The sequence below is a fragment of the Tepidibacillus infernus genome (genome assembly GCF_048898065.1).
Taxonomy (GTDB): domain Bacteria; phylum Bacillota; class Bacilli; order Tepidibacillales; family Tepidibacillaceae; genus Tepidibacillus_B; species Tepidibacillus_B infernus.
Genome location: NZ_JBLWFI010000001.1, coordinates 339,939 through 443,089 on the forward strand (window position 1 = coordinate 339,939; position 103,151 = coordinate 443,089).

Annotated in this window: 104 protein-coding genes, 1 other RNA gene, 2 CRISPR repeat arrays, 1 riboswitch and 1 other annotated feature (1 of these 109 only partly in view); of the genes, 87 read left to right on the plus strand and 18 right to left on the minus strand. The window is 36.5% G+C overall.

From position 1 onward, the window contains the following. The 20 genes from TEPIDINF_RS01685 to TEPIDINF_RS01780 all read left to right on the plus strand — a co-directional run. Window positions 1-1,453, plus strand: partial view of an Rne/Rng family ribonuclease gene (locus TEPIDINF_RS01685; protein WP_068723109.1) — the 3' portion only. The gene continues 11 nt to the left of window position 1, outside the view; only the last 1,453 of its 1,464 coding nucleotides appear in the window; its start codon lies beyond the left edge, outside the window; it ends in the stop codon at window positions 1,451-1,453. A gap of 162 nt (window positions 1,454-1,615) precedes the next feature. Further along, window positions 1,616-1,927 carry a 50S ribosomal protein L21 gene (rplU, locus tag TEPIDINF_RS01690; RefSeq protein ID WP_068723117.1) on the plus strand — a complete coding sequence of 104 codons (312 nt, stop codon included), beginning with the start codon at window positions 1,616-1,618 and terminating at the stop codon, window positions 1,925-1,927. 8 nt (window positions 1,928-1,935) lie between these two features. Then, window positions 1,936-2,280 carry a ribosomal-processing cysteine protease Prp gene (locus TEPIDINF_RS01695; protein WP_068723120.1) on the plus strand — a complete coding sequence of 115 codons (345 nt, stop codon included), beginning with the start codon at window positions 1,936-1,938 and terminating at the stop codon, window positions 2,278-2,280. A gap of 15 nt (window positions 2,281-2,295) precedes the next feature. Next, window positions 2,296-2,586: a 50S ribosomal protein L27 gene (gene rpmA, locus TEPIDINF_RS01700; protein ID WP_068723122.1), complete on the plus strand. Its 291-nt coding sequence runs from the start codon at window positions 2,296-2,298 to the stop codon at window positions 2,584-2,586. A gap of 126 nt (window positions 2,587-2,712) precedes the next feature. Further along, window positions 2,713-3,339: a Spo0B domain-containing protein gene (locus tag TEPIDINF_RS01705; protein WP_068723124.1), complete on the plus strand. Its 627-nt coding sequence runs from the start codon at window positions 2,713-2,715 to the stop codon at window positions 3,337-3,339. Next, window positions 3,326-4,609, plus strand: a complete 1,284-nt coding sequence (gene obgE, locus TEPIDINF_RS01710; protein ID WP_068723126.1) for a GTPase ObgE — start codon at window positions 3,326-3,328, stop codon at window positions 4,607-4,609. Before TEPIDINF_RS01705 ends, obgE begins: the two co-directional genes overlap by 14 nt. A gap of 149 nt (window positions 4,610-4,758) precedes the next feature. Continuing rightward, window positions 4,759-5,211: an ACT domain-containing protein gene (locus TEPIDINF_RS01715; protein ID WP_068723128.1), complete on the plus strand. Its 453-nt coding sequence runs from the start codon at window positions 4,759-4,761 to the stop codon at window positions 5,209-5,211. Between the two features lie 12 nt (window positions 5,212-5,223). Beyond that, the gene (locus TEPIDINF_RS01720) at window positions 5,224-6,531 is read left to right on the plus strand and encodes a homoserine dehydrogenase (protein ID WP_068723130.1); all 1,308 of its coding nucleotides are present in this window, start codon (window positions 5,224-5,226) and stop codon (window positions 6,529-6,531) included. Then, window positions 6,528-7,595: a threonine synthase gene (thrC, locus tag TEPIDINF_RS01725; RefSeq protein ID WP_068723132.1), complete on the plus strand. Its 1,068-nt coding sequence runs from the start codon at window positions 6,528-6,530 to the stop codon at window positions 7,593-7,595. Before TEPIDINF_RS01720 ends, thrC begins: the two co-directional genes overlap by 4 nt. A 5-nt stretch (window positions 7,596-7,600) precedes the next feature. Then, window positions 7,601-8,533 (plus strand): homoserine kinase, encoded by a 933-nt coding sequence (gene thrB / locus TEPIDINF_RS01730; RefSeq protein ID WP_068723134.1) that lies wholly within the window; start codon window positions 7,601-7,603, stop codon window positions 8,531-8,533. A gap of 93 nt (window positions 8,534-8,626) precedes the next feature. Further along, entirely contained in the window at window positions 8,627-9,544 is a 918-nt protein-coding gene (ilvE, locus tag TEPIDINF_RS01735; RefSeq protein ID WP_068723136.1) for a branched-chain-amino-acid transaminase, read from the plus strand. 138 nt (window positions 9,545-9,682) lie between these two features. After that, a complete protein-coding gene (locus TEPIDINF_RS01740; RefSeq protein WP_421691242.1) occupies window positions 9,683-10,417 on the plus strand; it encodes a LysM peptidoglycan-binding domain-containing protein in 735 nt (244 codons plus the stop codon). 91 nt (window positions 10,418-10,508) lie between these two features. Further along, window positions 10,509-11,489 carry a phosphotransferase gene (locus tag TEPIDINF_RS01745; RefSeq protein ID WP_068723141.1) on the plus strand — a complete coding sequence of 327 codons (981 nt, stop codon included), beginning with the start codon at window positions 10,509-10,511 and terminating at the stop codon, window positions 11,487-11,489. A 96-nt stretch (window positions 11,490-11,585) separates the two neighbouring features. Then, a complete protein-coding gene (gene nadE, locus TEPIDINF_RS01750; RefSeq protein WP_068723143.1) occupies window positions 11,586-12,338 on the plus strand; it encodes an NAD(+) synthase in 753 nt (250 codons plus the stop codon). Window positions 12,339-12,428: 90 nt separating this feature from the next. Then, window positions 12,429-13,007 (plus strand): BofC C-terminal domain-containing protein, encoded by a 579-nt coding sequence (locus TEPIDINF_RS01755; protein WP_068723145.1) that lies wholly within the window; start codon window positions 12,429-12,431, stop codon window positions 13,005-13,007. 53 nt (window positions 13,008-13,060) lie between these two features. Beyond that, entirely contained in the window at window positions 13,061-13,594 is a 534-nt protein-coding gene (gene ruvC, locus TEPIDINF_RS01760; protein WP_399167561.1) for a crossover junction endodeoxyribonuclease RuvC, read from the plus strand. Then, entirely contained in the window at window positions 13,591-14,211 is a 621-nt protein-coding gene (ruvA, locus tag TEPIDINF_RS01765) for a Holliday junction branch migration protein RuvA (RefSeq protein WP_068723149.1), read from the plus strand. Before ruvC ends, ruvA begins: the two co-directional genes overlap by 4 nt. A 12-nt stretch (window positions 14,212-14,223) precedes the next feature. Continuing rightward, on the plus strand, window positions 14,224-15,234 hold the full coding sequence (gene ruvB / locus TEPIDINF_RS01770; RefSeq protein WP_068723151.1) for a Holliday junction branch migration DNA helicase RuvB: 1,011 nt from the start codon (window positions 14,224-14,226) through the stop codon (window positions 15,232-15,234). Beyond that, on the plus strand, window positions 15,218-15,436 hold the full coding sequence (locus TEPIDINF_RS01775) for a DUF2905 domain-containing protein (RefSeq protein ID WP_068723153.1): 219 nt from the start codon (window positions 15,218-15,220) through the stop codon (window positions 15,434-15,436). Before ruvB ends, TEPIDINF_RS01775 begins: the two co-directional genes overlap by 17 nt. 290 nt (window positions 15,437-15,726) lie before the next feature. Beyond that, window positions 15,727-16,296 (plus strand): DedA family protein, encoded by a 570-nt coding sequence (locus TEPIDINF_RS01780; protein WP_068723155.1) that lies wholly within the window; start codon window positions 15,727-15,729, stop codon window positions 16,294-16,296. Between the two features lie 4 nt (window positions 16,297-16,300). Here TEPIDINF_RS01780 and TEPIDINF_RS01785 read toward each other — a convergent pair whose 3' ends face one another. Next, window positions 16,301-16,756: a YaiI/YqxD family protein gene (locus tag TEPIDINF_RS01785; RefSeq protein ID WP_201024128.1), complete on the minus strand. Its 456-nt coding sequence runs from the start codon at window positions 16,754-16,756 to the stop codon at window positions 16,301-16,303. Window positions 16,757-16,876: 120 nt separating this feature from the next. On the opposite strand from TEPIDINF_RS01785, the gene TEPIDINF_RS01790 reads away from it, so the two are divergent. Next, on the plus strand, window positions 16,877-17,401 hold the full coding sequence (locus TEPIDINF_RS01790; protein WP_068723157.1) for a DUF3794 domain-containing protein: 525 nt from the start codon (window positions 16,877-16,879) through the stop codon (window positions 17,399-17,401). On the opposite strand, the gene TEPIDINF_RS01795 is transcribed toward TEPIDINF_RS01790, so the two are convergent. From TEPIDINF_RS01795 to TEPIDINF_RS01815, 5 genes are all read right to left on the minus strand, one after another. Next, entirely contained in the window at window positions 17,402-17,890 is a 489-nt protein-coding gene (locus TEPIDINF_RS01795; RefSeq protein ID WP_068723159.1) for a DUF3794 domain-containing protein, read from the minus strand. A gap of 134 nt (window positions 17,891-18,024) precedes the next feature. After that, window positions 18,025-18,798 carry a patatin-like phospholipase family protein gene (locus TEPIDINF_RS01800; RefSeq protein WP_068723161.1) on the minus strand — a complete coding sequence of 258 codons (774 nt, stop codon included), beginning with the start codon at window positions 18,796-18,798 and terminating at the stop codon, window positions 18,025-18,027. A gap of 59 nt (window positions 18,799-18,857) precedes the next feature. Continuing rightward, entirely contained in the window at window positions 18,858-20,372 is a 1,515-nt protein-coding gene (locus tag TEPIDINF_RS01805; RefSeq protein WP_421691243.1) for a hypothetical protein, read from the minus strand. Between the two features lie 58 nt (window positions 20,373-20,430). Continuing rightward, complete coding sequence (locus TEPIDINF_RS01810; protein WP_201024129.1) at window positions 20,431-22,545, minus strand: efflux RND transporter permease subunit; 2,115 nt, start codon at window positions 22,543-22,545, stop codon at window positions 20,431-20,433. A gap of 150 nt (window positions 22,546-22,695) precedes the next feature. Beyond that, entirely contained in the window at window positions 22,696-23,373 is a 678-nt protein-coding gene (locus tag TEPIDINF_RS01815) for an Lrp/AsnC family transcriptional regulator (RefSeq protein ID WP_421691244.1), read from the minus strand. A 392-nt stretch (window positions 23,374-23,765) separates the two neighbouring features. Between TEPIDINF_RS01815 and cas6 the strand changes: the two genes are divergently transcribed. From cas6 to cas5b, 4 genes are read left to right on the plus strand one after another with little or no spacing between them, the layout of a single operon-like run. Next, window positions 23,766-24,512 carry a CRISPR-associated endoribonuclease Cas6 gene (cas6, locus tag TEPIDINF_RS01820; protein WP_421691245.1) on the plus strand — a complete coding sequence of 249 codons (747 nt, stop codon included), beginning with the start codon at window positions 23,766-23,768 and terminating at the stop codon, window positions 24,510-24,512. 22 nt (window positions 24,513-24,534) lie between these two features. Next, window positions 24,535-26,607 (plus strand): TM1802 family CRISPR-associated protein, encoded by a 2,073-nt coding sequence (locus TEPIDINF_RS01825; protein ID WP_421691246.1) that lies wholly within the window; start codon window positions 24,535-24,537, stop codon window positions 26,605-26,607. 34 nt (window positions 26,608-26,641) lie between these two features. Then, window positions 26,642-27,697, plus strand: coding sequence for a CRISPR-associated protein (locus TEPIDINF_RS01830; RefSeq protein ID WP_421691247.1), 1,056 nt, complete (start codon window positions 26,642-26,644; stop codon window positions 27,695-27,697). Window positions 27,698-27,711: 14 nt separating this feature from the next. Further along, window positions 27,712-28,473 carry a type I-B CRISPR-associated protein Cas5b gene (gene cas5b, locus TEPIDINF_RS01835; protein ID WP_421691248.1) on the plus strand — a complete coding sequence of 254 codons (762 nt, stop codon included), beginning with the start codon at window positions 27,712-27,714 and terminating at the stop codon, window positions 28,471-28,473. Window positions 28,474-28,700: 227 nt separating this feature from the next. On the opposite strand, the gene TEPIDINF_RS01840 is transcribed toward cas5b, so the two are convergent. Then, on the minus strand, window positions 28,701-29,936 hold the full coding sequence (locus TEPIDINF_RS01840) for an IS110 family RNA-guided transposase (RefSeq protein ID WP_068727898.1): 1,236 nt from the start codon (window positions 29,934-29,936) through the stop codon (window positions 28,701-28,703). Window positions 29,937-30,551: 615 nt separating this feature from the next. Between TEPIDINF_RS01840 and cas3 the strand changes: the two genes are divergently transcribed. The 7 genes from cas3 to TEPIDINF_RS01875 all read left to right on the plus strand — a co-directional run bounded on the left by cas3 (window position 30,552) and on the right by TEPIDINF_RS01875 (window position 42,318). Beyond that, on the plus strand, window positions 30,552-33,038 hold the full coding sequence (gene cas3, locus TEPIDINF_RS01845) for a CRISPR-associated helicase Cas3' (RefSeq protein WP_421691249.1): 2,487 nt from the start codon (window positions 30,552-30,554) through the stop codon (window positions 33,036-33,038). After that, on the plus strand, window positions 33,032-33,541 hold the full coding sequence (gene cas4 / locus TEPIDINF_RS01850; protein WP_421691250.1) for a CRISPR-associated protein Cas4: 510 nt from the start codon (window positions 33,032-33,034) through the stop codon (window positions 33,539-33,541). Before cas3 ends, cas4 begins: the two co-directional genes overlap by 7 nt. A gap of 22 nt (window positions 33,542-33,563) precedes the next feature. Continuing rightward, the gene (gene cas1b, locus TEPIDINF_RS01855) at window positions 33,564-34,556 is read left to right on the plus strand and encodes a type I-B CRISPR-associated endonuclease Cas1b (RefSeq protein WP_421691251.1); all 993 of its coding nucleotides are present in this window, start codon (window positions 33,564-33,566) and stop codon (window positions 34,554-34,556) included. Window positions 34,557-34,595: 39 nt separating this feature from the next. Continuing rightward, window positions 34,596-34,859, plus strand: coding sequence for a CRISPR-associated endonuclease Cas2 (gene cas2, locus TEPIDINF_RS01860; protein WP_421691252.1), 264 nt, complete (start codon window positions 34,596-34,598; stop codon window positions 34,857-34,859). Window positions 34,860-35,035: 176 nt separating this feature from the next. Next, window positions 35,036-38,135: direct repeats of the CRISPR family, unit length 30 nt; unit sequence GTTATTAGACTACCTATAAGGAATTGAAAC. Window positions 38,136-38,275: 140 nt separating this feature from the next. Continuing rightward, window positions 38,276-38,569, plus strand: a complete 294-nt coding sequence (locus TEPIDINF_RS01865) for a transposase (RefSeq protein WP_421691253.1) — start codon at window positions 38,276-38,278, stop codon at window positions 38,567-38,569. Then, on the plus strand, window positions 38,506-39,441 hold the full coding sequence (locus TEPIDINF_RS01870; protein WP_421692127.1) for an IS3 family transposase: 936 nt from the start codon (window positions 38,506-38,508) through the stop codon (window positions 39,439-39,441). Before TEPIDINF_RS01865 ends, TEPIDINF_RS01870 begins: the two co-directional genes overlap by 64 nt. 115 nt (window positions 39,442-39,556) lie before the next feature. After that, window positions 39,557-40,446: a CRISPR direct-repeat array (repeat unit 30 nt; unit sequence GTTATTAGACTACCTATAAGGAATTGAAAC). Window positions 40,447-40,848: 402 nt separating this feature from the next. Continuing rightward, on the plus strand, window positions 40,849-42,318 hold the full coding sequence (locus TEPIDINF_RS01875; RefSeq protein ID WP_421691254.1) for a SpoIID/LytB domain-containing protein: 1,470 nt from the start codon (window positions 40,849-40,851) through the stop codon (window positions 42,316-42,318). A gap of 84 nt (window positions 42,319-42,402) precedes the next feature. On the opposite strand, the gene TEPIDINF_RS01880 is transcribed toward TEPIDINF_RS01875, so the two are convergent. Genes TEPIDINF_RS01880 through TEPIDINF_RS01895 form a run of 4 tightly spaced genes read right to left on the minus strand, consistent with a single transcriptional unit; the run spans window position 42,403 to window position 46,038 of the window. After that, window positions 42,403-42,858 carry a PTS sugar transporter subunit IIA gene (locus tag TEPIDINF_RS01880; RefSeq protein ID WP_421691255.1) on the minus strand — a complete coding sequence of 152 codons (456 nt, stop codon included), beginning with the start codon at window positions 42,856-42,858 and terminating at the stop codon, window positions 42,403-42,405. A 46-nt stretch (window positions 42,859-42,904) separates the two neighbouring features. Next, entirely contained in the window at window positions 42,905-44,290 is a 1,386-nt protein-coding gene (locus TEPIDINF_RS01885) for a PTS fructose transporter subunit IIC (protein WP_068723179.1), read from the minus strand. Between the two features lie 13 nt (window positions 44,291-44,303). Continuing rightward, on the minus strand, window positions 44,304-45,260 hold the full coding sequence (gene pfkB / locus TEPIDINF_RS01890) for a 1-phosphofructokinase (RefSeq protein ID WP_068723180.1): 957 nt from the start codon (window positions 45,258-45,260) through the stop codon (window positions 44,304-44,306). Window positions 45,261-45,270: 10 nt separating this feature from the next. Then, a complete protein-coding gene (locus TEPIDINF_RS01895; protein WP_068723181.1) occupies window positions 45,271-46,038 on the minus strand; it encodes a DeoR/GlpR family DNA-binding transcription regulator in 768 nt (255 codons plus the stop codon). A gap of 286 nt (window positions 46,039-46,324) precedes the next feature. On the opposite strand from TEPIDINF_RS01895, the gene queA reads away from it, so the two are divergent. From queA to yajC, 3 genes are read left to right on the plus strand one after another with little or no spacing between them, the layout of a single operon-like run. Further along, on the plus strand, window positions 46,325-47,353 hold the full coding sequence (gene queA, locus TEPIDINF_RS01900; RefSeq protein WP_068723183.1) for a tRNA preQ1(34) S-adenosylmethionine ribosyltransferase-isomerase QueA: 1,029 nt from the start codon (window positions 46,325-46,327) through the stop codon (window positions 47,351-47,353). 17 nt (window positions 47,354-47,370) lie between these two features. Further along, complete coding sequence (tgt, locus tag TEPIDINF_RS01905; protein WP_421691256.1) at window positions 47,371-48,504, plus strand: tRNA guanosine(34) transglycosylase Tgt; 1,134 nt, start codon at window positions 47,371-47,373, stop codon at window positions 48,502-48,504. A 42-nt stretch (window positions 48,505-48,546) separates the two neighbouring features. Continuing rightward, complete coding sequence (yajC, locus tag TEPIDINF_RS01910; protein WP_068723185.1) at window positions 48,547-48,858, plus strand: preprotein translocase subunit YajC; 312 nt, start codon at window positions 48,547-48,549, stop codon at window positions 48,856-48,858. An 89-nt stretch (window positions 48,859-48,947) separates the two neighbouring features. Here yajC and TEPIDINF_RS01915 read toward each other — a convergent pair whose 3' ends face one another. Together TEPIDINF_RS01915 and TEPIDINF_RS01920 are read right to left on the minus strand one after the other, a co-directional pair. Further along, window positions 48,948-49,763: a phosphatase PAP2 family protein gene (locus TEPIDINF_RS01915; protein ID WP_068723188.1), complete on the minus strand. Its 816-nt coding sequence runs from the start codon at window positions 49,761-49,763 to the stop codon at window positions 48,948-48,950. 139 nt (window positions 49,764-49,902) lie between these two features. Next, complete coding sequence (locus tag TEPIDINF_RS01920) at window positions 49,903-50,295, minus strand: TIGR04086 family membrane protein (RefSeq protein ID WP_235589055.1); 393 nt, start codon at window positions 50,293-50,295, stop codon at window positions 49,903-49,905. 108 nt (window positions 50,296-50,403) lie between these two features. Here TEPIDINF_RS01920 and corA point away from each other — a divergent pair, with 108 nt between their 5' ends. Together corA and TEPIDINF_RS01930 are read left to right on the plus strand one after the other, a co-directional pair. After that, window positions 50,404-51,375, plus strand: a complete 972-nt coding sequence (corA, locus tag TEPIDINF_RS01925) for a magnesium/cobalt transporter CorA (RefSeq protein WP_069800358.1) — start codon at window positions 50,404-50,406, stop codon at window positions 51,373-51,375. Window positions 51,376-51,443: 68 nt separating this feature from the next. After that, window positions 51,444-52,133: a DUF421 domain-containing protein gene (locus tag TEPIDINF_RS01930; protein WP_068723190.1), complete on the plus strand. Its 690-nt coding sequence runs from the start codon at window positions 51,444-51,446 to the stop codon at window positions 52,131-52,133. On the opposite strand, the gene spoVB is transcribed toward TEPIDINF_RS01930, so the two are convergent. Next, window positions 52,130-53,704: a stage V sporulation protein B gene (spoVB, locus tag TEPIDINF_RS01935; RefSeq protein ID WP_068723192.1), complete on the minus strand. Its 1,575-nt coding sequence runs from the start codon at window positions 53,702-53,704 to the stop codon at window positions 52,130-52,132. The two genes, TEPIDINF_RS01930 and spoVB, sit on opposite strands and share 4 nt — an antisense overlap. 90 nt (window positions 53,705-53,794) lie before the next feature. On the opposite strand from spoVB, the gene TEPIDINF_RS01940 reads away from it, so the two are divergent. From TEPIDINF_RS01940 to TEPIDINF_RS02005, 14 genes are all read left to right on the plus strand, one after another. Continuing rightward, complete coding sequence (locus TEPIDINF_RS01940; RefSeq protein WP_161937272.1) at window positions 53,795-54,241, plus strand: COG2426 family protein; 447 nt, start codon at window positions 53,795-53,797, stop codon at window positions 54,239-54,241. Between the two features lie 81 nt (window positions 54,242-54,322). Beyond that, entirely contained in the window at window positions 54,323-54,556 is a 234-nt protein-coding gene (locus TEPIDINF_RS01945) for a post-transcriptional regulator (RefSeq protein ID WP_069800446.1), read from the plus strand. Between the two features lie 131 nt (window positions 54,557-54,687). Then, on the plus strand, window positions 54,688-55,920 hold the full coding sequence (gene secD / locus TEPIDINF_RS01950; protein WP_082732341.1) for a protein translocase subunit SecD: 1,233 nt from the start codon (window positions 54,688-54,690) through the stop codon (window positions 55,918-55,920). Then, window positions 55,910-56,854, plus strand: a complete 945-nt coding sequence (gene secF, locus TEPIDINF_RS01955) for a protein translocase subunit SecF (protein ID WP_421691257.1) — start codon at window positions 55,910-55,912, stop codon at window positions 56,852-56,854. The genes secD and secF overlap by 11 nt, the downstream gene beginning before the upstream one ends. Window positions 56,855-57,162: 308 nt before the next feature. Then, entirely contained in the window at window positions 57,163-59,487 is a 2,325-nt protein-coding gene (recJ, locus tag TEPIDINF_RS01960) for a single-stranded-DNA-specific exonuclease RecJ (RefSeq protein WP_068723194.1), read from the plus strand. Between the two features lie 22 nt (window positions 59,488-59,509). Continuing rightward, complete coding sequence (locus tag TEPIDINF_RS01965; protein ID WP_068723199.1) at window positions 59,510-60,022, plus strand: adenine phosphoribosyltransferase; 513 nt, start codon at window positions 59,510-59,512, stop codon at window positions 60,020-60,022. Between the two features lie 141 nt (window positions 60,023-60,163). Next, a complete protein-coding gene (locus TEPIDINF_RS01970) occupies window positions 60,164-62,284 on the plus strand; it encodes a RelA/SpoT family protein (RefSeq protein WP_421692128.1) in 2,121 nt (706 codons plus the stop codon). A gap of 27 nt (window positions 62,285-62,311) precedes the next feature. Beyond that, the gene (dtd, locus tag TEPIDINF_RS01975; RefSeq protein ID WP_068723203.1) at window positions 62,312-62,749 is read left to right on the plus strand and encodes a D-aminoacyl-tRNA deacylase; all 438 of its coding nucleotides are present in this window, start codon (window positions 62,312-62,314) and stop codon (window positions 62,747-62,749) included. Between the two features lie 102 nt (window positions 62,750-62,851). After that, on the plus strand, window positions 62,852-63,007 hold the full coding sequence (locus tag TEPIDINF_RS01980) for a hypothetical protein (RefSeq protein WP_181482147.1): 156 nt from the start codon (window positions 62,852-62,854) through the stop codon (window positions 63,005-63,007). A gap of 25 nt (window positions 63,008-63,032) precedes the next feature. Further along, the gene (locus TEPIDINF_RS01985; protein WP_421691258.1) at window positions 63,033-64,532 is read left to right on the plus strand and encodes a coproporphyrinogen III oxidase; all 1,500 of its coding nucleotides are present in this window, start codon (window positions 63,033-63,035) and stop codon (window positions 64,530-64,532) included. Between the two features lie 78 nt (window positions 64,533-64,610). Next, window positions 64,611-64,837 (plus strand) — a binding site (T-box leader). Between the two features lie 92 nt (window positions 64,838-64,929). Further along, complete coding sequence (hisS, locus tag TEPIDINF_RS01990; protein WP_069800346.1) at window positions 64,930-66,198, plus strand: histidine--tRNA ligase; 1,269 nt, start codon at window positions 64,930-64,932, stop codon at window positions 66,196-66,198. 12 nt (window positions 66,199-66,210) lie between these two features. After that, entirely contained in the window at window positions 66,211-67,986 is a 1,776-nt protein-coding gene (gene aspS / locus TEPIDINF_RS01995) for an aspartate--tRNA ligase (RefSeq protein WP_421691259.1), read from the plus strand. Between the two features lie 88 nt (window positions 67,987-68,074). Continuing rightward, window positions 68,075-68,254, plus strand: a non-coding RNA gene (gene ssrS, locus TEPIDINF_RS02000) — 6S RNA. Window positions 68,255-68,396: 142 nt separating this feature from the next. Beyond that, entirely contained in the window at window positions 68,397-69,134 is a 738-nt protein-coding gene (locus TEPIDINF_RS02005; RefSeq protein ID WP_421691260.1) for a tRNA threonylcarbamoyladenosine dehydratase, read from the plus strand. Between the two features lie 53 nt (window positions 69,135-69,187). On the opposite strand, the gene TEPIDINF_RS02010 is transcribed toward TEPIDINF_RS02005, so the two are convergent. Continuing rightward, window positions 69,188-69,850, minus strand: coding sequence for an SdpI family protein (locus TEPIDINF_RS02010; protein ID WP_421691261.1), 663 nt, complete (start codon window positions 69,848-69,850; stop codon window positions 69,188-69,190). A 5-nt stretch (window positions 69,851-69,855) separates the two neighbouring features. Continuing rightward, window positions 69,856-70,134 carry an autorepressor SdpR family transcription factor gene (locus tag TEPIDINF_RS02015; protein WP_069800324.1) on the minus strand — a complete coding sequence of 93 codons (279 nt, stop codon included), beginning with the start codon at window positions 70,132-70,134 and terminating at the stop codon, window positions 69,856-69,858. 213 nt (window positions 70,135-70,347) lie between these two features. Between TEPIDINF_RS02015 and TEPIDINF_RS02020 the strand changes: the two genes are divergently transcribed. The 21 genes from TEPIDINF_RS02020 to TEPIDINF_RS02120 all read left to right on the plus strand — a co-directional run bounded on the left by TEPIDINF_RS02020 (window position 70,348) and on the right by TEPIDINF_RS02120 (window position 89,283). After that, window positions 70,348-70,920 (plus strand): 5' nucleotidase, NT5C type, encoded by a 573-nt coding sequence (locus tag TEPIDINF_RS02020; protein WP_421691262.1) that lies wholly within the window; start codon window positions 70,348-70,350, stop codon window positions 70,918-70,920. A 62-nt stretch (window positions 70,921-70,982) separates the two neighbouring features. Then, entirely contained in the window at window positions 70,983-72,029 is a 1,047-nt protein-coding gene (gene ltaE / locus TEPIDINF_RS02025; protein ID WP_068723226.1) for a low-specificity L-threonine aldolase, read from the plus strand. A 9-nt stretch (window positions 72,030-72,038) separates the two neighbouring features. Continuing rightward, window positions 72,039-73,334, plus strand: coding sequence for a replication-associated recombination protein A (locus tag TEPIDINF_RS02030; RefSeq protein ID WP_069800320.1), 1,296 nt, complete (start codon window positions 72,039-72,041; stop codon window positions 73,332-73,334). A gap of 65 nt (window positions 73,335-73,399) precedes the next feature. Then, window positions 73,400-74,017, plus strand: a complete 618-nt coding sequence (locus TEPIDINF_RS02035; RefSeq protein WP_421691263.1) for a YczE/YyaS/YitT family protein — start codon at window positions 73,400-73,402, stop codon at window positions 74,015-74,017. Continuing rightward, on the plus strand, window positions 74,014-75,153 hold the full coding sequence (locus TEPIDINF_RS02040) for a cysteine desulfurase family protein (RefSeq protein WP_421691264.1): 1,140 nt from the start codon (window positions 74,014-74,016) through the stop codon (window positions 75,151-75,153). The genes TEPIDINF_RS02035 and TEPIDINF_RS02040 overlap by 4 nt, the downstream gene beginning before the upstream one ends. A 44-nt stretch (window positions 75,154-75,197) precedes the next feature. Next, window positions 75,198-75,710 (plus strand): PRC-barrel domain-containing protein, encoded by a 513-nt coding sequence (locus tag TEPIDINF_RS02045; protein ID WP_068723232.1) that lies wholly within the window; start codon window positions 75,198-75,200, stop codon window positions 75,708-75,710. A gap of 14 nt (window positions 75,711-75,724) precedes the next feature. After that, window positions 75,725-75,922, plus strand: coding sequence for a hypothetical protein (locus TEPIDINF_RS02050; protein WP_068723234.1), 198 nt, complete (start codon window positions 75,725-75,727; stop codon window positions 75,920-75,922). A 14-nt stretch (window positions 75,923-75,936) separates the two neighbouring features. Next, window positions 75,937-76,131 carry a hypothetical protein gene (locus TEPIDINF_RS02055; protein ID WP_068723236.1) on the plus strand — a complete coding sequence of 65 codons (195 nt, stop codon included), beginning with the start codon at window positions 75,937-75,939 and terminating at the stop codon, window positions 76,129-76,131. Between the two features lie 259 nt (window positions 76,132-76,390). Then, window positions 76,391-77,473: an AI-2E family transporter gene (locus TEPIDINF_RS02060; RefSeq protein WP_235589056.1), complete on the plus strand. Its 1,083-nt coding sequence runs from the start codon at window positions 76,391-76,393 to the stop codon at window positions 77,471-77,473. A 327-nt stretch (window positions 77,474-77,800) separates the two neighbouring features. Next, window positions 77,801-78,646: a YitT family protein gene (locus TEPIDINF_RS02065; protein ID WP_068723238.1), complete on the plus strand. Its 846-nt coding sequence runs from the start codon at window positions 77,801-77,803 to the stop codon at window positions 78,644-78,646. A gap of 39 nt (window positions 78,647-78,685) precedes the next feature. After that, a complete protein-coding gene (gene alaS / locus TEPIDINF_RS02070) occupies window positions 78,686-81,334 on the plus strand; it encodes an alanine--tRNA ligase (RefSeq protein WP_421691265.1) in 2,649 nt (882 codons plus the stop codon). Between the two features lie 44 nt (window positions 81,335-81,378). After that, complete coding sequence (locus TEPIDINF_RS02075; RefSeq protein WP_069800306.1) at window positions 81,379-81,642, plus strand: IreB family regulatory phosphoprotein; 264 nt, start codon at window positions 81,379-81,381, stop codon at window positions 81,640-81,642. Between the two features lie 60 nt (window positions 81,643-81,702). Next, window positions 81,703-82,113, plus strand: a complete 411-nt coding sequence (ruvX, locus tag TEPIDINF_RS02080; RefSeq protein WP_421691266.1) for a Holliday junction resolvase RuvX — start codon at window positions 81,703-81,705, stop codon at window positions 82,111-82,113. Between the two features lie 2 nt (window positions 82,114-82,115). Continuing rightward, window positions 82,116-82,397, plus strand: a complete 282-nt coding sequence (locus tag TEPIDINF_RS02085) for a DUF1292 domain-containing protein (RefSeq protein ID WP_421691267.1) — start codon at window positions 82,116-82,118, stop codon at window positions 82,395-82,397. Window positions 82,398-82,411: 14 nt separating this feature from the next. Beyond that, entirely contained in the window at window positions 82,412-82,705 is a 294-nt protein-coding gene (locus tag TEPIDINF_RS02090) for a DUF1292 domain-containing protein (RefSeq protein ID WP_068723245.1), read from the plus strand. Window positions 82,706-82,817: 112 nt separating this feature from the next. Then, window positions 82,818-83,846, plus strand: coding sequence for an endolytic transglycosylase MltG (mltG, locus tag TEPIDINF_RS02095; protein ID WP_235589057.1), 1,029 nt, complete (start codon window positions 82,818-82,820; stop codon window positions 83,844-83,846). An 83-nt stretch (window positions 83,847-83,929) separates the two neighbouring features. Beyond that, window positions 83,930-84,565, plus strand: coding sequence for an O-methyltransferase (locus tag TEPIDINF_RS02100; protein WP_068723247.1), 636 nt, complete (start codon window positions 83,930-83,932; stop codon window positions 84,563-84,565). 14 nt (window positions 84,566-84,579) lie between these two features. Then, window positions 84,580-85,494 carry a peptidase U32 family protein gene (locus TEPIDINF_RS02105; protein WP_421692129.1) on the plus strand — a complete coding sequence of 305 codons (915 nt, stop codon included), beginning with the start codon at window positions 84,580-84,582 and terminating at the stop codon, window positions 85,492-85,494. Window positions 85,495-85,522: 28 nt separating this feature from the next. Next, complete coding sequence (locus TEPIDINF_RS02110; RefSeq protein WP_421691268.1) at window positions 85,523-86,788, plus strand: peptidase U32 family protein; 1,266 nt, start codon at window positions 85,523-85,525, stop codon at window positions 86,786-86,788. 3 nt (window positions 86,789-86,791) lie between these two features. Continuing rightward, window positions 86,792-87,430, plus strand: coding sequence for a uridine kinase (gene udk / locus TEPIDINF_RS02115; RefSeq protein ID WP_068723250.1), 639 nt, complete (start codon window positions 86,792-86,794; stop codon window positions 87,428-87,430). A gap of 77 nt (window positions 87,431-87,507) precedes the next feature. Then, the gene (locus tag TEPIDINF_RS02120) at window positions 87,508-89,283 is read left to right on the plus strand and encodes a peptidoglycan D,D-transpeptidase FtsI family protein (RefSeq protein WP_421691269.1); all 1,776 of its coding nucleotides are present in this window, start codon (window positions 87,508-87,510) and stop codon (window positions 89,281-89,283) included. Between the two features lie 118 nt (window positions 89,284-89,401). Here TEPIDINF_RS02120 and TEPIDINF_RS02125 read toward each other — a convergent pair whose 3' ends face one another. Continuing rightward, window positions 89,402-91,159 carry an SLC13 family permease gene (locus tag TEPIDINF_RS02125; protein WP_421691270.1) on the minus strand — a complete coding sequence of 586 codons (1,758 nt, stop codon included), beginning with the start codon at window positions 91,157-91,159 and terminating at the stop codon, window positions 89,402-89,404. Window positions 91,160-91,350: 191 nt separating this feature from the next. On the opposite strand from TEPIDINF_RS02125, the gene sigK reads away from it, so the two are divergent. The 15 genes from sigK (at window position 91,351) to TEPIDINF_RS02200 (ending at window position 102,255) form a co-directional block, all read left to right on the plus strand. Continuing rightward, window positions 91,351-92,058: an RNA polymerase sporulation sigma factor SigK gene (gene sigK, locus TEPIDINF_RS02130; protein ID WP_069800300.1), complete on the plus strand. Its 708-nt coding sequence runs from the start codon at window positions 91,351-91,353 to the stop codon at window positions 92,056-92,058. A gap of 230 nt (window positions 92,059-92,288) precedes the next feature. Further along, window positions 92,289-93,191: a DMT family transporter gene (locus tag TEPIDINF_RS02135; RefSeq protein ID WP_069800298.1), complete on the plus strand. Its 903-nt coding sequence runs from the start codon at window positions 92,289-92,291 to the stop codon at window positions 93,189-93,191. A 68-nt stretch (window positions 93,192-93,259) separates the two neighbouring features. Beyond that, window positions 93,260-93,449: riboswitch (cobalamin riboswitch) on the plus strand. Window positions 93,450-93,620: 171 nt separating this feature from the next. Next, window positions 93,621-93,881 (plus strand): hypothetical protein, encoded by a 261-nt coding sequence (locus TEPIDINF_RS02140; RefSeq protein WP_421691271.1) that lies wholly within the window; start codon window positions 93,621-93,623, stop codon window positions 93,879-93,881. Window positions 93,882-93,883: 2 nt separating this feature from the next. Next, window positions 93,884-94,912 carry a FecCD family ABC transporter permease gene (locus tag TEPIDINF_RS02145; RefSeq protein ID WP_421692130.1) on the plus strand — a complete coding sequence of 343 codons (1,029 nt, stop codon included), beginning with the start codon at window positions 93,884-93,886 and terminating at the stop codon, window positions 94,910-94,912. Next, window positions 94,912-95,688 (plus strand): ABC transporter ATP-binding protein, encoded by a 777-nt coding sequence (locus tag TEPIDINF_RS02150; RefSeq protein WP_421691272.1) that lies wholly within the window; start codon window positions 94,912-94,914, stop codon window positions 95,686-95,688. Before TEPIDINF_RS02145 ends, TEPIDINF_RS02150 begins: the two co-directional genes overlap by 1 nt. A 73-nt stretch (window positions 95,689-95,761) precedes the next feature. Beyond that, a complete protein-coding gene (locus TEPIDINF_RS02155; protein ID WP_069800292.1) occupies window positions 95,762-96,064 on the plus strand; it encodes an MTH1187 family thiamine-binding protein in 303 nt (100 codons plus the stop codon). Between the two features lie 179 nt (window positions 96,065-96,243). Continuing rightward, window positions 96,244-96,762 carry a YqeG family HAD IIIA-type phosphatase gene (locus TEPIDINF_RS02160; protein WP_069800290.1) on the plus strand — a complete coding sequence of 173 codons (519 nt, stop codon included), beginning with the start codon at window positions 96,244-96,246 and terminating at the stop codon, window positions 96,760-96,762. Window positions 96,763-96,768: 6 nt separating this feature from the next. Then, complete coding sequence (gene yqeH, locus TEPIDINF_RS02165; RefSeq protein WP_421691273.1) at window positions 96,769-97,878, plus strand: ribosome biogenesis GTPase YqeH; 1,110 nt, start codon at window positions 96,769-96,771, stop codon at window positions 97,876-97,878. 59 nt (window positions 97,879-97,937) lie between these two features. Continuing rightward, window positions 97,938-98,780 carry a shikimate dehydrogenase gene (locus TEPIDINF_RS02170; protein ID WP_069800286.1) on the plus strand — a complete coding sequence of 281 codons (843 nt, stop codon included), beginning with the start codon at window positions 97,938-97,940 and terminating at the stop codon, window positions 98,778-98,780. Window positions 98,781-98,795: 15 nt separating this feature from the next. After that, the gene (gene yhbY, locus TEPIDINF_RS02175) at window positions 98,796-99,092 is read left to right on the plus strand and encodes a ribosome assembly RNA-binding protein YhbY (RefSeq protein ID WP_421691274.1); all 297 of its coding nucleotides are present in this window, start codon (window positions 98,796-98,798) and stop codon (window positions 99,090-99,092) included. A 2-nt stretch (window positions 99,093-99,094) separates the two neighbouring features. Then, window positions 99,095-99,688, plus strand: coding sequence for a nicotinate-nucleotide adenylyltransferase (locus tag TEPIDINF_RS02180; RefSeq protein WP_069800284.1), 594 nt, complete (start codon window positions 99,095-99,097; stop codon window positions 99,686-99,688). Then, complete coding sequence (yqeK, locus tag TEPIDINF_RS02185) at window positions 99,678-100,289, plus strand: bis(5'-nucleosyl)-tetraphosphatase (symmetrical) YqeK (protein ID WP_069800282.1); 612 nt, start codon at window positions 99,678-99,680, stop codon at window positions 100,287-100,289. The genes TEPIDINF_RS02180 and yqeK overlap by 11 nt, the downstream gene beginning before the upstream one ends. Further along, complete coding sequence (rsfS, locus tag TEPIDINF_RS02190; RefSeq protein WP_421691275.1) at window positions 100,273-100,632, plus strand: ribosome silencing factor; 360 nt, start codon at window positions 100,273-100,275, stop codon at window positions 100,630-100,632. The genes yqeK and rsfS overlap by 17 nt, the downstream gene beginning before the upstream one ends. Continuing rightward, entirely contained in the window at window positions 100,629-101,519 is an 891-nt protein-coding gene (locus tag TEPIDINF_RS02195) for a CvfB family protein (RefSeq protein ID WP_069800279.1), read from the plus strand. The genes rsfS and TEPIDINF_RS02195 overlap by 4 nt, the downstream gene beginning before the upstream one ends. Beyond that, window positions 101,509-102,255, plus strand: a complete 747-nt coding sequence (locus TEPIDINF_RS02200; RefSeq protein WP_421691276.1) for a class I SAM-dependent DNA methyltransferase — start codon at window positions 101,509-101,511, stop codon at window positions 102,253-102,255. The genes TEPIDINF_RS02195 and TEPIDINF_RS02200 overlap by 11 nt, the downstream gene beginning before the upstream one ends. 305 nt (window positions 102,256-102,560) lie before the next feature. Here the strand turns inward: TEPIDINF_RS02200 and TEPIDINF_RS02205 are convergent. Further along, on the minus strand, window positions 102,561-103,151 hold a 591-nt coding region (locus TEPIDINF_RS02205), incomplete at its 5' end, for a transposase family protein (protein WP_476471650.1).

The window sequence follows — 103,151 nt, forward strand, 5'->3', positions numbered from 1 at the left end:
CATTGTCCATGTGACACAGCATGATTCAAGAGCAGCCATACTAGAAGATGAACGACTTGTGGAATTTTATGTTCAAAAACTTGATGATGAACAACTAGCTGGAAATATCTACCTAGGAAAGGTAGTTAACGTGTTGCCAGGAATGCAGGCTGCTTTTGTCGATATTGGCCTTGACCGAAATGCTTTTTTGTATGTGGATGATGCTGTCCCTTCCAAAAAGCAAGAAGAGCGAGGAAAGAAAGTGCTACCAACAATAAAAGAAGTTTTGCAAGTAGGGCAGGAAGTGCTCGTACAGGTCAAAAAAGAATCCTTTGGCAATAAAGGGCCAAGGGTGACAAGTCATATTTCTATCCCTGGAAGATATCTTGTTTACATTCCAGACGGGGATTATATTGGCGTATCAAGAAAAATAGAGAGTGAAGAAGAACGAAATCGATTAAAAACGATTGGAGAATCTTTGAAGCAAGCTAATGATGGAATGATTATTCGTACAGTAGCTGAAGGGGCTAGCGAAGAACAGCTAAAAAGAGATTTTCAATTTTTACGAATGATTTGGACAAAAGTATTAGAACAAAGTTGGAAGAGCCATTCACCAATGTTATTATATAAAGATTTGGATTTAGTCCCCCGTTTAGTTAGAGATTTATTATCTGAGGATGTCGTTCAATTCATGATCGACGATGGCTTCCAATATCGTAAAATACGTGAGATGATTCAATATTCCGCACCCGAATTAACAGAACGTCTTTATTTATATACAGAAAAAGAATCGGTATTCGATGCTTTTCATATCACAGCTGAGATCGAAAAAGCGATGAAAAGAAAAGTATGGTTAAAAAGTGGAGGATATTTGATCATTGACAGGACAGAGGCACTCACTTCAATCGATGTGAATACTGGTAAATATATCGGCCACACTAATTTGGAAGAAACCGTCCTTAAAACAAATATGGAAGCAGCGGTAGAAATTGCTCGTCAGTTAAGATTAAGGGACATTGGCGGGATTATTATTATTGATTTTATTGATATGGTACAGGAAGAACATAGAGAAAAAACGCTTCATATCTTACAAGAAGAAATGAAGAAGGATCGAACTAAATCCAATATCTTAGGTTATACTCAGCTAGGTCTAGTTGAAATGACGAGGAAAAAAGTACGCCAAAATTTGGAGAGTACTTTATTAAGGACTTGCCCCATGTGTGATGGAATAGGTAAAGTGATTTCAGAAGAGGAAATGAGTCGGAAGATCGAGAAGGAGCTTGTAACCTACCAAGATTACACGACTATTCAAAGTCTGCTAGTTGAGGCTCATCCCTATGTCACATCTTATTTAATTGGGATAAATGGAGAGAACCTACATCGTTTAGAAAAACAACTAGGAATGAAGGTTCAAGTGAAAGGAAATCCAGCTTTTCATCTTCACCAATTCGAGATCCATCACAAGGTGGATTAGTTCCATATTAAGAGATTTTGATTGGATTTGTTGACACTTCCCTTCAATTATGTTACTATTCTTAAAGTATGTGTTAAATACACGAGTACCGCACAAAATGGGTTAAAGCATCTTGTTGCACCTAATTTTGGCGAGTCCCTAAAAAGAGGAGGTTCAGCATTCATGTATGCAATTATTAAAACAGGTGGTAAACAGTACAAGGTTCAAGAAGGCGATGTCATTTACATTGAGAAATTGTCAGCAAATGAAGGGGAAACTGTTGAATTTGATCAAGTTTTAGTTGTTTCCAAAGACAATGGTATAGTCGTAGGTAACCCAACAGTTGCAGGTGCAAAAGTAACAGGTAAAGTAGAAAAACACGGTAGAGGTAAAAAAATTATCGTCTTTAAGTACAAGGCGAAGAAGAACTACCATAAAAAACAAGGACATCGTCAACCATTTACTAAAGTAGTTATTGAAAAAATCAATGCTTAATTAAAACGATGATTCAAGTTAAAGTAATAAAATCGAGCGATGAACAACGGATTTTACAAGTTACTATTCACGGGCACGCTAATTTTGGCAAGCTTGGTCAAGATATCGTCTGTTCAGCGGTTTCAGCTTTGGCTTTAGGAGCAGTCAATTCTGTAGAAATTTTACTAGGAATAGACTTAAAGCCAGAGGAAAATCCTAAACAGGGTGGTTATTTATTTTGGAACGTCCCGCAAATGGATGACCCTATAACAGATGATCGATTACAGTTGCTGATGAAAGCACTTGTTGAATCGTTGTTAATGATTGAAAAAGAATATGGTCGCTATATACGAGTCAATATACAAACATCCTAACAGGAGGTGGACATTATGTTAAAAATGAACTTACAACTCTTTGCTTCTAAAAAGGGAGTAGGTAGTACTAAAAACGGTCGTGATAGTATTGCAAAACGTCTTGGTGTAAAACGTGCTGACGGACAACACGTTTCTGCTGGTAGCATTTTAGTTCGCCAACGTGGTACTAAAATTTATCCAGGTGTAAATGTGGGTATCGGTGGCGATGACACTTTGTTTGCTAAAGTAGAAGGCGTTGTGAAATTTGAACGTCTTGGACGTGACCGTAAAAAAGTAAGTGTTTATCCTGTAGCTGCTGAAGCTTAAGAGTTTGATTTAAATCTGATTAGATTAAAGCGATTCCCAGTCAATAGGCTGGGAATTTTTTTTGCCAAAACCATAACCTTTGATATACTATATGGATGATAGGAATTAGAAAGTGGAGTTGAGTACATGATAGATAAGAATCTGATTCAACAAACGAATGAAGAAGGAAGCGATGATTATCATATAAAAATAATAGATCTGATGAAATTTTATCGTCATGATTGGTTAAACCATTTTCAAGTGATCTTAGGGTATGTTTCATTAAAAAAATATGAGCAAATTCCTCACTACATACAAAAGGTCATTGAAGATGCAAAAAAGCGAAGCATCATTTCAAATTTTGAACCAAGTGAATTAGCCGTTTTTTTGTATATGATGATGATCGAATACCCAAAACTAAATATAGAATTAGAACTAGATGAAGGGTTAGAAATCAAAGAAGAAGATGTGGATGGAAAGTGGATTTTACACCATTTAAAAGGATTTCTTGATCTTTTTGATCAAAGGGCAAAGATGGATGAAGAATACCATTCCTTATTTCTTTCACTAAACAACTTAGACAAAAAAATGATTATCATCTTTGAATATGAGGGAAATATTAGCCCCGTGATGGAGAAAATAAAAGCCATGGGCAAACAAATTGACTCTGAAGGTGGAAAATTTGAAATCGATTTATACAATGAAGATGAATGTATCATGGAACTTCACTTTCCGTTTAAAGGAATTAGAGGTGTAAATCATGTTTGTAGATAAAGTAAAAATTTATGTAAAAGCTGGTGATGGCGGCAATGGCCAAAAAGCCTTCCGCCGAGAAAAATATGTTCCTATGGGCGGTCCCGCTGGTGGTGATGGTGGAAAAGGTGGGGATATTGTTTTTCAAGTTGATGAGGGATTAAGAACCTTATTAGATTTTCGCTATCAAAAGCATTTCAAAGCGGAAAGAGGGGAACATGGCCGTAGCAAAGCACAGCACGGGGCTAATGCAGAAGACATGGTGATCAAAGTTCCACCTGGGACAGTGATTATTGATGATGATACCCAAGCAGTGATTGCAGATTTAACCCGTCATGATCAAAGGGTTGTCGTAGCAAGGGGTGGCCGTGGTGGCCGTGGGAATATGAGATTTGCAACACCTGCCAACCCTGCTCCAGATATCGCTGAAAAGGGTGAGCCTGGTGAAGAACGTTATTTGGTTTTAGAATTAAAAGTGATGGCTGATGTTGGGCTAGCTGGATTCCCGAGTGTAGGGAAATCTACTTTACTTTCTTCTGTCTCCAAAGCAAAGCCCAAAATTGCAGCATACCATTTTACAACCCTTTCTCCTAATTTAGGTGTTGTGGATGTAGGAGATGGGCGGAGCTTTGTAATGGCTGATTTACCAGGATTGATTGAAGGAGCCCATATAGGTGCAGGATTAGGCCATCAATTTTTAAGGCATATTGAACGAACCAGAGTTATTGTCCATGTTGTTGATATGGCAGGCACAGAAGGAAGGAACCCTTACCAGGATTGGGTCAAAATCAATCAGGAATTGGAGCAATATAATTTAAGACTGATGGAGCGCCCACAAATTATTGCCGCGAACAAAATGGATGTACCAGGAGCAGAAGAGAACTTAGCCCATTTTCGCGAAAATGTAGGGGAGCAGTATCCCATTTATCCAATCTCAGCTGCAACAAAACAAGGAGTTCAAGAATTATTATATGGAATTGCTGATCTGCTTGATCAAATACCAGCAACACCGCTTGTTGAAGAGATTGAACAAGAGGAAAGAAAAGTCTATAAGGATGAACCTGTGGAAGAAGATACTTTTACTGTAAGAAAAGAAAATGAAATTTATGTAGTTGAAGGAGCAAAAATAGAAAAACTATTTAAAATGACGGATTTCAATCACTATGATTCAGTTCAGCGCTTTGCTCGAATCTTAAGGAAGATGGGTGTAGATGATGAATTGCGTAGATTAGGTGCCGAAAATGGAGATAGTGTTCGAATTGCTGATTATGAATTTGAATTTGTAGAATAACTTAAAGGAATAGAATCATTTAGTGAAGACCAGCTTAGGGGAAACCCTAAGTTTTTTTTATTCCCTTAAAAATTTTACTTGTTTAAAGTGAAAAGAAGGATTACAATGTCTATTATAAACAAACAAATGTTTATTTCAGGGGGACAATAATGAGTAAACGAAAAAGTGAAGAAATCTATTATTTAGTGCGGTCAGACATTTTACCTGAAGCGATTTTAAAAACGATTGAAGCAAAAAAGTTACTGGATAGTCATGAAGTAGAAACCGTGTATGAAGCGGTAGAAAAAGTTGGCTTAAGTCGAAGTGCCTATTATAAATACAAAGATGGGGTCTTTCCCTTTAATGCAATGATGAAAGAAAAGATCGTGACCATTTCGATGGATCTTGAACATAAATCAGGAATTTTGTCCAAGGTTTTAACCTATATTGCTCAGATTGGTGGGAATATTTTAACGATCAACCAAACCATCCCTTTGCAAGAGACGGCGAATGTAATTCTATCAATCGATACCGTCTATATGGAATTAAGTGTTACCGATTTACTAGATACTTTAAAAAAAATGCCGGGAGTACGCAAAACACAAATATTAGGAAGAGGATAGGAGAGAGAAAAGATGAGTGGGGAAAAAGAGATTAAAGTCGGATTGCTTGGATTAGGTACGGTGGGCACTGGTGTGGCAAAACTGATTGAAGGCCATCAAGAGGATTTAATCAAGCAAACTGGAAATCGTATTACGATTCAAAAGATTTTAGTGCAAGATAAGGATAAAAAAAGGGAGATCTCTATCGATAAACAATTAGTGACAGATGATCCATGGGAAGTATTAAAAGACTCAGAAATTGATGTAATTATTGAAGTGATGGGGAATATCCATCCTACCTATGAATATCTGATGTTTGCTTTAGAGAAAGGGAAGCATGTGGTTACAGCAAATAAAGACCTAATGGCTCTTCATGGAGCAGAACTCTTGGCGATGGCAAGTGAGCACCATTGCGACCTATATTACGAAGCAAGTGTTGCAGGGGGAATCCCAATTATTCGTGCATTGGTTGAAGGCTTTGCCTCCGATCGTATTACTAAGGTGGTTGGAATCGTTAATGGAACGACCAACTATATTTTATCGAAGATGAGTGAAGAAGGACTACCATTTGATGAAGTTTTGGTAAAGGCTCAAGAATTGGGTTATGCCGAAGCAGATCCTACCTCTGATGTAGAAGGTTATGATGCTGCAAGAAAAATGGCGATTTTAAGCAATCTTGCCTTTCACATGGATGTGAATGTTCATGATGTAGAAGTCAAAGGGATCACTAAAGTGACCGAAGAGGATATTCGATTTGGTAAACAACTTGGTTACGAAATTAAACTCCTAGGTATTGCCAAACAAAATGATAATCTTCTTGAAGTAAGCATCCAACCTACCATGGTTAACAAACACCATCCTTTAGCAAAAGTAAGTGGGGTATACAATGCGATCTATGTATATGGGGAAGCGGTAGGGGAAACGATGTTTTATGGTCCAGGAGCAGGTCAACTTCCCACCGCTACAGCCGTTGTCTCTGACCTTGTCACTGTGATAAAGCAAATGAATTTGGGGGTTAATGGTAGAGGGGTCGTTGCTCCGTACCGGCCAAAACAATTAAAATCCGACGATTTAATTACCTCTCGTTACTTTATCCGTCTGAGGGTTCTTGATCAAATTGGAGTTCTTGCAAAGATTACCCAACATATGGCTGAACACATGATTAGCTTGCAAGAGATTCTCCAGTTACCTGATACAGAAGAACAAAAAGCTCAATTAATCTTAATCACCCATGAAACATCAAAAGCACAGTTAAATAAATTTTTAGCATTGATGGAAAAATTAGAAATTATTGATCAAATCAGTAGTGTTTATCCAGTTGAGGAGGGGGAAATCGCATGAGTTGGCAGCCATTATTAAGAAAATATCAAGAATTTTTACCAATCAATGAACAGACACCTATATTATCTCTTCATGAAGGAAATACTCCTTTAATTGAAGCAAAACAGCTTTCTAAAGAGTTAGGGATTCGCTTATTTTTAAAATTTGAAGGGATGAATCCAACTGGATCATTTAAAGACAGGGGCATGGTTTTAGCTGTAACTAAAGCCCTTGAGGAAGGAAACAAAACAGTCATCTGTGCTTCTACTGGAAATACATCTGCAGCAGCAAGCGCCTATGCAGCAAGTGCCGGAATGGACAGTATTGTTGTCATTCCAGACGCTAATATTGCTCTAGGAAAATTAGCGCAAGCCCTCACATATGGTGCAAAGGTCATCTCTATTAAAGGGAATTTTGACGATGCCTTAGATATTGTTCGGGAGATTTCCAAACAAGAAGCCTATACTCTAGTTAACTCTGTGAACCCCTATCGGATTGAAGGACAAAAAACGGCAGCTTTTGAAATTGTGGATGAACTTGGGTTTGCACCAGATTATTTGGCCATTCCTGTAGGAAATGCAGGCAATATAACAGCTTATTGGAAAGGATTTAAAGAATACAAAGAGGCAGGAAAAATGTCTTCTTTACCAAAAATGTTAGGCTTTGAAGCAGAAGGAGCAGCTGCTCTTGTCAAGGGGGAACCGATTTTACATCCTGAGACGATTGCAACAGCCATTCGAATTGGCCGTCCAGCAAGCTGGAATGGGGCTATGAACGCCGTTCAAGAATCTCAAGGGGTTATCGATTCTGTAACAGATGATGAAATTTTAGAAGCGTATCAATTGGTTGCTAGAAAAGAAGGTGTTTTTGTCGAGCCAGGTTCAGCAGCTTCTTTAGCAGGTATCTTTAAAAAGTGGAGGGAAGGATATTTGCCTAAAGGATCTACTGTCGTAAGCGTCTTAACAGGCCATGGACTAAAGGATCCGAACATTGCAGTACAGACGGTAAATACCAAGCCAACGATCGTTGAGAATAACTATGATGCCGTCCTACAAGCGATTCAATCTTTAACAGAGAGAGGTTAAGCAATATGAATGCACAGATGTTTGAAGTGAAGGTTCCTGGAAGTACAGCTAATCTAGGACCAGGGTTTGACTCCTTGGGGCTTGCTTTGCCACTGTATTTAATCATTCGTCTTAAACCAGCAGCAAAGACCTCGATCAAGATTATTGGAGATCATTTATCCTCATTACCAAGGGATCGAAGCAATTTGATTTATCAGGTTATGGAGCATTTATTTCACTTAGAAGAACAAAAATTGCCTCCAATTTCCCTTGAAGTTGAAAGTGAAATTCCATTATCACGAGGATTAGGTAGCAGTGGTTCAGCCATCGTTGGAGGATTATTAGCGGCAAATGAACTATTAGAAAGGAAAAAGTCGAAAGAAGAGCTTTTTCAAATTGCTTCCCAACTAGAGGGTCATTCAGATAATGTTGGTGCTTCATTGTTTGGTGGATTTGTTGCCACATCCTTTGATGGAAAAAGAGCAATGATCACACATTTTCCATTTGCTGAAAACCTTCGCTTAATGTTAGCTATCCCCACTTATACATTATCGACTGAATCGGCGAGAAAAGAAATTCCAAACCATATTCCAGTTAAAGATGCTGCTTACAATATAGGTCAAACGGCTTTACTCATCTCTTTTTTAATGACTGGGCAAATCGAAAAGCTTGCTACTGCAATGAACGATCGAATTCATCAGCCATATAGGCAAAACGTGGTAAAAGGGTTAAAGCGAATTTTGGATGATATGGAACAGATGGGCATTTACGGTGCTGCTTTAAGTGGGGCTGGGCCAACTATTCTACTTTTTGTCAATGAACAACAAATTTCTACGATGGAAAATTACTTGAAAAATGTAGCTATGGACGAGCAAATAGACTTTCAAATTAAAACATTATCCATTGAAAAAGAAGGGGCAATAGTATACCACTCTACGGCTAATCGACAGATTATTTAAAATTTTATATTGACTTCATTTCTTTAACTCTTTATAATGATGGTTAATTACAGTCATGTATTTTCAAAAAAATGGAAAGGGGATCTGGGGAGAATGGGAGAGAACTCAGAGGAAAAACGATATATTTACATGAATGGGGAGTATGTAACGGAAGAAGAGGCAAAAGTATCTGTTTTTGATCATGGTTTTTTGTATGGTGATGGTATCTTTGAAGGAATCCGTGTCTATTCGGGGAACGTTTTCCGATTAAAGGAACATATAGACCGACTATATGATTCTGCAAAATCGATCCTACTAGATATTCCAATGTCAAAGGAAGAAATGATCGAAAGCGTTGTAAATACAGTAAGGAAGAATAACCTTAAGGATGCCTATATTCGTTTAGTGATTTCAAGAGGAAAAGGTAATTTAAGTTTAGATCCATTTACATGCCATCATCCTCAAGTGATTATTATTGTTGATAAAATTAAATTATTTAATGAGGAAATGCATGAAAAGGGTCTAAAAATTATTACCGTACCGACAAGAAGAAATACTCCAGATGCTCTGAATCCCAAGATTAAATCTCTTAACTATTTAAATAATATATTGGTAAAAATAGAAGCTCATTTAGCTGGGGTAAGTGAGGCTTTAATGTTAAATGGTGAAGGTTATGTGGCCGAAGGATCAGGGGATAATATTTTCATTATAAAGAATGGAAAGCTTTATACCCCACCAAGCTATTTAGGTGCCTTAGAGGGAATTACCCGTCAAGCCATTATGGATATTGCTAGACGTTTGGGATTTGAAGTATTGGAACAGCCTTTCACTCGTCACGATGTTTTTGTAGCGGATGAGGTCTTTTTAACGGGAACAGCAGCAGAAGTGATTGCTGTTTCTGAAGTAGATGGGCGTATGATTGGAAATGGTTCACGTGGTCCAATTACCAAAGCCTTACTCAATGAGTTCCAAAAGTTAGTGAAAGAGGATGGCATTCAAGTTTATCCAGAAGTTCATCAAACAGCAATCTAAACGATAAGAAAACCTAAAAAAGGAATAAACGATGAAACTCGCTTCTTTAATAAGAAGGCGAGTTTTTTTGTGCCCAAATCATTAGCAAAATACTCATAGGCGCATATGATGTAGTGTATTTAGCAAGGAGGGTAGACAATGAAGATTTATATTGTCAAAAAAGGAGATACTCTTTGGAAAATTGCGCAAAGACATAATGTGGATTTGCAAACCTTAATCGATGCGAATCCTCAAATTACAAATCCTGATGTCATTGATGTTGGGATGAAAATTATGATACCAACAGGAGGAATGCCAATGGAACCGAAGCGTCCAACACCAAAGATGCCTGTTCCACAACCACCGGTCATACCAGAGCCGGAGACCCCAGCTCCACCAGCACCACAATTACTACCACAAATGCCTATGATGCCCATGCCAATGATGCCACCTCATCATAAGCATAAAAAACACAAACATCATCATCACCACCATTATATGCCGATGATGCCAGAAATGCCGATGCCGATGCTACCGACGATGCCAATGCAACCACAAATGCCGATGTCACCCTATGTATCACCATGGCAAATGGGTCCAAGGCCTAGAATTCCAAGAAGAATGCCGATGAGACCACAAATGCCATATGGACAAATTCCGTATATGATGGATCCATGTCTACAAATGCCAATGGGAATGTATCCAGCCTATGAATGGGATGGAAGCTCAAGCTATGGCTCTAGCAGTTCTATGGAAAGCAGTTCAAGTATGGGTTCTAGCTCGGATGGGAGCAGTTCAAGCTCATCAAGCCCAAGCTCCAGCAGTTCGATGGGGAGTAGCTCTCATGGTAGCCATCGGGCTCCTTTTCCTCAGAGACCTCGTCCATTCTTCTAAACAGGATGACTAATTACAAATGCATACCTGCTATCCCTTAATTTTTAGGGGATAGCATTTTATTTCACTTGAATATTAGGAGGTTTTTACAATGGAAGAATGGCTAAGTCAAGAGCTTATTAATAACTATGGGATAGAACCTACCCAGATCAAATCATTATATCATTTGTGGCAAGTCGAATCGAACCAAGGAACATGGATTATAAAGGCGTATCCTAAACAGGCTATTCTGATTCATTGGTTATATGATATGACTCAAGCACTAAAAAGAAAAGGGTTTGCTCATTTTTCGCAAATTGTAGCAAATCGTTATCAAATTCCCTGGTTTGGCACATTCGAGCATCCTTTTATGGTGATGGAATATGTTGAAGGTCGACATGCAGATTATCATTGTTTAGAAGACCTATCTCTAGTATTAAATGTTCTTGCAGAATTTCATCATCATGGATCATGGATTCAGACGAAAGCCCAGCCTAAAAAACGCTCTACAATCCAAGAAAAATGGATGGATCGCCTGAATGAATTTAAACAACTGTATCAGAATCTTCTTTTTAAAACAAATCTAGATCCTTTTGAGCAACAAATTATAACCTTAGGGCCTGATATGATTCATTTTGCAGAAAGAGCACTAGAAACGTTAGATGGCCAATGGATGAATCGCTTGCAGCAAGAAGCAATAGACAATCGAATGTTAGCCCACAGGGATGTAGCTAGTCACAACTTTTTAATTGGAGAAAAAACATCGATGATTGATTTTGATTTAGCTGGTTATGAAGTACAGATATTAGATGTTTGGCAGTTATTCAATCGAGCGATGGTTGAGTGGGAATGGGATTTGAATATATTTCAACAGATGGAAGAACAATACCAACAGAATCATAAACTAAGGGATCAGGAGAAAAAATTGATTCATCAATTATCTTTATATCCTAATGAATTTTTTCGTGAAAGTCTTGGTGTATATAAAAGACCAGAAAAATATAGAAGAAAGAATGTTAGCAAAATGATGAACCATTATATGGAGGAATGGGATCGTTTTACACAATATCAAAAAGAAATTGTAAGGATTTGATTAGCAATAAAAGAATTTGATTTGAAACAAGCTACAAACTTGTGTATGATTTTGGTAATGAATAAAAGACAAGCCTAAACAAAAGGAGGAAGTTCCATGGATATTTTTCAACAAAAACTAGAAGCCTACCTAGAAAATATCGAAGAAGATGTAAAAAAAAGAACAGATTTTATCCGTGAGTATATCGAAAGTGCTCATGCAAAAGGAGCAGTTGTCGGGATTTCCGGTGGGATCGATAGTGCGGTGTCTGCAGCATTATGTATAAAAGCCTTAGGAAAAGAGAATGTGCTTGGAATCTGGATGCCTGCCTATTCTAGTCCTGTACATGAAAAGGATGCAAAGGCACTAGTAGAAGCGATCAATTTAAAGTTGGTTACGGTGGATGTAGGCCCTGCCTTCGATGCCATTACAAAGGAAATGGAAAAGATAGAAAAACTAAATGATTTGGCAAAGGGGAATACAAAAGCTAGACTCCGAATGACCACTCTTTATGGAATCGCAGGACAATTAGGATACCTTGTTTCTGATACCTGTAACTATTCAGAGATCTATGTGGGCTATATGACAAAGGGTGGCGATGGATTAGCAGATTTTAACCCAGTTTCTAGTTTGACCAAACATCAAATTCGAATTTTAGCAGAATATATAGGTATTCCTAAGCAAATTATCACCAAGGCCCCTTCAGCAGATTTATGGGCAGGTCAAACCGATGAACAAGAGATGGGCTTTACATATGAAGACTTAGATCGATATTTGTTAACTGGGAAAGGAAAACCAGAAGTGATTGAGGAAATCGAACGACTCCATCGTAATAGTGAGCATAAACGGTTACTGATGCCTGGCATTTAACTAATTTTCTAATTACATTCACATTGTAGGTATAAACTCCTTATTTTTTGGTTATGAATAAAAAAAAGACCAAAAAAGGAGTTTTTTTCTATGTTTTTCGGGAATCATAAAACAAAATATTCATATTTGATTACATTACTTCTTATTGCATTGGCCATTGGCTTTTATCCTCTTTTAACTGAAAAGGGTGAAGAACCAAACAGTGATGCAACTGAACCACTGGCTCAAGAGGTAACCTCACCGATTAACACAAAACTAGTGATGGTCACTCACTATGTTGTAGGTGAAGATTTGGTAGAAACGAAAAATGAAAGTTATACTTCACTCACAGAATTAGAACAAAAATATGCTGGTTGGAAAATCATTGCAAAAACAGATCAGGAAATCAAGATGGAGAGGTACCTTGAAGATTTATCGCCAAAGATTAAGAATGGTGCTTATTTTGGTCTAAGCCCAGATGGTTATTTTACCTTATATCAAGGTACTCCAAATGAGAATGAAGTGATCGAAACTTTTTTCCGAATTGATATTGATAGTTTGGAAAGTGCGCTTCCTTCTGAACCGATCGAACAATTACATCAAGGAATTCCAATTCGAGATTTAGCAGAATATAATAGTATTTTATCGACCTACAGTGAATTTTCAATGGATGATAACGAAAGCCGCTAATAAGTGGCTTTTTTTGTTTGCTTTTTTCTGATATAATCAGCATATGAAAATATATGTTCGTATACATTTATGGGGGAAATAGTGTGATTATATTAGGTTTTGACCCAGGAATTGCGATCGTCGGCTTTGGTGTGATCAAAAAAGAGGGAAATCAGATTCGTCCTCTTCAATATGGTAGTATCCAAACCAAAGCAGGTTTAGATACAGGAATTCGTTTAAAACAGGTTTATGATGCAGCAAAAGAAATTATTCAGAACTATCAACCAGAGGCTGTTTCGATTGAAAAACTATATTTTAATAAAAACGTAACGACAGCTTTTACAGTTGGCCAAGCTAGAGGTGTTCTTATGCTTGCTGCCGTGGAAGCAAATCTTCCAATTTTTGAGTATACACCATTACAAATAAAACAAGCGATTGTTGGATATGGGAGAGCAGAAAAGAAACAGATACAAGAAATGGTTAGGATGTATCTTAGTCTAAAGGAAGTACCTAAGCCAGATGATGTAGCCGATGCTTTGGCTATTGCCATCTGCCATGTTCATTCTGCAAAAATGACAGCAATCATCAATAAGGGGAATAGCAAATGATCGATTTTATTCAAGGAATTTTGGTTGGAATTGAAGAGGATTACATTGTAATCAATGTGAATGGGATTGGCTATCAAATCTTTGTCCCTCGCCCTGAAAGCTATCAAGCTTTGTTAAACCAAGATTGCTTCGTACATACTCATCATTATTTTCGTGAAGATTGGATGGGATTATTTGGTTTTCAAGAAAAAGAAGAACGTTATTTATTTCGCCTATTGTTAAGTGTTTCTGGGATTGGCCCTAAAGGCGCACTAGCGATGATAGGTCAAGGCAATCCAAATCAGGTGATTCAGGCTATTGCTACAGAAGATGAGAAAACCTTAACCAAAATGCCTGGAGTAGGAAAGAAAACCGCCCAAAGAATCATTCTAGATTTAAAGGATAAAGTCAAGGGATTAACCTTTAAAGGAATGCCATCTGCTAAAATAGAAGAAGAAAATCTAAAGGTGGTTAGCGAATTACAGGCAGGATCTGAATTGATAGAAGCCTTGAAATCGCTTGGCTATCATGATCAAGAGATTCAAAAAGCAGTAAAAGCTTTGCAAGATTCGATTGAAAGTGGCCAATCTCTTGACCGCCTGATTAAGCAAGCATTGATCATATTGATGAGGGAATAGGAGGAAAGGGCAATGGAGGATCGCGTTATTTCATCACAAATGTTGTCAGAAGATCAAACCGTAGAATTTAGCCTACGTCCTCGTTTTTTATCTGAATATATTGGGCAAACTAGAGCAAAGGAAAACTTAAAGATCTTTATTGAGGCTGCCAAATTGCGCAATGAACCCCTTGACCATGTACTATTGTATGGACCGCCTGGACTTGGAAAAACAACGTTATCTAATATTATTGCTAATGAAATGGGAGTAGGTATTCGCACTACTTCGGGTCCTGCCATTGAACGCCCAGGGGATCTAGCAGCGATTTTAACCAATCTCCAAGAAGGAGACGTTCTATTTATCGATGAAATTCATCGTCTAAACCGTAGTGTAGAAGAGGTTTTATACCCGGCGATGGAGGATTTTGCGCTAGATATTATTATCGGTAAAGGACCCAGTGCAAGATCTGTGCGATTAGATCTACCTAAGTTTACTTTAGTAGGTGCAACCACCAGAGCAGGTCTATTGTCTTCTCCACTTCGTGATCGTTTTGGGGTAGTAAGTCGTTTAGAATATTATACGGTAGAGGAATTAAGCTATATCGTCACGAGGGCTGCTGATTTACTAGATGTGCAAATAGTAGGAGATGCAGCCAAAGAGATTGCTTTGCGTTCAAGAGGAACACCAAGGGTAGCCAATCGCTTATTAAAACGAGTTCGAGACTTTGCACAAGTAGTGGCTGATGGGATGATTACAGAAGAAGTAGCCAAATCATCCTTAGAACAAATTCAAGTAGACCGTTTGGGTTTAGACCATATCGACCATAAACTACTCACCACCATCATTGATAATTTCAAAGGTGGTCCTGTTGGCTTAGATACATTAGCCGCATCGATTGGTGAAGAGTCAAATACGATTGAAGATGTGTATGAACCTTATTTGATGCAGATTGGTTTTCTGCAACGAACACCTAGAGGGAGAATGGTAACCAACGCAGCGTATCATCATTTAGGAAGGAGTATTCCTGATGAATCCAATGTCTAAATTGTTCATTAGTCTTGGAATTCTATTGATTGTAATCGGAGTGATCTGGCAATTTGGTGGTCGATTCTTGTCATTGGGCAGGTTGCCAGGAGATATTGTGATTAAAAAAGAAAACTTCAGCTTTTATTTTCCGGTAATGACTAGTATTGTGTTGAGTCTAGTGTTGTCAGGAATTATGTGGTTGTTAAGGTGGTTTAAGTAGGAAAACAAGGGAATCTTATCATCCTTCCTGCTAAAAATTCATATGATGCGATTCGCCGTCAAGTGCCCGTATCCAATTCTATTAGAAATGGAAGAGTGATCGCGCAAACACAGCCTAGTGAAACTCATCTCTTTTTAAATAATCAGAAGGAACATTCAGAAATAAAATCCCTGTTCAAATATTATTACATTACATTTAATAGGTAAAAATTGGCCAAAATAATTGAGATAAATAAGTAAGAATATAATGAAATCAAATATGATGTTAGAATCATCGATTGGGGAATAAACATGCTACAAACTATCATGAATTATCTCAATGACATTGGAATGATTGGCCTATTTATAGCCATGTTTATTAAAGGTTCAACTCTTCCATTACCATCTCTCATTTTCATTGTTAGCTATGGATACCTTTTAAACCCAACCAAACAAGAGATGATTTGGCTGGCTATAGGGATGAGTTTAACCTTTACCGTTGCTAGTTATATACCCTATATGATCGGTTTTAAATTAGAACAAAAAATTCAAAAGAAATTTAGTAAACAGCTGGCGAAAGCAAAGTTTTGGTTTAAGCGCTATGGGGAATGGAGTATTTGTCTTACACGTCCATTTACGATAGGAATGTATATTTCTTATGTTGCAGGGATTGGGAAAGTTCCCTATTGGCGCTATACCATACTCACATTTACAGGGATTATTCCATGGAGTTTTTTTATTCTCTTTTTGAGCAAAGTATTTAGAGGAAATTTGTCAATGATTGTGATGACGTTGCGTAACTATTCATTGCCAATAGGTTTTATAATTCTGGTTCTTCTGGTGATCTATTTTTTTCTTAGCAAACACAGAACGAAGGGATGATGTTTCACTTTATCATAAAATAAACTCGTTGAACTAGTTTGCGAAATTCAAATTCAAATAGATGATTTGCACCTTTGGAACGTTTTTTTGGTCCAGAGGTTTTTATTCCCGCTCTTCGTGATTTTTGTGAGAGATAGCGTTCAAATAGGAGTTGATCTAAGTTATCAGCTTGAAATAAGAACCCATTAGGATGCATGGCAAAAGCCTGCTTCGCTAATACCATGGTAGCAACGCCATAATCTTGCGTGATCACAATATCATTTGCTTTGACATATTGGACGAGCTTCATATCAACTGAATCTCTTCCTTTATCAACGGTGATGACTTTGGAATAACCATCATCAATCAAATGACTCGTATCGGCAAACATTATAACCGGTAAATGAAATTCTTTTGCTACATTTACAATTTCTTTTTTTACAGGCATTGCATCAGCATCTACTAAAATTTTTATCGTCATGAATTTGTTTCCTCTCAACCTTTCCCTAGCTAAACCAAATTAAAAATAGACTGTTTCATTATATCTTCTTTCTTTCAAAAACATAAAATAAATTACATGCGATAGAGGGAGGTGTTAAAATTGGCACAGAGAGATTTTGTTCAAATTATTGGAATTACGGATCCTAGTGAATTTCCAGTTATCGGCCCATTAAACCCCAATAATGAAATAGCAATTCAAGAGAGATTAACCATTCCTGAAGCTAAACCTAATGTAGAACAAATCATTTCTGTTTTAGTCGAGGCAATAGTAACGGATAACCGAACAATACTAACCCCTACTGGAGTTAAAGTCATCGTAGAAGGTATATTGAGACAAAAAGTTGTCTACACAGCGGGTGTGCCTGAACAATCTGTTCATTCATCCCATTATGAACATCCGTTCTGTACATTCATTAATATACCACTAGTGATTCCTGCAGGATCTACCGTTGAGCAATTACTAACTTCATTAGGACTTTCACTCAAAGATATACTAGCAGGACCAGTAAATGTAATTATTGAAAACGTTGAAGTGAATCTTCTTGATCCACGCACTATTAATAAATGTGTAACATTGTTTGTTTGGACTACGCTAAATACACTTTTACAAACGGTACTAAAATAATTATTCTTCCTCTTCATCGTAATGAGGAGGAGGAAGATAATGATCAAATTCTATGATTGCACATAAAACTTTGCTTACTTGAATATTTCTTAAATCGTGGTGGAAAACATGAATATCTTCCACCACAATTTTTATTTTTAATTGTTTTAAATCCTCATTCACTTCGTTATCAATTATGATCATTTCACAAAAATGAATCTCATTATTAAAGGAATGCACGGATTGTTCAGGTGTTGCAGCAGTATACACAAATATTTGTTTCACTACACCATCAATTATAATTTTTTTATTATACGGTGTTTTTATTAATCTTTTATTAATGATTTTAACAATAGACATAACTTTGAGAATTTGTTCAATATCAGGTTTTTGCTCTGGTACATTTATTTTTTCATTAAGTGTAAACTGCTTAAAACAAATTGGTGTTTCAGGATAATCCTCGGAATTAGCAATCCCAACATAATTGATCATATCGCGAAAGATATTCATGTTAAACAGTTCACCTCCAATATAGGCTACAATAATATATGCAAGTCAACACTAGATTATGAATATTTTTTTATGTTGAATATCTTCTTTCGATACTAAGAAAATTTTTCATCATCATAACCTCCATTTAAGACTTATTTTAACAATGAGATCACTTCATGAATTTTATTATGAGCTTCTCGTTCTCCTGCTTCTATACATTCACGAATTTTCCCAATGTCAAACGCAAAAATATGTCCAACTTCTGGTCGAATCACTACATCCGCATATTTAAGATTCGCTCGTCGTTGTTCTGTTGTCATGATCGTATATGCCCGATAAATGACTTCCAAAAGATTACTAGGTTCTTGTTCTTCATGTTCTTTTTCAACATCAACGGCAACAACAACGTCTACACCAGCTGCACGCAATAAATCTGCTGGGAGGTTATTCAAAACTCCCCCGTCCACCAACACCATATCTTTATAATGAACAGGGGAAAAAACGCCTGGCACTGATGTAGTCGCCCGTATCGCCAAAACCAGACTATCTTTGTCAAAAACAAAAATATTTCCTTTAATTAAATCTACAGATACAGCCCGAAAGGGAATCTTCAGGTCTTCAATTTTCAAATCTCCAAGTCCTTTTTGTTCCAATAATTGAATAAGTATTGAGTAAATTTTGTTTCCGGCAAAAATTCCACGTTTTAAAATTCCAATATCGATTAACCGATAGGATGGAGTTGAAAGTACAAATTCCTCAATTTCTTCAATATCTATTCCCGCAGCAACCAATCCACCAATGGCACCACCCATACTGGTACCTATAATAAAATCAAGCGGAATTTGATGCTGTTTAAAAACTTTTAACACTCCTATATGAGATAAGCCGCGTATCGCTCCACCCCCTAATGAGATTCCCACTTTCATGCTGATTCTTTCCTTTCGTTACTAAAAATTTGTTGATCTTTTATTATTATGCAAAATGCTTAAAATAAATTTGTAAAAAATTTGATGATTTTATCAAAGAATGAGGTACTTTCCACTTTCTTATTCTCCGTTGTTCCAATTGTTTTTTGCTCTGGTGATCCTTTTGTTTGTCCTTTCTTTATCGCATCTGTTTTTAAGATAAACCGTACTTCACCATTTGCTCCCTCTGGTTTACCAAGAAATGTATTATATTGTTCAGCAGCTGCTATGGATTGATCCAAAATTGCTTCTCCTTCATACAGTTTATCCAATCCAGTGATCAATCCATTCTTCATTTCAGCGACTCCACCCGACAATTTCGTGATTCCAGTTCCAAAATTAAGAATCCCTTTCTCCAATTGATCTGCACCAGTCGCTAACTGATCAGCCCCAGCTCTTGATTGATTTAATCCTTCATTCATCGTATTTAAACCAGGAAATGGTTGTCCTTGCAACATTCCTCCATTAGCTAGTACCGTTAACATTTGTTGCTCTCCTTGAACCGCTTGAAGAAGCATCTGTAAACTTTGATCTTCTGGTTTTTGTGCAGCTAATTGTTGTGCTATAGCAAGAATTTGCTGATTCGTATCGAGCGACTGCTTCAAAAGGGCAGTTTGCGCCTGATTTACTTGAATCAGTTGATCAATCCCTTGTGATAGTCCATTTAAACCATTCTTTAACTGACGATGACCATTTGCTAATTGAGTCGCCCCATTGCCAAATTGCTCTAACGCGGTAGAAATTTGTTGAACACCACTAGTTAATTGTTCCAATTGTCCTTTTACTGGCACTTCTGGTACTGAAGGGAGTTTTGGAATGAGAGTAATCGTTATAGGTTCAAATTCAATATCTGTCCCCTTCATTTCAAGTGTTATCGTTTCTTCAGGATTAGGTACAACCATCCAAGTCGCATTCAGCTGTTTTCCTGTCATCACAGTGATGGCATCCCCAAGTTTCATATCTGTAAAATGATCACTTGGAATATTAATAGATACAAGGGACAACATTGGTGTCACCAAATCTGTCTTTACGCTTTGCTTTGCTCCATTGTATCCTTGATAGGTTATCGTTTTATTTTGTTTAAGAAGATTTTTTAACTTTACTTCAATTTTAACCGTACCGTTTTTCCCCGCGATGGAGGCAGCATCCATTTTTTGCCCATCTAGATAATAGCTAATGGATACATCAACCGGGAGTTGTTGGTTGGTTTCACCAGAATAATAAATAGACTTTTCGCCATTAACTTGAGTATTCCAGATAATTTGTCCATCCTGTATCGAAGGTTTCTCTGTACCACTTACATTTTTAAGATTTTTTAACTGTCCTATATCCTTCACGGTTACATTTCCATTTCCCTTTAATTGCAACCAATCGACAACAATCGATTTCTTCACTGTACCATCAGGATTAAGCAAACTATAAACTGTTTCTCGATCGGTCACATCTGTTGGAGATGCAGCAAAAGTTCCAGTTACGGGCGTTAAGAAAATGATAGAAGCCGTTAATACAGGGATTGCTTTTTTTATCACTTTCATTTTCATTTCTCCTCTCCATATATGTTGATTTCACAAAAACCGTTGCCGATTCAAATCATTATTTTGCTAAATCAATAGATTCTACTGTTCTCTTTTGTTGCTTTTCCATTTTTATTTTTGGCCAGCCAAGCGTTAGTTTTGATGTAAATGTTTCTAATGTAAGCAATACGGCTGGTAACAAGATAAGAATGACAGCTAAAGAAATAATCGCACCACGAGCAATCATAAATGTTAAGTCCCTCAGTAAACTAATGTCAGAGAATATATAAATTCCAATCACTGCAGCAAATAAAGCAAGAGCGCTACTTAAGATTGCTTTTCCACTCGCTTTTAAAGCCCGATACATCGCTTCTACCTTTGATAAATTTTCTAATTCCTCTTTATAACGGGTCACTAGCAAAATGGCATAGTTGATCGTACTTCCAAGTTGAATCGCACCGATGGCGAATGAACCGATAAACGGCATCGAGCGTCCAAGGTAAAAATCAAGTCCTTGGTTAAAATAGATGGCTAACTCAATTCCACCCACCAATATCACCGGCAATGCAATCGAGCGAAGGGCTAAAGCAATGATTAATAATACGGCCACTATAGAAATCAAATCTACTTTTTTAATGTCATCTTGTACAGTTTTTGTTAGATCGTTTTGTAACACCGATTGACCTGTGAGATAGATATGACCTTCATAGGGTTTAATCATGTTATTGATCTGTTGAATCGCCTGAGTGGTTCGTTCGTCATACGATCCATACTCCATTTGTACCAACATATAAATGTAATTGTCCCTCATAAACATCGTTTTTAAATTTTCAGGAATAAATTCTGAAGGAATCGTTGGATCTGCAAACGTATCATAGCTAATTACCTTCTTGATCCCATCCATATTCTCAACTTGTTTTTTTATAGTGATCCGATCTTGATCAGAAAGAGTCTGATCCATAACCAAGAAAGCCGAATCAGTAGATGGGAAATCTTTTTTAATAACATCCAGATTCTTAATTGAATCTAAACTCTTTGGCATAAGTTGATCGATATCATAAATAACATTGACGTTTTTCAACCCAATGACTGCTGGAATAAACAATAGCAAAAAGACGACAAATATCACTTTATATTTACGAGTCACCACTTGGGCCAATCGTTGAAAACTAGGGATAAACACAGGATGTTGCACTTTTTGAATCCACTTATCAAATACTAAGATTAATGACGGCAATAATGTCAAAATCAATAAAACGCTAAATATTACACCTCTTGCCATTGTAATCCCTAAATCTTGACCAATCCCTAATGCCATTGGAACCATGGCAAGGAAACCAGCTACTGCTGTTGCCGAACTCGTCAAAATAGCCAATGCTGTACGTTTAATCGCAACGATCATCGCTTCATTCTTTTCTTTATTCTTACGTTCTTCTTCATATCGATGAACGAGAAAAATGGAAAAATCCATTGTCACCCCTAGTTGCAAGGCTCCAGCAATCGCCGCAGTGATATATGACATTGAACTACCAACATAATATGGGAAGCCTAAGTTGTAGATGATAGAAACCCCAATTGAGAAAAGAATAAGAATAGGGATGATAAACGACGGCAATGTCAATCCCAAAAGCACCAAAATAAATCCAATTCCTGATGCCGAATAAACAAACATTTCACTTTCAAGCAGTTGACGTAGTTCGGTTAGCATAGGTGGAGTACCCGCAAAGTATACATTTGGCCCTAGAATTTTTTTAATTTCTTGTACAGAATGATAGGTTTTTTCCGACGCAGCTTCTTGTTGAAATTGAATCTGCATCATTGTGCTATCATTAGCGTAAAATTGATTAACCAAATCTTCTGGTAAAAATTCACGAGGTAAAGTAAGATCAGCCAAATCGGTAATCCAGTTGACCGTTTCCACGCCATCTACTTTTTCTATTTTTTCTTTTAAATTTTCCACTTCTACATCTGTTTTATTTTTCACCATCAATATACCTGTACCGCCATATCCAAACGTTTTATTCATAATGTTTTGGCCTTGTACAGAAGGAAGGTTTTCTGGAAGATAAGCAAAAATATCATAATTGATTGGTGTTCTCATCATTCCAATCAAGGCAGGAAATACAAGGATGATAGAAAAGAGAATAATAAATAGTTTACTTTTCACTACGAATTTCCCAAAAGCTTCAAGCATAGAAATCACCTACCCTAAGAAATAAAATTTTTAGCTTTTTCAAACACTACCGTATACCACCTCCTCTGATTGATCTTTCAATAAAAACAAAAATAACACAAAAGACCAAAAAAATAATCTAGTAAATGGTCAAGTAATATACCTTGACCATTAAGCAAGAGCTTCATTTAGAAAATGAGAGAGCATTCTCTTCTCATCCTCAGAAAGGTCATTGATCGTTTTTAGAAACTTTACGACCAAATCAGTAGTTTCAATGCCTATTTCATGATTCATTGTTTGGATGATTGTACCAACCACCGTTCCGACAAACATAGTGACTCCCATTTCATTTGTTGGAGCATTTTGAACCATACTTTTGATTAATGACTCGATTTCTCCCCCTATATTTTTAAGATAAACAAGAAAAAGTCCAATAATATATGCACAAAATGATATTTGAACCTGAACTTTTGAAATTTCTTCTAACATCTTTTCAATCGTAGTACGAAAACTATAATGGTGCTTATTATTCAAAAATTCATAGATGCTCTTTTTAATTTTATTCCATTCCTCTTGAGATATGTTATCAGAATGTTTAAAATCAAATAGATTTGTAGCCTTTGCTGATGGTTGAAAGACAACTTGGGATCGCCCTTTTTCACCAGGATTCACTGAATAACCACGGATGAGATAGCCATTTTTTTCGAGTTCCATCATCATATCGTATGCCGTCCTTTTATTGACACCTATCACTTTAGCTAATGTCTCATAATGAACAGGGACATTTGTTTTTTTGTAAAGATCGATTATTTTTTGCAGAAATTGCTTTCGGCGTCCAGACAAAATCATTTCATCTCACCCCAAAAAACCAAAATATACTTCATTGAAATTTTAATTGAATCCAAACTGATTGTCAATTTTATGATAGGAATCTTATCTAAAAGAAGGATATTTTCATTGAAATATAGAAAATTATAGAAAAGAATAATGAATAGCATTACACGTTACTGTTTTTATCTTACTTAAGTAGAATTGAAATGCGTACCAATAACCGTATATGTATCAGAGCTATATGTTTGCTACTGGTTTTGTTGGTTATAGCTTCATATAGTGATATGTAGTTAAAGGTATTACTCGATAAAATTAAAAGAACTAAAATTTTTTAGAATTCTTAAATAAATAGAAGGGTAAAGATAATAAGATGGAGAATATTTTCTTAGGAGTTGAGAAGGAGGGGAATAATGCGTTTTACAATTACACTATCGGGAAGTAATTCGCACATTATTTTACCAGTACATCATAACGCTCTCATTCAATCTGCGATTTATCATAATCTTAGCCCACAATTATCAAATTTTCTACACAATAGTGGATTCATCATTGATAATCGTCAATTCAAATTGTTTGCTTTTTCTCGTATTTTGGGAAAATACAAAATATTACGACATGAGCAAAAGATTCAATTTGAAAACGCTATTAGATTAATCATTACTTCTCCAGTACACGAATTTGTTCATGACATAACACAAATTTTATTAAAGGATGGATTTCGTATAGGGAATCAATTATTGAAAGTAGAATCACTTGATATTGATATCCCTATGGTTGATCAAGATGAACTTCTCATTCAAACGCTTTCACCTGTCGTAGCTTATTCCACAATGAATCGACCAGATGGACGAAGATATACTGCATATTTTGAACCGCGAGAAGAAGATTTTAAAACAATTGTTATTCAAAACCTATTACGGAAAGGGAAAATACTTTATGGAGAAGACTACCCATTTACAGAAACAACCTTTAAGCCAATCGGTCAACATAAACAAAATGTAATAAAATACATAAAAAAATGTCATGAAACCATTATTAAAGGATATTCGGGTCGCTTTATTTTAAAAGGGGATCGGAAAATATTACAGACGGCTATTGATGTGGGTCTAGGATCAAAGAATTCGATGGGATGCGGATTAGTGGAGATAATAAAGTAGTTTAATAAAGTGGGGTGAGAAGATGAATTTACCACAAATAACAGCCTATATCGGTGCAAAACAAAGGCGTAATCAACAGCCACTAGATTCAAGAATTAAGACACCTAAGCTGAATTTAAAGGAAAATGAACAGGCCTATATTCTTTTTATGACCTTCGATTTGGATCGCAATCAGATTTTTTTTGATGATCCATTGCCCTATAATGAGCAGCAGCCTAAGGCATTTAACTATTTTGGCAATAATCCTGGTGCCTCGTCTCAAAGTTATGTAGTGCGTGAAGTAGGCTCTCTTTATTATCTATTAACTACTGTATGGAATGATTTGTTTATCTCGCTTAAACAACAGAGTATGGAGGAGTGTGAGCTAGCACAACTGATTCTAGAGTTGCAGGAGAACTCTCTTGTTACTTTAGGAGATAAGTTAGGAGAGGGTAATGTTCAATTAGAACGAATCTATTTTCCGCCTAGTAAAGAGACAAGTATTGAAATAAACAAAGAGAAGAAAGCTATCATTCTAAATGGAAAAGAGTACAAGGGCGATGCATTCATTCAGTATCTTCGTGAGGATGATCATAAACGAAATAAATATCTCTTAATTATTCCAAGAGTTCATAAAAATGGTGAGAAAACGATCATCTCTCAGCATCCAGATTATATTCAATTTGTAATGAGAAAAAATAAAATTGGAGTGTCAGTTACAAAAGTTAATAAAGTTACCCATGAACAAGAAGAGCGAGTTTGCTATCTTTGCCATGCGAAAAAGGCAGATGTCTCCATTAAGAACTCAACTAAGTTTAGTCTATCTGGCATTAATAAATTTTTCACAACAACTACAATCAATTCATCTCGTTATCATAAAAGTGGAACAAACTATGATGATGTTTACTCATTTTGTGGAGAATGTTATCAAGATCTGTTAGCTGGGGAAAATGCGATAGAGCAGCGCCTGGTGGGAAGGATTGCTCGTGAACGTGTTTTTATTCTACCAGAAGGTCTGTTAGATTCCTTTGACTATGATTACATAACCAAAATTAAAGATCATATAGACTTTGCTTTTAAAAGTAAAGATGCGGAAGAATGGCTGAAGAATGTTGAGGCAGAAAGCAAAGAGATGGAACAGAGCCAATATATTGTTCATTTTATCGTCTATCGAACGGATGGCAAATCAGTGACTCTATTGGATTCGTTTGAAGATGTTCCTGTGTCTCGTTTTCTATTGTTGAATCGTATGTTTAGTAGTTTTGCTCATCAAATCAAACCTCACATCAAAGGATTCTCATTGGGCAGTATTTATCACATCATCCCAGTTCGAGAATCAGATAAAGGTCAAGTAGATGTTGGACGAGTACTCTCAATGTATAAAGCGATCTTATCAGGCTATTTGGTTGAGCGTGAAACGATCTATGCTTATGCATCTGAGGCGCTCGATAAGGGAATGCGACAGCTTTCCAAGAATAGAATAGATAACTATAAAAATCTTAAATTCGATTTTTATCATAAAAATGAACTGGAAAATTTTTTTATTAAGAGAATTGTGATGAGCTATCTCGTATTTATGCAGACTTTACAAGCATTAAACATTTTAAATAAACCATTCTTTCAAAAGAGCGATAAGGAGGGTGAGAAGATGAATGAAGCAAACAACAATTCAAAATATTTAAGTAGTATCAATGAAATGGAGAACTTTATTGCTCAGCAAGGGTTTACAAGTGAAGCAAAAGCTCTCTTTTTCCTTGGTACATTGCTGCATCGTGTTGCTGTAGCTCAGTATCAAAAGGAACACAAAACTAAGCCAATCTTAAAGAAGATCCAATTCCAAGGGATGGATCAACACGAAATTCTAAGACTATATAAAGAAATTATTGAGAAATTACGGCAGTATAACAAAATGACGCTTTTCTCTGAACATCTAATGAATCGCTATCATCATTATCATGGAGTATTACGTAAAGACTGGCCCTTAAGTGATCATGCCAATGTATTTTATATTATGGCTGGCTATGCTTATATGGTAGGAAATATGGCACCAGACCTATCCAAAGCCGAAATTGCATCAATTGAAGCTGAATCAGATATTGAGTCTATTGAAGAATAAAACGCATTATGCGATATAAGGAGGAATAATTAAGATGGTTGTTAAACAAAATAGCGATTTTATTTTTGCATTTGAAGCTGTGATGACCAATCCCAATGGCGACCCGGATCAGGAGAACAAGCCGCGTATGGATTATGAGACGTCAACTGTATTAGTTAGTGATGCTCGACGTAAACGCGACATCCGTGACTTTCTGAAAGAAAAGGGTTTTCCAATTTTTGTTGATACGTTGGCAGATAAGAAGGTGCCAATGGATAAGATGTTTGAAGAAGTTTATAACCAATGGCTAGGTGATCAGACACAATTAGATGAATTGCTAGATGGGGATGATCAACTAGCTCAACTGTGGAAGGAATTGGAGTTAGATGGTATAAAAACTTATGCAGAATTAAGTGAGAAAATTAAAAAGGATAAAAAGAAAAAGGAGTTAATCTCTGATGTTAACAATCTCTTTTTAACCCAGATAATTAAAAAATCTCTAATCGACATCCGTCTTTTTGGTAGTGCAATGGCGGTGGGTGATGTTACACGAACATATACAGGATCTGTTCAGATCACATGGGGGTATTCCCTGCATCCAGCCGAACTGGTCAAATCAAATACAATCACCTCGATCATGAATGATGATTCTTCTACATTTGGTAAGAAGCATAAACTTTACTATGCTTTAGTTGCTCATTATGGAACGGTTAATAAATTTAGTGCACGTAATACTGGAATGACGGAAGAAGACCGTGATTTATTCCGCAAATCGCTTGTTCAAGGAATGATGGCGAATCAGACCGATAGCAAACAGGGACAGGCTCCTCTCTTCTACCTAGAAGTGATCTATAATCCTAACTTTGACGGCTACTTAGGAGATCTTCGCCGTTTTCTAAAAGTGTCAGAGCAGTATGAACAAAAAGCCATTCGCAGCCTTCAAGACCTGTATGTCGATTTTCACGAATTAACAAAGGTGATTGACGAGATGAAGGTTCGGGGCTATATTGATCAAGTCATCGGCTGGTTCCATCCCTATGCCAATAAGGAGCATTTGCTCAATATTCCAGAGTATGAAGTGGTTGATCTTTGGGCTCCAGTCACTAACTAAGATGGAGGGTTACAATGAAACTCCTAACATTTCGTTTACAAGGTAAAATGGCACACTTTCGTCGTTATTACTCCAATTCTTCTGCACTTACCTATTCCATTCCGCCTAGGACAACGATAACTGGAATAATAGCTGGCTTACTAGGTTATGAGCGAGATACCTATTATGATCTTTTCTCTCTCGATAAATGTAAGATTGCAGTTGCCAATCGAGCACCAATCAAGAAACAGGTTCAAAAGATGAACTTACTTATGGTTAAGAGTCTAAATGACTTTAACGGATCAAAGGAGCATCATAGCCAGACGCCGACGGAGTATATTTTACCTCAGAATATTCGCTCTGGAATTATCGACTATCAAGTCTGGATGTATCATCAAGATAAGGAAGTAATGGAGAAATTGAGTCAACTTTTTCAAAGCACTCGGTATGGTTATTCCAGTTATGGTATTTCTCTGGCACTTGGATCAGCCTCACATCTTGGCTGGTTGCAGTTTGAAGGCGAGTTAGAAGGGGAAGAAGAGTCTGCTTCAAGGAGTATTGAGCTTTCTTCTGTAGTTCCTGCCAAAAATATAACAAGATTGGAGATGACATATACAGCTGACTCTAGTTATCGCCTGATAAAAGAAGACATACCGCTCGAGTTTGATCAGAATCGTAGACTAACAGAGATGGGTAAGGGCGATATGGTTATCAATCTATTATCAAATCCAATTAAGGCGGAAGTAGCAAAGCATGTGAAGTTAAGCAATGGGAATCATATTACATGGATGGAATAAATCGAATTGGCATCGGTTTTGGAATGCTTCCGATGCCTTTGTCGTATAAAGCCCAGCGGTAATATGTCAAGCACAAAAAAATAAAGAATTGGAAATTATTTTGGGATAGAAGTAAAAATCCCTTAAAAAAGGGTATACCAAATAGCCCTCACCTAATTACCAATTTTTGTTATTGAAATTTTGCTTGTGAGGCTCTGCTCGAAGGATGTGAAATAATCGAAAGTTGATTAATTTCTCCTTTCTGGTGGTGTGTACAATTGATTGGTGCTTAGTAGCGAATACACCAATCGTACCAATTTTCTAGCAGTAAGGACGAGTGCTCTTTTGTGTTGATGTTTAGGGACTTCGTTATATTTCTTTTGGTAAAACGCTCTGTATTCGGAATCATGTTGACGAACTTTATCAGCTGCCTGTATCAAATAGTATCGTAGATACTTGTTTCCAGAATTTAATCGATTCGTATCATCCGATTCGAATTCACCAGATTGATACTGACTCCATCTAAGGCCAGCGTAACTAGCTAAAGCATGATGATTTTTAAATCGTTTGATGTCGCCAATCTCAGCAATAAGACCAGCTGCATAAACATCCCCAACCCCTTTTATTGAGGTTAACGTCTGTGGGATGCCTTTCATGAGTTTGGCAATTTCACGATCAAGCCGTTTCACTTCGGATTCCATATGTCTAATTACACTTAAAGAAACGGAAAGTGAAATGTTGACTGGATCGGCCATTGCTTTATTTAGACGATATGATGAGCGAGCAAGTTTTTGAAGATACTTTGCAATTTCTTCCGGATTTTCGAAGCGATTTTTTCCCTTCTCTTGAAGAAATTGAATGAGTTCTTCCATGGACATTTGGGTAATTTGTTCAGGCTCTAGTTCTTCAATAACCGCTAAACTTGTGGATCCAAACATATTAGAAAAGGGATTATCCTGACGAAGTCCACTAAATTTTAAGAAGACTTGGTTAAGGAAGTAAATTTTATCCCTTGTAATATTTTGCATCAAATGAAATCGGGTTCTTGTCAAACGCTGCAAGGCTTCATACTGAATCGTATCTTTCATTTCCATAGGCAGTCGTCCGAAACGCAGGTGGTCTGCGATAACCCAGGCATCAATGCGGTCGTTCTTAACTAGAGTGTCATACCCTTTTTTAAAACGAGCCACTTTACGCGCATTTAAGACGTATACATGTGATTGAAAGGAAGGTTCGTATCCCTTTAGTTGTTCTCGTAGATAGTGAGCAAGATGCCAACCAAGGTTTGAGGTGGCCTCCATTCCAATCTGGAACAAGTTTAGCTTCTTTTTTTTCGCTGTTTCTAATATTCTTTGGATCAGGGTGTCTGCCCCATTTTGATCATTAGGAACAGAAAAAGAAGCTAATGAATCTCCGTCTCCGTCCATGAATTGAACATGGTGAGATTTTAAGCTTACGTCTATACCAACTAGCATTTTCGACATAGAATCACCTCCTGATAGTAGTTAATCAAGCAAATCTTAGACCTGGGTGCCCATGGGAATCATCTAGAACAACCTCGTCATCAGCACTCATTTCCATATAGAAGTCAATCAGGGTGCTACTCCCCCTTCTAAGTGGAAGGCGCAACCAGCGGTTAGAAAATTCAATGATGAGTCATGGGTAGCAGGCTTAAAAAGCAGTACACAAAAGTTGCCCGCAAGGAGTGAAAGAAACTTCCTAAGAAAAGCTTGTCGACACCATTGTCCCATGAGCAGGCCAAAGATTCTATAAAAAATGACGGAGTAAAGTGCTGGAGCCTCCTCCATTCTTCGTCATTCTCGATATTCAGTTTTAAAGGTACAACAAATAAACGTAAGAGGGCTGTCCCCCTACAGATTAGAACAACATATTATTCAATTTACTTAATTTAATTACTCGCCTCTGGCTTCCCCACCAGTTGGGGTAAGACAAGGGGGTAAAACAATTTTATTTTTGATGAGGAAGCCGAAAGGCTTATCATAAACCCTATAGGAATCTAGAGTGATTTCAGAGGATCCGGATCGACTGGAAATTCTTCTAGAAGGAGCTCTTACTACTAATATACGAGGAGTGATAAAATGAGTTATTACGCCCATTATTATCCAGATAAAGGGATCAAACAAGCTCTAAATCAGCATTTACTTTCGGTAGTAGATATGACTGCGAAAAGTACCTCCTCTTCTGTCCGTTTCTGTGATCTAAGCGATATGGAGTTAAACGAAGTGATTCGCTTAGAAAGCTTGTTACATGATTTCGGGAAGTATACGATGTATTTTCAACAATATCTTCTCGATGGGATCAGTTCAGATTTAAAGAGTCATGCGCATATATCGGCTTGCTTCCTTCATCCATGGATGCTTGATTCCCTCCCAAAGGGATTGGAGAGAAAGAATCGGTATTCTTGGGCATTCTTAACCTATCTATCTGTCCGCATGCATCATGGCAATCTTACACTAAAGGGTTTATTTGATAGCGATGATATGTGGGAGAGATTAGAGGAGCAGTCTCAGAACTTAATAGCACAGGGTAAAGAGATTTACCAGGACCTCGGATTGGAGAAAATGATTAGCTACGAGCAATTCTTAAATTATTTACAGATCGAGAATTTGCGCAATGAAGAAAGGAACTTCTTATCCGTACCTATATATCTTCAAAATGGACGATTTTCAGACGTACAGTGGTATTTTGTTCTGATCTATCTTTTTTCTACACTAATTGATGCAGATAAACTAGATTCTGTGGGATTAGAGAGAACATTTGTCAAAACAGTATCACCGCAACGTGTTATTACATTTCTACAGAGTAAGCATAAAGATGGAGGCAAAACTGACCTTAACGATCAACGGAACAAGGCGCGAGAGAGTATACAATCTGTAATCAAGAATCTAACGAAAGATGAGGTAAAGTCCCAACGCTTCTTTACTTTAACTGCCCCCACTGGAATTGGAAAGACACTTTCTGCACTTCAATGTGCTCTTGATTTACAAGAGCGTATTCAGCTTGAAGAGGGATATATACCGCGTATAATCACTGCTATTCCTTTTATTAATATTATTGAGCAAACGGAAGTAGATTATAGAGGCGTTTTTGGTCACGAAGTAAAACTGATCACACACCATCGCTTTACTGATTTTTCATCTGCGAATGTGGAAAGCAATGAGGAGAGGTCACTTGATCAAAGTCTATTGGAAGTAGAATCTTGGGAAGCAGATGTGGTTTTAACTACCTTTGTGCAACTCTTTCAATCGTTATTAACGGGTGAGAATCGATTGCTTAAGAAGATAAATAAGCTTGCGGGAAGTATTGTGATCCTAGATGAAATCCAGGCGATTCCAGAGGAATATATGCCATTAATCGGGGCATTGCTACGCAAGATATCTCAATTCTATGGAACTCGTTTTATCTTAATGACTGCAACACAGCCGAAACTATTAGAATTGGGAGACCTTCTATTAGAGACGAGTGAGCCACGTCCAGTTGAATTACTCACAGATCATGAAGAATATTTTAAAGGCTTGAAACGGACTAAATTTGTTCCATTGATAAACGAAACGCATAGCAGTGAATCGTTTGTTTCCTTGATTTTAGAGGTCTGGAAACAAAGTGAATCTGCATTGATTGTTGTGAATACGATAAAGCGAAGTATCGACATCTTTAACAAACTAAAAGAGAAAAAAGTATCGGGAGAGATAGCAACTAATGTTGAGATCTATTATCTATCGACCAATATCATTCCCAAACAGAGAAAAACTGTTATCGATTTAGTAAAAAAGAGATTAAAAGAAAAAATTCCGGTAGTTTTGGTCTCAACACAAACAATCGAGGCAGGGGTTGATCTCGATTTTGATCTTGGCTTTCGTGATCTGGCACCGATAGAATCGATCATTCAAACAGCAGGACGAATCAATCGAGAAGGAAAGAAAGGAGATTTTAAACCGCTTTATATTTTGAAAATTGAAAAAGATCATGAATACGTCTACATGTCCCATCACTTAGATCGAACGGAAAAAATATTAGGCGATCAAGAACAGATACCTGAAATTGAATATCGTAGCTTAGTCAAATCATATTATAAAGAGTTGATGTTAGGCGGGGTATCGGATAAGTCAAGAACTCTTTGGCAGGAAGGAGTGGTTCTACTTGATTTTGATAAGCTAAAAGAGTTCCAACTTATTAAAGATATTGGTCAAGTAGTGGATCTATATGTTGAATTACCTGACGATCATGAATCTACATTACTGGCTGACTCATATAAAGAAATTATGAAAAACGAATGGGCACCTAATGCGATCTTTAAAGTAATTGACGAATCAATTATCAAGAGCATGGGGAATCCGCCAACATTTTTTGAACGGAAAGCGCTATTGCGCATCCTGTTAACAAAGATGGGTAAATATATGATCCAAGTAAGAGTACAGCGTGCTAAAGAGAATAGACCCATAGAATTTATAACCCGTAATGGAGTGGAAGCCTCATTTTACTGGATTCCTCCAGATCAATTATCCCAATACTATGATATGGAGACAGGGTTTAAAGAGGGAGAGCGGGGTGGTTACTTTTGTTAGAATTCTTATCTATAAAAGTTACCGGAACTCACATTAATAGCTATTATATATGTCCGCGTCAAACATGGCTTGTCGCCCATCATTTAATTGGTAATCAAGAGGATGAGAACCTCGATTATGGTCGTTTTTTACAAGATAATGTTTATGAGCGAGAGAAAAAGGAGATTACCATAGGACATTTGAAAATCGATGTAATGAAATCAAAGGATGGGGAGTTGGTAATTGGTGAAGTAAAGAAAAGCTCAGCCTCGTTAGAAACGGCACGCATCCAACTTCTATTCTATCTGTATGAACTAAGAAAGATTGGAATTGAAGCGGCAGGTGAACTTCTTTTTCCAGAGGAACGCCGAAAGGAAAGAGTAGTTTTGGATGATCTGTTCATAAGAAAGATTGAGCAGTTAAAAACGGAGATTGCAGAACTGATTCAACAAGAATTACCGCCACCACCCAAGAAAGTTAAATGGTGTAGAAATTGTTCTTATCGCGAAATGTGCTGGGCGTAATTTAAAGTAAGAGGGTGATATAGTGAAAAAGAGCCAATATATATTTAGCACAGGAACCATATTTCGTAAAGATAATACACTCTGCTTTGAGTCGGAGAAAGGGAAGAGATATTTTCCAGTTGAAGATATCAAAGAGATTTTTCTATTTGGAGAGGTAGATTTTAATAAGCGGTTTTTAGAGTTTATTTCGCAGAAAGAGATATTACTTCATATTTTTAATCATTATGGATACTATATGGGGACTTTTTATCCGCGTGAACATTTGAATTCTGGCTATATGATCTTACAACAAACGCAAGCTTATCTGGATGAAAAGAGGCGTAAGGAGATTGCGTTCAAATTTGTCCAAGGATCAATGGATAATATGCATCAAGTGTTACGTTACTATAATAATCGAGGTACTGAGCTTGAAGATATTCTTGATCAGTTAAATACTTTTCAAGATAGGCTTCTGACCTGTGAAACGATTGAACAGATGATGGCAATTGAAGGCAATTATCGTGAACAATATTATCTAGCCTTTGATCGGATAATCGATCAAGATCATTTCGTATTTGAAGGACGTTCGCGTCAACCTCCTCTTAATCGACTTAATGCTCTTATTAGCTTTGGCAATTCAATGGTATATTCGATCGTCTTAAGTGAAATATACAAAACGCATCTCGATCCCCGCATTGGCTATCTACATACCACCAACTTCAGGGGATTTACTCTTCATTTAGATATTGCTGAGATTTTCAAACCAATACTTGTTGATCGCGTTATTTTTACTTTGCTAGGCAAAAAGATGATCACTGCAAAAGATTTTGAGAAAAAGTTAGAAGGAATAATACTTAATGAGAAAGGAAGAAGGACTTTTTTGGAAGAGCTAGAAAAGAGGTTGGCGACAACAATCAAACATCGAGAATTAGGACGTGAAGTTTCTTATCGTAGGCTAATCCGCATGGAAGCTTACAAGTTACAAAAACATATCATGGGTGAGAAAGAGTATATTCCATATGTGTCTCGATGGTAGTTATTAATACGTGATCGATTCTTGGATGGTGATATTTAGGTGTTTGTGATTTTAGTATATGATATAGGTGTGAAGCGTGTTGCTAGAGTTCTAAAAACTTCTCGTAAATACTTAACCTGGGTGCAAAACTCCGTTTTAGAGGGGGATATTAGCGAGGTGAACTTTAAGAAGCTAAAAACAGAGTTACTTGCTGTGGTCGATAAAGATGAGGACTCCATCATCTTTTACACATTTCGTACGAAAAATTACTCAAAGCGAGAGGAATATGGGATAAAAAAGGGTGGAGAGGAGATGTTCTTATAATCAGTGAGCGTACAGTTCAATAATTTGCTCATGTCGTCGAACGGGAGTAGTGCAAAAAAGCCCGTAGATCGACTAAAGCACATTTCTAGGTATATTAAGGGTATTGTTAAAGTAAAATGATGTTTAGTATAATGTGCATATGATATGAAAAACTTTATTTTTTGCGGATAAAATGGGTTATTAGACTACCTATAAGGAATTGAAACTACATATATGTTATTTTATATTCCAATCCTTCAAATTGTTATTAGACTACCTATAAGGAATTGAAACCAGATTCAATCACTCTTGCTTTTGCCACCGTTTTCTCGTTATTAGACTACCTATAAGGAATTGAAACCCACCTTCCATTTATCCCCTTTTGAAACAAAAAGGGGTTATTAGACTACCTATAAGGAATTGAAACTTAAAATCCAAACGTCTAAAATGAAAATCTAGTACAAGTTATTAGACTACCTATAAGGAATTGAAACCGGCAATACTCGGCACGGTCTGGAACCAGCTCAATCAGTTATTAGACTACCTATAAGGAATTGAAACATGCAACCTAAATATATAGCTTTTCCGTTCCAAACTTGTTATTAGACTACCTATAAGGAATTGAAACAGGTCCCAATCTGTCGCACTAGATGTTTCCGCACTAGTTATTAGACTACCTATAAGGAATTGAAACCGATAAGTGATAATGATATATGGTTGTGTTTGGATTGTTATTAGACTACCTATAAGGAATTGAAACACTGCTCTATTACGTATTTCTGCTATTTTTTGTTTTGGTTATTAGACTACCTATAAGGAATTGAAACTCCTATATTGCTTTGCATATTTATTGTTACCATGTGTGTTATTAGACTACCTATAAGGAATTGAAACTGCCATCTGGTCATAATAATGATGACAATTGCACCAGTTATTAGACTACCTATAAGGAATTGAAACACCTCATTCAAGTTTCTTCTTCCTTTTTGAGCGAAAGTTATTAGACTACCTATAAGGAATTGAAACAAATCATCAATATAGAAGTACTCATCTCCTTCGTAGAGTTATTAGACTACCTATAAGGAATTGAAACGCGAGCTTTATGCACATTTGGCCGAAACTGTGATAACGTTATTAGACTACCTATAAGGAATTGAAACCTCATTTGAGTGACTTTTTATTATAGCGAAAGTAGGTGTTATTAGACTACCTATAAGGAATTGAAACTCGATAAAGACAACTGAGAAATACCTCCACGTTACCAGTTATTAGACTACCTATAAGGAATTGAAACAAATATCCCTTTTTATACCAGGATGGGTAATCTTCGGTTATTAGACTACCTATAAGGAATTGAAACTAGTCCACTCGACTGCTATCTAGCCGGTAAGGTGTCAGTTATTAGACTACCTATAAGGAATTGAAACTCGTTCCAAGCCCTGATGTCGTCGTTTCCGTCTTTGGTTATTAGACTACCTATAAGGAATTGAAACTCACCATCGCGCAAAGGCGTTTTGAGATTGGCCGGGAGTTATTAGACTACCTATAAGGAATTGAAACTTTTAAAGTATTTCAAACTAAAATGGGCAAAATATGGGTTATTAGACTACCTATAAGGAATTGAAACATCGTTACGTTAGCATTACTTTTTATAGTAGGCAGCGTTATTAGACTACCTATAAGGAATTGAAACCCCGGCTTGTTCTGTAATATCGGGGGAGGTAGGTAAGCGTTATTAGACTACCTATAAGGAATTGAAACTTCCCAAGCGGCTTTGGAATGCCAAGTCTTACTGTGTTATTAGACTACCTATAAGGAATTGAAACAGGACTTGTTGAGCCCAGATAGCTGCCAAGGCAAACTCGTTATTAGACTACCTATAAGGAATTGAAACCAATATCATCCCAAATAAAATTAACTTTCCCAAAAAAGTTATTAGACTACCTATAAGGAATTGAAACCCGCTGAATTTGAGTATAGTTGTTAGTACAACAAAATCGTTATTAGACTACCTATAAGGAATTGAAACAGCAGATAGCGAAGTATATAGGGAAAAACTTTGGAGGTTATTAGACTACCTATAAGGAATTGAAACCTCTGGTGCAGCGTCAAATTGTGCTTTTATTTCTGCTGCGTTATTAGACTACCTATAAGGAATTGAAACGGATATAAAGGCGGAAAAACAAGAATGTATAAAGAATGTTATTAGACTACCTATAAGGAATTGAAACTTGGAAGGATATATGTCAATCATAACCCTTCCGACAAGTTATTAGACTACCTATAAGGAATTGAAACTCATCATGACGAGATGGCACGAGGATGACCTGGTCGGGTTATTAGACTACCTATAAGGAATTGAAACTTGGAAGGAAGATATAATTACAGATGAAACAGACGAGTTATTAGACTACCTATAAGGAATTGAAACTAAATATGGCTACAAATGAAAAAGTAAAAACTCAATTGTTATTAGACTACCTATAAGGAATTGAAACTCATAAGGGCGGTATTTTTTGCGTAGTTTTTCAAGTTCGTTATTAGACTACCTATAAGGAATTGAAACATGGATATGACAAAGCTAATTTTACGTGTTGGGAATGGTTATTAGACTACCTATAAGGAATTGAAACCTTAACAATAAATAATTAGTCTTACATTGATCCGCGTTATTAGACTACCTATAAGGAATTGAAACACGATGAAGAGTTGGAGTATTTAGCTAAGTTTTTTGAGTTATTAGACTACCTATAAGGAATTGAAACAAGTGTAAAGATTGATATACTCCCCTTCCTCTTCTAGGTTATTAGACTACCTATAAGGAATTGAAACCTGAACATCTGCATGACTAAAATCGAAAAATTTTTTTGTTATTAGACTACCTATAAGGAATTGAAACTCGTATTGTAAGATTGTAAATCAACTTTAGGAACATGTTATTAGACTACCTATAAGGAATTGAAACTGAGTATATTGGGAAGATCGCAATAGAACGCACAGGGTTATTAGACTACCTATAAGGAATTGAAACTCGTAGATGTATAAATGTAGTTGACTTAGGATACTCGTTATTAGACTACCTATAAGGAATTGAAACAAGAATGCGCACAAGTTAGTGATCGTATCATAATCTAGTTATTAGACTACCTATAAGGAATTGAAACAATATCAGGGAGCAGATGTTGAGAGAAGGCGAAAGAGTTATTAGACTACCTATAAGGAATTGAAACAACCAATGTTTTGTAAGAATATCCAGACAGGAGAAACGTTATTAGACTACCTATAAGGAATTGAAACTTGTTGATGTTTTCTGTGACAATGTGTTCATAAGCTGTTATTAGACTACTGATGCTAGAATAAAAATAGGACAACTTAAATAGAGATTTTTCCTAAGTTTAGTATAAAATAAATATAACTGAACCAGGGGGAAATGTTTAATGGGAAATCAAAAGAAACAATACAGTGCTGAATTTAAGCAGGATGCTGTAAACTATTATCATTCATCAGGCAAAAGCCTAGAACAAGTAGCAGGAGATCTAAAAGTTAGTAAATCTGCATTAAGTAAGTGGGTATTAAATGCTAATACAAACAATGGTACCGTTAATCACAGAGGATCAGGTAATTATAGCTCAGACGCTGAGAAAGAAATTGCTCGTTTAAAGAAAGAATTAAAAGATTCAAAGGATGCGTTAGACATCTTAAAAAAGGCTATAGGCATACTGAACAATTAACAGAATCTATTTATACAGAAACAAAGTTAGTATCGGAGGAGCGCAAGATTTCTGTTAACAGTGTGCTCAAACTATTGGGCGTTTCTTCATCAGGATATTACAGTTGGGTTAAAAGAATACCATCCAACCAAGAAAAAAGGAAGCAACAGGTAAAAGCGGAAATTATACAAATTTATAATGAGTCCCATCAGATATATGGAGCACCTAAAATAACGTCTATACTTCAGTCAAGAGGTCATGTAATAGCAGAAAAAACGGTTGGTAACTATATGCGTGAAGAAAATATTAAAGCTATTTGGGTTCGACCTTATATTAGAACAACTATTGATCCTGATTTTGATAATAAGTTAAAAAATATTCTTGATAGAGATTTTAAGCCAGTGGCACCTAATACCGTCTGGGTGACTGACATAACCTATATACACACCCTATCGGGTTTTGTATATCTTACGAGCGTAATGGATTTATTTTCACGAAAAATCATAGGTTGGCATGTATCTAATAGCTTATCAACAGAACATGTAATAAAAGCCATTGAGAAAGCAAAAGCAAGCCGAAAGCTAAGTCAACCAGTTATTATTCATAGTGATCGAGGAAGCCAATATGTATCTAAAAGCTATATTGAAGCTACACCAGCAGCAAAATTCATACACAGCTATTCAAATAAAGGTAACCCATGGGACAATGCATGTATTGAATCGTTTCATGCTTTAATAAAACGTGAATGGTTGAATCGTTATGTCATCAAAGATACTAGGCATGCACATGAACTAATATTTGAGTACATAGAGAGCTTTTATAATACAGTCAGAATTCATGAATATTGTGGTATGCTGTCACCTTATGATTTCGAAAATGCTTTAGTGTGTTAATTTACTAAACTGGAATTATATCTACTTTTAACTTGTCCGAAATCTTGACATAAGACCATACCTATAAGGAATTGAAACAAGGATACGTATGATAAATATGAAATATTTAATCCTAGTTATTAGACTACCTATAAGGAATTGAAACGTTTTTTGTCAGAACTGCTACGTGGGGACTGGACCGGGTTATTAGACTACCTATAAGGAATTGAAACTATGGTTGTTTAACCATCGTGTTCGACCTCGCTTTCGTTATTAGACTACCTATAAGGAATTGAAACTTTTCTCTAGCTCTTCACGAATGATGGTCCGAAGCAGTTATTAGACTACCTATAAGGAATTGAAACCGCATATGCTGTAGCGCAAGCGCAGCTTCAGCAAGGTTATTAGACTACCTATAAGGAATTGAAACTAGATTGAAACTGCTCATCTAATTTTGATTGCAAAAGTTATTAGACTACCTATAAGGAATTGAAACTGTTAACTCTGAACAGCCACTTATACAAGTAATTTTTGTTATTAGACTACCTATAAGGAATTGAAACTCTGAATAGCAGAAGGAGTTAATCTAAAGTCGTACAGTTATTAGACTACCTATAAGGAATTGAAACTTTGCTAGTTTTAGCAACGCTTCTTTGCTAGCATGTGTTATTAGACTACCTATAAGGAATTGAAACATCTCTAAAAGTTCTTCTATGTCTTGTTTGTCCATCGTTATTAGACTACCTATAAGGAATTGAAACTAAATTTGTTCTAAAGCATCAATGATTTGATCTTCGTTATTAGACTACCTATAAGGAATTGAAACTTGAAGCTTTAGAACAAGTTTTTGAAGGGTCTGTTAGTTATTAGACTACCTATAAGGAATTGAAACATAAAATACGATTATTTTCTCTATTCTTGTCTATCTTGTTATTAGACTACCTATAAGGAATTGAAACATAGACAATGTTACTCTTGTTTTAGCCATAATAAAATGTTATTAGACTACCTATAAGGAATTGAAACTAGATTTCGAATGTCTCGGAGGCATGGATATGATCATAGTTATTAGACTACCTATTTAAGGAATTGAAACGGCACTGTGTATATATCATCGTAGTGTATAGATGTGTTATTAGACTATCTAGGAGGATACAGCTAGAGAAACTATTAAGTTATCTGATGCAGTAACTAGACTCGACTAAAGATCCCAATACCTTTTCATATGATCAGCCATTCCCTCTTTCTTCATTCAGTAACTTAACTTCATAACTATCTTAAATAGAAAATATCTTTCCAATCAAATATTTAAGCAATAAAATAAGCCCCACGACCTATCAAACCTAAGCAGGATTCTAAGCCCTTATATCGAATCTATTATATTGGTAAATTGATAGATTCGATGACATCATTGCTTAGGAGGTTTATATGCAAAAGAAGCGATTCTCTTTTTTCCTTATCCTAGTTTTATTCCTTCCTATCTTATTCATGAATAGTCCTATCACTTATGCTAGTAGTGGAGAAGAGGTAGGAGAGATTCCAATTGTAAGAGTAGAAATCACCAATACCGATGCAACGAAGCAAAAGATGCCCGTAGACACGATAGGCTTTGCTCTTAGAGGAAAATACTTTGTAGAAGGAACGATCCTTGAATTAGAAGATAAAGATGATCAAGGATTGATTCATTATGATGTGGTGATGGAAAACAATAAATTATTTATTAAAAAAAGAGGGGAAACGATTAGCGACCCATTAGATACGATTCGTTTAATACCACTTCCATCAACGGATAGTAAGACTTTTCCTTTAGTCGATGTGGTTCGTTATTGGCAAGGGATCAAATACGATGTCAACCAATATCGGAACATCATGGAGTTTCGAATCGATCTTGTGAGTAACCCAACATCGCTTCCAACACCAACGATTAAAATGATCAATGAATTGAATATTGAGGATTATTTAAAAGGTGTGGTTCCGATTGAAATGAGTCCTTCATGGGAATTAGAAAGTTTAAAAGCCCAAGCAGTCGCAGCAAGAACCTTTGCCATGAAATATTCCAATCAAGTGATTGATGATACGACAAGATACCAAGCATATACTGGTGTTTACAGCCGTGGGTTTAGAGAGGGAGATCGTTCTAACCAAGCAGTAGGCGAAACAGCTGGACAAGTTCTCACATACAACAATTCACTCATTGCCGCACAATATTCTGCTTCAAATGGGGGTTATACTGAATCAGCAGAAAACGTTTGGGGTAGTTCTTATCCATATTTAGTATCAAAGGTTGACCCTTATGATAAGAAATATGCAGAGCTTTACGACTCAAGAAATGCTTATCATGATTGGCAAGTGACTTATACAAAAGAAGAGATTGAAAATCGACTTCGAAACAAAAATAAAGACATCGGCTCTTTAGAAAGTTTAGAAATCATCAATAAAGCCCCTTCTGGCAGAGTACTAGATCTGAGATTTATTGGAACAAATGGTATCTATGATACCTCGATTGATGAAAATGATAGGAATAAAGACTCAAAAGACTATTTAAGATCTCTTCTATCCTTAAAGAGCCAACTGTTCACGATCTCAAGTTCGACTGCGCCAGTCTTTGTTCAATCAGCTACACAGGTAACGTTAATGGAGCCATCCAACCTCTATGTAAAAAGTACATCAAATACACAAAAATTAGGCCGAAACGGGAAGCCAATCTCGGTTTTAGGGGCGACAAAAGCGACAAAATTAGAGCAAACGGCCTATACCTTTACTGGGGATGGTTATGGACATGGGGTAGGGATGAGCCAAATTGGTGCAAGACAAATGGCTAAAGATGGAAAAACCTATCAAGAAATTCTTCAATTTTATTATCCAGGAGCAACTCTTACAAAAAATTATAACCAGTGAGAAAGTACCAAATTAAATATAAAAAATAAAAAAGACGTGAAAACCTTATTGGTCAGCACGTCTTTTTTATGATCAACTCATTGTTTATTCAGCTGTGTTTAAAATATTTAAAATTTCTTCTGGCGTATTAGCTGTCATCAACTGATTTCTAAACTCTTCGTGAATCAGTTTACGAGAAATAGCAGCTAAGATTTGTAAATGCTCATTTCCCGCACTTTCTTCTGGGACTGCGATAAGGAATACCATCGTTACTGGATTTCCGTCAAGGGATTCCCACTCAATAGGTTGAGCTAATCTGGCAAAGCCAAGACCTGGCTTTTTAACACCATTTGATTTTCCATGAGGGATGGCCACGCCAAAACCAATTCCAGTAGAGCCTTGCTTTTCACGGTTCAGAACTGCCTCAGTATAGGTTTGAATGTCAGATAGAAAGCCTGCACTGTTCATAAGTTCCGTCATTTTCTTGATACTATCTTCTTTTGATGTAGCTTGTAGATTTAACGTAATCGTTTCTTCCTTTAATAGGGTAGATAAATTCATGTTGCTTAACCTCCAAGTCGTTTCTATGTTCTTATTTAACTTTTCCTTATTCTTTAGCTTTTTTTAGTATATTAACCACAATCGCTGTAACAACTGTACCTGCAATGATGGCAACGGTATACATCAGAAGGTTTCCAACTGCATGTGGAATAGGTAGAACGAAGATTCCTCCATGTGGTGCGCGTAATGTAGCTCCGAATAACATGGATAAAGCTCCTGTTAATGCTGAACCAGCTACAATAGATGGAATCACACGTAATGGGTCAGCGGCTGCAAATGGAATGGCACCTTCTGTGATAAAAGAGATTCCTAGTACAGCAGCAGCTTTTCCAGCTTCTCTTTCTTCAACCGTATATTTTTTTGGTGCAAGACGTGTAGCTAACCAAAGACCTAATGGTGGAGTCATTCCAGCAGCCATAACTGCGGCCATTGGTTCAAAAACATTACTTCCAAGTAATCCAACAGCAAAGGTATAAGCAGCTTTATTTAGAGGACCACCCATATCAAAGGCCATCATTGCACCTAAAATCAAACCAAGAAATATTCTATTCGTACCACTTAATCCTGTAAGCCAATTGGTCAAGCCATCCATCACAGTCTTTACTGGTGTTCCGATAACAAATACCATCAATAATCCAACAATTAAAGTAGAAAGGAAAGGAATAATTAAGATTGGGATAAGACCTGCAAAGTTTTTAGGCAACTTAATAGAGTCTTTTAACCACTTAGCCACATAACCGGCTAGAAAACCAGCAACAATACCACCTAAAAATCCAGAACCAATTTTGCTAGCTAACATACCACCAATAAGTCCAGGAGTTAAACCAGGTTTATCCGCAATGGAAAATGCAATGAATCCGGCAAGGACAGGAACCATTAGAGCAAAGGCAGAGCCTCCACCGATATCCATCAACGCTTTAGCGATTGGATTATAAGCAGGATCGTTAGGATCAAATGCTTTAATACCGAAGATAAATGAGATAGCTATCAGAAGTCCTCCGGCAACAACAAGTGGAATCATATAAGATACGCCATTCATTAGGTGTTTATATGCTCCAGTACGTTGAGAACTTCTCTCCGCTTTTATTTGTTGTACCTTCTCAGTATAACTAGTTTTGTTCGTAGGTTGTAGTGACAACGCTTTCTCAATTAGGCTGTTAGGATTTTTAATCGCTTCAGCCACACCTACTTTAATCACATTTTTTCCTTCAAATCGTGCTTCATCTACATCCGTATCGGCTGCGAGAATAACAGCATGTGCTTCAGCAATTTCTTGTTCAGTTAAACCATTTTCAACACCAACTGCGCCTCTCGTTTCTACTTTAAAATCCAGACCTTTTTCTTTTGCTGCTTTTTGCAAACTTTCAGCTGCCATATAGGTATGGGCAATACCTGTTGGACAAGCTGTTACTGCTAGAATTTTCTTAGACATATAAATCCTCCTTTTAATTTTTAATCATTTTATTTAAATTAAACGATTTACTTCGATTGATGGATTGGAGTATTTCCTCCAAAGTACAAACCTGTGTACCTTCTTTAGATGCAGTAATCGTTCCAGCAGTTGTGGCTAGTAAACCGGTTTCCTCTAAACTTTTATTTTGCAACAGTGAATATGCAAGGGTAGCAACCATTGAGTCACCGGCACCAACAGTGCTTTTCGGTGTAATTGAAAATGGGGTAATATGAAAGGCTTCTTTTGCATTTAAAATAATTGCACCCTGTTCACCCATTGAAATCATCACCAATGAAATACCTGATTCAATGATTTCCTTTCCTGCTGAAAGTATCTTTTGCTGGTGATCTAATGTCTGACCTAATAATTGTTCTAATTCATAAAGATTTGGTTTGATCGCAAACGGTTTCGCTTTGATCCCTTCTTGTAAGGCAGGTCCATCCGCATCTAAAATCGTTTTCGCTCCTTTTTTATTGGCCATATCTATAAGTTCTTGATAAATAGATGTAGGAGCATTGACTGGTAGGCTTCCGCCAAAAACAACAACAGAATGAGGGGTGATTCTTTCAGACAATTGCTGTTTAAAAAGCTCTATTTCTTGATTAGATATGCTAAATCCAGGTTCATTGATTTCTGTTGTCACATTTGCATCTTCGTCTACGATTTTTAAATTGGTTCTGGTTTCACCATTTACCTCTACAAAGTGGTTAGGGATTGCTAATTGATTTAGTTGCCCGATTAGTTGTTTTCCCGTTTGGCCAGCAATAAAACCTGTTGCTAATACATCTACATGAAAAGTTTTTAAGACCTTTGCCGCGTTAATTCCTTTCCCACCAGGATCGATACGTATTTCCTTTGTTCGATTTAAGCCTCCAATCTCAAGTTGATCGAGGGTAATCGTTTTATCTAAGGCGGGATTTAAGGTGACTGTAATAATGGTTTGATTCATGATTTCCCTCCTATGATGATACAAGATAGAGATCGACTCCCAGATCATTTAATTGCTTGACGACGCTTTCAGAAATTCCATCATCGATCACATATTTATCGATTTCCTGAAGGTCTGCAACCTTTGCAAAGGCAACCTTTCCAATTTTACTATGATCTGTAAGTAGTATCACTTGTTTTGCTGATTGAATCATCCTTCTTTTCGTAGCGGCTTCAAGTAAATTTGGAGTTGTAATTCCTTCTTTTAGATCGATTCCATTTGTTGCGATAAAGGCCTTATCCACTTTAATCATACTTAAGGATTGTTCTGCAAAAGGCCCAACTAATGCTAAAGTTTCTTTTCTTAAAGAGCCACCAATGATGATTACTTCAATTCCTTTTATATCTTGCAGTTCTTGCGCGAAAACAAGGGAATTCGTAACAACAGTCAATCTGTTAAATCTTTTTAATTCTTTAACCAAATAATAGATGGTTGTGCCTGAATCAAGTAAGATCGTATCTCCTTCTTCAATGAAATCAGTAGCCTTTTTAGCAATCATTTCTTTTTCCTTACTATAACGATCTTCTTTTTCTTGAAAGGTAGGTTCAAAATTGACCCCTTCAATTGGAATTGCACCACCATGAGTTCTTTTGATTAGCTTTTCATCCTCTAGTTCTTTAAGGTCCCTACGTACCGTCGACTCTGATACTTGAAAAAGTTCGGCTAATTCTGGAACAGAGGCTCTAGCGTATTTTTGCACATATTCTAATATCTTGGTTTTTCGTTCTTCACTAAACAAGAAAATAGCTCCCTCCTTTCAACATTAATATGACTGTTTATGAATACTTGCAAGCGTTTTACATTAAAAATATGACTGTTTGTTTTTGTTTGTGCTTATTTATGATTATATTATGTTAGTTTTATCTATGCAAGAGGGTAAGAAGAAGCAAAATGTAAGAATGGTGTTGTCAAAAACAACAAGGATTGCTATAGTAGATACCGTTGAATAGCTTGGGTATATATACCAATCCAGTTTGAAATACTAGTACATAATGTGGATCATAGATAAAGGATGAACTTGAATAATGAATATTGAATTATTTGACTTTTACTTGCCAGAAGAGCTGATTGCCCAAACCCCACTAAAGAATCGAGCAGAATCTAAGATGCTTACTTTGAATCGAAAAACAGGGGAGATTAGGCATCATCATTTCAAAGATATTGTGGACTATTTACAACCGGGGGATACATTGGTGCTTAACGATACTAAAGTACTCCCTGCTCGTTTGTTTGGCATAAAAAAGGAGACTGGGGCTAAAATCGAGGTTCTCTTATTAAAACAGCTAGAGAATGACCGTTGGGAAACCCTTGTTAAACCTGGAAAAAAGCTACGGGTTGGTCATCAGATTATCTTTGGCGATGGCTTATTAACGGGAATCGTTGAGGATATGACAGAGGTAGGGGGAAGAATCATCCGTTTTCAATATCAAGGGGTTTTTAATGAAATCCTAGACCAACTTGGCCAAATGCCGCTTCCTCCCTATATTAAAGAACAATTAGAGGATAAGGATCGCTATCAGACGGTATATGCCAAAAATTTAGGTTCTGCAGCAGCTCCAACAGCAGGCTTGCATTTTACAAAGGAATTGTTAGAACAAATCAAAGAAAAAGGGATTGAAATCCTTTATATTACTTTACATGTTGGTTTAGGAACCTTCCGTCCAGTACAAGCTCAGAATATTGAAGAACATCATATGCATTCAGAATTCTATTCTTTATCAGAAGAGGTAGCGGAAAAATTAAATCAAGCAAAGTCAGATGGACGAAGAATCATCGCTGTCGGCACAACCTCGGTACGTACACTAGAAACCGTGATAGACCAAGAATCAAGACGATTCATTGCAAAACAGGGTTGGACAGATATTTTTATTTATCCAGGTTATCAATTTAAAGCAATTGATGCGATGATTACGAATTTTCATTTGCCCAAGTCTTCGTTAATCATGTTGGTTAGTGCTTTAGCCGGAAGGGAGCAGGTGATGAAAGCCTACCGTGAGGCAATTCAACACCATTACCGCTTTTTTAGTTTCGGCGATGCCATGTTTATTTATTGAATACAAGGAGAGATATCATGTCGGCAGTTCGCTATGAATTGATCAAAAAAGATAAAAAAACAGGGGCACGTTTAGGGCGTTTACATACACCTCATGGCGTAATAGAGACACCAATCTTTATGCCTGTAGGAACACAAGCGACTGTAAAAGCGATGAGCCCGGAAGAGTTAAAAGAGATGAATGCTCAAATCATTTTGAGCAACACTTATCATTTGTTTTTGCGACCTGGACACGAGATAGTTAAAGAAGCTGGGGGTCTTCATTCTTTTATGAATTGGGATCGCCCAATTTTAACCGATAGTGGTGGATTCCAGGTCTTTAGTTTAAGTGACCTCCGTAACATTACTGAAGAAGGGGTTCATTTTCGCAATCATTTAAGTGGGGAAAAACTCTTTATCGGGCCAGAAACTTCGATTAAAATACAAAATGCGCTTGGCTCAGACATTATGATGGCCTTTGATGAGTGTCCACCATATCCAGCGGAACGGGAATATGTCAAGCAATCATTGGAAAGAACCACTCGTTGGGCAGAGCGTTCCCTAAAGGCGCATCAACGGCCAAATGATCAAGCATTATTTGGTATTGTTCAAGGTGGTATGTATAAAGATTTACGTGAACAGAGTGCCAAAGAGATTACTTCTTTAGATTTTCCCGGATATGCTGTTGGTGGGTTAAGTGTAGGGGAACCAAAGGATATGATGTATGAGGTATTGGAATATACCACTTCTTTACTACCAGAGAATAAACCTCGTTACCTGATGGGGGTTGGCGATCCTGAATCCTTATTTGAAGGGGTTATTCGAGGGATTGATATGTTTGACTGTGTCTTACCTACAAGAATTGCCAGAAATGGAACAACGATGACCAGTCAAGGAAGACTTGTTGTACGTAATGCTAAGTATGCGAGGGATTTTGGACCAATTGATCCAGTTTGTGGTTGTTATACCTGTCAAAATTATTCAAGAGCATACGTTAGACACCTTTTAAAAGCAGATGAGATTTTTGGATTAAGACTTACTTCATATCATAATTTATACTTTTTATTGGAACTAATGAAAAAAATTCGTGAGGCTATTATGGAAGATCGGCTTTTAGAGTTTAAAGAGGAATTTTTTGAACAATATGGAATAAATGAGTTACGCTCATTCTAAACTTTATGGTATGCTATACTCTAAGGAAAGGAGGGAAAATTCATGAATTTGGCTCAAGAGACAGCAGCTCAAGGTAGCTTATTAGCTACTATATTACCATTGATTCTAATGTTTGTTATTTTTTATTTCTTGTTGATTCGCCCACAACAAAAGCGAACAAAACAAAGAAATGTAATGCTTTCTAACTTAAAGAAAAACGATAAGGTGATTACCATTGGAGGTTTATATGGTACGATCATTGACTTAACTGACGATAAGGTTACCCTTCGCGTAAATGAAAGCACTAAATTAACATTTGATCGTAATGCAATCAATGGTGTAGTTGAAGATAACAAAGAAGAAAATAAGAAATAGACAAAAATACATAAAAAGAGATAGATCTGGTATCCAGAGTCTATCTCTTTTTTAGCATCACATTGGGGCACTTTTATAGATTTCTTTCTTTATCTTCGCGAAGAGCTAAGTCTTAACTGTTTGTTGGTAGAAAGGTTATCACTAAGAATATAGCCAGTTTGACTAGCGATCATTCCTAATAAAATACCAGCTGTCATATCAGATAACCAGTGAATCCCTAAATAAAAGATAGAGAAAATAATTACTCCCGCACTGAACATGGTAATCTTACCAAGCCATTTACTTTTTGAACGCAAAGCAATTAAAGCAATCGTGACAGAAATCGAAGTGTGTAAGCTTGGAAAATTGTTATCGAGACCTGAAAGAGCTCGATATTCGATCTCAAAGTTAGGATATACTTTTGGAATCAAAAACTGAACGTGTGGATCATAATACCATACTTCATAGACTGGGAAAAAGAGATAAAACGGGATAGCGATGATATAGTTTAACATCATTGCATAAATGAGTGAATAAAACGATCTGTCATCATCACGATTTGAATAAACAATAAAAGAAGTAACCATCATTGTTGGAAAGATGATGACATAGAAAAAGGTAAGTAGATAAGTTAACGAATCATTCATAAACCACTGCTGAATAAAATAAACAATATTACCTTCCCACTGATGTATCATTGGTGTAAAATCTGGCACAACTAAATCTTTCTCTATTTTTTGCTCGATTTTGTTGAAATAGAGAATAAGAAATAAGGCCAAAAAATGAAGTAGGTATTTTTTATCAGAAAAAAGTTTCACAAACATATCTTTAAGTGTTCGGTACGGATTTTTTTGTAATAGAACCGATGAAATTATGATGACTAAAATCGCAACGGTTAGAATGATGGTATTCATCGATTGAAACATAGAATCCCCCCTGAAAGAAGAACTCAACTGCCGCTTTGGCTAGTACTCAACTTTGGCAACTTTTTTAATTGTACCATAAACCCTAGTGGAGATATAGTATTCTATGTTTCATTTCAAAATTTCCCACAGTTACCCTAAACTATTTTTTACTATTTACGCCAAAAATACCACCAAGTGCTCCAAACAAGAAAGCTAAAATGATTAAAACAAGGTTTCTAAGATTGAAGCTTGCATCGAAACCTAAGAAACCAATAATGGCTAAGATCAAACCATAAATTGCTCCAGTAATCCCTCCATAATACCATCCTCTTGAACCTGCCCTTTTTCCAGAGACAAACCCGCCAAATAATAAACTGATGGCAGTAATTGTATAACTAAAAAGTGATAGATTCGTATCAGATAGAGAAGTAAAATAAAGAAGCAATGCCCAAAATAAAGAAGCGATGATCACAATAGCGTAAGTGTAAACAAGCCCGCTTAAGATTGGATTGGTAATTTTAGGTGTTATGTTTGTCATTGGATTTAATTTCATCCTGACCCCTCCCATTTTTATTAGTTTGTAAATATTATGCTGGGAATTCTAGCATTATGTTGGGTTCTTTAGTATAATATTTCAGTGGTCTTAAAGGGGGATTATCTAATGATTAAGACATATTATTATCATCGTAACGAACAAAAAATGTATCACGATATTGATTTAACTCAGTTGAATCGTTATTTACAATCTGCTGAGAATTTATTATGGATTGATTTGTATGATGTGAAAGCTGAAGAGCTTACCTATATCGGAAAACTGTTCCAATTCCACCCTTTAGCGATTGAGGATTGTTTGCAGATTAGCCCCAGGGCCAAAGTTGACCGCTATGACGATTACTTTTTTTTCGTCTTCCATGCATTAAAATATAATGAAGATAGTGATGATGAAATTTCCACCTTAGAACTGAATGTTTTTTTAGGAGATAACTATGTGGTAACCATTCATAAGAATCCATTAAATCCGATTGGTAAAGTAGCGGCTAGAAGTTTAAATCATTCAGATTATATGAGCAAAGGGCCAGATTATTTGCTATATGCCATTGTAGATGGGATTACAGATGAATATTTTCCTATCCTTGACCGAATTCGTGTTAGAATTGATGAATTAGAAGATGAAATGTATGAACATCGAATGGAAGAAATCACAGAAGAATTTATGGCGTTAAAACGGTCTATTATTTTAATCAGAAAAGTGATTATGCCACAAAAAAGAATTTTTGCTCATCTTAATGGGTTATGGACATTTGAAGTGAATGAAGAGAATATTCCGTACTTTATAGATTTAATTGACCACCTTGAACGAATCGTCGATAGCACTGAAACGTATCGAGATTTGGTGAATAGTGCATTAGATACGTATTATTCTATTGTAAGTGCCAAAACGACGGAGATCATGAGGGTGCTAACGATTATTTCTACCATTATGATGCCATTAACTTTTATTACAGGAATATTTGGAATGAATGTAAAGATTCCTTATGAAGAACATCCACTCTCGATCGTGGTTATTGTTTTAGGAATGATCTTTTTAGCTGTAACCATGTTGTATGCATTTAAAAAGAGAAAATGGTTGTGAGGGTGTAATAATTATCGGATAGTTGGTAAAGACTAAAATTTGAAACTCAGGATAAGAAGGAGTAGCAAATGACAATCTTTACTTCTCTATTTCGAACGCTCTTTATGTATTTTTTTGTATTAGTTGTTTTGAGATTGATGGGAAAAAGAGAAATAGGAAAGCTCTCAATCTTTGATGTCGTCGTTTATATTATGATGGCTGATATCGCGGTTTTGGTGATCGAAGATACAAATAGTTCTATATTAAAGGGAATATTGCCAATTCTTGCACTAATGGTAACCCAAGTTTTCCTATCTTATATTTCGTTAAAAAGTAAAAGAGTAAGAGATTTGGTTGAAGGGGAACCATCCGTTTTGATAGCGAATGGAAAAATTAGAGATAAAGAAATGGCGAAACAGCGTTATTCCATGGATGATCTCCTGATTCAACTAAGAGAGAAAAATATCAATAATGTGGCAGATGTGGAATTTGCCATTTTAGAGCCATCGGGGAAATTAACCGTTTTTCCTAAACCAAGTCAATTGCCAGTAACAAAAGAAGACCTGAATATCTCAGGTCAAGATTACTACGGACTTCCTCTAGCTATTATCGAGGATGGAAAAGCGATTAAGACCAATTTGGGAAAAATTAATAAGGATATCAATTGGTTAAAGAAAGAAATTCGTAAACATGGTATCAAAGATATTTCTCAGGTCTTTTTTGCCACCGTTGACCATACAGGTAAATTATTTATTGACTTAAAGGATCAGAAGAATTAAGGCAGGATACGAGCGATTCCAGGGCCAATCCATGGAATACGGGCGATATCCTGTTTTTTTATTACCTTGAATAACAGTAATAGATAAAGATAAGCGATCAGGCTTAAAACAAGTGATAAAATCATACGAATCCCTAAAGGAAACGGGAATTTAGCGTAGGACAGGATTAAATAAGAAATATAACCCATAGCTAAGGAGGATAGGCCAATCGTTAATATCGGCTTTAATTTAATGGTATAGCCAATCAAATGAACAATACAGCGGAAATGAAGAACTGTGACAAGCATCATCCCTAAATTGATCGCCATAGCAACCCCATCAATCCCAAAACGAGGATTTGAGGCTAACACAAAAATTGCAATCGTTTTGGCAATTGCTCCAATAATCGAGTTCTTCATCGACTCTTTTGCCTGATCTAATCCCTGTAACGTAGCTGCTAAGGGGCGTTGAATATATAAGAAGATGGCAAAAGGTGCCATTATTTTCATTAAATGGCCAACCTGTGGGGTTGCAAATAAAAGATTTGCTAACGGATCTGCCATAATAAACATCACAACAGAAGCAGGCAAACCAATCATATATGCAATATTGAGAGCTTGGTGCAACCGTTTATAAACCAAAGACATTTCTTTTCTCGCAGCTGCTTCACTAATCGCTGGAATAAGGGAAAGAGATAAAGAATAAGTGATTACGGTTGGGAAAAATAGGACAAGTAAGGCCATACCTGCTAATTGCCCATATAAAGCAGTAGCCATTGCTGTTGAGATTCCTGCAATTGCTAAACTATGTGAAACAATGCTTGGCTCAATAAAATAGGCAAGAGAACCGATTACCTGACTAGTAGTAACAGGCAGAGCAATACGATTGATTTTGTGATAAATATTTTCGTTTTGATTCAATAAGGGTCGTAATTTCTGTTTTTGAACAGGCCTATATTCGTTTTTATGAAATTGGTATTGAATGAGCAAGGTAAGAAATCCAGCCATTTCCCCAATCACCATACCAATCATTGCTCCAGCTGAAGCATACTCTACTCCTTTTTCTAATCCGATTAAAGAAAAGATCATCCCAAAAATCATTCTAAAGATCGTTTCGATAATGGTGGACATTGCAGAAGGAATCATATTTTGTTTTCCTTGAAAATAACCTCTTAATACAGATGAAACAGAGATGATTGGTATAATAGGAATTATTATAATTAAAGTATAATAAACTCTCTCATCCGTTAAAAAATATTTTGAAATTAAAGGGATTAGCAAATAAAATAAGAATGAGACAATCAAAGAAATAAGAATCACTAGAGAAAGGGCGATATGAAGAACTTTTTTTACCTTTGCTAAATCTTTTTCAGCCTCAGCTTCAGCAACTATTTTGGATACCGCAATCGGTAGACCTGCTGTGACAATCGTGATCATCATAATAAGTGTGGGAAAGGACATTTGATATAGGCCAATTGCTTCAGGGCCAATCATTCGTGATAAAAAGATTCGATAGATGGTACCAAGTGCACGGGTAATAAGTCCACCTACAACTAGGATCATCGTTCCTTTCACAAAGTTTTGTTTCTTCATCTCTTTCCCTTCTTTCTATGTCTATTTCTTGTCTATAATGATATATGTCCAAAAAGATGGACTCATGACTTCTATATGAAGGAGATGGCGATGAAAACAGAACTTTATATCCTTTTTATTAGTATGTTACCTTTTATTGAGTTACGAGGCTCGATACCAATTGGGATTAGCCTAGGATTACCCTTTTGGGAGGTATTCTTATTAAGTGTGCTTGGCAATATGATACCAATTCTTCCCCTCTTGATTTTGTTTGAGCCTATTAGTCGGATTTTTATGCGTTTTAACTGGTATCGAAGAATGTATCAATGGAGTTATCGGCGTACCCTAAGAAAAGGGAAAAATAATCTAGATCGCTATGGTGCTTTTGGCTTGTTCATTTTTACTGCCATACCACTACCAACGACTGGTGCTTGGTCTGCCGCATTACTTGCCACTTTTTTAAGAGTTAAGATTTCTTATGCTTTTCCGGCCATTGCTCTTGGTGTTGTATTTGCTGGTTTTATCATGGGAATTGCAAGCAACCTTTTATTGAGCTAGAAAGAATATAGTAGGACAATTCTCTGAACATATCGTATAATGAGAGTGAAAGAATTGGAAGTGTGGTGAAGAAAATTGGAGATGCATGAACTAAATCAGCAAATAGAACAATTGTGCAAAAGCAAAGCAGAAGAATTTGCTTTAATGGGCTATGAACATGTGACAGGTAAAGAGGTATGGGATTGTATTTCAGAGAAGTACAACGGGGAATTACCCCCTATCCATCAATTGGTAAATGATATTTTATCGTTGAAAGTGACTACTTTTATGAATTGGATGACGTTAAATGCTTATAAAGGATTAAATATAAATTAGTCTTTATATAAAGGCATCTTTGGATGCTTTTTAATTTTGTATATTTTTGTAGGTTAATTTATGTTTTCTTGCACCCTTTTCTTGAAAGAATTATAATGTTTTTATTGAGCAAAAAAGGAGGACAACTGTTCATGGTTCGTTGGAGTAAACTAGTCGGACTTATTATCATCATTGCAGCACTTTCCCTAACAATGATCTTCACTACTGGGAACGTATTAAAAAACATTACCTTAGGCTTAGACCTTCAAGGTGGATTTGAAGTATTATATCAAGCAAAGGCTTTAGATGGACAAGAAGTGACTAATAAAGCTTTAAAAGATACGGTTTCTGCCATTGAACGAAGAATCAATGTGCTTGGTGTAACTGAACCTGAGATTGATATTGAGGGTAATGATCGAATTCGTGTTAAATTAGCAGGGGTCACTGACCAAGATAAAGCCCGTAATTTATTAGGTAAACCTGCTAAATTAACCTTTAGAAATGAAAATAATGAAATATTGATGGATGGGAATGATTTAGTTCCAGGTGGTTCAAAAGTGGATGTCAACAAATATGGACAAGCCATTGTAGAATTAAAATTAAAAGATGCAGATAAGTTTGCAAAAATTACATCTGAATATATTGGCAAACCGATTGGTATTTTCCTTGATGAGGATATGATCACCAATCCGACCGTTCAATCTGTGATTTCAAATGGAATAGCAACCATTACCGGACAAAGAACAGTAGAAGAAGCACAGCAGTTGGCTGATTTATTAAATGCCGGAGCTCTTCCTTTAGAGTTGAAAGAGATTCAATCTCAAAGTGTGGGTGCAAGTTTAGGAATGAAAGCTTTACAATTAGCTGTAAAGGCCGGGATCATTGGTTCTATTCTGGTATTGCTCTTTATGATTTTCTATTACCGAATTCCTGGTATTATCGCTAGTTTTTCCTTGATTGTATACGTCTATCTGATCCTAGTATTGTTCTGGCAAATGCATGTTACGTTAACACTGCCAGGTATTGCTGCCTTGGTTCTAGGTGTCGGTATGGCGGTTGATGCCAATATCATTACATATGAACGGATCAAAGAAGAATTAAGAAGTGGAAAAAGCTTATTGTCTGCACTTCGTGCCGGTTCACATCGTTCTTTTGCTACGATTTTAGATGCGAATATCACAACAATTATTGCGGCTATTGTTTTATTTTATTTTGGAAGTGGACCAATTCAAGGTTTTGCAGTGACATTGATTGTAAGTATCCTTGTTAGTATGTTGACTGCTGTGTATGGATCAAGATTATTGCTTAATCTCTTCGTAAGATCCAACCTTGTCAATAAAACCTGGTTTTATGGTGTAAAGGAGGAAGAGATAAGTGAACTTTAATATTGATTTCGTTGGGAATAGGAAGAAGTTTTTTATTATCTCTGCATCTATATTGATCCTAGGTCTTTTATCCTTAGTTGTTTTTGGATTAAATTTAGGCATTGATTTTAAGAGTGGATCCCGTTTAGATGTGAATATTGGTAAGACTTTTGTTGAAAAAGATGTAAGAAATCTTTTTAAAGAAGCGGAATATAAAGCAAAACAACAAGGAATCAAAGACATCAATTTGACTCCTAGTGTAATCAGAACTGCAGGAGATCAAAATGAAATGGCGATAGCTCGTTTTGACCAAACAATCGATTCTAAAGCATTACCTGTGATAAAAGAGGTATTTCGTTCAAAATACGGTTCACAGGTGGATATTCAAGAAAGTACCGTAAATCCAACAGTGGGTCGTGAACTTGCGAAAAAAGCGATGTATTCTGTTCTGTTAGCTTCAATCGGAATTATTCTATATGTTTCAATTCGTTTTGAATATCGTTTTGCGATTGCTGCCATTATCGCTTTATTACATGATGCTTTCTTTACGATTTCAATGTTCTCCATTTTAAGAATTGAAGTTGATTTAACCTTTATTGCTGCGATCTTAACTATTGTAGGCTATTCGATCAACGATACCATTGTTATTTTTGACCGAATCAGAGAGAACTTGAAAAATGCTAAGATTAAGAGATTTGAGGATATCGCTGATGTTGTAAATACAGCGATCAATCAAACATTGACTCGTTCAATCAATACAGTACTTACTGTTTTCATTACAGCTTTAGCATTATATATCTTTGGTGGTACTGGCATTAAAAACTTCTCATTTGCCTTACTCATGGGCTTATTAAGTGGTACGTATTCTTCGATCTTTATTGCGTCCCAAATTTGGGTAGTGTGGAAAGCAAGAGATCTAAATAAGAAACGATTAGTTCCTCAAACTGAAGCATAAGAGTTACCGCGGTAAAAGCCGCGGTTTTTTCTTAAAAGATTAAGAAAGTATAACTTTCTTCCATTTGTCATTTAAGGGTTTGTATATTCCATAAGCTGCGACATAGCGTGACTAGCAGCTTTAGCTGTGTAGCACGACTTGTACACTTTGTGTGCCTTCAGAAGTGCCCTTCTCTCCATAATCTTTATTCATAGAAGGGCACGGATGACGGAGCGCGATGGAATATACAAACCTTTTTTACACAATATTTCATTGCCCCACCATTATTTTTCAATTATAATGAAATTCGTCTTAGAAGGGGTGGAAATATGCTTAAACCTAAAAAGCGTTGGCAAATTCAATATGCAGATACAGAAGTTGTAAAAAGCATCGCGATGACTTGTGGTATAAACGAAAAAGTCGCCCAGTTATTAGCGATTAGAGGTATCGACGAAAAACATGCCATGCAATTTCTACAGCCGGATTTAGCAGGACTGTATGATCCCTATTTACTTGATGGAATGAAAAAAGCGGTCGATCGTATTCACTCAGCCATTTTAAAGAATGAAAAAATTTTGATTTATGGTGACTATGATGCAGATGGGGTCACAAGTACAAGCTTGCTTTATAAGACCTTAAAAACCTTAAAAGCAAATTTTGCATATTATATTCCAAATCGATTTACAGAGGGCTATGGTTTAAATAAAGAGGCGTTAAGTCAAGCAGAAAAACAGGGTTTTGCGGTTGTGATTACAGTAGATACGGGAATAAGTGCGATAGAAGAAGCGGCATTTGCCAAAGAAAAAGGGATTGCTTTGATTATCACTGACCATCATGAGCCTCCACCGGTATTACCTGATGCATATGCTGTGATTAACCCTAAAAAGCCAAATGATACATACCCTTTTAAATATTTATCAGGTGTAGGAGTTGCGTTTAAATTAGCACATGCTTTGTTGGGGCGTGTTCCAACAGAATTGATTGATATCGCTGCTATTGGAACCATTGCTGATCTCGTTCCTCTTTATGATGAAAATCGAATTATAGCAAGTCTTGGTTTAAAGCAGATGCGAGAAACAATGCATTTTGGCCTTAAAGCGATGTTGGAAGAAACCGGATTAGCAGGAAAAGAAATCACTGCTGGTCATGTTGGCTTCGTCATTGCTCCAAGAATCAATGCTAGTGGACGTTTAGATACGGCAGGACATGCAGTACGGCTTTTTATTTCCGAAAAAGCGGAAGAGGCAACAGAATTGGCTCAATTATTAAATGAAATCAACCAAGAACGGCAGGGAATTGTAGAGCAAATTACGGAAGATGCCTTTCAATTGATTAAACAATCTCAATTAGATCAATATCAAGTGATCGTGGTGGCCAATGAAGGTTGGAACGTGGGCGTGATTGGGATAGTGGCTTCAAGAATTTTAGAAAAATATTACCGGCCTACGATTGTTTTAAGTATTGACCCTGAAACCAAGATGGCTAAGGGGTCAGCACGAAGTATTGAAGGTTATAATATTTACCAAGCCCTAACGACTGTGAAGGATATATTACCTCATTTTGGGGGACACCCAGCAGCGGCAGGGTTATCTATCCATGAGAAAGATATAGCACAATTAAGAACTAGATTACATCAATTAGCAAACGAATGGTTAACAGAGGAGGATTTCATCCCAATTGAAAAAGTGGATGTGATCTGTAAAATAGAGGATATTGATCTGCAATTGGTACAACAATTAGAACGATTAGCTCCATACGGAATTGGTAATCCTACTCCAAAAATCGTCATTGATCAAAGTGAAGTAACTGAGATTACAGTTGTTGGGAAAGAAAAACAACATCTAAAACTGAAGGTTAAGAGCGATGGGAAGACTATAGATGCTTTAGCATTTCACATGGGAGATTTGAAAAAAGAGATTGCCCATTTTTCAAAAATCCAGCTTCTTGGCGAATTATCGATCAACGAATGGAATCAAGAGCAAAAACCACAAATCATTGTAAGAGATGTAAATATTCCTCATTTACAAGTATTTGATTGGCGAAATTCTTCATCCCTATCCGATAGACTCTTAGAACTTTCCATCGATAACAATAAAATAATCTTACTTTATGATGAAGATTTAGGAAATGATCTTATTTCTATTAAAGATATGAACAAAATTTCATACCAAAATTGGGATCAAGTAGCTGATTCAAAGACTACTGCACTGGTGCTCGTTCACATGCCACCTTCTCTTTCTGTAATGAGAGAGATATTGAAAAAATATGCTAAGATTGAAAGAATTTATTGCATTTATGGACATAATGATAATAAATTGTTTTCTAAGGCTTTAGACCGAAATCTTTTTAAACAAATCTTTGCAACCTTAAAGCAAAATGAGTTATTAAAAAATCGATTCAAAGCCGAACATTATTTTAACAATTTAGGAATTAGTTCAGAAATATTTCAATTTGTTCTTGATGTTTTTAGCGAATTAGGTTTTATAATAGTAAAGGGTGAACAGATTCATTTCAATCCAAATCCGGAAAGAAAAGAATTAACTCAGTCTGACTTATATCGAAGTTATCTAGAGTTTGAAGAAGTAAAGCAATTATTCTTATATTCTACATCCGAACAGCTTGGAAAATGGTTTGTTAATCTAGAGGATCAATAGAAAATATTTAGGAGGAGTCATCGTGAATTTTAAAAAGTTAATTAGGGTTATTCCAGATTTTCCACAGGAAGGAATTAGCTTCAAAGATATAACAACCCTATTAAAAGATGGGGAAGCCTATCAAGCGGCCATTGATCAATTAGCTGAATTTGCAAGAAAAAGGGAAATTGATTTAATCGCGGGTCCAGAAGCAAGAGGATTTGTGGTAGGAACCCCATTAGCCTATGCTTTAGGTGTTGGTTTTGTACCTATTCGTAAATCTGGTAAATTACCTGCTGAAACCATTCAGGCTACCTATGATTTAGAATATGGGAAGGATGCACTAGCTGTTCACAAGGATGCGATTCAACCTGGACAAAAAGTATTGATTGCAGACGATTTATTAGCAACTGGAGGTACTATTGCAACTACCATTAAATTAATCGAACAATTAGGCGGAGAAGTCGTTGGAGCAGCCTTTTTTATTGAATTAAGTTATTTAAATGGAAGGGAAAAACTACCGGGTGTTGACGTTTTCTCCTTAGTCACGTATTAATAGTATAATAAGGATAGGAAAGCCCAACAAAGAATTGTTGGGTTTTTCTTGCAATCGTCATTTAGTTGACCATAGAATAGGTGAATAGATATGGAATTAGAATTGGCAATAGAACAATTGGTTAAAAAAGCAAGTAAATATATGTCTGACAAAGATATTGATCTAATTAAAGATGCCTATTTCTTTGCCAAAAAAGCACATGAAGGTCAAACAAGGCGTTCAGGAGAACCTTATATTATTCATCCAACAAAGGTAGCTGAAATCTTAGTTGATCTTCAATTAGACATGGTAACGGTTATTTCTGGACTTCTTCATGATGTCGTAGAAGATACAGAGGTAACCTTAGAACAAATAACAGAAAGATTTGGCCAAGAAGTTGCAAGATTAGTAGATGGGGTTACTAAATTAGGACGTATTAAATACAAGTCAAAAGAAGAACAACAAGCTGAAAATCATCGAAAAATGTTTGTTGCAATGGCAAAGGATATTCGTGTCATATTGATTAAGTTAGCAGACAGGCTACACAATATGCGGACACTAAAACATCTTCCTGAAGAAAAGCAACGGCGCATTGCAGATGAAACATTAGAAATATTTGCACCTTTAGCTCATCGTTTAGGAATATCTACGATCAAATGGGAACTAGAAGATACCGCATTACGTTATCTAAACCCACAGCAATATTATCGGATTGTCCACCTGATGAAGAAAAAAAGAGCAGAGCGGGAAGATTATCTTAATAAAGTCATCGAATCCATTCAAAATAAAATGGAAGATGTGGGCATTGAAGCAGAAATCTCTGGAAGACCCAAACACATCTATAGCATTTACCGCAAAATGGTAAAACAAAATAAGCAATTTAATGAGATATATGATCTGTTAGCCGTACGCGTGATTGTCGAAAGTATTAAGGATTGTTATGCTGTTTTAGGGACGATTCATACGCTATGGAAACCAATGCCTGGCAGATTTAAAGACTATATTGCTATGCCTAAGGCAAACATGTATCAATCCCTGCACACCACTGTCATTGGACCAAAAGGGGAGCCTTTAGAGGTTCAAATTCGTACCTATGAAATGCATCACACTGCTGAATTTGGTATTGCTGCCCATTGGGCTTACAAAGAGGGGAAAATACATTCTGAGCATTCTTTTGAGGACAAGCTTTCTTGGTTTAGAGAAATTCTTGAGTACCAGAATGATTACCGGGATGCAAGAGAATTCATGGAGTCCCTAAAGATGGACTTATTCTCTGATGTGGTCTTTGTTTTTACCCCTAAGGGAGATGTGATAGAATTACCTCAAGGTTCAGTACCTTTAGACTTTGCTTATCGCATCCATACTGAAGTTGGAAATCGTTGTATCGGTGCAAAGGTGAATGGAAAGATTGTACCACTTGATCATCAATTAAAAACAGGTGACATTGTAGAAATCCTCACCTCCAAACATAGCTATGGGCCAAGTCAGGATTGGCTAAAGATTGCCCAGTCTTCCCATGCAAGAAGTAAGATAAAGCAATGGTTTAAGAAAGAGAAACGGGAAGAAAATGTAATAAAAGGTCGAGAAAGTATCGAGAGGGAATTAAGAAGACAAGGTTATGACCCGACTCAATACATGACTTCTGATTTATTAAAGGAGATAGCAGCAAAATTTAACTTTAATGACGAAGAAGACATGATGTCGGCTATTGGTTATGGTGGGATTACAGCAGCCCAAATTGTAACTCGTTTAACAGACAAGGGTAAAAAATTAAGTGATGAAGATACGATTAAAAATTTTGATTTACGTCAGCCCACAAATACTGTTAAGAAAAAAATGGCTGCAGGGGTTAAAGTTAAAGGGATCGATAATCTCCTCATACGTTTTTCCCGTTGTTGTAACCCTGTACCAGGTGATGAAATTGTAGGTTTTATTACTAGAGGACGAGGGGTTTCCATCCATCGTAAAGATTGTCCAAATATCCAAATCCCTGAAGATAAAGAACGATTAATAGAGGTCGAATGGGATAATGTTCAAGAACATTCTTATAATGTAGATATTGAAGTGATTGGAATGGATCGTCGAGGCTTGCTCAATGAAGTCTTACAAGCAGTTTCTGAAACAAAAACGAATATGACAGCAGTTACTGGCAAATCAGACAAAAATAAGATGGCTTCTATTTTAATGACCATCTTAATTCATAATACAGAACATTTACATTCTGTGGTAGAGCGGATAAAAAGGGTTAAGGACGTTTATACTGTTCGTAGAATTATGCAATAGCAAACATGCTAGAAGGAGAGTCTTGCTTTGAGAATTGTGGTTCAACGGGCAAAAAAAGCCAAGGTTATCGTAAATCATCAGGTAGTAGGCGCCATTGATTATGGTTTAATGATTTTAGTAGGCGTTACTCATGATGATGGAGAAGAAGATCTTCAATTTATGGCAGATAAAATCGTGAATTTACGTATTTTTGAAGATGAAGAAGGGAAAATGAACTTATCTCTTCTTGATATCAAAGGAAGTGTTTTATCTGTTTCCCAATTTACTTTATATGGAGATGCTAGAAAGGGGCGTCGCCCCAACTTTATGAATGCAGCAAAGCCTGAAATAGCTAGAAAAGTTTACGAACGATTAAATGAACTGATTCGTGAAAAAGGCGTTCATGTTGAAACAGGTGTATTTGGTGAGATGATGGATGTAGAGTTTACGAATGATGGGCCAGTGACCATCCTCTTAGAGACCTAAAAATGATCAGGTAGGTAGTGTCCCTTAACTTTTTCTATCCTTAGGATTGAATGAAGAAAACTTTGGAGAAACTAAGGATAGAAAATGAGTGGAGGGATTTTCTTGCATCAATCAAAGAAAGAAGTATTAGCAAGACAATGGAACCAGAAGGTTTCTTTAGATTTGTGTGATCAAATTGAAATCGACGAAGCCAAGATGAATGAAATGACTAGAGATATTGAAAAGGATACATCTTCTCGTTTGCACCGTCATTCATGATTAAAAGGTGGGAGAGGCTAGATACATGAAGATCATATGGCAACAAAAAGATCATCCATTTAAAAGAGAGATTGAAATGATTTTTGATTTATTTAAAACGGAAACTGATCAACTCCTCTTTGAAGAAAAGGCTGAGGAAGAAGCTTATCTGGTCAATATAGATGAACAATATGGTAAAGATTTTGTCTTAGTAAAGGGTGAAGTGATAAAAAATAAACAATCCACATCCTATACCTATGAACGATGCGTTTCTATGAATCTAACAGAAGAAGAAAAGCGAAAGCTCGCAAAACAAGCGGTAAAGCATCTTTGGCTTAAAATCTTAGAAGATATCACAAGTGAAAAACAAGATTGGGGAATTCTTACAGGGATTAGACCAACTAAGCTTTACCATCAATTGCTGCAAGAGATGACAATGGACCAAGTGGATCAATTTCTGGAGAAGGAATATTTATTAAGGCCAAACAAAATCGCTTTGTTAAGAGAGATTGTTCAAAGACAATTGAAAGTAATCCCTGACCTATACGAGATTAATCAGGAAGTCAGCCTTTATATAGGTATCCCGTTTTGCCCAACAAAATGTGCTTACTGTACATTTCCTGCTTATTCAATTAAAGGGAGGAATGGAACCGTTGATGGTTTCCTAAAAGGCTTACATTTAGAGATTGAAAAAATAGGGAAATGGTTAAAAGAATCAAGTCGTAAGGTGACAACCATTTACTTTGGAGGAGGAACACCTACAAGTATAGAAGCCGAACAATTAGATCAAATCTTTGCGCAATTAAATCAATGGATTGATTTAGCAGATCTTCGTGAAATTACTGTTGAGGCAGGTAGACCTGATACGATTACCCTTGATAAAATCAACGTGTTAAACAAATGGAAGGTAGACCGGATCAGTATTAATCCGCAAACATTTACGCAAGAAACATTAGACCTCATTGGCCGCCATCATACAGTAGAAGAAACGATTGAAAAGTTTCACTTAGCAAGAAAAATGAAGATTGACAATATCAATATGGATTTAATTATTGGTTTACCTGGGGAAAGAACGGAACAACTTCAGTACTCACTTGATCAACTAGCAAATTTACAACCGGAATCGATTACTGTTCACACCATGGCTTTTAAAAGAGCTTCTTATTTGACAAAGAATAAAGCAGAATATGATATCATTGATAAAGATGAAATTAGAAAAATGATGGATTTAGCTAGCCGATGGGCAAGAGAACATCATTATCATCCCTATTATTTGTACCGTCAAAAAAATATGCTAGGTAATTTAGAAAACGTAGGATATGCTTTAGAAAACAGAGAAAGCATTTATAACATTCTTATTATGGAAGAAAAACAAACGATTATTGGTTTAGGGTGTGGAGCGGTAAGCAAATTGATGCCGCCAAATTCAAATATAGTCATACGGTTCCCAAATCCGAAAGAACCAAAAGTTTATATTGAAACGATTGAAACGCAAATTGACTTAAAGATAGAGAAACTAAATGAAATTTTTCAAGTGGTAGCTTGACATTCCTTATTTAGCAAAGTATGATAAAGATCGATAATAATACATGATGATTATATAACATGTGACATATGATTTAATAAGGATCCTGTGAAGGGAAGAGTAGTTAGGAAACGGATAGCCAGAGAGGGGATGAATAGGCTGAGATCATCTCTCTATTACGACCTAAGGAAAGACATCCTAGAGGACTCTTGGTGAAAATGTTTGGAAGTAACCAAGTAGCGTTTACCAACGTTAATGGGAATGAAGTGGGATTTTATCCAAAAAGGGTGGTACCACGGGTGATCTTCGTATCTCTCGTCCCTGATGAAAGAAAAACATCAGGAGAGGGATTTTTTTTATTGGTTTCAATCTTTTCATTCAGGAAAATATAAACAAGAATTTTGTAAGGAGGAGCGTTATGAAGTTTCATGTTCCAAGAGGTACAGCCGATGTTTTACCTGGAGAAACAGAATTGTGGACATATGTCGAACAAAAATCAAAAGATATTTACAAGCGCTACAATTATAAGGAGATTAAGACTCCCATTTTTGAGCATACTGAGTTATTTCAACGTGGTGTTGGGGAGACAACAGATATTGTTGAAAAAGAGATGTATACTTTTAAAGATCGAGGGGATCGAAGTTTAACCTTACGCCCAGAAGGAACAGCTTCTGTTGTTCGTTCCTTTGTGGAAAACAAACTTTTTGCAAATCCAGATCCTACTAAACTTTACTATATTGGGCCGATGTTTCGCTATGAAAGGCCTCAGTCAGGAAGAACACGCCAATTTACACAAATCGGTGTTGAGGTATTAGGAAGTAGTGATCCAAGTATTGATGCAGAAGTGATTTCGATGGCGATGCGTCAGTTTGAAGATATGGGGCTTAATGAACTTCGCTTAGAAATCAATAGTGTAGGTTGTTCAGTCTGTCGCCCAGTCTATAGAGAAAAGCTTGTGAACCATTTACATGGAGTTGAAGATCATTTATGTAAAGATTGTCAGTCGAGAATCGACCGCAACCCAATGAGGGTGTTAGATTGTAAAAATGAAACCTGTAAAGCAGTCACAGAAGATGCACCGACGATCGATCAGTATTTATGTGAAGATTGTAGAATTCATCATCATAAAGTGAAAGAATACTTAGATCAGATGGGAATCCAATATGTGGAGAATCCAAGATTAGTACGTGGTTTAGATTACTACACACAAACGGCTTTTGAAATCATGTCAGAAGGTATTGGAGCTGTAGGAACCCTGTGTGGAGGTGGCCGTTACAATAGGCTTGTAGCTGAAATTGGCGGTGATGATGTTCCTGGTATTGGTTATGCCTTTTCCATGGAGAGAATCACCCTGGCATTGAAATCAAAAGAAGTGGCATTAGATCTTGATCAAGGAATCGATGTTTATCTTGTCACTCTAGGGGAAAATGTACAAGCTGTTAGCATGAAGATTTTAGATGAATTACGTGAAAAAGGAATCTCTGCAGAAAAAGACTATCTAAGTCGAAAAATGAAAGCTCAAATGAAAGCAGCTGATCGACTACAAGCAAAATTAGTCTTGATTTTGGGGGATGATGAGTTAAATCAAAATAAAATTGTTGTCCGCAATATGAAAACAGGGGATCAAGAGGAAGTATCTTTATCAACGATTGTTGAGATAGTTAAAAGTAAACTTAAAGAGGAATAGGAGGAAAGAAAGATGTTACTACAAAGAACTCATCAGTGTGGAACACTTAATACAGAACATATAGGTGAAGAAGTTGTATTAAGTGGTTGGGTTCAAAAAAGGCGTGACCTTGGGGGACTCATTTTTATCGATTTAAGGGATCGAAGTGGAATTGTTCAATTGATCTTCAATCCAGAAGCTTCAAAAGATGCTCATGAGATTGCGGATAAAGCAAGAAACGAATATGTTATTGCTGTAAAAGGGATGGTTGTTAAAAGGGATGAAGCAACGATTAACCCAAATATAGCGACAGGAGAAATAGAAATTGATGTAAAAGAGATCCAAATCATCAATGAAGCAAAGAATCCACCCTTTTTCATTCAAGATCATATAGATATTGATGAGACTTTGCGTCTAAAATATCGTTACCTTGATTTAAGGCGAAATGAAATGCAAAAAACACTGATATTGCGCCATCAAGCTATGATCTTTATTCGTAATTTTTTGGATAAACATGGCTTTCTAGATATTGAGACACCGATGCTTACCAAGAGTACACCAGAGGGTGCAAGAGACTATCTTGTTGCCAGTCGAAAACATCCAGGTCATTTTTTTGCCTTGCCCCAATCCCCACAGTTATATAAGCAACTTTTAATGGTGTCTGGTTTTGAACGATACTATCAAATTACACGTTGCTTTAGAGATGAGGATTTGCGTGCAGACCGACAACCTGAATTTACACAAGTGGATATTGAGATGTCCTTTATGCCGTTACAAGAATTTCAAGATCTTATGGAAGAAATGATGGTTGGCTTATTCCAAGAAACCATCGGCTACAAAGTTGAGCGTCCTTTTTTACGCATGACTTACCAGGAAGCCATGGATCGATATGGTTCAGATAAGCCAGATATTCGCTTTGGTTTAGAATTAAAAGACATATCTGAGGTCTTAAAAGATAGCGAGTTTAAAGTATTCAAAAATACGATTGAAAACGGGGGGCAAATTAAAGCGATCAATGCAAAGGGTTGTGCTCATTATAGTAGAAAAGAGATTGATCAATTAACAGAATTTGTTACTCGTTATGGTGCTAAGGGTCTTGCTTGGCTTGCTTTTAAAGAGGGTGAGGTCAAAGGCTCGATTGCTAAATTTGTGACAGAAGAAGAATTAAAACAAATGAAAGCAATCCTTGAAGTAGAAAATGGCGACTTACTACTCTTTGTTGCCGATCAAAAGAAAGTGGTGGCGGATGCATTAGGAAATCTGCGTCTTAAATTAGGTAAAGATTTAAACTTAATTCCTCATGATGTTTATCAATTTTTATGGGTGACTGATTTTCCTCTACTTGCTTATGATGACGAAGAAGGAAGATACGTAGCAGAGCATCATCCATTTACCATGCCAAAAACCGAAGATATTCCATTGTTAGATTTAGACCCAGCTAAGGTAAGAGCACAAGCTTATGATATGGTGTTGAATGGGTACGAATTAGGTGGAGGAAGTATGAGGATTTATAAAAAGGAGATCCAAGAGAAGATGTTTCAGACTTTAGGATTCTCCAAAGAAGAGACTTGGGAAAAATTTGGCTTTTTATTGGAAGCTTTTGAATATGGAACTCCACCCCATGGAGGAATTGCCTTTGGGTTAGACCGAATCATTATGCTTCTAGCCAAACGAAGCAATCTGAGAGATACCATTGCCTTTCCAAAGACAGCTGGAGCCAATTGCTTATTAACAGGTGCCCCAACTCTAGTTGATAGAAAACAGCTAAATGAGCTTCATTTACAGATTGAAAAAGATGGCCAAGAATAGACAAGTTAGATTGGTAAAGATTTTGTAACAAAGCCCACTTGATTTTCGGCTTATCCATATGGTAACATAAAATTACAAGTTAACAATAAGAGCCCTAAGTTGTACGTGAAGTACCGACAGTTTTGAGCCAACACCTTTTTTACGGGAGTTCGGGTTCTTTGGTGGATAAGAAGCCATGATTTATCTTGGACCTATGAAATCAAAGACAGGACACCCACCTGCGAGAGCAGGTTCAAAACCTAGGAAACACGGCATACCCGGGGCTCTTTTTTTTGCTTTTTCTTCAAAAAAAGGCATGGATGACGGAGCTTGTTGTAATATACATTTCATCTGAATTTACATAGTATCAAATTGATAAATTAAATGAAAAAGATTAATGAATATAACGAATTTGAGAAAGGAAATCGTTCATGTTACATGCGTTTTCAAGGTTAGAATTAGCAATTGGATCAGAAAATCTTCAAATTCTGAAAAATAGTACTGTGGTCGTATTAGGAGTTGGTGGGGTAGGTTCTTATGCTGCAGAGGCATTAGCTCGCTCAGCTATTGGAAAAATTATTCTAGTTGATAAGGATGTTGTCGACATCACCAATATCAATCGACAAATCCATGCTTTAACTTCCACTGTAGGAATGTCAAAGGTAGAGCTGATGGTAACAAGAATCAAAGAGATCAACCCTGATTGTGAAGTGATTCCTTTACATATGTTTTACAATGAAGAAACTGCAGAGGAGATTTTTTCTCATCAGCCTGATTACATCGTTGATGCGATCGATACGATGACATGTAAGATCCAAGTTATTCTTGAAAGTAAAAAAAGAAATGTCCCTATTATTTCCTCCATGGGTGCTGCCAATAAAATGGATCCTACCCAGTTTGTCATTACAGATATCTCCAAAACACATACCGATCCAGTTGCTAGAGTAATTCGACAACAGCTAAAAAAACATGGAATTCACAAAGGAGTACAAGTGGTTTTTTCTCCAGAAAAACCAATCGCACTTCAAGAAGATCTTTATCAAGTGGTCGGCAAAAAAACAAGTGAAATTCGCAAAGAAAAAAGACCTCCAGCTAGCAACGCATTTGTTCCACCAGTTGCGGGTATGATTTTAGCTAGTGTGGTTGTGCGTGAACTTATTCAATCATAAAAATAAAGGAATTAAGCGATTTTTGCTTAATTCCTTTATTTTGGTTTTTTCATTTATTCCTCTTTTATTTCCTTTTGATATTGTAGGTATGAATATAAAGTGATTACCCCTACTGAGATAAGAAGGGAGCCAATTAAAAGGATAAAAGCAATCATACCTTGGAAAAGGCTACCGATGATACCCAATATCCCTGTGATCACAAATAACTTTCCTGCCAAACGATGAGTTTTGTACCAGACCTCTTTACTACTTAATGTCCAAGGTGTACGTATACCGATAAAATAATTGTCCTTAATCTTTCCGGAATAGTTGCCAATAATAATAAATAACACAGAAACAAGAAATGGAACGATAAAACCAACTTGTAGATAATTAGGGATCTGGTCTGCTCCTTTGATTGCATATAACAAGGTTAAGAGATAGATCAGAGCAAGGAACAGATGAATACTCCATCGGAAAATAATGTAAACCCCAGCAAATTTAGCATAACTCTCTTTTCTTGGATCAACTTTCGGAGTGACGAAAAAGAAGAAAAATAACAACAAATTCAAACCAGGGAAAAGCAATATCGCCTGCCATTTTTCACTATAGGAATCGACTTCTCCTTGTATATTCCAATGGGTTGGGATTTGATCTGGAAGTTGAGAAGAAAGAATAAGTCCAATGGCAAACGTAGACAAAATAATGGCTAATAAAAACCAATCTGATTTTTTCATGATTTTCACTCCTTGATTTTTTGTTCGGTTAAATCGATCATCCAGCTCATAATATCTTGAAAAACAGTTGTATTCAGCTGATAAAGAATAAATTGCCCCTGTTTTTCATCCTGGATCATATCTGCTTGTTTCAGGATATTTAAATGATGGGAGATGCTTGGCTTTGTCATTGCAAATTGATCGGCGATTTCTCCAGCCGTTAATGGCTTTTCTTTTAATAATTGAATTATCTTTCTTCTCGTCGGATCTGATAAGGCCTTAAATGTATGATTAAAGGATGACATGAATACACACCTGCCTTTCCACTAATGTTCTTGGGGCAATCAAGGTTAGTTTAATATTTAGATAAATTTCTAAATATCTAATTAAAGTATATCCTATCTTTTAAAAAATAATAAGCCCAAAAAAATGTGCAGAAAAATGTAGATTTCATTTATGAATGATTTAAAGAAGTGATATAGTAAATAAAGTAAAGAGATTATGCCGGAGGGAATTGTATGAGACTAGGTATTGATATAGACGGAACGATTAAACAAACACAAAGAACAGCGATTCAATTGTATAATGAAGTATTGAATCGCGATGTAAAAGAAGATGAAGTCACAACCTTTTATTTAGATGAACCGTATGGATTATCTGAAGAAGAAGGAAGAAGAATTTGGCGCAAACTTGAAGCCAAAATTTACACAGTTGGAATCCCACTTGAACATGCACCTGAAGCATTACAACAATTAAAGGGAGAAGGAAATCAGATTTATTTTATCACTGCAAGGCCTGATACGGATCGGATTAGAAAGATTACAATCGAGTGGCTAAAAAAACATAATTTTCCATATAATGGAAAAAATCTTTTTATGAATGCACATGATAAAGGAACCGTTGCTAATCAATTAGGAATTGATCTTTTTTTTGAGGATGACCCTGAGCATATCAATAACCTTTTAGCAAAAAAGATACACACCATCATCATGGATGCCAAGTATAATCAGGATTATCCTGCTGATATTCCAAGAATTAAAAACTGGCAGGAAGGAATTGAATATATTCACCAATTTGAAAAAGCGCTATAAACAGAAGCCACATGGTGATATGATATTTTTTAAAAGAATTAATTCTGGGAGAGTGAGATAAGATGATCGATTTACGAAGTGATACTGTAACAAAACCTACTCAAGAAATGCGTGAGGCAATGTATCATGCAGAAGTAGGTGACGATGTATATGGCGAAGACCCAACCGTTACAAAACTGGAAACTCTTGCTGCTGAAATGCTGGGGAAAGAGTCAGCCTTATTTGTAACAAGTGGTACACAAGGGAATCAAATTGCTGTCTTAACTCATGGCAAGCCAGGGGATGAAATCATTCTAGAAGCTGATTCACATATTTTTTATTATGAAGCTGGAGCAGTAGCTGCCCTTGCTGGGGTACAAACAAGAACGATTCAAGGTGAAAGAGGAAGAATGCCACTTGATAAAATTCGGGAAGCGATTCGTGAAGAAGGAGATATTCATCTTCCTCAAACGGCAATGATTGGCTTAGAAAATACACATAATCGTGCAGGAGGAGTCGTTATTCCACCTGATTATATGAAAGCAGTTTACCAGTTGGCACAAGAAAAGGGCATACCTGTTCATTTAGATGGAGCTCGTTTATTTAACGCAGCGATAGCATTAGATGTAGGTGTCAAAGAATTTACCAAATATGTAGACACTGTTCAAGTCTGCTTATCTAAAGGGTTAAGTGCACCAATGGGTTCTATTTTAGCCGGGCCAAAAGAATGGATAGAACGGGCTAGAAAATGGCGCAAACGTCTTGGTGGAGGAATGAGACAGTCTGGTTTAATGGCTGCACCTGGAATTGTTGCTTTAACCAAGATGGTTGATCGACTCGCAGAAGATCATCATCGTGCAAAAGATTTGGCAAAAGGGATTAATGAAATTGAAGGAATTCAGATTGACCTTGAACATGTTGAAACTAATATTGTTTTAATCAATATAAAACAGTTGGGCATTACAGCCGTTCAGTTTTTAAATGAATTAAAGGAATTTGGTATCCTTGGAAGTGCATTTGGAGAATATTTAATCCGTTTAACCACTCATCGCGAAATTCAAGATGAGGATATTACACAGACTGTAAATATTTTTACGAAAGTGGTACAACAATTAAGGAAACGAGGATAGTGCTGATTCATGTATGATTTATTTTCTTCAACAACGAACCAATTTTCTCCGCTTGCTGATCGTTTACGTCCTAGAAATCTAGATGAATATATTGGTCAAAAGCATATTGTTGGTAAGGGAAAACTTCTTCGTCGTGCGATTGAAGCAGATAGGATTTCATCGATCATCCTATATGGCCCTCCGGGTACAGGAAAAACTAGTCTTGCTTATGTGATTAGTCAAGTGACACAGAGTGAATTTGTTCGCCTTAATGCTGTAAGTGCAGGGGTCAAAGAGGTGAGAGAAGTAATCGAAAAAGCTTCTGAACAAGTTAGACTTTATGGAAGAAAAACGATACTTTTTTTAGATGAGATTCATCGTTTTAACAAAGCACAACAAGATGCCCTTCTTCCTTCTGTTGAAAAGGGCGATCTGATTTTAATTGGGGCAACGACTGAAAATCCCTTCTTTGAGGTAAATTCAGCCCTATTATCTAGAAGTCAATTATTTCGACTAGAACCTTTAATAGAAGATGAGATGAAAGAAGCCTTAGAAATGGCTTTAACAGATAAAGAACGCGGACTAGGTAATGAGCCAGTTGAGATGGAAGATGAAGCTTTGCAACACATCATCTATACGGCAAACGGAGATTTAAGGAAGGCTCTAAATGCTCTTGAATTAGCGGTAACCACGACCCCTCCAGATGCGGATGGAAAAATTAGAGTAACTTTGGCTATTGCTGAAGAGTCCATTCAACAACCTGCGATTCGTTATGATACAGGGGATGCACGCTATGATATGATGAGTGCCATGATTAAATCAATTCGGGGTAGTGCAACAGATGCAGCTCTATATTGGATGGCTAGAATGCTGGAAGCAGGTGAGGATCCCAAACTGATTGTCCGAAGACTCATTGTCCATGCGTCAGAAGATATCGGCATGGCAAATCCTAATGCGTTAGAACAAGCTATTGCGACCCTACATGCCCTTCAAGCTGTTGGATTGCCTGAAGCGAGAATAAACATAGCTCAATGTGTGATTTACTTATCAGAAAGTCCTAAATCAAATTCGGTGATTCAAGCTATAGATTCAGCTCTTTCCGATGTGAGAAAGGGAATGCTAGGTCAGGTTCCTTCTCATTTAAGGGATGCTCATTACAAAGGAGCAAAACAACTAGGTCATGGCATAGGATATAAATATCCTCATAATTATCCCAATCACTTTGTAGAACAACAATATTTGCCAAATGGAATGTCTGAAACACAGTATTACTTTCCAAGTGATCAAGGGATGGAAGCAAAATTGCAACAAAGGAAAAGAAAGTAACAATTATATTTAATAAGTGAATTGTAAATTGTAGAGAGAGAATGTGTTGGTTGAGGAGAGGTAAAATGAGCAAACATGAATGGTTCATACGTATGATTATATTTTTTATGGGCATCATTGTGATGAGTTTAGGCATCTCATTGATTATTGAAGCCAATTTAGGGGTTTCTGCTTGGGACGTTCTCCATATTGGATTATATAAAACACTTGGTTTAACAGTTGGTACATGGTCACAAATTGTGGGAATCGTCGTGATTGCAGTAAGTTATTTGATGGATAAAAAAATACTTGGGGTTGGTACCGTTCTTAATATGGTTTTTGTTGGCTGGTTTCTTGATCTCTTTTTGTATCTGTTACCAACCATGAAAATGATCATTCCTCAAATAATGTTTCTATTTCTTGGTATTATTTTTATGGGCATGGGATCTGGTATGTACATTACTTCAAAATTGGGGCCAGGCCCTAGAGATGGTTTGATGCTAGTTTTATCTGAACGTTTTCATTGGGGTATAGGTAAAATAAAAACGATGATGGAAATGATTGCACTCCTCATCGGTTGGGTTTTGGGTGGCCCTGTCTTTATTGGGACTGTAATTGCTTCTGTCATGATAGGACCTGCCATGCAATTTTTTATCCATTTATTTAATGTGAGGATTAATAAAGAAAGGGAGAAATTAGTATGAACGATATTTATTTGGATCATGGAGCAACCACACCTGTTCATCCACAGGTCTTTGAAAAAATGACTCCTTTTTTACAGGATCGTTTTGGCAATCCATCAAGCCTCCATTTCAAAGGTAAAATTGCAAAGATACCCATAGAAGATGCAAGAGTTTACGTAGCAAAAGCATTACATACGCATCCGACAAGAATTGTGTTTACCAGTGGGGGGACTGAAAGTGATTATACGGCTATCGTAGGAGCTGCATTAGCTCAACGCGAGAAGGGGAAACACATTATCATCTCGGAAATTGAACATTCAGCTGTCTTTGAAGCAGTCGATTTTTTAAAGCAGTTTGATTTTGAAATCACCTATTTGCCTGTCAATTCACAAGGAATAGTCGAAATAGATCAATTGAAACAAGCGATCCGAAACGACACCATTTTAATTAGTGTAATGTATGTGAATAATGAACTTGGAACGATTCAGCCAATTCAACAAATTGGAGATATTGCCCGGGAAAAGGGGATTCTTTTTCATACGGATGCGGTACAAGCCTTTCCTGTGATGGATATAGATGTTTCTACATTGCCTGTCGATTTATTAACGGTTTCCTCCCACAAAATTAATGGTCCTAAAGGAGTAGGTGCTTTATATATTCATAAAGATGTGAAAATAAGACCTTTAATTGGGGGCAATCAGGAAAGGAATAGAAGAGGTGGTACGGAGAATGTACCAGGAATTGTTGGGTTTGGAGAGGCAGCAAAAATTCTTACTGAGACAAGAGAAGAAAAATGGCAAAAAGCGCAACAATTTAAAAATCGAATGATTAAAATATGGAAGGAAAAGTTAGGGGAAGAGGAGTTTTTTATCAATGGGGACCTTCATGGTGTTCCTAGTATTCTTAATGTAAGTTTTCCATCCGTTGATACGCAAACGATGATTGTAAGTCTAGATATGAAAAAGATCGCAATATCAGGTGGATCAGCTTGTGCAGCAGGTTCCATTGATGTAACCCGTGTTATTAAGGCATTGCATCTTCCTGATCCTATCGCTAAGTCTGCCATTCGAATTAGTTTTGGTTATGGAAATACCCTTGAAGATATAGAAAGAGCTGCCAAAGAAATTGTTAACATCGTAAATCGAAAACGTAAATAAGCGTATACTAACTATATCCCTTATATAAGGGAGGGAAGGTTAATTTGCGGAAAACAGAAGATGTTATAGGTCTACCTGTTATTGATCTTAGTTCTGGTAAAAAAATTGGCGTTACAAAAGACGTGTATTTTGATGAAAATGGAGAACTTAAAGGAATTGCAGTTGAGTCCGATGGCCTATTTGGAAAAAGGCAATATTTAGCGTTTGAACATATTGGTGCCATTGGGGATGATGCAATTACGGTAGGCACAAAACGCTTTCTAACTTCCTTAGATCTGATTGAACAGTACTTCGGGATCTATTCTGGGAAAAAACGTTATAAAGGATTACCTGTTTTTACGACGAATGGTCATGAATTAGGACAAATTCAAGATGTTTATTTTATGGAAGAAATGGGGAAAATATTAGGGTATGAATTATCTGATGGATTCCTTACCGATGTAACAGAGGGTCGAAAAGTTATTCAATACCCAAAAAGAATGGTGCTTGGAGAAGATGCAATGATTGTACCCCAAGATGAAGTTCAAGACGTTATTATGGATGAGGAATCAATTTAAGGGGGAAGTTTATTTTGTTAACCTGTCCTAATTGCCATCGCCGTAATATAGGGAAGATCGCAAATAACCAGTATTATTGCTGGGATTGTTTTATTGAATTAGCTGTTGAAGGAGACCGTCTTACCACCTATCAGGTAGAAGAGGATGGCAGCCTAAGTTCTCTAGATGATTTATTCACGGAAGATGAGTTAAGAATCCAAGAATCACTCTAAAGGAGGTTGAATCTATGGGTCGCTTAGCACAAATCATGATTATAGGTGGACTCGTTGCGGCAGTAACAAGGATGATGCGGCGTTCATCTAAAACAGAGCGTATGATGAATCAAGCAATGAATATGATGATTAATATGATGGGTAGACTAGGTTTATTCCGTTTGATTGGCACATCGAGAATGTTTCGCAGAATGGTTAGAACCAGATAAAGTGGTGATATTAGAACGAAGTTTGCATAGCAAACTTCGTTCTTTTATCTAAAGAAAGTTCTACTTTCATCCGCTATTTATTGGGGTTTGTATATTCCATAAGCAGCGACCTTCAGAAGTGCCCTTCTCTCCATAATCTTTATTCATAGAAGGGCACGGATGACGGAGTGTGATGGAATATACAAACCTTTTTTTATGCGTAAAAACAGATAAAACAACATATACTTGTCTATAGGAAGGGACAGAAAGGGGGAAAAGAATGGACAAACAAATGGAAAATTGGCCTCACAAAAAATTATTCTTTTTTCTCACACTAACGATACTTTTCCTTTTAGCTATTCTTTTACTTGTAAAGCTAAGTCCTGTAATTGCTGCAATTTTCTTTTTCTTAAGTCATCTTTTATTGCCCTTTTTTATTTCAGTCATCATCTCTTATTTATTACATCCAATCGTTACCAAATTACATCAAAGAGGTGTACCAAGATCGATTGCAGTATTATTGATCTATATTGTGTTTTTTGGGTCTTTGGCCATCATTCTTTTTCATGCCTTTCCTTTGATGATTACACAAATGAAAGAACTGAGTGAGTATCTTCCTAACATGGTTAGCAAGCTGGAAGGTTGGCTTGAAAATATTAGACATAATCATGAGTATCCAATTCCCGATTCATTTCAAGATGGAATCGATTCAACACTTGAAAATCTTGAAAAGAAAATCTCGACAGGTTTTACCAATGTTACGGATTGGATAAGTAATACAATAGGCGTTCTTTTTACGATTTTTTTGGTACCGTTTGTTACTTTCTATATCTTAAAAGATTTTAAGTTGATTGAAAAAACGGTAATTACTTTTGTACCCAAAAAACGAAGAAAAGAAATGATTCGTTTAGTTAAAGATATTGATGAGGCATTAGGAAATTATATTCGAGGTCAATTATTAGTGGCTTCAATTGTAGGGATTATGGCTTATATTGGTTATATGATCATTGGCTTACCCTATTCCCTATTCCTTGCTTTTATTGTGGCGATCACCGATATTATCCCTTACCTTGGACCTTTTTTGGGTGCTGCTCCAGCGATTATAGTGGGATTAAGTATCTCTTGGAAAATGGGATTGACCGTCTTAGCAGTCAATCTGATGGTTCAGGCCCTTGAAAGTAATGTATTTGCTCCACAAATAGTTGGAAAATCTTTACATATTCATCCACTCTTTATTATTCTTTCCTTATTAGTGGGAGGAGAAATAGGAGGGATTGCAGGACTGATTTTAGCTGTTCCTATTTTTGCAATATTGAAGGTGATTTTTCAACATATTGGGCTATACTATTCTTCAAGACATTAGTTGACTTTCTTCTTAACGGTCGATATAATATTGCCAAAATGAAAAGTTTTGATATCGATGACGGATCCAGTAAATCATAGACCATCTGTAAGAGAGAAGGTTCCTTAGGCTGAAAGAACTTTTAGATGAAGTATGATTGAAAGCTAATCCTGAGATGAACTTCGGGTCATCCCGTTATTGATGGAAAGAGCGACTTATGGTTAAACGATTTTAACGTTTTGCCTAAGTAAGCAGGGTGGTACCGCGTAAGTGAAGACAACACTTTCGTCCCTGATTGGGATGAGGTGTTTTTTTTATGGAAAGAAGTGGAGGCGAACAAGAAGGACGATGCAAGAGAAGAAACATTGGTGGAAAATGATCATTGAAGTGGCTGGGGTGTTGATGGGAACAGCGATTCTGGCGTTTAGCATTAATTCATTAATCGTACCTTCCCATTTAATCTCTGGTGGTGTCACTGGGATTGCAATTTTACTTTACCATTTATTTGGGTGGTCTGTAGGCATTCAAAACGTAGTTTATAATATTCCATTACTGATATTGGGATATAAATTTTTAGGAAAAAAATTTGTTGGGTATACCGCACTTAGTGTTGCCTCTTTAGCTTTTTTCCTGCGTGTGATCCCTGTTCATTATATCTGGACTGATAATATTCTACTCTCTGCTATTTTTGGGGGAATTATTTCCGGAATTGGGATTTCGATCGTTTTAAGACTAGGTGGTTCTACAGGCGGAATCGATATTGTATCTAGGGTAGTTGCAAAATATTTTGCTTTGAATATTGGCCGGATCACATTAGTGATTAATTCACTTATTGTGCTGGCGTCTGGTTACTTTTTTGACCCCCAAATTGCAATGTATACATTGATCTCTATCTATGCAACCTCTAGGACTTATGATGTGTTATTAAACCATGTAGGAAGAATTACTGTTATGATTGTAACCAGTAAAGGGGAACAAGTAGCAGAGGCGATTACAAAGACGATGAAAAGAGGGGTTACTTTTTGGAACGCTAATGGTGCGTATACCCATTCAGATAAACAAGTTCTATTTTGTGTCATCGTTAATGTCCAATGGTCTACTTTAAAAAAGACCATTTTATCTGAAGATGAAAAAGCTTTTATCAGTGTTATTCCAACGCAAAAAATCGTAGGTAATTTTAATCAAGTCTGGTAAACATCAATTATTCACAATATAAAAATGGAGGACTGTTTTATGAAAAAAATGAGTTCACATGAAATTAGACAAAGATTCTTAGATTTTTTTATCTCTAAAGGACATAAGATTGAACCAAGTGCTTCACTTATCCCTTATGATGATCCAAGTTTATTATGGATCAATAGTGGGGTTGCAACGTTAAAACCATACTTTGATGGTCGTAAAACCCCAGAGAATCCAAGAATCACGAATTCACAGAAATCAATCCGTACCAATGATATTGAGAATGTGGGTAAAACGGCTAGACACCATACTTTTTTTGAAATGTTAGGTAATTTTTCGATTGGTGATTATTTTAAAAAGGAAGCCATTCATTGGGCATGGGAGTTTTTGACAGATGAAAAATGGATGGGATTTGACCCAAACAAACTCTCTGTAACCATTCACCCTGAAGATGATGAGGCTTACCAAATCTGGCATCATGAGATAGGTATTCCTGATGAACGTATTGTTCGTCTTGAAGATAATTTCTGGGATATTGGAGAAGGACCTAGTGGACCAAACACGGAAATTTTCTATGACCGTGGTGAGCATTACTGTGATTCATCTGATCCAGAATGCTATCCAGGAGGGGAAAATGAACGTTTTCTGGAGATTTGGAACCTAGTATTTTCTCAATTTAACCATAATCCTGATGGCAGTTATACCCCATTACCAAGAAAAAACATTGATACTGGAATGGGGTTAGAAAGAATGGCTTCTGTGGTGCAAGAGGTAGAAACAAACTTTGATACAGATCTATTTCTTCCCATTATTGAAACAGTTGCAAATCTTGCAGGGGTAACTTACCATAAAGATCGCGAAACAGATGTAGCCCTTAAAGTGATTGCTGATCATATTCGTACGATCGTTTTTGCTATCGGAGATGGTGCTTTGCCATCTAATGAAGGTAGGGGCTACATTATTCGAAGACTTCTTAGGAGAGCAGTTCGATACGGGAAAACCATTGGAATTGAAAAGCCATTCTTATATTCCATTACTTCACTTGTTGGAGAAATCATGAAACACTATTATCCTGAAGTCTTAGATAAGAAAGAATTTATTGAAAAAGTGATCCGAACCGAGGAAGAGCGTTTCCATGAAACATTGACTGAAGGACTAAGTATATTAGAACAAATGGTTAAAGAAGCCAAAGAACAAGGACGTAAGGTGATTAGTGGAGAAGAAGCATTTAAACTATATGATACTTACGGTTTTCCACTAGACTTAACAGAAGATTTTGCAGCAGAGCATCAATTAAGTGTGGATCAACAAGGCTTTGAAGTACAAATGGAGCAACAACGTGAACGGGCAAGAGCTGCTAGGCAGGACATTGATAGTATGCGTGTTCAAGGTGGGGTTTTAGCAGATATTAAGGATAAGAGTGAGTTTGTTGGTTATAATGAATGGGTAGTGAATGATACAATAATAAGTCATCTGCTTGTCCAAGATCAACTTGTGGATTTTGTAACGGAAAACCAAAAAGCACAAGTGTTACTTACAAAAACTCCTTTTTATGCAGAAAGCGGTGGTCAGATTGCTGATCAAGGTCTGATCAAAGGTAAAAATGGGGAATTGATGAAAGTACTCGATGTAATAAAAGCTCCAAATGGCCAGCACCTTCATCATGTGGAAGTTGTCAAAGGCTCATTTAAAACAGGTGATCAAGTTTTAGCAGAAATTGATCGCGAAGCTAGAAGGAGTATCGTAAAAAACCATACAGCAACTCATTTATTACACCAAGCATTGAAAGATATCCTTGGTGGACATGTGAATCAGGCTGGATCTTTGGTTGCAGCAGATCGTTTGCGTTTTGACTTTTCCCATTTTGGAGCTATTTCTGAGAAAGAATTAGCTGAAGTAGAACAAAAGGTTAATCAACAAATCTGGGCTAACCAAGGTGTAAATGTGATGATTAAACCTATCCAAGAGGCTAAAGAAATGGGGGCTATGGCATTATTTGGTGAAAAATACGGCGAAGTTGTACGTGTTGTCCAAGTAGGGGATTATAGTCTGGAATTATGTGGTGGCTGCCATGTAAACAATTCTGCAGAAATCGGCTTATTTAAAATTATTTCTGAAAGTAGTATTGGGGCAGGCATTAGACGTATTGAAGCAGTGACAGGTAAATACGCATATGAATATTTAAATGGGCAATTAGCCACTTTAAAATCATTAGCAAAAGAGTTAAAATCAACTCTATCTGATGTACCACAAAAAGTAGAAGGGTTACAGCTTACAATTAAAGAACTTCAGAAGGAAAATGAATCTTTAAAAGCAAAACTAAGTCATATTGAAGCCAAAAACCTAGCAGACCGGTTAGAAAACATCGATGGTATTCAATTATTACGGGTCAATGTATGGCCAATGGATATGAAGAGCTTGCGAAATCTCCTTGATGATTTAAGAACAAAAATAGTTTCAGGTATTTTGGTTCTTGCTTCTGTCCAAGATGATAAGGTAAACCTTGTTGGTTCTATAAGTGATGACTTGGTGAAAAAAGGCTTCCATGCAGGTCAATTGATTAAAGAACTAGCAAGTATAGTAGGTGGCGGCGGCGGTGGCCGACCTGACATGGCGCAAGCAGGTGGAAAAGATCCAGAAAAATTACAAGAAGCATTGAATTACGTGACTGAATATATAAAATCGGTTACAATAAAATTATAATAGAAACAGAGATCTATTTTGTAAAATCGAAAGAGGTGTTGTTGATGAACTCGATGGATCATACCATGAAATTTAATGTTAGATCGGATGATGTGGAGATTGAGGCTAGAGAAGTCTTATTTCTCGTTCATGAATCATTGAAAGAAAAAGGGTACAATCCAATTAATCAAATCGTTGGGTACCTATTATCTGGTGACCCTGCCTACATTCCTAGACATAATAATGCAAGGAATCTCATCAGAAAAGTGGAACGGGATGAACTCATCGAGGAATTAGTAAAATCGTACCTAAAGCAACACCATGAATAAGCATATGGGGGATCATGTCCCCCTTTTAAATTTGATCATTTCTAACATTAGAGGTAAAATATGAGAATCATGGGTTTAGATGTTGGGGAAAAAACGATAGGTATTGCTATGAGCGATGAATTAGGTTGGACTGCCCAAGGGGTCGAGGTTCTTCGCCGAACAAGTTTGGAACGAGATATCACCCGTTTGCAACAAATCATTAACGAATATCAAGTAGAGGAAATTGTGGTAGGACTTCCTAAGAATATGAATGGCAGTTTAGGGCCAAGGGCAGAAATGATTAAAGAATTTGCAGAGATTTTACAACAAACTTTTCAATTACCGATTCGTTTTTGGGATGAACGTCTAACGACTGTATCAGCGGAAAGAACTTTAATTGAAGCAGATGTAAGTCGAAAAAAGAGAAAACAAGTGATTGACAAAATGGCAGCTATGCTTATATTACAAGGCTATTTAGATCTTAAGAGGTGAAAATGATGAACAAAGAAGTGGATGATAGAGAGTTTATTTTTATTCCTGATGAGAATGGAAATGAGGAAAAATTCGAGATCCTTTATCAATTTGATGTCGAGGATAAACACTATATCCTAGTCGTTCCTACTGATATCCCAGATGATGAAGAAGAAGCAGAGGTTTATGCTTTTCGCTATGAAGAAAATGGAGAAGATATGACATTGTTTACGATACAGGATGAAGAAGAGTGGGATCTTGTTGAAGAGGTATTTAACACTCTTGACCATGAATTTAATGTATAGCGGAGGCGTATAAGATGAAAAGTGGAAAAGCAAAGGAAGTACATCTATTAAAAGAACAACTTGGTTCTGAAATAACTCTTTATGACGAAAACGACCAAGAACATGTTTTTCAATTACTTTTAGAATTGATCGTGGATAATACTCATTATGCTTTCTTTCAATCCCCAGATGATGAAAAAGGGGATATCGAAGTGCTAAAGGTCGTTAAAGATGAAAATGGTAAGCTTGAACTAGAATATATTGAAGATGATGATGAGTGGGAAGAAGCTGCTGAATTATTTGATGAGTTAACTTTTCACGAAGATTAAAGAAATGAGAGAGGGATATTTTTCCTCTCTCATTGTTTTTTTATCTTAATTATGCTAATTTTATAAGGTTAATAGATGTATGAACGATTGCAAAATGGAGGAGAAACCTGATATGAATAGAAAATGGGGCATTTCAATCGTTGGCTTCGTATTGGTAATTGGCATCTTTTTAATCGGTTACATCAATTCTCAATTACAGCCTGTTCAACCTAACGCTCAAGCTAATCAACGAGTGATCGAGATCCCAAAAGGAAGTCATCCTAACCAAATAGCCAAAATTCTTAAGGAAAATCAGTTAATTAAAAGTGAGTTCTTTTTTAGATGGTATGTAAGGTATACTGGGGAAGCCCCTGGGCTTAAGGCGGGAAAATATGAATTGTCTAATAATATGTCATTAAAGGAAATCGTACAAGCTCTTGTTGAAGGAAATGCTATTCTAGATATTGTTCGTTTCACTGTTCCTGAAGGCTATACCGTTGAGCAGATCGCTGCTAATTTATCAGAACAAGGAATCATCAATAAGGAAAAATTTTTACAATTGGCAAAAATAGGATCTGTAGCAGATGATTTTTTTAAACAGATCCCAAGTAATCCAGATGTAAAATATAAATTAGAGGGATACTTATTTCCAAAAACCTACGAAGTAAAAAAAGGAGCCACAGAAGAAGAAATTATTAAAGTAATGTTGGAGCAATTTAAAAAAGAGTGGAAACCTGAATGGACAACAACGATAAAGAAAAGAAAAATGGATATGGGTCAAATTATCACACTTGCTTCAATTATCGAAAGGGAAGTCGTCGTAGATAAAGAGAGACCTATTGTTGCAGGGGTTCTATACAATCGTTTAAACGATCATTGGAATCTACAAGTTGATGCTACCATTCAATATATTTTAGGCAAACAAAAAGAACGTTTAACTTATAATGACCTGAAGATCGATAATCCATACAACACGTATATCTATCCTGGTTTACCTCCTGGACCAATTAGTAATCCAGGAATAAAATCGATTGAAGCAGCTGTTTCTCCAACCAATAATCCTTATTATTTTTATGTAACCAAAAAAGATAACACAGGTGAACATTATTTTTCCAAGACGTTTGCAGAACACCAAAAAAATGATGCGAGATCAAGAAAATAAAATAAATAAACTTATTCAAATTAACACTATCAATATGTTATTATATAGAACGTAGTGTGAAAAATTAGAGGTGAAAACATCCAATGAGTTTTATAAATGAGGAAGTGGAACAGTACCTGACTCAATTAATGCCGATTGAAGATCCACTCCTTTACAAGATACAACAAGAAGGATTAGCGCAAGAAATCCCGATTATTCAGGTTCCAAGCATCCGTTTAATTCAGCTTTTTCTGCAAATGATTAAACCTAAGACCATTATAGAAGTTGGGACGGCGATTGGTTTTTCTACGATTTGGTTAGCTCAAGCGGCGCCAGATGCAACCATTCACACGATTGAAAGAAAAGCGAGCATGGCGGCCAAGGCTCGAGAGCATTTTCGACAAATGAAGTTAGATAAACAGATTATCCTACATGAGGGAGAAGCCATACAAGTCATACCAACTTTGCCACAGGCAGATTTTATTTTTATCGATGCCGCAAAAGGGAAGTATAAGGAATTTTTCCATTTAACCTTTCCGTTATTAAAGGTGGGGGGAGTTTTTGTTTTTGATAATGTCCTTTTTAGAGGATATGTGGCTGATCCAACAATCGCTGAAACAAAACCAATGTTAAGAAAGATTCGCGACTTTAATGATTTTATTGCTACTTTTCCCAAACTATCCACATCGTTTATTCCCATTGGTGATGGATTGGCAGTATGTTATAAAACGGAGGAATAAATGAGATGCAAACGATCAAAAAACCAGAACTGTTAGTGACCGCAAAGGATCTTGATGAATTGCAACAGTTAATCCAAGCAGGAGCTGATGCTATTAATATAGGTGGAGAAGCCTATGGATTAAGACTTCCTGGGGATTTTTCTTTAGAGATGATCCAACAAGCGGTGGAGATCGCTCATAATCAAAATGTGAAGATCTATGTTTCAATGAACGCTCTTTTTCATAATCAGGCTCTTATAGGTCTAGAGGATTATATAATAAAACTTTCTGAAATAGAAGTAGATGCTATTGTTTTTGGTGATCCTGCTGTACTAATGACTGTAAAAGAGGTGGCACCTGACTTAGCCTTGCATTGGAATACGGAAACCACTTCTACCAGCTATGAAACGGCAAATTATTGGGCAAGCAAGGGGGCTACAAGAGCTATTTTAGCTAGAGAGCTTTCTTTACAAGAAGTGATTGCGATCAAACAACACGTCAATATGGAAGTCCAGGTGCAAATTCATGGGATGACCTGTATCTTCCATTCGAAACGAGAATTGGTATCAAGTTATTTGAATTATACAGGTTCTGAGAAAAAGAAAGATACTTCAAAGGAAAGTAATTTATTTTTAAGAGAGCATAAACGACCTGATGAGCAATATCCAGTGTTCGAGGATCTACATGGTACGCATATCATGAGCTGTGATGATATTTGTATGATTGAACATTTAGGTTTATTTATTGAAGGTGGAATCGATAGCTTAAAGATTGAAGGGCTCTTAAAGACAACCGATTATCTAGTTAAAGTAACGGCTCTTTATCGAAAGGCTATTGACGAATATGTAGAAAATAAGTCGACATCCGTATCGATTGAAGAGGTCGAAAAATTACAAACAGATCAAAGACCATTAACTACTGGATTTTATTTCAAAGAGCAGTATTATTAAAATGGTATAGAAAGAGGGGAAACAACAAATGAGTACGATCATGCAACCTCAAATTTCAATAAAAAAACCGGAGCTCCTTGCTCCAGCAGGTAATTTGGAAAAACTTGAATTTGCGGTTCGCTACGGCGCAGATGCTGTATATATTGGTGGACAACAATTTGGTTTAAGAGCAAAAGCCGGAAACTTTACCTTTGAGGATATGGAAAAAGGGGTTAACTTTGCTCATCAACGCGGTGCCAAAGTATTTGTTGCGACAAACATTATTGCTCATAATGATGATTTAAAGGGACTTGAGAGCTATTTAAAAACATTAGAAAATATTGGTATTGATGCGATAATCGTTGCTGACCCATCGATCATACAAACGGCAAAACAAATCGCACCAGGTTTAGAAATACATTTAAGTACTCAGGCTTCGACAACAAACTGGCAATCTGTAAAGTTTTGGAAGGAAGAAGGAATTGCCCGTGTCGTTTTGGCTCGTGAAGTTTCCTTAAAAGAAATTCGCGAAATTAAACAGCATGTAGATGTAGAAATTGAAGCATTTATACATGGTGCGATGTGTATTTCTTATTCGGGACGATGCGTATTGTCCAATCATATGACAAGCCGGGATGCTAACCGTGGGGGATGTGCCCAATCTTGTCGCTGGAAATATGATTTATTTGAAGATGGTATGATGGACAATGATTCGGTGGATAATAAACAGGAAATTCCATTATTTAATCCAGAAGATGATTCCTACACGATGAGTTCAAAAGACTTATGCATGATCGAATCGATTCCAGATATGATAGAAACTGGTGTAGATTCTCTTAAAATTGAAGGAAGAATGAAAAGTGTCCACTATGTAGCAACAGTGGTGAATGCTTATCGTCAAGCGATTGATGCTTATTTTGAAGATCCACAAAATTATTACTTTAATCCTGCTTGGTTGGACGAAATTGAAAAAGCAAGCCACAGGCCACTTACAAAAGCATTTTATTATACCACCCCAAATCAAGAGGATCAAATTTATGGGAATGAGCCTAAAATGCGAAAATACGATTTTGTTGGTTTGGTTTTAGACTATGACCAAACAACAGGCATAGCAACGATTCAACAAAGAAATAATTTTATGGTAGGTCAAGAAGTAGAGTTCTTTGGTTCGAATACCAAATTTATACAAAAAATTGAACAGATAGAAGATGAAGATGGCAATCTACTAGATGCAGCAAGACACCCACTTCAAATTGTGAAGGTAAAAGTAGATCAGCCCGTTTACCCTTATGATATGATGCGGAAGGAGAATTGATTTATGCAAAGACCCGTTGTAATCGGAGTGGCCGGTGGAACGGGATCAGGAAAGACGACTGTTGCCAGGCGCATTATCAAGAGTTTCCCTGATCAGAAAGTTCTTATGATTGAGCAAGATGCCTATTATAAAGACCAATCTCATTTATCGTTTGAAGAAAGGGTAAAAACCAATTACGATCACCCTTTTGCTTTTGACAATGATTTGTTTATTGAACACATTAACAGATTGCTCAATTATCAACCTATACAAAAACCGATATACGATTTCTCAATTCATAACCGAAAAGCTGAAACCAATCGAGTCCTACCTAAGGATGTGATAATCTTAGAAGGGATTCTGGTATTAGAGGATAAAAGACTAAGAGATTTAATGGATATTAAAATATTTGTTGATACAGATGCTGATGTAAGAATCATTAGAAGAATGGTTAGGGATATTCGTGAACGCGGAAGAACTATCGAATCCGTCATTGACCAATATCTATCTGTCGTCAGACCGATGCATTTACAATTTATTGAGCCGACAAAACGATATGCAGATATCATTATCCCCGAAGGGGGTAAAAATAAAGTTGCGATCGATCTTTTGGTAACCAAAATAAAAACGATTCTTCAAGAAAGAGAAGCCAAGCTCGTGTAGCTAATGGCTTCTTTTCGTTTATCCTCCTGAGAATCTGGCAAAAATGGTAATAATATTGCCAAAAGTGGAGGATCATTATGGCTTACCCCTCAAGAAATAAACGAAGAATGTTTCAAGTTCTCATTTTACTATCTATGTTATGGGTTGCATTACTAGGTAGATTATCTTGGATTCAAATCATTGCAACTCGAGATTTTTCATCACATCATATTGATTTGATCACAAACTCAATACGCCAAAGAAAACAAGAATTTATTTTGTCCAATGGGCGAGGGAACATTTATGATCGGAATCAACAATCTTTATTAGGACAAAAAGAAATCAGGACTGTGATTATTTTTCCTTTTATCAAGCAGGAGATCAATTCTGAAAATATCAAAACATTAGCGGACATCCTTAATCTCAATTTAACTTTTCTAACCAACAAAATGAGTGAAATGAAATCACCAAACTATTTGGATATTGATGGAAATCCAATTGAAATCACCTTTGAACAACAAAAGAAAATAGAGGCATTAAATATGCCTGGCATCTTAGCAACGACTTATACCTTTCAAGATGCTGAACAAGTCCTTGCAAAGCATGTCATTGGTTTCTTAGGTCAGGCTCCAAAAGAGATTTTAGAAAATGAAACGTATCAGGACTTTTTGAAACGAGGGATATTAAAAAAAGATAGTTTAATCGGTCGTTCCGGATTACAAAAGTCTTTTCAGGAGTTGTTGATGGGAGTGGGTGAATCAAAGATTGCCTATTTTGTAGACAATCAAAGAAAACCATTAAATGGACTAGCTTCAAAATACCAGATACCAGAAGATCCTTATTACCCTTTATCATTAATCACAACAATCGATAAAGAGGTTCAATCTTTCGCAGAAAAAGAATTAAGAAAATATGGGATTGAAGATGGAAGTGTTGTCGTGTTAGATGCGAAAAATGCCGACATATTAGCCATGGCAAGTGCACCAGATTTCCAATTAGACCGAGTGAACCCTATATCAACGGATTGGAACAACAAAGCTGTACAAGTCATTGAGCCAGGTTCCATTTTTAAAACCGTTGTAGCGATTGCTGGATTAGAAGAAGGTGTTGTTACACCGCAAGAGAAATTTGCTTATCAAGGCGAATATGATTTTTACCATTTCTCTGTTGACCAAGATTCAGAAGAAATGACTTTTTCTGATGGTTATGCCGATTCGATCAATTTCATTTTCGGAAAGGTAGCAGAATGGTTAGGCCCTGAAAAAATAGAGGAATATGCAGATAAGTTAGGATTGGTTGGGCAAGTTGGTTGGAGAGGTCGTTTTTTTAACAATGAATCCTTTCAACAAATCGATAATGAACAAAAGAATCGGGTATTTCATGAGAATACAAATAAAAAAGATCTTGGCTCCATATTAAGGACAGCTATTGGCCAACAGGATGTAAGAATCTCACCACTAGCTGCGGCTAATTTGGTAGTTACCGTTTTAAACGATGGGGAAGTATACCAGCCACGATTAGTAGAAAAAGTCGTATATAAAAATGGAGCAGATTATTATCAATTCTCTATTCATAAGAACGAAGAAAAAGTAGGAAGTCCAAGGACTTATGAGGAAATGAGAAAGATGATGGAAAAAGTCGTCGAGGAAGGGACAGGAAAAATTTTAAGACAAGCAAAATGGAAATTGGCAGGTAAATCAGGAACAGCAGAAACAGATAAAACCAAAAATAATCAATGGTTTATCGGTTATGGGCCTGTTGAAAGTCCCAAATACGCTGTCGCGGTAGCAGTAAAAAATGTTTCTACTTCAAAACCATTAGCCAAGCAAGTGTTTATGGGGATTATGGACGATCTAGCCGATTATGAGGATTAAAAATAAAAAGGGCCGTTTTTACGACCCAATTTTTATAGGGAAAGTATAACTTTCTTCCCCATTTTTTATTAATAGAAATACACGGACAATGGAGCGCGTTGGAATATACAAACCTATTCTATTTAGGTTGAAAAACTGCCCAATCAGGTAAAACATTCGGATCAAAATTCCATACGACTGGGATGTAATAATAGGCTAACAAGGTTATAAGAAGAACTCCAAAGATATTTAGCCAAAAACCAGCTTTTGCCATTTGGGGGATTGTAATATATCCTGTTCCAAAAACAATGGCATTTGGTGGAGTCGCCACTGGTAACATAAATGCAAAGCTTGCTGCTACGGCTGCAGTTATTAGGAAACCATATGGATGAGCATGCATTGCCATTGCTAAAGCGGCCATAACTGGCATCATCATGGTTGCTGTTGCGGTATTCGAGGTCATTTCTGTTAAGAAAATCACTAGGGTGGTCACCGCTAACATCAAAACAAGGGCTGGAACATTTTCTAGTGCTTGAAGTTTTAAAGCAATCCATTCAGCTAAACCTGTATCAGCCATCGCATCTGCTAGCGATAGTCCACCACCAAATAGAAGTAAAATCCCCCATGGTACCTTTTTAAAAGCATCAATACTTAATAAAAATTGGTTGTTTTTTAAACTGACAGGGATCATGAATAAAAGAATGGCAGCAAACATGGCTATCGTTGTATCGTTAATTTTATCAAACGTATGAATATCTATCGATTTAAACCAATCAATAGCAAACGTTCGAATGATCCAAAGAAAAGCTGTTAATGAGAAAATCACCAAGACTTGTTTTTCCTGCTTTGACATCCTTCCAAGTTTCCGAATTTCGTTATTAATGACTTCAATACCACCAGGTAGAGACTTAATTTGCGTTTTAAAGGCGATCTTCGTTAAATACCACCATGTAAAGAGCAAACTTACCACGGCAATGGGAACCCCAAATACCATCCACTGGCCAAAGGAAATTTGTTTATCATAAGTTTCATTAATAAAAGCGACTAGGACTGTATTAGGCGGTGTACCAATAATCGTTGCCACACCACCAATCGAAGCACTATAAGCAATCCCTAACATCAGTGCAGTGCCTAATGGGAATTTACCCTGTTCAGTGTTAATATTGATCTGCTTTTCTTTAAATAGATCTGCGATTTGATAAATAACCGCTAAACCAATGGGAAGCATCATCATCGATGTAGCTGTATTAGAAATCCACATCGATAGAAAACCAGTAGCTACCATAAATCCTAGAACTAATCCATCTAGATTTTTGCCAAACATTTTAATAACATGTAGAGCAATACGACGGTGTAAATTCCATTGTTCAATAGCAATTGCTAATAAGAATCCGCCTAAATAAAGATAAATGAGATCATTAGCATAAGGAGCAGTAGCAGCCTTGGAACTTACAGCACCTGTTGCCGGAAATAAAAGAATGGGTAATAACGAAGTCAGTGGAATGGGTACTGCTTCTGTAATCCACCAAGTTGCCATCCATAATGCAACGGCAGCTACAGACTGCCCTTCATTAGTAAGGTCTTCTAATGTAGGAAATAATAAAGTAAGTAAAAATAATAGTGGTCCTAAAAATAAACCAATCTTTTGTCTTGTAGAATATTTGTCCCGCTGGTCTTCAGGTTCTTGTTCAGAGTAGGAATGCTTTGAACTCGAAGAAGGATATTCTTGTGCTTCAGCAGTTTGCTCAGCAAAAAGAAATATCGAATGAACCTTACTTTCTTTTTGACTTTCTAAGATCATACCATCTGTTGCAAATAAAGGCTTTAAGCGAAGCAATTGTTTCATCTGGTCATGATATTGCCACATCAAACGCCAAATCTTCAAAAAAATACTCATTTTATGCTCCCCCATTTAATTTTTTAGTATTTGTATAATTATATTATAATACAAAATATTCTTATTTTTATAGATTTTTCAGAAAAAAACAATATTGTGAAGTATAAAAGTTTTATGGTACAGGCACGGTAACTCTCCTTTGCTGCATATACTATAATAGTTTTCCTTTTCGATGCCTAGGAGGTGACAATGTGTCTGGCTTATTTACCGCACTTGCACTACTGCTTAAAGAGTTAACTTTATTTGTTTCTTATGTTAAAAATAATGCTTTTCCTCAACCACTGAGTGAGAAGGATGAAGAAAACCAAATCACCTTATTACTAAGGGGGGATCAGCAAGCAAGAAACAAATTGATCGAACATAATTTGCGACTGGTGGCCCATGTTGTAAAGAAGTTCGAGAATACTGGAGAGGACACAGAAGATTTAATCTCGATTGGAACGATTGGATTGATTAAAGGTATTGAAAGTTATCAAGCCAATAAAGGCACAAAATTGGCTACATATGCAGCTCGTTGTATTGAAAACGAAATTCTCATGCACCTACGTTCATTAAAGAAAACCAAGAAAGACGTCTCCTTGCATGATCCAATTGGTACGGATAAAGAAGGAAATGAAATTACCCTGATAGATGTACTAGGAACGGAATTGGATGATGTCATTGATGAAGTACAATTAAAAATTGAAAAAAGCAAAATCTATAACTTTCTTCATATTTTGGATGATCGAGAAAAAGAAGTGATCATTGGACGGTTTGGATTGATAGATGGAAACGAACGCACCCAAAGGGAGATCGCCAAAGAACTAGGCATTTCCCGTTCGTATGTTTCAAGAATAGAAAAAAGAGCACTGATGAAGTTATTTAATGAGTTTTATCGAAGTGGAAGGAAGAAGGGTTAGAAGGATAAAAACGGTGAAGAAGTTAAGAAAACATTTGATCGAATCGGTTTTAAATACTTGTAAATTTTTGATCCATGTTCCTTCCTCCTTTTATATACTCTAATTAGGATACATGAGATTGATGGATTATGATGTGATACAGCTCACATTCTTAATATTCCAGTATTTAAAATTCTTTAAAAATGGTGTAATGTATGATCATACACTTTCTTAGGAGATAGGGACAGGAGATGCAACAGTTGTACTATTCTTTATTATTATTAACAAGTTTGCTTTGGGCAGGTAATTTTGTTGCAGGGAAATTTCTGGTTGGCCACGCTTCTTTTATCACGCTAACTTCGATACGCTGGTTGATTGCAGTTTTATTTTTATTTCCAATCGTTTGGTTTAAAGAAAAACAGTTTATTCCCCCTAGAAAGAGTTTTTTTCTACTCTTTTTAATGGGGATAACGGGCGTTGACCTTTTTAATATCTTTATGTTTCTTGCCCTTGAGAGGACAACTGCTGATAATGTTGGATTAATCTCTGCTTTAAATCCTATTGCAATTGCCATTGCCTCCTTTTTCTTACTAAAGGAAACGATGATTAGGCGCCAAATTTTAGGAATGACTCTTTCATTACTAGGTGTTTTCATTGTCATATCTGAAGGAGAATGGCAAAAACTTTTAAGATTTCATTTCAACACAGGCGATTTATTCATGTTAGCTGCAGTTGGTTCTTGGGGACTTTATTCTGTAGTAGGTAGAAAAGTGATGCATCAGGTTTCACCTTTAATGTCTACTTTATGGGCAGGCATATTTGGAGTTCTTACTTTGTTACCTTTTAATTTGTTCACATTTTATGTGATCGATCCGAATTTTTCTTTTTGGTTGGCTACTGCTTATGTTAGTATAGGTGCAACAGTGTTAGGAATGGTCTTTTGGAATATAGGGGTACAAAAGGTTGGAGGGACAAAATCAGGGATGTTTCTTAATTTTAATCCGATCTTTACTGCTTTCTTTGCATACTTTTTCTTAGGTGAACATATTACTTTTGTACAGCTGATTGGAACAGTAACAGTGATTATCGGGGTTTATATTTTTACGTTAAGAGCTAATTCGATTTCTAAACAAGCAACATTGATGAACGAATAAAATACGATTAGAACTAAATTTAAGGACTTGTTCAATGCTTGAAATGATGTATAATAGAACACATAATTGAATAGCATGTATGAATAGGTTCTTTTAAGTCATGACTTAAAAGATGAAAAGGGAAGTTCGGTGAAATCCCGACGCGGTCCCGCCACTGTAAATTGGAAGCATTTCGTGTGATGCCACTGTCATTAAGATGGGAAGGTGCGAAATTGCATTGCCATAAGCCAGGAGACCTGCCTATTCATAGAGGAAGCTTATCCTTCGAGGAAAAGGAAGGCGCCGAGAAAACGTAAATTCTTCATAACGTTTTTCAGCACCATACATACAACCTTTTTTGTCCTTAGGATAAAAAAGGTTTTTTTAATGGTAGGGTACTTTTGTGGATTTTTATTCCTCGACATGCAAAAAAAAGAAGGAGAGAAGAGCATGTTGAAAAAAAGTCTTGTCTGGTTGTCAGGATGTGGAATTGCGAATGATGTATCATCAAAGCAACCTGAAGTACAAACTCCAGCCAACTCAGTATCTAGCATCACAAATTATCCTTCAACGATTACTGATGATTCAGGTACACAGACTGAAACTTTATTTGCTCTCGGCATCGTTTTAGGAGCACATCGCATTATTGATGGCCTAGAAAGTATTGTCAATGCATTATATCCAGATTTGCTAAAGTTGGTTATGGTATGAACATGAATAAAAAAATCCTTTTATGGGTAGGAGGACTTATTCTCCTACTCATGTTTTCCATGATCTTAAGTTTAATGATCGGTTCTGTTTCTGTACCACCCAACTTAACCGTGCGAATACTACTTAATCATCTACCATTTTTAAATTTAGAGCCTAATTGGTCAATTGGCCAAGAATCTATCGTATGGAATTTACGATTACCAAGAGTTTTCTTAAGCCTGTTAGTTGGAGCAATGTTATCTGTTGCTGGAGTTGCATTCCAAGGGGTTTTACGTAACCCTTTAGCAGATCCATATATACTGGGTGTTTCGTCTGGGGCTGCACTAGGAGCAGCAATGACCATATTATTTGGACATCAAATCGGATTCCTTGGTCAATTCAGCCTTCCCCTTTTTGCTTTTATTGGAGCGATTATCTCACTAGGCCTAGTCATTTTATTAACCTCAACCCAGCATATTCGTTCAAATGAGATACTAATTTTAGCTGGGGTTGTTATTCAAGCTTTTTCGGGAGCAATATTAACTTTTTTAATTGCGTTGTCTGGTGAAAAAATGCAATCGATTATCTTTTGGATGATGGGAAGTTTAGCCAACCATGATTGGATAGATGTAAGGATCCTTTTGCCTTATTTTCTAGTTGGTTTATTGTATTTAGGCACGCAATACCGAGAATTAAATATATTGGCTTTAGGTGAACAAGCTGCAACACATTTGGGGATCGAAGTAGAGAAGAAAAAGTTTTATATTTTAACCGTTGCTTCATTACTTGCTGCAGCAGCAGTATCGATTGTTGGTATCATCGGATTTGTTGGTCTGATTATCCCTCATCTTATTCGCTTATTAACTGGACCAAACCATCGGAATTTGCTTCCTATTTCTACTTTAGCAGGGGCGTTGTTTTTATTGTGGGCTGATACAATAGCTAGAACAATTATTCCTTCAAGAGAAATTCCAATCGGTGTAGTTACAGCAATGATCGGTGCACCTTTTTTTGCTTATTTGCTTCGAAAGGGAATAAGGAGAGAACATTAATGAAGATTTTTGAGTTGCAAAGCTTATCTTTTAAATATGGTACAAAGGAAATTTTATCAGGGATTTCCTTTGAGATAAAACCGGGTGAAAGTTTTGGAATCATTGGGCCTAATGGAAGTGGAAAAAGCACTCTTTTACGAGTGATGAGTGGGCTTTTATCAAAATTTGCTGGCGATATTTTTTTACAGGGTAAATCTATTCAACATTACAGCAAGAAGGAACTTGCAAAAATTATTGCTTTTGTTGGCCAAGAAGGAACCCCTCCTCTTCCTTTTACTGTACATGAAGTCGTGGCCATGGGGAGATATCCTTGGTTAAAACCATTTGCTAATCTCTCTGCTAAAGATGATGAAGTGATCAAAAACGCGCTGATTTTGATGAATCTCTGGGAAAAAAGAAACAGTCTCATTCAAACCTTATCTGGTGGGGAACGGCAATTAGTGGCTTTAGCCCGCGCAATGGTACAGGAACCTAAGATTCTTTTTTTGGACGAACCCACCACTTATTTAGATATCGGTCATCAAGTATTGGTATTGCAACTAGTCAGGAAATGGCAGGAGGAAAAAGACTTAACCGTGGTCATGGTATTACATGATTTAAATCTGGCGGCACAGTATTGCGATCGGTTATTGCTTATGAAACAGGGAAATATACAAAGAATCGGCAAAGTTGTTGAAGTTCTGAGAAAAGAACATATAGAAGAGGTTTATCAAACAAAAACAATTATGGTGAAACATCCAGAACTGGGAATTCCACAGGTTCTGCTACCAAATTAATCATTCTAACAGTTTTAAAATTTTTATAAAATAGATATAAAGGAATCAAAATTAAAGAAAGGGGATGTTCTTAATGGCGATTGTTGAAGTAACGATTACTCCACTAGGTACTGGAACACCAAGTGTTAGTCATTATGTAGCAGAAGTACATAAGGTTTTGGAGCAAGCACCTGAAACGCTTAAATATCAATTGACTCCTATGAGCACGATTATTGAAGGAGAGCTACAGGATATTTTATCCGTCATTCAAAGAATGCATGAGGTTCCTTTTGAAAAGGGAGCCTTAAGAGTATCTACTTCAATCAAAATCGATGATCGTCGTGATAAAAAAGCATCGATGGAGCAAAAGCTAAAATCTGTTCAAGAAAAACTTTAATTTTCAATAGAAATAAAAGCCTAATCATAGAGGAAGACTACTTTATTAGTAGCCTTCTTTTTTATGATAAAGTTTACATTAACTTATCTTTTCATTTCTAATATTTTTTTTGCAGAAAACAGGATAAATATGGTATAGTTATTTTTCAGATGAAGGGATAAGAAGGAGAATAATCATTCATGTTTTTAGATAAATTCGCTCCCAATTTGCATGTGAAATCGATATATGATATTGATCTACAAGCCTTGAAAAAAGCTGGAATCACCTCGATCATCACTGACTTGGATAACACATTGGTTGAAGCTGATTCACCAGAGTATACGCCAAAGTTAGTGAAATGGCTAGATGACTTACAAGAAATGGGTTTTAAGGTGATGATCGTATCCAATAATAATAAGACAAGAGTTTCTGAATTTGCCGATCCTTTAACTGTTCCTTATATCTATAAAGCAAGGAAACCGTTTAAAGATGCATTTCATAAAGCATTAGAACTTTTAGGTTCGACCGTGAATGAAACGGTTGTAATTGGTGATCAATTACTAACAGATGTACTTGGTGGGAATCGGATAGGCCTTTATACCATTTTAGTAGTTCCTATCTCCAAAAAGGAAGGATTAGGAACAAAAATCAACCGTTTCTTCGAAAGACGAATCTTAACTTGGATGAAAAAACGGGGAATGATGTCATGGGAGGATTAGCTTAAAATGACGGAGATTAAATATTGCGAAGGTTGTGGAGTGGCCCTACAGACGGAAGACTCGAAAAAGGCGGGCTATATTCCTACCTCTACATTAAATAAAGAACATTTAATTTGCCAAAGGTGTTTTCGTATTAAACATTATAATGAAGTACAACCGATACAAATAGATGAAGATGAATTTCTGCAAATTTTACATAATATAAGCAATACGAAAAGTCTTGTCATTCAAATTGTAGATTTGTTTGATATTGATGGGACTTTTATCCAAGGATTACCTCGTTTTATTGGCCATAATCCTTTTATCATGGTTGCTAATAAAATCGATTTATTTCCTAAGTCTACAAATAGGAACAAGGTCAAAATTTGGTTAAAACAATACGCTAGAGAACATGGGCTTTCTCCAGAAGAGATTTTCCTCATAAGTGCTGAACATAATCTTGGTATACTCGAAGTAGTAGACTTTATTCAATCTTATCGAAAAGATCAGGATGTTTTTGTCGTGGGTGCAACCAATGTGGGTAAGTCATCATTTATAAATCGAGTGATTCATGAATTACAAGGTGAAACACAAGTGGAACTTACCACTTCAAGATTTCCAGGCACTACTCTCAACGAGATACGTCTTCCATTAGAAGATGGTCATTACCTAATTGATACGCCAGGAGTAGTAAACCGTGATCGTTTGAGTGAATGGGTCTCTCCACATACATTAAAAGTAATTTCACCTAAAAAAACCGTGAAACCTAAGGTTTATCAATTAAATGGTCAGCAAACTCTATTTTGGGGTGGATTGGCTCGAATCGATCAAAATGGGGATTCAACTAATACTTTTGTTTGTTATATTTCTAATGAGCTGCCTATTCATCGAACAAAAAGGAGTCAGGCAGAAGAGATTTATCAGAAACATCTAGGAGAACTACTTAGCCCTCCTACAAAGGAAGAGATTGGAGCTTTACCAAATTTGATGAAACATTCCTTTAAAGTTTCTGGAAAAGAAAAAATGGACATTGTGATCTCAGGTTTGGGATGGATAAGTGTTGGAGGAGAATCGACAAATGTAGATGTTTTTGTGCCGAAGGGAATAGGGGTACACATTCGTAAAGCATTGATCTAATCTTTATATTTTATAGGTAAATGAAACTTTAAAGGAAGTATTTTTTGGGAGAGTTTGATATGGTAAATAGTGAAACAGGGATCATCGGGTTAATTGGTCATCCAGTCGCCCATTCCAAATCCCCACAAATGCATAATGCCAGTTTAAGGAATTTAGGTTTGAATGATATCTATTTAGCATTTGATGTAAAACCAGAGAATTTAAAAGATGCCATTCAAGGAATAAGAGCCTTATATTTTAAGGGATGCAACGTAACGATTCCCTATAAAGTAAATGTAATTCCTTTTTTGGATGAAATATCTGAAGAGGCAGCAAGAATTGGCGCAGTTAACACCATCGTTAACAAAGATGGAAAACTGATTGGCTACAATACAGATGGAGAAGGATATCTTCGATCATTAGAAGAAGAAACGGGTTTTCAGCTTCAAGGGAAACGGATTATGATTTTGGGGGCTGGGGGTGCTTCTAGGGCGATTAGTTATACCTTATCTCTGCAACCAATTGAGGGCATGGTTCTAGTTAATCGTGATCTGAATAAGGCAAACGCATTATTAAACGAGTTAAAGCAGACTGATTATCATAAAGCGATTACATATCATGAACTTCCAAATGAAATGGAACAAGTAGATCTTATCATCAATACGACATCGATAGGGATGTATCCTAATATCAAGGAAACACTTATAAAAAAAGAATGGATTCAACCTCACCATTTAGTTAGTGATATTGTTTATAATCCTCTTGAAACCAAGTTATTGCAAGATGCCAAGGCTCAAGGAGCAAAGATTCATTCTGGTTTAGGAATGTTTATTTATCAAGGCGTGATTGCCTTTGAAAAATGGACCGGAATCACTCCAGATCCAAATATTATGAGACGTGTAGTATTAGATTCTATCGTTTAGGAAGGAAGAAAAAATATGTTAACGGGAAAACAAAAAAGATATTTACGCTCACTTGCACACCATCTTGATCCTATTTTTCAAGTAGGTAAAGGTGGGGTTAATGAAAACATGGTGAAACAAATCAATGAGGCTTTAGAAGCAAGAGAACTGATTAAAGTTTCTGTATTAAAAAATAGCCTAGAGGATGCTGATGAAGCAGCAGCTGCCATTGTAGAAGGTACCAATGCAGAATTGGTTCAGATTATTGGCCATACGATCGTGTTATATAAGGAATCAAAGGAAAAAAATAAAGAAATTGAATTACCGAGGTAATGATGAAAAAGATTGGAATACTTGGAGGAACCTTCGATCCGCTTCATATTGGACATCTTGTCATGGTGGATCAAGTATTGTTTTATGCAAAGCTTGATGAAATTTGGTTTATACCAGCGCCGATACCTCCTCATAAAAGTGAGGAAAAAATCACACCGATTCAACATAGGGTAGAAATGTTGAAACAAGTGATGAACATTGATCAACGATACAAGCTCTGTACGATTGAATTAGAACGTTCTGGACCATCGTACACCATTGAAACGATAAAGGAATTGAAAAGAAGGTATCCAGATCATCTTTTTTATTTTATAATTGGCGGGGACATGGTTCAATATCTACCGAAATGGGTTGGAATCGATGAATTGTTATCATTGGTTCAATTTATTGGTTTAGAAAGACCAGGATATCAGCTTGCTCCACAGTCACCGACTATGGAAAAAATCTATAAACAGGTGCAAATGCTGCCAATGCTACAATTAGATATCTCATCCACTCAAATTCGGGATTGGGTAAAGATGGGGAGAACGATCCGTTATGTCGTTCCCGATGTTGTGGAACAATATATTAAGGAGCATCATCTTTATGAAGATTGATTTAACATGGTTAAAATCCGAATTAAAACAACAAGTAACAGCGCATCGTTATATTCATTCATTAGGTGTAGCGGAAACTGGGAAACAGTTAGCCAAAGGATACGGTGCAGATCCTGAAAAAGTTGAGCTAGCCGGGATATTACATGATTTTTGCAAATTTTGGTCAAAAGAGGAATTGGCTAATGAAATAAGAAAACATGAAGTATTAACAAATGATTTGTTAGATTACAATGCAGAATTATGGCATGGACCAGTTGCTTCTGTCATTGTGCAAGAAAGGTTTCAAATTGATGATGAGGATGTAATTATGGCAATTCGTTATCACACTTCTGGAAGAGAACAAATGTCAACGATTGAAAAAATTGTTTGTTTGGCTGACTATATTGAACCCTCTCGACAATTTCCAGGAGTTGAGGAAATTCGGAAATGGGCAGAAAAAGATTTAGACAAAGCCTTATTAGCCGCAATCGATGGTACAATTCAATTTTTGATCAAGAAAAAAATGAAGATTTATCCTTTAACAGTTAGAGCAAGAAACGATTTAATTGACCAGATTGAAAAGAAAAGAAAAAAGGAGGATGAAAATGGCATTATCGGTTAGAGAAATTGCCGAGTTGGCTGCACAAACAGCTAGTAATAAGAAGGCAAAAGATGTTGTCATTTTAGATATTAGAGGATTATCAGTGATCGCTGATTACTTTGTTATTTGTAGTGGTAATTCTGAAACACAAGTACAAGCTGTGGCCAATGAGATTAAGGACAAAATGCATGAAGTTGGTGTTTTAGTAAAAGGGTCTGAGGGCATGGATCTGGCAAGATGGATCCTTATCGATCTTGGTGATGTTGTTGTCCATATCTTTCATAAGGAAGAAAGGGAATTTTACCATTTAGAACGTTTATGGGGAGATGCACCCCGAATTGAATTTGAGGAGAATACAGAATGAGTTTACAAACAGGTATGTACCATGTATTAAAGGTGGAAAGAGAGTCTCCTTTTGGTTATTTTTTAAGCGATGGAACAGAAGATGTACTTCTTCATTTTTCTGAGACTAATCAGCAAAAGTTTGAACTAGGGGATCAGATTGAAGTCTTTTTATATAATGACCATAAAGGAAGAATAGCTGCAACGTTGCATACCCCAAAAATTGTTATGGGTGAAATTGGTTTTTTAACTGTAGATGGATATGAAACAAGAATGGGTTTTTTTCTAGATAATGGAATTAGTAAGCAAGTTCTTTTACCTATATCTGAATTGCCAGAAGAAAAGAAAATTTGGCCAAAACCTGGTGATCAATTATTAGTCAAATTGGTTCATGATAAGCAAAAACGCTTATTGGCCCATTTGGTAGATGATGAACAGGAAATAAAGAGTTTCATCGATCAACAATTAGATGGTCATTTGCCAGATCCTATAAAACAAACCCAATTTGTAAAAGGGATTGTACTTCGTCATATAAGTGTAGGCGCACATGTTTATTTGGAAAATCATCAAATTGGTTTTCTCCATCGTATGGAACAAATACATGAACTAAGATTAGGGGAAAAAGTACAGGTAAGACTTACCTTTGTTCGCGATGATGGTAGAGTAAATCTCTCAATGAAACCATTAAAGCAAACCAGTAGAATAGAAGATGCAGACCGTATTTTAGAGGTATTACATGAACGGGGAGGGGCTATGCCTTATTGGGATAAAACCCCACCAGATATTTTACAAAAGAAATTTAATTTAAGTAAAGCAGCATTTAAACGAGCATTAGGAAAGTTGATGAAGGATGGAGTCATTTATCAAGAGGAAGGATGGACTTATTTAAAGAATCGAGATGAATTATAAAAAATTTGCCTATGTCTATGACCAATTGATGAAAGATGCTCCATATGACCAATGGATAAAAATAACGGAGATGCTCATTAAAAAATACAACCTTCATCCTTCACAGATCATTGATTTAGGCTGTGGTACTGGGAATATCGCAATCCCTTTAAGTAAACAGGGCTACCAAATGATCGGGGTTGATTTATCCGAAGAAATGTTGTCCATCGCTTTTGACAAGATGTTAGAATCACATGTTTCTTTTCCTCTTATTCAACAAAACATGATGGAGTTAGATATTGATCAAAAGGTTGGACTTATCATAAGTTATTGCGATTCATTTAATTACTTACACGGAATCGAAGAGGTAAAAAAAGCATTTATTCAAGTGAATAAACATCTTGAGGACGGGGCATACTTTATATTTGATATGCATTCTCCTTACAAATTTAGGGAAGTCTTCCATGATCAAACCTTTGCTTGGAATGATGAGGATATTTCTGTGATTTGGCAAACAGAGGTAGATATAGATCAATTGATGGTAAACCATGATCTAACTTTTTTTGTGAAGCAATCTGAGCATTGTTATGAAAAGTTTCAAGAAACTCATATTCAGCAAACATATTCCATGGAAATGGTAAAACAAGGCTTAGAAGAAACGGGTTTTGAATTAGAGGAAGTTTTTGGTGATTTTCAATGGCAACCAGTTCAAGAAAATACTGAGCGGATTTTTTACGTTGCAAGAAAACAATCTTAATTTCTATGTCAATCGTCAGTGAAAATGTCACCTTAATTGTTCTATGAAAATGTCATATTCCTTGGTTAATTATTAGCGTATTAGTATATAATATTCACCCACCCTTGACGGCGAGCCTCTGCTCCCTTTGAAAACCCAATACTGACCCTACAGGGGAAAACACCCCTGTAGGGGTGCTCTAACGGGTCAGCATACCAAAGGGAGCCACTTACCATCAAGGGTAAAGTGAACAGGCTAGTGTTGCCTGAAAGTTACTTATTGGTCTTTCAATAAATAAAGTTCTAAGATTAAGATCTTGTAGAAAGTCACACATTTATGTTACTCTGAACTTGCTTTTGATTAGACCATGGTTTACGCCATGGATGTGAAGCAGCGGGTTTGCGTGAGGGCGCAGGACTCGCTGTTTTTGTTTTTGAGTTCTGTTCATGGCGGTTAGGTTTTTGTGTTTCCTGCAATTCGAAAATTTGTCCCTGGTGCCAAATGACTAGCTTACCCTGAATAGTTTCCCGTACTTCAACAGTTGTCTTTGTCTTAAATGGCTGTGAAGGTTTTTGAGCTAATGTATAGACCTTCCCATTATAGGAAATGGTTTGGCCTGAACCAATTTGTCTGTAGCTTCGAACAGTAAAGATATACTCTAAATTCATCCCCTCAGGTAGAGGACGGTAGGCAGACCCAGCTTCCTGGGGTTTAATAGCAAAAGTTTGATTATGTTTTTGGATCAGTTCTGGAAGTACTCGATTGGCCTCTTCCAAAGTGCAAATACCAAGCAATCGAAGTTCGATAACTAAACGGTCTTGAAAAGTACCCCAAAGACGTTCAATACGCCCTTTGGCTTGCGGGGTCATTGCTTTGATATGAGTTATACCGAGTTCAGCCATTACCTTACCAAATTG

Coding starts and splice junctions, on each gene's coding strand:
- TEPIDINF_RS01745 (WP_068723141.1), top strand. CDS start 10,509: ATGGAAGAATGGCTAAGTCAAGAGCTTATTAATAACTATGGGATAGAA.
- TEPIDINF_RS02170 (WP_069800286.1), top strand. CDS start 97,938: ATGGTAAATAGTGAAACAGGGATCATCGGGTTAATTGGTCATCCAGTC.
- TEPIDINF_RS02040 (WP_421691264.1), top strand. CDS start 74,014: ATGAACGATATTTATTTGGATCATGGAGCAACCACACCTGTTCATCCA.
- TEPIDINF_RS01875 (WP_421691254.1), top strand. CDS start 40,849: ATGCAAAAGAAGCGATTCTCTTTTTTCCTTATCCTAGTTTTATTCCTT.
- TEPIDINF_RS02010 (WP_421691261.1), bottom strand. CDS start 69,850: ATGAAAAAATCAGATTGGTTTTTATTAGCCATTATTTTGTCTACGTTT.
- spoVB (WP_068723192.1), bottom strand. CDS start 53,704: ATGAAGAAACAAAACTTTGTGAAAGGAACGATGATCCTAGTTGTAGGT.
- yqeK (WP_069800282.1), top strand. CDS start 99,678: ATGAAGATTGATTTAACATGGTTAAAATCCGAATTAAAACAACAAGTA.
- TEPIDINF_RS02075 (WP_069800306.1), top strand. CDS start 81,379: ATGAACTCGATGGATCATACCATGAAATTTAATGTTAGATCGGATGAT.
- ruvB (WP_068723151.1), top strand. CDS start 14,224: ATGGAGGATCGCGTTATTTCATCACAAATGTTGTCAGAAGATCAAACC.
- TEPIDINF_RS01775 (WP_068723153.1), top strand. CDS start 15,218: ATGAATCCAATGTCTAAATTGTTCATTAGTCTTGGAATTCTATTGATT.
- TEPIDINF_RS01840 (WP_068727898.1), bottom strand. CDS start 29,936: ATGTCGAAAATGCTAGTTGGTATAGACGTAAGCTTAAAATCTCACCAT.
- TEPIDINF_RS01830 (WP_421691247.1), top strand. CDS start 26,642: ATGGTTGTTAAACAAAATAGCGATTTTATTTTTGCATTTGAAGCTGTG.
- secD (WP_082732341.1), top strand. CDS start 54,688: ATGGTTCGTTGGAGTAAACTAGTCGGACTTATTATCATCATTGCAGCA.
- recJ (WP_068723194.1), top strand. CDS start 57,163: ATGCTTAAACCTAAAAAGCGTTGGCAAATTCAATATGCAGATACAGAA.
- TEPIDINF_RS02055 (WP_068723236.1), top strand. CDS start 75,937: ATGGGTCGCTTAGCACAAATCATGATTATAGGTGGACTCGTTGCGGCA.
- ruvA (WP_068723149.1), top strand. CDS start 13,591: ATGATCGATTTTATTCAAGGAATTTTGGTTGGAATTGAAGAGGATTAC.
- pfkB (WP_068723180.1), bottom strand. CDS start 45,260: ATGAATCAAACCATTATTACAGTCACCTTAAATCCCGCCTTAGATAAA.
- TEPIDINF_RS02090 (WP_068723245.1), top strand. CDS start 82,412: ATGAAAAGTGGAAAAGCAAAGGAAGTACATCTATTAAAAGAACAACTT.
- TEPIDINF_RS01915 (WP_068723188.1), bottom strand. CDS start 49,763: ATGTTTCAATCGATGAATACCATCATTCTAACCGTTGCGATTTTAGTC.
- TEPIDINF_RS01880 (WP_421691255.1), bottom strand. CDS start 42,858: ATGAATTTATCTACCCTATTAAAGGAAGAAACGATTACGTTAAATCTA.
- yhbY (WP_421691274.1), top strand. CDS start 98,796: ATGTTAACGGGAAAACAAAAAAGATATTTACGCTCACTTGCACACCAT.
- mltG (WP_235589057.1), top strand. CDS start 82,818: ATGAATAGAAAATGGGGCATTTCAATCGTTGGCTTCGTATTGGTAATT.
- TEPIDINF_RS01825 (WP_421691246.1), top strand. CDS start 24,535: ATGAATTTACCACAAATAACAGCCTATATCGGTGCAAAACAAAGGCGT.
- TEPIDINF_RS02135 (WP_069800298.1), top strand. CDS start 92,289: ATGCAACAGTTGTACTATTCTTTATTATTATTAACAAGTTTGCTTTGG.
- TEPIDINF_RS02180 (WP_069800284.1), top strand. CDS start 99,095: ATGAAAAAGATTGGAATACTTGGAGGAACCTTCGATCCGCTTCATATT.
- TEPIDINF_RS01785 (WP_201024128.1), bottom strand. CDS start 16,756: ATGACGATAAAAATTTTAGTAGATGCTGATGCAATGCCTGTAAAAAAA.
- queA (WP_068723183.1), top strand. CDS start 46,325: ATGAATATTGAATTATTTGACTTTTACTTGCCAGAAGAGCTGATTGCC.
- TEPIDINF_RS01705 (WP_068723124.1), top strand. CDS start 2,713: ATGATAGATAAGAATCTGATTCAACAAACGAATGAAGAAGGAAGCGAT.
- TEPIDINF_RS01930 (WP_068723190.1), top strand. CDS start 51,444: ATGACAATCTTTACTTCTCTATTTCGAACGCTCTTTATGTATTTTTTT.
- TEPIDINF_RS02195 (WP_069800279.1), top strand. CDS start 100,629: ATGAGTTTACAAACAGGTATGTACCATGTATTAAAGGTGGAAAGAGAG.
- ilvE (WP_068723136.1), top strand. CDS start 8,627: ATGGGAGAGAACTCAGAGGAAAAACGATATATTTACATGAATGGGGAG.
- alaS (WP_421691265.1), top strand. CDS start 78,686: ATGAAAAAAATGAGTTCACATGAAATTAGACAAAGATTCTTAGATTTT.
- obgE (WP_068723126.1), top strand. CDS start 3,326: ATGTTTGTAGATAAAGTAAAAATTTATGTAAAAGCTGGTGATGGCGGC.
- TEPIDINF_RS02140 (WP_421691271.1), top strand. CDS start 93,621: ATGTTGAAAAAAAGTCTTGTCTGGTTGTCAGGATGTGGAATTGCGAAT.
- TEPIDINF_RS01715 (WP_068723128.1), top strand. CDS start 4,759: ATGAGTAAACGAAAAAGTGAAGAAATCTATTATTTAGTGCGGTCAGAC.
- tgt (WP_421691256.1), top strand. CDS start 47,371: ATGTCGGCAGTTCGCTATGAATTGATCAAAAAAGATAAAAAAACAGGG.
- TEPIDINF_RS01800 (WP_068723161.1), bottom strand. CDS start 18,798: ATGAAAGTGGGAATCTCATTAGGGGGTGGAGCGATACGCGGCTTATCT.
- TEPIDINF_RS01885 (WP_068723179.1), bottom strand. CDS start 44,290: ATGTCTAAGAAAATTCTAGCAGTAACAGCTTGTCCAACAGGTATTGCC.
- ltaE (WP_068723226.1), top strand. CDS start 70,983: ATGATCGATTTACGAAGTGATACTGTAACAAAACCTACTCAAGAAATG.
- TEPIDINF_RS02020 (WP_421691262.1), top strand. CDS start 70,348: ATGAGACTAGGTATTGATATAGACGGAACGATTAAACAAACACAAAGA.
- TEPIDINF_RS01795 (WP_068723159.1), bottom strand. CDS start 17,890: ATGAATATCTTTCGCGATATGATCAATTATGTTGGGATTGCTAATTCC.
- TEPIDINF_RS02125 (WP_421691270.1), bottom strand. CDS start 91,159: ATGAGTATTTTTTTGAAGATTTGGCGTTTGATGTGGCAATATCATGAC.
- udk (WP_068723250.1), top strand. CDS start 86,792: ATGCAAAGACCCGTTGTAATCGGAGTGGCCGGTGGAACGGGATCAGGA.
- rplU (WP_068723117.1), top strand. CDS start 1,616: ATGTATGCAATTATTAAAACAGGTGGTAAACAGTACAAGGTTCAAGAA.
- TEPIDINF_RS02030 (WP_069800320.1), top strand. CDS start 72,039: ATGTATGATTTATTTTCTTCAACAACGAACCAATTTTCTCCGCTTGCT.
- rsfS (WP_421691275.1), top strand. CDS start 100,273: ATGGCATTATCGGTTAGAGAAATTGCCGAGTTGGCTGCACAAACAGCT.
- TEPIDINF_RS02035 (WP_421691263.1), top strand. CDS start 73,400: ATGAGCAAACATGAATGGTTCATACGTATGATTATATTTTTTATGGGC.
- yajC (WP_068723185.1), top strand. CDS start 48,547: ATGAATTTGGCTCAAGAGACAGCAGCTCAAGGTAGCTTATTAGCTACT.
- TEPIDINF_RS01755 (WP_068723145.1), top strand. CDS start 12,429: ATGTTTTTCGGGAATCATAAAACAAAATATTCATATTTGATTACATTA.
- TEPIDINF_RS02110 (WP_421691268.1), top strand. CDS start 85,523: ATGAGTACGATCATGCAACCTCAAATTTCAATAAAAAAACCGGAGCTC.
- thrC (WP_068723132.1), top strand. CDS start 6,528: ATGAGTTGGCAGCCATTATTAAGAAAATATCAAGAATTTTTACCAATC.
- TEPIDINF_RS01780 (WP_068723155.1), top strand. CDS start 15,727: ATGCTACAAACTATCATGAATTATCTCAATGACATTGGAATGATTGGC.
- TEPIDINF_RS01945 (WP_069800446.1), top strand. CDS start 54,323: ATGCATGAACTAAATCAGCAAATAGAACAATTGTGCAAAAGCAAAGCA.
- TEPIDINF_RS01985 (WP_421691258.1), top strand. CDS start 63,033: ATGAAGATCATATGGCAACAAAAAGATCATCCATTTAAAAGAGAGATT.
- TEPIDINF_RS02100 (WP_068723247.1), top strand. CDS start 83,930: ATGAGTTTTATAAATGAGGAAGTGGAACAGTACCTGACTCAATTAATG.
- TEPIDINF_RS01695 (WP_068723120.1), top strand. CDS start 1,936: ATGATTCAAGTTAAAGTAATAAAATCGAGCGATGAACAACGGATTTTA.
- TEPIDINF_RS02120 (WP_421691269.1), top strand. CDS start 87,508: ATGGCTTACCCCTCAAGAAATAAACGAAGAATGTTTCAAGTTCTCATT.
- TEPIDINF_RS01740 (WP_421691242.1), top strand. CDS start 9,683: ATGAAGATTTATATTGTCAAAAAAGGAGATACTCTTTGGAAAATTGCG.
- cas5b (WP_421691248.1), top strand. CDS start 27,712: ATGAAACTCCTAACATTTCGTTTACAAGGTAAAATGGCACACTTTCGT.
- TEPIDINF_RS01920 (WP_235589055.1), bottom strand. CDS start 50,295: ATGAAATTAAATCCAATGACAAACATAACACCTAAAATTACCAATCCA.
- TEPIDINF_RS01815 (WP_421691244.1), bottom strand. CDS start 23,373: ATGATTTTGTCTGGACGCCGAAAGCAATTTCTGCAAAAAATAATCGAT.
- TEPIDINF_RS01865 (WP_421691253.1), top strand. CDS start 38,276: ATGGGAAATCAAAAGAAACAATACAGTGCTGAATTTAAGCAGGATGCT.
- aspS (WP_421691259.1), top strand. CDS start 66,211: ATGTTACTACAAAGAACTCATCAGTGTGGAACACTTAATACAGAACAT.
- ruvX (WP_421691266.1), top strand. CDS start 81,703: ATGAGAATCATGGGTTTAGATGTTGGGGAAAAAACGATAGGTATTGCT.
- TEPIDINF_RS02150 (WP_421691272.1), top strand. CDS start 94,912: ATGAAGATTTTTGAGTTGCAAAGCTTATCTTTTAAATATGGTACAAAG.
- nadE (WP_068723143.1), top strand. CDS start 11,586: ATGGATATTTTTCAACAAAAACTAGAAGCCTACCTAGAAAATATCGAA.
- TEPIDINF_RS02160 (WP_069800290.1), top strand. CDS start 96,244: ATGTTTTTAGATAAATTCGCTCCCAATTTGCATGTGAAATCGATATAT.
- TEPIDINF_RS02060 (WP_235589056.1), top strand. CDS start 76,391: ATGGACAAACAAATGGAAAATTGGCCTCACAAAAAATTATTCTTTTTT.
- yqeH (WP_421691273.1), top strand. CDS start 96,769: ATGACGGAGATTAAATATTGCGAAGGTTGTGGAGTGGCCCTACAGACG.
- TEPIDINF_RS01805 (WP_421691243.1), bottom strand. CDS start 20,372: ATGAAAGTGATAAAAAAAGCAATCCCTGTATTAACGGCTTCTATCATT.
- corA (WP_069800358.1), top strand. CDS start 50,404: ATGATTAAGACATATTATTATCATCGTAACGAACAAAAAATGTATCAC.
- cas6 (WP_421691245.1), top strand. CDS start 23,766: ATGCGTTTTACAATTACACTATCGGGAAGTAATTCGCACATTATTTTA.
- rpmA (WP_068723122.1), top strand. CDS start 2,296: ATGTTAAAAATGAACTTACAACTCTTTGCTTCTAAAAAGGGAGTAGGT.
- TEPIDINF_RS01940 (WP_161937272.1), top strand. CDS start 53,795: ATGAAAACAGAACTTTATATCCTTTTTATTAGTATGTTACCTTTTATT.
- hisS (WP_069800346.1), top strand. CDS start 64,930: ATGAAGTTTCATGTTCCAAGAGGTACAGCCGATGTTTTACCTGGAGAA.
- TEPIDINF_RS01720 (WP_068723130.1), top strand. CDS start 5,224: ATGAGTGGGGAAAAAGAGATTAAAGTCGGATTGCTTGGATTAGGTACG.
- TEPIDINF_RS02145 (WP_421692130.1), top strand. CDS start 93,884: ATGAATAAAAAAATCCTTTTATGGGTAGGAGGACTTATTCTCCTACTC.
- TEPIDINF_RS01970 (WP_421692128.1), top strand. CDS start 60,164: ATGTCTGACAAAGATATTGATCTAATTAAAGATGCCTATTTCTTTGCC.
- TEPIDINF_RS02085 (WP_421691267.1), top strand. CDS start 82,116: ATGATGAACAAAGAAGTGGATGATAGAGAGTTTATTTTTATTCCTGAT.
- ruvC (WP_399167561.1), top strand. CDS start 13,061: ATGTTCGTATACATTTATGGGGGAAATAGTGTGATTATATTAGGTTTT.
- TEPIDINF_RS02155 (WP_069800292.1), top strand. CDS start 95,762: ATGGCGATTGTTGAAGTAACGATTACTCCACTAGGTACTGGAACACCA.
- thrB (WP_068723134.1), top strand. CDS start 7,601: ATGAATGCACAGATGTTTGAAGTGAAGGTTCCTGGAAGTACAGCTAAT.
- TEPIDINF_RS02200 (WP_421691276.1), top strand. CDS start 101,509: ATGAATTATAAAAAATTTGCCTATGTCTATGACCAATTGATGAAAGAT.
- cas3 (WP_421691249.1), top strand. CDS start 30,552: ATGAGTTATTACGCCCATTATTATCCAGATAAAGGGATCAAACAAGCT.
- TEPIDINF_RS02065 (WP_068723238.1), top strand. CDS start 77,801: ATGCAAGAGAAGAAACATTGGTGGAAAATGATCATTGAAGTGGCTGGG.
- TEPIDINF_RS01810 (WP_201024129.1), bottom strand. CDS start 22,545: ATGCTTGAAGCTTTTGGGAAATTCGTAGTGAAAAGTAAACTATTTATT.
- TEPIDINF_RS02015 (WP_069800324.1), bottom strand. CDS start 70,134: ATGTCATCCTTTAATCATACATTTAAGGCCTTATCAGATCCGACGAGA.
- TEPIDINF_RS02005 (WP_421691260.1), top strand. CDS start 68,397: ATGTTACATGCGTTTTCAAGGTTAGAATTAGCAATTGGATCAGAAAAT.